This is a genomic window from Desulforamulus hydrothermalis Lam5 = DSM 18033 (genome assembly GCF_000315365.1).
Lineage (GTDB): Bacteria > Bacillota > Desulfotomaculia > Desulfotomaculales > Desulfotomaculaceae > Desulfotomaculum > Desulfotomaculum hydrothermale.
The window spans coordinates 1-115,343 of record NZ_CAOS01000003.1 but is presented as its reverse complement, the minus strand read 5'-3'; the positions used below and the strand labels follow the sequence as shown (position 1 = coordinate 115,343).

The window sequence follows — 115,343 nt, the reverse complement described above, 5'->3', positions numbered from 1 at the left end:
GGTAAAAGAAGTTCGCAGGGCGGACGGTCAAGTGCTGCGGGTTACCGCAAGCAGTGTCTGGCAGACTGCCGCCGATCCAACGGTGACTGAGATAATTAAGCAAGGGATGATAGCTGCCGTTAAATGGGGTACCGCTTCCCCGGCGGCTATCCCGGGGGTGGAGGTAGCTGGGAAAACAGGCACCGCCGAGACCAAAACCGTCCGGCAGCCTCACAGTTTGCCCCATGCCTGGTTTGTCGGCTTTGCGCCTGCCAATCAACCCAGAGTAGTAGTGGCTGTAATTGTGGAAAAGTCCGGTTCCGGCAGTCGTGTGGCGGCTCCCATCGCCAGAGAAGTAATGGCAGCGTATTTGAGAAGCGAGAACTTATAGGAGTGAGACAGTGATGATAGGCAAACTTCTGGGTAACCGTTATGAAATATTGGAACAATTGGGCGGCGGGGGTATGGCGCTGGTTTGGAAAGGAAAAGATACCTTCCTTAACCGTTTGGTTACCGTTAAAGTTCTCAGGCCGGAGTATGCCAGCGACCAGGACTTTGTACGGCGCTTCCGACGGGAAGCCCAGGCGGTGGCCAGTTTGTCCCACCCCAATATTGTCAGTATATATGATGTCGGACAGGAAAACGGCAGTCATTATCTGGTGATGGAATATGTGGACGGGGAAAGCCTGAAAGAATTAATCCGCCGGGCAGGCCCCTTGTCCCCTGCCAGGGTTATCCAACTGGGACGGCAAATTGCCGAGGCCCTGGAACACGCCCATGAAAACAATATAATTCACAGGGATGTAAAACCCCATAATATTTTAATAACTAAAAGCGGCCGGGCCAAACTGACAGATTTTGGCATTGCCCAAGCCAGCGCTTCCACCCTGACTCATACCGATACCATTGTCGGTTCAGTGCACTATATTTCCCCGGAGCAAGCCAGGGGGGAACCGGCCGGTCCGAAATCCGATATTTATGCCCTGGGCGTGGTACTGTATGAAATGCTCACCGGCCAGGTGCCTTACCAGGGGGACGGTGCAATTGGCGTAGCTTTAAAGCATATTCAAGAACAGCCCTTATCCCTGCGGGAAATTAACCCGGGCGTACCGGAAGACCTGGAACTGGTGGTGCTGCGGGCGATGGATAAATTGCCCGAGCGACGGCACAAAAGTGCCCGGGCCTTGGCTGAGGATTTGGTTTCCATCAGCGAAGAAACCAGAAACATGGCGCTTTATGACCAAGAAGACGAGCACACCAGGGTATTGCCCGGCCCCAACCTAATTAAAGAAGAAGCCAAAGCCAGATCTGCGGCACTTACCCATACCCGGAACAAACGTAAAGGATTAAAACCTGCCGCCTGGGGGGTGTTGGGGTTGCTGGTTGTGCTGTTAACAGGCGGCCTGCTGTTTGCCTTGAACAGTTACCTCAATGTGGCCGAGGCGGAAGTGCCGCCGGTGGTGGGGATTAAACGGGAGGATGCCGAGAGGATTCTTAAAGAGAGAGGATTTAATAATATAACTGTTAACGAGCGGTTTGACGCAAACGCAGAGAAAGGAGTAGTAATCCTCCAGGATCCGAAAGCCCATGATAAGATTAAAGTAACCCGCACCATCCTGCTGGTGGTTAGTAAAGGACCGGATCTGGTAAAAGTACCGGACGTCACCGGCCGGTATTTTGATGAAGCCCGGTTACTGCTGGAGAACGAAGGATTCCAGGTAGATACACCGCAACCTGTATTCAGCAATGATATACCGGCTGATAAAATTGCTGCCCAGGAACCTGCAGGCAATACTCAAGCGCCGCGAGGCAGTCGCATCAAATTGTTTATCAGCAAGGGCCCGCAACCGGCGGTGCAAAAGGTACCCAATCTGGTGGGTTTGACCCAGGAAGCCGCCCGCACGGAATTAAATAAAGCAGGGCTGGAACTGGGCGATGTAATCAGCCAGGCGGAAAGTTTAGATTATTTAAGCGGCCAAATTATTGCTCATCAGCCCGGCGCCGGAGAAGAGGTGGCAGAGGGCACTAAGGTTAATCTAATTCTGAGCAAAGGCCCCGGACCAACCGCCCGGGAGGTAACCGTACGCATTACTGTGCCGGACGACGGACAAACCCACGAAGTTAAGATAGAAACCGAAGACGTCAGGGGCAAATACTACCCTTACATCAGTACCCAGCAGCCGGGAGATCAGATCTCAAGGAGTATACGGGTTTATGGCAAGGCCAAAGTAAGGGTGTATATAGACGGAAATTTGGTGGATGAGAAGGAAATCTGATGTCCTGGTCAAGGAGAGGGTAATTGCGTGTTTGAAGGGGTTTTAATTAGGGCCTACGGTGGATTTTATTATGTCCAAAAGGGCGCGGAAATTTGGCAGTGTACCTTGCGGGGCAAATTTCGTTTGGCAAAAGGTGCCGCTGCTTTGGTGGGAGACCGTGTCAGGGTAACACCCGTGAGAGGTAACACCGGACGCATCGATGAAGTGCTGCCTCGCAAAACAGAACTTTTTCGCCCCCCGGTGGCCAATATAGACCAGGCGGTGATTGTTTTTGCCGTCCAGGACCCGGAGCCAAACTTGGCTCTGCTGGACCGGTTTTTGGTTTTAGCCGAGCATGCCGGTGTGGCTCCGGTGGTATGCTTAAATAAAGCAGACCTGTTGAGCGGCCGACGTGATCACGAGTGGCTCAGGTTGTACCGCAAAATAGGTTATCCGACGGTTATTACCAGCACCCAAAACAATGAAGGTATTGATGACCTGCGTCAATTGCTGGCGGGCAAAACTTCCGTACTGGCAGGCCCTTCCGGAGTAGGAAAGTCCAGCCTGCTAAATGCCGTGCAGCCGGGTTTGCAGTTAAAAACCGGCGAGATCAGCTATAAGTTGAGAAGAGGTAAACATACCACCCGTCACGTTGAATTGTTGCCACTTACGAACGGTGGTTTTGTAGCGGATACTCCGGGTTTTTCCAGTTTGGATTTGCCTGACATGGAAAGGGAAGAGCTGGGATATTGTTTTCCGGAATTTGCTGCCTGTGCGGCAGAGTGCAAATTTAAAGGCTGCCTGCATTGCCACGAACCCCATTGTGCCGTTAAAACAGCCGTAGCGCAGGGATTGATCAATCAGACCCGGTACCAACATTACCTAATGTTTTTAGAGGAAGTTTTGCAGCAGGAGAGGAGATACTAATAATATGCTTAAAATCGCACCGTCAATTTTATCAGCAGATTTTGCTCATCTTGCCCAATCTGTGCAAAAGGTTGAACAAGCCGGTGCCGAGTACCTTCATATTGATGTGATGGACGGTCATTTTGTTCCGAACATTACCTTGGGACCATTGCTTGTCAAAGCACTGCGGCCGCACAGCAAAATGTTCTTTGATGTTCACTTGATGATTGAACAACCCGAACGATATATTGACGACTTTGTACAAGCGGGGGCCGATTTAATCTGTATTCATGCCGAAGCCTGCACCCATCTGCACCGTTGTGTCACGCAAATTAAGGAAACCGGGGCGAAAGTCGGGGTTGCATTAAATCCCCATACGCCTTTAAATGTTATACAATACATCTTACCTTTGCTGGATCTGGTTTTATTAATGACGGTTAATCCCGGCTTTGGCGGGCAAAAATTTATTCCCCAGGTACTGCCTAAAATCGATGAACTTTCCCGCTTAATCAAGCAAAACGGATTGACCGCTGAAATTGAAGTGGACGGCGGCATCAATGCCGAGACAGCTCCTCTGGTAGCCCGGGCGGGCGCCCGGGTATTGGTGGCCGGTTCGGCCGTTTTCGGGGCGCCTGATCCTGCGCAAGCGGTACATGATATCCGCCGGGCAGCCGAACAAGCCACAGCAGCTATCTGTTAGCGGCCGGCTTATGACCGGATCCCAAAAAACTCTATAGTAAAAGGAGGCTGAGATAAATGGCTGTATGGAAATGTCAAAAATGCGGTGCCACCAAAGAAGGCCGCTGCCGTCCCCAGAAATGTGCCTGCGGGGCTACCAAAGAAGATTTTGCCAAAGAAGAAACCAAGTAGCTTTTCCCAAAGTCGTTTCCGGTTCTGCCACCCGACTTCTACAGCAATATAACACCAAAAACAAGCATCCCGTCCACTCTTATAGTGAAACGGGATGTTTTTTATTTTGCACCGTTACAAAATATACTGCCATCACCGGCAGGTTAAAAACTGTTTACGTCAGCAGTATGACCGGCTGTCAGATACGCCCCCGGGTTTAACTGCTTAATGCCGTCAGGATAATGATAAAACTTTTAGTTTAGTCCGGTGCTGTTATTCAGCATGTCTGCCACCAGCCGCAGGGTTGCCACGGTATTTGTGAGTAATATCTCATACAGCATGACCGGCAAAACATCTTGCAGAGTGGCACCCAGTTCACCTGATTGCACCTTTTTGGCCACTATATCACCGGCCCGGTTTAAACTGTTGTTAACCAGGGCGATAATTTCCTCCTGGTGCTCCTGAACAAACTTGTCAACATTGACAGTCATGGTTTTACATTCCTTTCATCATATTTTTCTTTATTATAAACTTAAGTGTGGCGCTTTCCAATGGAAACATTTTTTGTTTTTTCTTGCTAATTCATATTGACCGGTTTGTGATATAATATACAATATCATTAGGCACGAGCTTATTAATTAATTCAGGAGGGATAGTTGTGAATTTATTAATCATGGGCCCCCCCGGCGCCGGCAAAGGCACCCAGGCAGAAGTATTGGTTAAGGAATTAAACATTACCCACATTTCCACCGGCGACATGTTCCGGGCAGCAATTAAGGAAGGTACCGAAATGGGCAAAAAAGCCAAGGAATACATGGATAAAGGTGCCTTGGTACCTGACGAAGTAGTAATTGGTATGGTTAAAGATCGCTTGTCCCAGCCGGATTGCCAACAAGGTTTCCTGTTGGACGGCTTCCCTCGCACTGTTGAGCAGGCGGCCGCCCTGGATGCTACCCTGCAGGACATGGGCATTAAGTTAGACGGCGTAATTAATATTGAAGTACCCCTGGAAAAATTAATGGCCCGCTTAACTGGCCGTCGGGTTTGCAAAGGCTGTGGCGCTTCCTATCACGTTCTTTTTAATCCTCCCAAAGAAGAAGGCAAATGCAACACCTGCGGCGGTGAGCTGTACCAGCGCTCGGACGATAACGAAGAATCCGTGGGCACCCGTTTAAATGCCTATATTGAAAAAACCAAACCCCTGATTGACTATTATGCTGCAAAGGGAATTTTGAAAAACATTAACGGCGATCAAGAAATCAGCAAAGTTTTAGCAGATATTCTGGCCGCTGTAAAATAAGTGTAATATAAAAACAGAACTTTCCGGCCAAACAACCCTGGTCAGCCGATTTTCTCGGTGGCAGGGTTGTTTTGTTTGCCCGCCCTAACCGTTGGGCGGTTAATTTTTTATACTGTTTAGCACCCAACAAAGCGAACAGAACGGCCAAATTATGTCAGTATGCTGCACACAATATTTTTCTTAAAAAATCTTATTTTTTAAAATACTGCCTGGAGGAATTCAACCGCTGTCGTGGAATATTTTTTCGTAGAAATTTTTAATCAAATCTAATATTTTGTCGCATCGGGAGGTGATTAAACTACTGACAGGTCTAACGCGGTAAAGCAAGTGTGCACCGAGCAAAGAATCAGAGGGGGATTAATTAGTATGAAAAAGGTTCGTTTTGCTGCCCTCTTGGCAGTAATGGTGATGCTGGCAGTTTTAGCAGCTGGCTGCGGCAGCGGTGGCGCTCAACAAGAGCAAAAAGCTGCGTCTGCCAATGAAATCGTCATTGGCGGTAACTTTGAGTTAAGCGGTAACGTAGCTACCTTTGGCACAGCTGCGGCTAACGGAGCCGAGTTATACTTCGATGAAGTAAACGCCGCCGGCGGAGTGCTGAATAAAAAGATCAAGTTTGTTAAGTTGGATAACAAATCCGATGCCACCGAAGCTGCCAACGTAGCCACCCGTTTAATCACTCAGGATAAAGTGGCAGCCATTCTTGGCGCTACCACCTCAGGTGATACCCTTGGCTTTATCCAGGTGGCGGCCGACAATAAAATCCCCGTCTTAACCACCTCAGCCACCAACCCGGATGTAACTGTGGACCCCAATAGCAAACAGGTGCGCGAATACGTGTTCCGTGCATGTTTTATTGACCCCTTCCAGGGCACCGTAATGGCCAACTTTGCCATTAAAGATCTGAAAGCCAAGACAGCAGTCATCTATGTTGATAACAACTCTCCCTATTCCAAAGGCTTAGCTCAATTCTTTAAAGAATCTTTCACCAAACAAGGCGGCAATATTCTCGGTGAGGAAGCCTTCGTGCCGGAAGATCAGGATTTTAAAGCTACCCTGACCAAGATTAAAGGTTTGAATCCTGATGTTGTATATTGCCCCGGCTACTACGAGCAGGTTGGTAAAATCGTTAAACAGGGACGTGAAGTGGGTATTACGGTTCCCTTCCTGGGCGGCGACGGATGGGATTCTCCCAAGCTGGCCGAAATTGCCGGCGCCCAAGCTCTCAACAACACCTATTTCAGCAACCACTACTCCTCTGAACAGGATGATCCTAACGTTAAGGCATTTGTAGAAAAATACAAAGCTAAATTCGGTCAGGTGCCTGATTCTATGGCTGCTCTCGGTTATGACGCGGCCATACTGATTGTTGATGCCATTAAGCGTTCCGGTGACGGAAGTCCTGAAAAAATTAAAGAAGCTCTCAAAGCAACCAAAGATGTACAGGCTGTTACCGGAAAACTGTCCTTTGACGAAAACCACAACCCGATCAAGGGTGCCGCTATTCTGGAAATGAAAGACGGCAAGCAAGTTTATAAAACATATGTAAATCCTTAAAATCACCGGGCTGATCATTCTATAGGTGAGGGGGTAACCCCTCACCTGTCTGCAAAACAACGAATTGGGGTGGCATCTTTGGAAGTTTTTTTACAACAACTGATTAACGGTATTTCACTGGGCAGCATCTACGCGCTGATAGCCCTGGGATATACAATGGTTTACGGTATTGTCCAATTAATTAACTTTGCCCACGGCGATATTTATATGGTGGGTGCCTATCTGGGTTTTTTTGCCACAGCCGTTCTGGGCTGGTCCTTTGTACCGGCTCTGCTGTTAGCTATGGTGGTTTGCGCTATCCTGGGCATGGTCATTGAGAAACTGGCTTACACTCCATTGCGCAACGCCCCGAGGATTGCCGCATTGATTACCGCCATTGGTGTTTCACTGTTTCTGGAATACGGTATGATGTTGATGGTAACGCCCCAAGTACGGACCTTTCCTCAGGTTTTGCCCGAAGTGCAATACAAACTTTTCGGTGATTTGGTTATTACCAACCGCCAAATCATTATTCTGGTGGTTACTGTTGCATTAATGGTACTGCTGCAGTACATTGTGCATAAAACAAAAATCGGTAAGGCAATGCGGGCTGTTTCCCATGATAAACAAACAGCTCAATTAATGGGTATCAATGTTAATAAGACCATTTCAGCAACCTTTGCCATTGGCTCCGCCCTGGCGGCGGCGGCAGGCGTGCTGGTGGGAATTTATTATAACGCCATTAATCCTTTGATGGGTATTATGCCCGGCTTGAAGGCCTTTGTAGCGGCCGTACTGGGGGGCATTGGCATCATCCCCGGAGCAATGACCGGTGGTTTCTTGTTGGGAATTGTGGAGGCGATGGTAAGCGGTTATGGTAAATCCCTTTACCGTGACCCGGTGGCCTTTATCATCCTGATCATTATTTTGATTGTCAAACCGGCCGGCTTGTTTGGTAAGAATGTCCGGGAGAAAGTGTAGGTGATGTCAATGTACGAGCGTAAAATCGGCAAGCAGATAGGTATTTTATTAATTTTGATTGCTGTTTGGGGTGCGGTCGATTTTCTGATTAAAGGCGGCATTCTTAATCCTTACTATGAGTTAAACCTTATCTTAATCGGCATTAACGTAATATTGGCCGTAAGCCTGAACTTAATTAACGGCTTTAACGGACAATTTTCCATCGGGCACGCCGGCTTCATGGCCGTGGGTGCCTACGGAGCTGCCATGATTACCCTTAAGGCCCACTTGCCTTTTATCATTGCCCTGCTGGTGGGGGCGTTGCTGGCTGCCCTTTGCGGTGTTCTGGTAGGTCTGCCTACCCTGCGCCTGCGTGGTGATTACCTGGCCATTGCCACCCTGGGTTTTGGTGAAATCATTCGGGGCCTTATTGTTAATATTGATTATATCGGTGGTGCCTATGGCCTTTCCGGCATCCCCAAATTAGCCAACTGGACCTGGGTTTTTTGGTTAACCGTGTTGACAGTGCTGGTCATTTGGAACTTTGTCAATTCTACGCACGGCAGAGCCACTATATCTATCCGAGAAAACGAAATTGCCGCCGAGGCCATGGGCATTCATACAACCAAGTATAAGGTAATGGCCTTTACCATCGGTTCGCTGTTTGCCGGTCTGGCCGGCGGTTTGCATGCCCATTATTTTTATACCATTCAACCAAACACCTTTAACTTTCTAAAATCCTTTGATATTTTAGTTATGGTGGTATTGGGGGGACAGGGCAGTATAACCGGTTCGATTATAGCAGCCATTGTGCTGACCATTATCTCTGCTTCTTTGCAAAAATTTGCCGAACTGCGTTTGGTTATATATGCGCTGCTGCTGATTATCATCATGCTGTTCCGGCCCCAGGGCCTGATGGGAACCAAGGAATTCAGCCTGCGCTTATTCCGTAAAAAATCGAAAGATAAGGAGGAAAAACAACATGGCACTGCTGTCAGTCAATGACCTGTCCATATCTTTCGGGGGTTTAAAGGCTGTTTCCAATTTTAACATGCAACTTCCCAAAAATGCTCTGGCGGGCTTGATCGGTCCTAACGGGGCAGGTAAAACAACTGTGTTCAACATGTTGACGGGTGTGTATTTGCCTACCTCCGGTGATATAAAACTGGACGGCAAGAGCCTGGTGGGTTTAAAACCATACCAAATTAACCATCGAGGCATAGCCCGGACCTTTCAAAACATACGCCTGTTTAATGACCTGACGGTAATAGACAATTTAAAGATTGCCTATCACCGCCACGCCAAATACGGGCTGGTGGGGGCAATCTGCCGGCTGCCGGGTTTTTATGCCGGGGAAAAAGAAATACATGAAAAATCCATGGAACTTTTAAAGATTTTTAAACTGGAACATAAATATAACGAACTGGCTAAAAACTTGCCCTATGGTGAGCAGCGGCGGTTGGAAATAGCTCGGGCGATGGCTACCCAGCCCCGCCTGTTGTTGTTGGACGAACCGGCCGCAGGCATGAATCCGCAGGAAACCCACGAATTAATGGAATTGATCCGCTGGATCAGGCAACAATTTGATTTAACCATCCTGCTGATTGAGCATGATATGTCGCTGGTGATGGGAGTTTGCGAGATAATCTACGTGCTGGATTACGGCCAAATTATTGCCATCGGCACACCGGAGGAGATTCGCAACAACCGGCGGGTAATTGAAGCTTATCTGGGAGAGGAGGCCTCCTAAATGCTGAAAGTGGAAGACGTTCATGTATATTACGGTGCCATCCATGCCCTTAAAGGCATTTCTTTGGAGGTTCCCCAGGGGCAGATCGTTACTCTGATTGGCGCAAACGGCGCCGGCAAAACCTCCACCTTGAATACCATATGTGGTTTGCTCAAACCCAAAAGCGGCCGGGTTGTTTTTGAAGGCAAAGATATTACCGGCTTGGCGACACCGGAAATAGTTAAAATGGGGTTGACCCAAGTGCCGGAAGGGCGCAGAATTTTTGCCAATATGCCCGTATACGAAAATCTTGAGCTGGGTGCCTTTTTGAATAAAAACAAAAGCGAAGTGGCTGAATCCATGGAACATGTGTACAACAGATTTCCCCGGCTGCGCGAAAGGAAAAACCAGCTGGCAGGCAGTTTATCCGGCGGCGAGCAGCAAATGCTGGCCATGGGGCGTGCTTTGATGTCCAAGCCACGCCTGCTGTTATTGGATGAGCCTTCTATGGGCTTATCGCCTATTTTGGTAAAAGAAATTTTTTCCATTATCAAAGAATTAAATGAGCAGGGTACTACCATCTTGCTGGTGGAACAAAATGCCAAAATGGCCTTGTCTATTGCCCACCGGGGCTATGTGGTTGAAACCGGGCGAATTGTCCTGGCGGGAGATGCCAGGGAACTGCTGGAATCACCCGAAGTCAAAAAAGCATATTTAGGCGGCTAGATGACATGTGTCAATTGCTTGCACACAACTTGACACATGTTCATAAAAAGATTCAAACAGATGCAGGAATTTTTGCAGTACTGTGGAATTAATTTTCTTAAGGTAACGTAAGAAAAAAATGTAACCTGGATGTGAGAGGCTATGGGGAGGTACCATGAATTTAACCCAAAAGCCTGTGATTTGCACAATCTGCCTGTCCAGGAAGTTGATGAGTCAATCTCTGTAAAGGAAGGACAGAGATTGCTGCAATCAGGCCTTTTGGGCGGTTTGTTATTGCGTGTCAAAGACCGGCACATGGTTATTTTAGCTTGCGATTTAATCTTTGCGGCGGAAAATGCTGCTTTGCACACGGTAGCACGGCGACCGGCTTTATTCATTAACGAACAGCTGACCATTGATGAACTGTTTAAACAATGGATAAAAAATCCTACAGCAATACCTGTCATCAAAGACAGTCACAATCGACCGGCAGGTATGCTTGATCCCCTGCAGGCAGCCAATGCCCTGCAAAAAGAGTTGGTCAGGGTGCTAAGTTATTTCGAAACCCTTTTATGCCAGGTTAATGAAAGCATTTGCGGCATTGACAAACAGCACCGGGTGGTGGTGTGGAACCCTAAAGCTGAAGAACTTTACGGGGTTAAGGCAGAGAAAATTTTGTCTGCCCGCATTGAAGATTTTTTCACTAACTTGCGTATCAGCAATTGCATGCACGAAAAGAAAGAGCTTAAGGGCCACTACCATCAACCCTGCGAAGGAACCCATGTCCTGATTAATGCAGCGCCGGTGCAGTGGCAGGATAAAGTAATCGGCGGCCTGGCAGTGGAAAAAGATATTACGGAACTGGTACAGCTGAACCAGGAATTAACCAAAGCCAGTTCCCAGGTGAAATTGCTGGAACAGGAAATCCGTAAGATTTCCGGACAGGATTGTGCTTTTCGCAAGCTGATTGGACGCAGTCAGGTTATGCAAAACCTGATTGCCTTTGGTAAAAAAATCAGTACAACGGACGCAACCGTTTTGCTAAGGGGAGAAAGCGGCACCGGCAAGGAATTGATGGCCCGTGCCATTCACCAAAACAGCTCCCGCCACATGAATCCTTTTATTGTAGTTAATTGCGGTGCCATTCCCAATAACCTGTTTGAAAGCGAACTTTTTGGTTACGAGGGAGGGGCGTTCACCGGAGCAGACCGGAAAGGTAAGCCCGGCATGTTTGAACTGGCTAACGGGGGCACGCTGTTTTTGGATGAAGTAGGTGAAATGTCTGTAGAAATGCAGGCCAAATTGCTGCGGGTACTGCAAGAAGGTGTTTTTTACCGGGTGGGCGGAGCGCAACCGGTGCAGGTTAACGTAAGGGTGCTGGCAGCCACCCACCGGGACCTGGAGGCGATGATCAACCGCCGCCAGTTCAGAGAAGATCTGTATTACCGGCTGAATGTTGTTTCCTTGGAAATTCCCCCGTTGCGCGAAAGAAAGGAAGATATACCTGAGCTGGTGCACCTGTTTATGCAGGAATTCTGCCGCAAATACGACAAATCCATTAAAAAAATCGAACCGGCGGTGATGAGTTCCTTTTTAGATTATACCTGGCCCGGTAATGTGCGGGAGTTAAAGAATGCCGTCGAACGACTGGTCGTGCTCACCGACGGTGATGTCATTGACGAACAGGCATTGCCGGAAAACCTGCGCCGCAATACTTATATATCTCTGGTGACAAGTCCGGTTGCCCAAGGTAAACTGATGAATGTGGCCGTCGAAGCTGAAAAACAACTGATCCTTAAAACTTTGCAGCAAGTCAGGGGCAACCGCTCGGAGGCGGCCAGGGTGCTGGGTATTCCCAGAAGCACTTTATATTATAAACTGCGTCAACTGGGTATTCCTGCTAAAGGATAACATCAAGCATACGGGAGGTGAGTTCATTTATTAATTAATTAGCTTAATCTGTAATAATTAAATAATAAAGAAGGAGGCAGATTAGAGAGATGAAAAAAAGTAATGTATGGAAGCTGTTAGTGCTGTTGGCAGTGACTGCCCTGATCCTGGCGGGCTGTGGCGGCAGCCAGGAGAAAAAGGCGGCAGAAGGGGAAAAAGCCGCTTCCGGCGGGGATACCATTAAGATTGGTTTCCTGGGCGCCAAAACCGGCGGGCATGCTGCTTACGGCGTAGAAACCCTCAAAGGAATGCAAATGGCCGCCAAGGACATTAATGACGCCGGCGGTTTACTTGGCAAGAAAATTGAAATTATTGAAGAAGACCATGGCAGCAAGGTTTCTGAGGGTACCAACGTAACCCAGAAACTGATTACCCGTGACAAGGTTGTAGCCATTGTGGGCGATCCCACCACCGGTATTACCAAGGCAGCCGCTCCCATTGCTCAGCAAAATAAAGTTGTGCTGCTGTCCGCCGGTGCTGTAGGCACCGGTGTCGTGGAAATCGGTGACTACATTTTCCGCGATACCCTGCTGGATGCCGTGGCTGCCCCGGCTGTTACCAAATACCTCAATGAAAAGCTGGGTTGGAAGAAAGTAGCGGTTATCACTTCCATGAATAATGACTACAGCGTTGGCTTAACCAAACTCTTTAAAGAAGCATTGGCTGCCAACAAGATGGAAATTGTTGCGGAACAGAGCATCCAGGACGGCGATCAAAACTTTGCTGCCCAGGTTACCGCTATAAAAGATAAAAACCCGGATGGCATTATTTTCACCGGTTACTACACTGAGGGCGGCCTGTTTATGAAGGAAGCCAGAAAACAAGGTATGAAAGCTGTTATGGTAGGCGGCGACGGCCTGCTGTCTGACGTGCTGATGAAGATGGGCGGCGACGCAGTGGAAGGCAGCATGGTATACTGTGGTTTTGCTGCGGACGAAGAAAAAGCAGGCGAAAAAACCAAGAAGTTTATCGAGGCTTATAAAGCAGGCAACAACGGTGCCCTGCCCGATATGTTCTCTGCTCAAGGTTATGACGCCGTCATGCTGATTGCGGATGCCATTAAGGCTGCCGGCAGTGACAATCCTGAACAATTCCGCGCTGAACTGGCTAAGACCAAAGACTGGACCGGCGTATCCGGTACCATTACCTTCCGGGAAAACCGGGAACCTATCAAGAGTCCTGTCTACCTGCTGGAAGTTAAAGGCGGTAAGTTTGTTGTAAAAGAAACGGTGGATGTTAAGTAAACCGGAAATAAAAAATTAAGATTAAAAGGTTGCAGCCATTCGTATTCTGTAATGGCTGCAACCACTGTTTAAACACCCCGTAGGAAGGAGATGAGGACATGCTGTCGCAGCAAATATTAAACGGTATTACACTGGGCGCAACTTACGCTCTTATTGCCCTGGGCTATACCATGGTTTACGGTATCATACAATTAATTAACTTTGCCCATGGAGAAATATATATGGTAGGAGCCTTCGTCGGGGTTTTAATGGTTTCCGTATTCCAACAGGGATTGGTGGTTTCGCTGCTGGCTGCCATGGCCGCCTGCATGATTATGGGCGTTACCATTGAGCGTATTGCTTACCGCCCGCTGCGCCGGTCCACTCGTTTAGCTCCCTTGATTTCTGCCATTGGTGTATCTATTTTTTTACAAACCCTGATGACGAAAATTAAAGGTCCCCAGCCGGTTGCCTTTCCCCCTGTAATTAACGATGCCTTGTATAAATTGGGGCCGGTGGAAATCAGCAAAGTCCAAGTTATTATTTTAATTGTTGCCAGTCTGTTGATGGCAGGCCTTCATTTTGTTGTTAAATATGTAAAAATCGGCAAAGCCATGCGGGCTGCCTCGGAAGATTATGATACGGCAGCCCTGATGGGGATTAACGTAAACCAGGTGATATCCTTTACTTTCGCTATCGGTTCGGCCCTGGCCGCTGCAGGTGGCGTGCTGGTAGGCATTTATTTTAACTCGGTATCTCCTTTTATGGGTGTTTTAGCCGGCCTCAAAGCCTTTTGCGCTGCCGTCCTGGGCGGGATTGGCAGCATACCCGGCGCCATGCTGGGCGGGTTGTTTCTGGGGGTAGCCGAAACCCTTGGCATAGCCGGTGGATTTGACCTGTACAAGGATGCCATTGCCTTTACCTTACTGATTATTGTGTTGCTGTTCCGGCCCACCGGCTTACTGGGGCGACCAATCCAGAGGAAAGTGTAGGTAGGTTGTCATGGATAGCATTTTTAGCATGTTTTTAAATGACTATTACATTCAAGTGCTGACAATGTTGGGTATTTATCTGATCGGTGCGTTGGGACTTAACTTGATTACCGGTGTCACCGGACAACTCTCCTTTGGTCATGCAGCTTTTCTAAGCATTGGAGCGTACACATCAGCCATATTAAGTCTCAAACTTCATTTGCCCTTCGGGTTGGCTGTTTTGGCAGGCGGCTTGATGGCCGGGCTGTGGGGAGTTCTTCTGGGCTATCCTACCCTGCGTTTAACCGGCGACTACCTGGGCATTGCTACCCTGGGATTTGGTGAAATAGTGCGGGTTGTTTTCTTAAACATGACCATTACCGGCGGTGCTTTGGGACTGGCAGGCATTCCCCGCCATACCACACTGACAGTGGTATTGCTACTGGTTATCATTACTGTTTGGGCTATGTTTCGTCTGGAGAACTCCCGCTTTGGCCGCTCTTTGGCGGCTATTAGGGAAGATGAGATAGCTGCGGAAGCCATGGGAGTCAACCTTACTTCCACTAAGATTGCCGCCTTTGCCATCGGCACTTTTTTGGCGGGCATCAGCGGTGCTTTGTATGCCCATCTGATTCAATACTTAAATCCATCGGATTTTGGTTTTATTAAATCCTTTGAGTTTTTAACCTTCATTGTATTAGGCGGCTTGGGCAGTATTCCCGGGGTAATTCTGGGTACCGGTGTCCTAACCTTGGCACCGGAGTTTTTAAGATTTATTTCGGATTACCGGATGATGGTTTATGGTTTGTTAATGGTTTTTATGATGATTGTACGGCCCAGGGGCTTGCTGGGCGGCGTGCAATTACGGCGTCTGTTTGCCCGTAAAAGCATACAACAAACCGGCACATCTGCCTCCGGCGGGGCTAACTAAAGGAGTGAAGACAATGTCAAAGACTATTTTGGAACTGGACAACGTATCCATCCGATTCGGCGGCCTCACCGCGGTAGACAGTGTTGATATGAAAATTGAAGAAGGCACCGTAAGGGCGTTAATCGGGCCCAACGGGGCGGGCAAAAGTACCATATTTAACCTCATTACCGGTATTTATGCTCCTACCGCCGGAGAAATTCGGTTTATGGGCAGTAAAATTAACGGATTGAAACCTCATGTAATTACCAAACTGGGTATTGCCAGAACGTTCCAAAATATTCGGCTGTTTGGTGAAATGACCGTACTTGACAATGTGAAAATCGGTATGCACTGCAGAACCGGGGCCGGATTTCTGGGAGCTCTGCTGCGTACTCCGGCAGTGCTGGCAGAGGAGAGAGCTATTACGGAAAATTCTCTTGAGGCTTTGAAGTTGATGGAACTTGAACACAAAGCAGATGAATTGGCTATGAACCTGCCCTACGGCGAACAGCGCCGGTTGGAAATAGCCCGGGCGTTGGCCAGTCGCCCGAAACTGTTGTTATTGGACGAACCGGCTGCCGGCATGAACCCGCAGGAAAAGCAAACCCTTATGAGTATGATTAGAAAAATCCAGGCCATGGGCCTTACCATATTTTTAGTGGAACATGACATGAAATTTGTTATGAGTTTATCTGATCGCATAGCAGTTTTAGATTATGGCAGAAAAATAGCGTCAGGTTCCCCGGCAGAAATCCAGCGGAACCCGGCGGTAATTGCCGCCTATTTGGGAAAGGAAGTGGTTTAGCCCATGCTGCTTGAAGTTAAAGACCTGCATGTTTCTTATGGGGCTATCAGGGCGCTGAAGGGCATTTCCTGCCAGGTAGCCGAAGGAGAAATTGTTGCTTTAATCGGAGCAAACGGCGCCGGCAAAACCACCACCCTGCGCACCGTTTCCGGGTTAATCCGCCCGCAAGCCGGGAGTATTATTTACCGGGGGCAACCCATCACCAAATTACCGCCGCACCAAATTGTCAGTCTTGGTATTTGCCAGGTGCCGGAGGGGCGCCGGGTTTTTACCAGAATGACTGTTTTAGAAAACCTGGAAATGGGGGCTTACAGCCGCAAGGACAGGGCCAATATTAAATCAGATATAGAAAGGGTTTTTCAACGTTTTCCCCGCTTGGCGGAACGCAAAGCACAGTTGGCCGGAACCCTCTCAGGGGGAGAGCAGCAAATGCTGGCTATGGGACGGGCTTTAATGTCCAGGCCTACCCTACTGCTGATGGACGAACCTTCCATGGGGCTGGCACCGATGCTGGTACAGGAAATTTTTTCAATTATACAAGAGATTAACCAAAACGGCACCACCATCTTATTGGTGGAACAAAATGCCCATATGGCTTTATCTATTGCGCACAGGGCTTATGTACTGGAAACAGGGGAACTGGTGCTGGCCGGTTCGGCAAAGGAATTAGCCAATAATCCTGAAGTGCGCAAGGCTTATTTAGGAGAATAATAAATAATATCAAGGCCCATGACGACCGTAGCGAAATCAGCGTGCCGCCGGTGCGGAAACCTTAGCAGAAGGGATCAGAAACCTACCGGTAAAGTTGATATAAACTCTGACAAGTTTGCTGCCAAACTGACGGCAAGGCTAAAACTATAGCAGGCAGACCGGCTGTTTTTGTTGTTTTATCTCTCACTTCTTAAATGACTGGGGTGATTATATTGCACAAAGGATTTTTAACCGTAAAAGATATGCTGTATAAAGACCTGCTGCCTGTTACTCCAGATACTACCATTGGCGAAGTGAGGGAAAAAGGAATCCCCAATCGTCCTGTGGTGCTGGTTGTCGAAGAGGACAAGCTGGTGGGGGTGTTGCTTTGGAAGGATGCCATTAACCGGCGGTTGGAGTCTGATGTTAAGGTAAGACAGGTAATGAAAAGGGATTTTTCTTCCCTGGATGAAGAGGATCTGGAGAGAGAGATTCTGGCCTTTCTGCCGGAGTTGCGTTATCATGCTTTGGTTTGCAGGAACAGGCAGGGAGAAGTGCTGGGTGTTTTATCCTATGACCAGGTTTTTCATGACCTGGCGCTGCGGGTTTGCGAAACTGAGGCACGTATTAATGCAGTGGTTGAAACGGTTGAAGAAGCAGTCTGCATTGTAGACAATTTTGACAGGGTGGTTATCTGGAACAGCCGGGCGGAAGAGTTGTACGGCATTAAAGCTCAGGATATTGTGGGAAAGCCTATTAACCAATTTTTTTCCAACCTGGTAGTAACCCGGGTGAATAAAGAATGGGAGGAAATAAGGGCACTTCATCACCAACCGGTGGAAGGCACCCATGTATTGATTAATGCCACTCCCGTGCGTTTGGGTCCCAAGGTAATCGGCGGGGTGACCGCTGAAAGGGATATAACGGAAATTGTCCAATTAAATCAAAAGTTAACGCAGGCCAGTACCCAGGTAAAACGCTTGGAAAATGAAATTCACAAAATTTCCGCCGGCAGAAATCCTTTTGCGGCCATCAAAGGCCATCATAAACGCTTGATTGAGCTGATTAATATTGCCAGGAAAGCAGCTTCCACCAATGCAGTCATTCTTTTGCGGGGAGAAAGCGGTACCGGTAAAGAACTGTTTGCGAAAGCGATCCACGAGGCCAGCCCGAGGTCGGATAAAAAATTCTCTGTCATTAACTGTGCAGCTATCCCTCCTAGCTTATTTGAAAGCGAAATGTTTGGCTATGAAAGCGGCGCCTTTACGGGTGCTGATAAAAAGGGGAAACCGGGAGTGTTTGAGCTGGCAGACGGCGGTACCCTGTTTATGGACGAAATTGGTGAGCTGCCCCCGGATATGCAGGTAAAATTATTAAGGGTGCTGCAGGACGGGGTATTTTACCGGGTAGGGGGTGCCACACCGGTAAAGGTGGATGTCAGGATCATAGCTGCTACCAACCGTTCTTTAGAAGAAATGATGGCCAACGGTCAATTTAGGGAGGATCTTTATTATCGTCTGAATGTGGTTGCCCTGGAAATACCTCCCCTCAGAGAGCGACGGGAGGACATTCCGGAGTTGGTTTACCTGTTCTTGCAGGAATTCAGCCAACTGTATCAAAAGCAAATCAACAAACTGGAACCGGGCGTGATGGCTACATTTTTGGCTTATGCCTGGCCGGGCAATATAAGGCAATTAAAAAATGTTATTGAGCGGATGGTTATTTTGACCGAAGGAGATACCATTCCCGAGAGCGCTATCCCTGAAACCTTAAAAACGGGATCCCGCCAGGACCAGTCAACCGCTACGGTTGGTTTGGCTTCGGTTACTGAACAAACCGAAAGGGAGCTGATTATTCGTACTTTAAAACAAGTCAATGGCAATCGCTCTGAGGCAGCCCGCATGCTGGGTATCCCGCGCAGCACACTTTACTACAAAATGCATCAACTGGGAATTATGTAGCGGTAACGGCTAAGACTATCCCCCTAACTATGTCCCTGTTAAGAACTGTCCAAACAACTATGTCCAATAATACTTAAGATTGTACAGAAAACTATACAACAATATCTTAATTAAAGTTTTAAAACACGTGTAATACGTGTTTTTTTTTGGCAAAAAAAATTTAATAACAATTAATGCTATTCAAAAAACGTCTAATATCAATAACTCGAGGCTTTATCGCAAGCAACTGTGTTTTTGAGAGATGGCAAATTGTCCTTTTGGCATGGATTTTGCTTTACTTCATTTATGAGGGGGGTAAGGCAGATGCGGATAACTGAACATCCAATATTAGAATTTAGGACCGGTAAAAAAGTTAAATTTATTTTTGACGGTAAAGAATTGGAGGGTTATGAAGGCGAAACCATTGCCGCCGCCTTGCATGCAGCAGGGATTCGTGTTATGCGGGAAAGCGGCCGTTTACACCGCCCCAGGGGGCTGTTTTGCAATATCGGAAACTGTTCCTCCTGTTTAATGGTGGTAAACGGGGAACCCAATGTAAGGGTTTGTGTGGAGCGCTTGCGGGAAGGCATGGTGGTGGAAACCCAGAAGGGGAAAGGTGAGTTAAAGTGAAACAAACCGAAATTGCCATAGTCGGTGGCGGTCCGGCGGGCCTGTCAGCTGCCCTGCAGGCTGCCAAACTGGGAGCCGAGGTGTATTTGATAGACCGCAACGACTATCTGGGCGGCCAGTTAATTAAACAAACCCACCGTTTCTTTGGTTCCAAAGAACAGCGGGCATCCGAACGGGGTATCGATATTGCCCGGGAACTGGCGCAGCAGGTTACCGCTCAGCCAAACATCAAAGTAATGACCGAAGCTACCGCCCTTGGTTATTATGAGGACGGTGTTTTGCTGGTGGAACAGCAGCGCAAGGTTTTTACCGTTAAACCTCAGCGGCTGATTATTGCTACCGGCGGGGCAGAAAAGACTTTGCTGTTTCCCAACAATGATTTACCCGGGGTGTACGGAGCAGGAGCAGTACAAACCCTGGTAAATGTGTACGGTGTTAAACCCGGGCAAAGGGTACTGATGGTGGGGGCCGGCAACATTGGGGTGATTGTCAGCTATCAACTGTTGCAGGCCGGGGTAGAAGTGGCAGCAATTATTGAAGCAGCTCCCCGCATCGGTGCCTATTGGGTTCATGCAGCCAAGGTGGTACGCGCCGGCGTACCCATCTATACCCGCCATACCATTCTACGGGCCCACGGCACCAGGGAAGTAACCGGTGCCACGGTGGTGCAGCTGGATGAAAAATGGCAGCCGGTGGCGGGTACCGAAAAGATGTTTGATGTGGATGTTATTTGCTTGTCTGTAGGGTTAACTCCTTTAACAGAATTATTATGGCAGGCCGGCTGCCGGATGGTGTTTGTCCCGGAACTGGGCGGCCATGTCCCTTTGCGCAATGAACGGTTAGAAACATCCGTACCCGGTATTTATGTAGCGGGCGATGTATCTGGCATTGAAGAAGCCTCAGCAGCCATGATGGAGGGGGCCCTGGCAGGCTTAAATGCAGCTGCCGACCTGGGTTACACCAGTGAAAGTCTGGCCGCTGACCGGCAGCATTTGCTGGTCCAACTGGCCGGGTTGCGTTCCGGGCCGGTGGGAGAAAAGATTCGCAAGGGCTTGGCCCAAGTTCTTTTAAAGTGAGGAGTGATGCGCATGCTGGCAGAAAACGGAATTGCCACCCCGGATGATTTGGCTCAGGTAGTACCTCCGGCGGCAAGGCTGGCACGGGGACCGGTGGCCATTGCCGAATGTTTTCAAAATATACCCTGTGATCCCTGCTACCACAGTTGTAAACAGGGGGCTATCAAAGAATTTACCGATATCAACCAGCGGCCGCAGATAGATTTTGATAAATGCAACGGTTGTGGCACCTGTATGAGCCGGTGCCCCGGTTTAGCTATTTTTGTCGTGGATGCTGCCTATGGAGAACAGGAAGCACTGGTCAAGCTGCCCTATGAATTTCATCCCCTGCCGGCCGTGGGTGATGTGGTGACTGCGGTCAACCGGGCCGGTCAGGCTGTGGGAGAAGCCCGGGTTGTGCGGGTGCAGAATGCGCAGGCACAGGATCGCACCGCCATTATCTGGCTGGCAGTAGCCAAAGATTTAATGATGGAAGTTCGCCATTGCAAAGTTAAGGGGGTGGGGTAAATGTGTGACGCAAACCAAACTGCTACCACAGTTATCTGCCGTTGCGAGGATATTACCTTAGAAGAGGTACGGGGTTATATTGAGCAGGGCATCACTGACCTGGAGCAATTAAAAAGACTGCTCCGGGTAGGTATGGGGCCCTGCCAGGGCAGAACTTGCACCCCCTTGATTGTTAATGAACTGGCCAGGGCTACCGGGCGTCCTGTCCGGGAAATTCCCCTGACGGTTTTTCGCCAGCCTACCACCCCTGTTAAATTGGGTGTTCTGGCAGGAGGTACCGAACATGAATAAAACCGCTGACTATGTTATTGTGGGCGGCGGCGTTATTGGCTGCTCCATTGCTTACAACCTTGCTAAAAAGGGTGCTAAAAACATTGTATTAATAGAAAAAGGTTATCTTGCCAGCGGTGCTACCGGTCGCTGCGGTGCCGGCGTGCGCATGCAGTTTGGTACCGAAACCAACTGTCTGTTGGCGAAGCACAGCATAGAAATGTTTGAACACCTGGAAGAAGAACTGGAGTATCCCGACAGTATTGAATTTAAACAGGGCGGTTACCTGTTGTTGGCATATACCGAAAAAATGGTCGAGCAGTTTCATAAAAACCTGGGTGTACAGCACCGCCTGGGCATACCTTCCCGCTGGGTAACGCCGGAGGAGGCCAAAGAAATTGTACCCCATTTAAACACCCAGGGATTGTTGGGGGCTACCTTTTGCGGTAAGGACGGTCACTGTAACCCCTTTAAAACCACCGATGCTTACGCCAAGGCGGCCAAACGCTTAGGGGTGGAAATCATGACCTATACGGAAGTTAGCCGGCTGCTGGAACGGGATGGTAAAATAATCGGTGTAGAAACCGGCGGCGGGATAATTGAAACGCCTGTGGTTGTTCTCTGCGCCGGCGCTCATTCCCGGGAGTTGGCGGCTACCGTAGGTGTAGACCTGCCCATTACGCCCGAACGCCACCAGATTCTGGTAACCGAACCGGTGGAAATGATGCAGGGGCCCATGGTGATGAGCTTTTATCACGGGTTGTATTGCCAGCAGGTACCTCACGGCAGTTTTATTATGGGGTTGGGTGATCCCAATGAACCTAAGGAATATAACCAGCAGGGCAGTTGGCAGTTCCTGCACGAGATGGCAGCCAAAGCAACTTTTATCTTGCCTCCCCTGGCTAATCTGCGGGTAGTCCGCCAGTGGGCCGGCCTTTATGACTTAACGCCAGACCGCCAGCAAATTCTTGGCAGTGTTCCCGGCCTGCAAGGTTTTCACCTGGCAGCCGGTTTCTCAGGCCATGGCTTTATGATTGCTCCCATGACCGGCAAGCTAATGGCCGAACACATCCTGGGCGAACCAACCGGTTTTCCCATCAGCATGTTTGATTTTACCCGTTTTGAGCGGGGAGAGCTCTATGTAGAGCCGTCGGTGGTTTAATTAACTAACAAAAAATTAACAACAGGAGAGTGAGCATCTTTGCAAATTGCATTAAACGAAGCCCGCTGCTCGGGCTGTCGCACCTGTCAGGTGATTTGCAGCCTGCATAACTTTAACGAAAATAATCCCAAAAAAGCTGCCGTAAAAATTATCGGGCATTTTCCTGCGCCCGGCCGCTATGAAATTAATATTTGCAACCAGTGCGGCCTTTGCGCTGCTGTCTGTCCGGCAGAGGCCATCCAAGAAGCCGGTGGGGTTTACCGTATTGATAAAGAAAAATGTACCGGTTGCGGTGCCTGCGTAGAGTCTTGCCCCTCTGAGGCCATGGTTCAGCACCCGGCCGAAAAAGCGCCCATTAAGTGTGTAGCTTGCGGCCAGTGTGTTGAATTGTGCCAGCGGGGAGCGATATACGATGCGGATGCCAGGGAGGTGCAGTAATGTACGGTTACGGCGGCAACATTTTAAGAATTAACTTAACCAGCGGTGAAATGCATATTCAACCACTGCCACCGGAAATGGCACGCCAATGGATTGGCCAGCGAGGTTTTATTGCCAAAATTCTTTGGGATGAGTTAAAACCCGGTATAGACCCTCTGGGGCCGGAAAACAAGCTGGTTATGTCTACCGGCCCGTTAGCCGGCACCCTGGTGCCGGCCGGCGGCAAAGTGAGCTTTGGCGCTAAATCTCCCGCCACCGGCATTTACGGTGAAAGCTGCATGGGCGGCCATATTGCCGCTGAAATGAAATATGCCGGCTACGATGTGATCATACTGGAAGGAGCCGCCAGCCGGCCCTGTTACATTTATATAAAAGACAACCAGGTGGAAATCAGGGATGCCTCTCACCTGTGGGGTAAGGGCGCTATCCAAACCGAAAAAGCCTTAAAGGATGAATTGGGCGAAGCATTCCAAATTTGCACCATTGGTCCGGCCGGCGAACGGTTGGTTAAATACGCCTGCATTTCTCACGACTTCGGCCGCCAGGCGGGGCGTACCGGCATGGGTACCGTCATGGGCAGTAAAAAAGTAAAGGCTATTGCAATTTGCGGCCAGCAAGCAATACCCCTGGCGGATCTTAAGGCAACTGTAGAAAAGGGCAAGGAAATGCTTAAAGGGTGTTTTGCCAAAGAAAACCTGGATGAGTGGCAAAATTACGGTACTGCCGGTGTACCGGTCTGGGCCAATAATATTGGCGCTTTTCCTACTAAAAATTTCCAATCATCTTATCTGGAAGGCAATGAAAACCTGGATGGTAAGGTAATGCGGGAAAAAATGGTGGTCACCGATAAGGGGTGTTTTGGCTGCCCCAGCCCCTGCGGTAAATACTGTTATGTTAAACCTTACAATGTTTATACTGAAGGTCCGGAGTATGAAACCACCGCTCTCATCGGCGGCAACTGTTTATTCACAAATATTGAGCAAGTGGGTTATTTGAATTACTTATGTGATGAGCTGGGGTTGGATACCATTTCGGCCGGCAATGTTATTGGCTTTGCTATGGAATGCTTTGAAAAAGGCATATTAACTAAAGAACAGGCGGGCAGGGAGTTAAAATTCGGTGATTTGGCCAGCTTCCAATATCTGCTGGAGAAAATTGCTGCCCGGGAGGGCATTGGCAACATCCTGGCTGAGGGTGTCAAATATGCAGCCGAGCAATTGGGCGGCGATGCCATCAAATTTGCCATTCAGGTTAAGGGACTGGAGTGGAGCGGTTATGAATCCCGCAGCGCCCCGTCCAACATGCTGGCCTATATGACCTGTGACCTGGGTGCTCACCACAACCGGGCCTGGTCGGTTACCCATGACATTGCGGTGGGCCGCCGGGTACTGGAAGGCAAAGCCCAGAAGGTTATTGAACTGCAGCATATCCGCCCCTTCTTTGATATGATCGGCTGCTGCCGTCTGCAATGGGTAGAAATAGGTTTTGAATTGGCCCACTATCCGGAAGTACTGCGCTATGTAACCGGGTTTGATTATACACAGGACGATTTAATGAAAATTTCAGAAAAGGTATGGCACCTTACCCGGGCTTTTGCCTGGCGAGAACTGGCGGATTACGGCAGGAAATACGACTACCCGCCGGCCCGCTTTTATGAAGAAACCGTCACCGGCGGACCCAATGCCGGGGACATTATATCCATGGAAACCCTGGATTTCTTGTTGGATGACTACTACCGCCTGCGGGGTTGGGATAAAAACGGCCTGCCCACCCGGCAAAAATTGGCGCAAATGGGATTAGACTTTGTGATTGAAGAGTTGGAGGCCTGCGGGCGCAAGCTCAGTTAATTATTGCACGGACCGGTTAGGTTGACGACAAATCTTAGTTGTGATTTATGATCCCCTTTGGCTCGGTCTACGCACCGACAGCACTGTGATTCGCTCCGGTCGCCTTTGGGGTCGCCTGGAACCGGCCCGCCTGGCCCGGTTCGGCCGGCGCCCACGTCCTGAGAGCGCCACCCCAATGGCTCCTTTTGCTCAGCAAGTGCTGCGGCCGGTGCTTTGACAAGTCGCCGGCCGGGGATCATCAAACCACCATGACTTTCCTTTGTCAGACTATCCCCTTAACAAACTGAGGGAAGTGATATATTGCAGGTGCATGTAAGAGTAACCGGTTTGCTGACTGAATATTTTCCCGCCGGCAAAGAAGTGCTGACAGTTTCTTTAAGCAAACCTTTAACGGTAAAAGAAATTCTGCAGCAGATACAGGTAAACCACCAACTGGTCATGACGGTGGTGGTTAACGGTCAACGCAGGGATTTATCTTATAAGCCGGCTGACAATGCAGAAATTGTATTAATTTCCCCGCTGGCCGGCGGCTAACGGGTGCAACAGGCCGTAGCCTGTTGCACTCTTGCCGGCCTAACCATGCCCTGGCCAATAACAAAAGTGCTGTTCCTTCTTTTACTGTTTATATCTCATGGCAGGTAAGCGCCAAAATATATGTATTTTTCTGAAAATTACCGCCATTTGGCCAAATTACCGGCTGGGCAGGGTTGCCGCAATGACGTGCAGCCCCAAAGAGGTTGACTTGCCGAGGTTTTAGCAGTAATCTGTTCTTAATTATCTAAATAGTCAAAAATTAACCCCTTAAAATGTTCACTGAGATATATTTACAGGCTGGATTGGCGATAAAGTATTTCAGATTGGGGTGTAGTGTTGTGACAGATCTCTCTTTAGCGCCCGGTCTGCGACCGGCCACCGTAACCGTTAACCAGGCCTGGTGCAAAAAGTGCGGTATTTGTATAGCTTTTTGCAGCAAAGGGGTGCTGGCCTTTAGTGCGGGTAACCGGCTGGAAGTTGTCCGGCCTGACAGCTGCGTGGCCTGCGGGCTTTGCGAAAGTTTCTGCCCCGACTATGCCATAACCCTGGAGGTGGCAGAGCAATGAACAGTGACGCACGTTTGGTGCAGGGCAACGAAGCCTGCGCCGAAGGAGCCATTTATGCCGGAATGCGATTTTATGCCGGTTATCCGATCACTCCGTCCACGGAAATTGCGGAAATCCTGGCCAAACGCCTGCCACAGGTGGGGGGTAAATTTATTCAGATGGAAGATGAAATCGCCGGTATGGCAGCAGTGGTGGGGGCTTCTTTAACCGGCGTCAAAAGCATGACAGCCACCAGCGGGCCGGGTTTTTCCTTAAAACAGGAAAACATCGGTTATGCCTGCATGGCGGAGGTGCCCTGTGTGGTAGTAAATGTGCAGCGACTGGGGCCCAGTACCGGGGTAGCCACTGCACCGGCCCAGGGAGATGTCATGCAGGCCCGCTGGGGCACCCACGGTGACCATCCAATTATTGTTTTAAGCCCATCCTCCGTTAAGGAAACCTTTGCCTTAACAGTCAGAGCCTTTAACCTGGCAGAGCAATTCCGGGTGCCGGTCATCCTGCTGATGGATGAAGTGGTGGGCCATATGAGAGAAAAAGTTACACTGCCTGCGCCAGGCGGGCTTACAGTAATCGACCGCTGCAAGCCGAAGGTCAGCCGGGAGGACTATTACCCTTACCGGGCAGAGGAAGATAAAGCACCGCCCATGGCATGTTTTGGCGAAGGCTATCGTTTTCATGTAACCGGCTTGTTTCACGACGAGAGCGGCTTTGCTACCGAAAAACCTGATATTATTGAAGGGCAGTTGCGGCGCCTGCATAACAAAATCTACCGTCACTTGGATGAGATTATTACTTATGACAGTGAGCGAACAGAGGATGCGGAACTGGTGGTAATCTCTTACGGCGGCACTGCCAGGGCGGTGGCCCGGGCGGTCAGGTTAGCCCGTCAGGATGGGTATAAAATTGGCACACTGCGCCTGCAAACTCTCTGGCCTTTTCCGGAAAAAGCAGTGGCGGAGCTGGCTGCCGCAGGCAAGAAATTAATGGTGGCAGAGATGAACCGGGGGCAGCTGCTGCTGGAAGTGCAAAGGGTGGCTGCCGGTCGGAGCCAGGTAGTTGGTTGCCTGCAGGCTAACGGCGAACTTATCCGGCCGGAAACCATACTTAACAAAATCAGGGAGGTGTTATAGCTTGCTCCCGGAAATTGCCCAATATTTCCGCCTGGAAAAACTACCTCACATGTGGTGTCCGGGCTGTGGCAACGGAATAGTTTTGCACTGTCTGGTAAAGGCCATTGATAAACTTTGCCTGGATCAGGACCGTACGGTGATGGTTTCCGGCATTGGCTGTGCGGCCAGGGCCTCCGGCTACCTGGATTTTGATACGCTGCATACCACCCATGGTCGTGCCTTGGCTTTTGCCACCGGCGTTAAGTTTGCTAAACCGGAATTGCATGTTTTTGTACTAACCGGGGACGGTGATTGTACAGCCATTGGCGGCAACCATTTTATTCACGCTGCCCGGCGCAATATCAACCTTACCGCCATAGTATTTAATAACAGCATTTACGGCATGACCGGCGGGCAATATTCTCCCATGACGCCCCCTGCCTGCCGTGCCACCACTTCTCCTTACGGAAACCTGGAACGAACTTTCAACCTGGCGGAACTGGCGGCGGCGGCCGGTGCTACCTTTGTGGGGAGAGCCACCACTTACCATACTAAGCTGCTTACCGACTTAATTATTGAAGGGCATAAAAACAACGGTTTTTCCCTGATTGAAGTTGTTACCCACTGTCCCACTGCCTTTGGCCGGTATAACAAAATGGGTTCGCCGGCCGACATGTTAAAATGGCAGCGGGATCATGGTGTTACTGCGGCGCGTTATCAGAATTTAACCCCGGCAGAACGGGCGGATAAATTTATCGTGGGCGTGCTGCACAAGCAGGAAGCCCCCGAGTATACGGCAGCTTATCAAAAAATGCTGGAAAAATTCCAGGGGAGGTAGGGATTATGCCCGGTACATGGGAAATCAGGCTCAGCGGGTCCGGCGGCCAGGGGCTGATACTGGCCGGCATTATTCTGGCGGAAGCTGCCATCCTGGACGGTCAGAATGTGGTGCAAACCCAGTCCTATGGCCCGGCGGCCAGGGGCGGCGCCAGCAAAGCAGAGGTTATTATCAGCCAGGAAGAAATTGATTACCCCAAGGTGGAACGGCCGGATGTTTTTCTTGGCCTAAACCAGGAGTCAGTGTTTAAGTATATGGGCGACTGTAAAGAAAATGCGCTGGCCATTGTGGATGCCGGGTTGGTCAATCATATACCTCCCAGCAGAGCCATGGTTTACGCTCTGCCCATTACCGAAACCGCCCGCCGGCAAGTGGGACGGGAACTGGTGGCCAACGTCGTGGCCCTGGGCGCCCTGACCGCCCTGTCCAATATTGTCAGCCGGTCATCCGTAACCACCGCTTTATTGCGTAAAGTGCCCAAAGGCACCGAGGACATCAACCGTCAGGCTCTGGAACTGGGTTTTAACCTGGCTGAACAGGTGCTGGCCGGCGCCCGGGCAGGGCAAGTCTGAGGGTTGCCCCTTGTTTAAATCACAGTTTGCCTTGGTGGACTGTGATTTTTCTTTCTAAACAACCGGACAGCTAAGATGAAAGAGGTATTTATGAAAGAGGCCGTTATTTTTAACATTCAAAAATTTTGCCTGCATGACGGACCGGGCATCAGAACCACTATATTTTTCAAAGGCTGCCCGCTGCATTGCCAGTGGTGCCATAACCCGGAAAGCCAATCCTTCCACAGGGAGTTTTTTTACAACCGGGAAAAATGCAGCGGCTGCGGCAGATGTCTGCAAAGCTGCCCCCAAGGGGCCATTATGACAACCCCCAGAGGTATCTTGACTGATGTTAACCGCTGCCATTTTTGCGGCAATTGCGCAGCTGTCTGTTTCAACGATGCCCGGGAGACGGTGGGACACCCCTATACTGTCCATGCACTGGTGCAAGAAATAGAAATGGACCGTCCTTTTTATGAACAGTCAGGCGGCGGTGTTACCCTGTCCGGCGGGGAAGCCCTTTGCCAGATTGATTTTGTGGCTGAACTGGTAAAAATTCTGCACCACAAAGGTATTTCGGTGGCGGTGGATACCTGCGGGCACTTACCTTTCAGCTGTTTTGACAGGGTATTAAAATATGTAGATGTATTTCTTTATGACCTGAAAATGATGGATGCAAAGCTGCATAAGCAATACACCGGCCAGGACAACCGACTGATCCTGGAAAACCTGGTGCGGCTGGTCAATAAAGGAGCGGTTGTTCACTTGCGGGTACCTTTGCTGGATGGCATTAATACAGATGATAACCAAATCCTGGCCCTAATTGATTTTGTGAAAGATTTAAAGATTTCCCGGGTGCATTTGCTGCCATACCATGCAACCGGCAGTTACAAATACACCAGGCTGCAGCGGGAGTACCCCGGCCATTTATGGGCCAGGCCATCCGATGCAAGATTACATAAAATTAAGCAGTTGTTTGAGGCATATAAACTTAATGTAAAAATTGGGGGCTGATATGGTGGAACGAGGCATGAATGAACGAATTCGCCGGCTCAGGCAGCAGAGTGTCACCACTGAACCAAGCATTTCTATGGAACGGGCGGTACTGGTTACCGAAGCTTACCAAAGGTATGCCGGGACGGTGGAAATCCCTATCCTGCGCGCCTTAACCTTTAAGCACATCATGGCCAATAAAACCTTATGTATCCTGGATGGAGAACTGATTGTGGGGGAGAAAGGGGAAGGGCCCCAGGCAGCACCCACCTATCCCGAGCTGTGCTGTCATACCTTGGAAGATTTTGAGATTATGCACCGGCGGGAGAAAATATCCTATAAGGTCAGCGAGCAAGCCAAACGGATCCAAGCGGCGCAAATCATACCCTACTGGCAGGAGCGATCCCTGCGTAAGAAAATTTTTGACCACATGTCGCCCCGGTGGCATGCTTGCTATAACGCCGGCATATTTACCGAATTTATGGAGCAGCGGGCCCCCGGCCATACAGTGGCGGACGGGAAAATATATGAAAAGGGTTTCCTGGATTTTCAGAAAGAAATCATGCAAGCTATAGCCAGCCTGGACTTTTTAAATGATGCGGCAGCCTATGAGAAAAAAGTCCAGCTGACAGCCATGAAAATTTGCTGTGATGCTATAATGATTTATGGCCGGCGTTATGCCGAGTATGCTAAAAAACTGGCGGCGTGTACCGATGACCCGCAGCGGCGGCAGGAACTGCTGGAGATTGCCGCCAACTGTGAGGTGGTGCCCGCTCACCGGCCGCAAACCTTTGCCCAGGCCCTGCAGATGTACTGGTTTGTGCATATTGGGGTGACCTCGGAATTAAATAACTGGGATGCCTTCAGCCCCGGCAGGTTAGACCAGCACTTATATCCTTTTTACCAAAAAGGCCTTGCTGACGGCAGCCTGACAAAGGAAAAGGCAAAAGAATTGTTGTCCTGCCTGTGGATTAAGTTCAATAACCAGCCGGCACCCCCCAAGGTAGGCATTACCCTGCAAGAAAGCGGCACTTATACAGATTTTGCCAACATCAACAGCGGTGGTGTCAAAGCGGACGGTTCAGACGGTGTAAATGACGTAACCTATTTAATTCTGGATGTCATGGAAGAATTAAGGCTGCTGCAGCCCAGCTCCAACGTGCAAATCAGCCGCAAATCACCACACCGTTTTGTTAAGCGGGCCTGCGAAATTGCCCGCCAGGGCTGGGGGCAGCCGGCCATGTATAATACCGATGCAATTATCCAGGAACTTTTAAGGGCCGGCAAAGACATCACCGACGCCCGGGCAGGCGGCGCCAGCGGTTGTGTGGAAGCCGGGGCCTTTGGCAAAGAGGCCTATATTCTGACAGGTTATTTTAACCTGCCGAAAATTCTTGAGCTGACCTTAAACAACGGTTTTGATAAACTAAGCGGCCAACAATTGGGTTTGCCGACGGGTTATGCCGTTGATTTTAAAAGCTACGAAGAATTATTTGCAGCATTTAAAAAGCAAATAAATTATTTTGCAGACATTAAAATAGCCGGCAATCATATCATTGAACAGCTATATGCCACTCAGATGCCCTGTCCCTTTTTGTCCGTCTTGATCAGCGACTGCATTGAAAAGGGTAAAGACTACAACGCCGGCGGCGCCAGGTACAATACCTCTTATATTCAGGGGGTGGGCATCGGTACCCTGACGGACTGCCTGGCCGCCATTAAATATAACGTATTTGATCATCAAAGATTTACCATGCAGGAACTGATGCAGGCTTTGGCAGCCAATTTTGAAGGCTGCCAGGATTTGCGTCATCTGGTATTAAACAAAACCCCCAAATACGGAAATGATGATGACTACGCCGATCAGATCATGACAGAGGCCTTTCATGCTTTTTATGAAGCAGTTAACGGCCGGCCCAACACAAAGGGCGGTGTTTATCGTATTGATATGCTGCCCACCACCTGTCATGTCTATTTTGGCTCGGTCACCGGGGCTACTCCTAACGGCCGGCTGGCCGGCAAACCTCTTTCGGAAGGAATATCACCCGAACAGGGGGCAGACCGCCGGGGGCCCACGGCGGTGCTGAAATCAGCCGCTAAAATGGATCACCTGCGGACCGGCGGCACCCTGTTAAACCAGAAGTTTAATCCTGCGGCGGTGGCAGGCGAAGAAGGGCTGCAGGGGATGGCAGCGTTGGTGCGCACCTATTTCAACCTGGACGGTCACCATATCCAGTTTAACGTGATCGACCGGCAAACCTTGCTGGAGGCCCGGCAGCGGCCTGAGGAATACAAAGATTTAATCGTACGGGTGGCGGGCTACAGCGATTATTTCCATAACCTGAGTAAAGAATTGCAAGACGAAATCATTGCCCGTACCGAGCATAACTCTCTGGGCTGATTGGCTGTATGATTATTTTAAAAGACTGCTTGAGCATAAATAAATAACCCCTGGTTTCCAAAGTCAACGGAAAACCGTCAGACAAGCCGGCCTGGCGTCAAAAAGGCCGGTTTTTTTATGCAGATAAGGCAAGTCTTAACTAAACATATATTATTTTGCCGGATTGCAAAAGACAGGATAATCCGCCGGCAGATGGTCAAACTAATATCGGTGATGTGCATGAGCCTGTGGACCAAGCTGGTTAAGATTTTGCAATATCAGCCAAACCGCAACCGGGAAGGTTTTGTGTTAAAGGAAACCCCTCAGGAAAGGGCCAAACTTGCCGATCAACAGCCGGCGGAGAAGCGGGAGGCAGCTTCCTTTAACAAGCCAAAAGGCGAGCGGGGAGAGCGTCGCAGCACCTTAAGAAAACCGCACAAGGTACACGAAGCCCCGGCACAAGAAGACCCTGACCGGGTTAGCCCCAGCCTGCAGGTAAATAAGAAAAGGATTTATGAAATTTACGGGCTGCCGGCCAACAAGGATTTTATTATCCGGGACTTTACCGTTGCCCTCAAACCGCCGGTGCAGGCCTTTGCCTTATTCATGGAAGGGTTAAGCGATAAAGCATCTGTCAACCAGTATGTACTGCAGCCCATGATGCTATTTTCCAATTTTCATCAGCAAACAGACGGCTACCTGCTGGACTACCTGGAAAAGCGGGTATTAATAACCAACCAGGTTAATCAATACGATTCCTTTGAGAAAATTGTGGGCGGCGTTAATTATGGCGCCACCGCCATATTTATTGAAGGATGTGCCAAGGCCCTGGTGGTAGAAACCAAGGGGTGGGATCACCGGGGCATCGACACCCCTTCCAACGAACCCATTATCAGGGGGCCCCAGGAAGGCTTTGGGGAAATCCTGCGCAGCAATACCGCACTGGTAAGGAAATATATTCGTTCCGCCCAATTAACCACCGAAATGTTTAAGCTGGGTAAAATCAGCCAGAATGATGTAGCTGTTATGTATCTGCGGGGAGTGGCCAATCAAAGCCTGGTGGCGGAAGTTAAGCGCAGAATCCAATCTATTCAGGCTGATGCGGTGCTGGACAGTGGCATTCTTGAACAGTATTTAGAAGACCGGCCCTGGAACATTGCCCCCCAGGTCATGGCTACCGAAAGACCCGACCGAGTGGCTTACATGATTATGCAGGGGAAAGTAGCCATTTTTTTAGACGGCAACCCCTACGTGCTGGTGGTGCCCACCACCATGTTTGACCAGCTGCACAGCCAGGAAGATTATTACCTGCGTCCTTTGTATGGCAGCATGCTGCGGTTAATCAGGGCCTTTGCCTTTTATGTGGCCTTTTTAACCCCCGGCGTATATCTGGCCATTGTGCTATTCCACAAAGAAATGATTCCCACCGAATTGCTGCTGGCCATTGCCGGGGCCAGGGAACGGGTGCCCTTTCCCAGTTTTGTGGAGGTTGTCATCATGGAGGTTTCTTTTGAATTAATCCGGGAAGCCGGGTTAAGGGTACCCGGCGTGCTGGGCAGCACCATCGGCATTGTGGGAGCATTAATCCTGGGGCAGGCAGCGGTACAGGCCAACCTGGTCAGTCCCATTCTGGTTATTATTGTGGCAGTAACAGCCCTGGCGGGTTTTGCCATACCTTCTTATTCGCTGCAATTTTCTTTGCGCATTGTTCGCTTTATTTACATCTTGCTGGGAGCCCTGCTGGGCTTTGTTGGCATTGTCTTTGGCTTGTTTATTCAAATGCACATGATGGTATCTTTAAAATCCTTTGGCGTGCCTTACCTGTCGCCCATGACGCCGGCCACCAAAACCAGCGGTGATGTGGTTTTCAGGGTATCGGTGTTTAACTGGGAGAAGCGAGCCGACTACTTAAACACCCAGAAAGACAATTTGCAGCCCCGGGTGGCCCGGGGGTGGGTAAAGAAAAACAGTAAGCCGGACGAAACGGAATAATCTGGTTGCTGCCGGTTGCTAAAAGGAAGCGGCCTGGCAACAGGCGGGAGTATTGGGCCGCATATGACAGATTGAGAGGTAAAGGAGAATGCCGTTTGCTTAGGGAAGGAAAAATAGGTTTTGCGGAAGGTTTTTCCTTATTTTATATATCCAGCCTTACCAGCCTTTTTTTAACCTTGCCCTCCGCTGTTATAGAAGACGGCAAAAACATGGCCTGGCTCCTTTTCTTGTTAACAATTATATTGGTGCTGCTGGCTTTTTGGGTTATCTCCGAACTGATGAAACGCCAGCCGGAGCTGACTCTGGTGGAGGTCAGCGAAGCACTTTTGGGCACCTATGCGGGCACTCTGGTAAACGCCATATTTTTCCTGCACTTTGTTCTGCGGGAAGCGCTGCTGTTCCGGGAATACGCCGAAGCCTTTTTGGTGGCTGCCTTGCCCAGGACGCCCATCAGTATAGTAATCAGTGTGCTGGCCCTGGCGGCTTTTACCAGCGCCTATTACGGCCTGGAGGCTATTGCCCGGGCGGCCCGGGCGGCATTGCCTTTTGTGGCTGTGGGTCTGGTTATCCTGTTTATTGCGATCTTGCCCTATGCGGATCTTACTTACCTTTACCCCTTCCGGTTGGACAAACCGCTGAACCTGTTGCAAAAATCCTTTTTTAATTATACGGCCACCAGTGAGCTGATTGCCTCAGCAGTGATTATCCACTGCTTTGGCAACTGGCACTCTTACCGCCGGCTAGGGTTTTTAACGCTGGCTGCCTCCGGGCTAACTATTTTGACCACTACCGTCCTGATCCTGCTGGTGTTTGGAGTGCAAGGGGCCACTGAATTAATCCAGCCCTTCTTTAATTTGAGCCAGCTTATTACCATCGGGCGTTTTTTTCAGCGCCTGGAGTCGGTTTTTCTGTTGACCTGGGCCATGGTGGGTTTCTTTAAAATTGCCTTGTTTCTTTATATTACAACGGTTATCTTTGCCCGCATGTGCCGGATAGAAGATTACCGGCCCCTGTTATGGATAATTACATTGCTGTGCCTGGCTGTCAGCATTATACCGCCGGATTTGCCCACGGCCCTGCAGGTAGACAGCATTGTGTTCGGCCAACTGGGGCTGCTTCCCACGGTGCTGCTGCCTTTGCTTTTATTAATATGCTGCCTGGTTAAACAATCTATGGCCGGGTCCAAGAAAGCCAAAAATCGCCCCACGGCAGAATAAAAAGCAGTTGTCGCTGAAAGGTGCTGAAAACCACCGGCCGGCTTCCGAACAAGCGAATTCATGGTCAAGCGGGTGTGAACTGTATGGTAGAAAAACAGCCTGGCTTGCATCCGGTAAGGATGTTAAGGATGTTAATAATGATCTTGCTACCCGTCTTCTGCACCGGCTGCATCGGTGCCCGGGAAACGGACGAAATTGCGATTATTCTGGCGGTGGGCTTTGACAAAGGGAAAAATGCCCCCCTGGAAATGACGGTTACCGTGGCCAATCCCAGGGCCTTTGCGGCCGGCGAGAGTGGCGGCAGCCAAGAAGAACCTTTTTTAACAGCCAGTGTGGAAGGGCCGTCCATCTGGGAATGTTACCTGCTGTTTAATTCCTTCGGTTCCCGTGAAATGAGTTTTCAGCATACCAGGGCATATGTTTTCAGCGAAGAAATTGCCCGCCAGGGCCTGGGCAAATACCTCAACTCCCTGTTGCGGCACCTGGAAGTGCGCCGGAACAGCTCTTTGTTTATTTGCCAGGGTACGGCCAAGGAGTTTTTGCAGAAAAATATGCCCAAACTGGAAGCCTCGCCGGCCAAGCAATACGAATTTATGGACAGGATTTCGGGCATCACCGGCCTGTTTCCCGACAGAGATATCCATGGTTTTTACAAGACTGTTAAAACCCTGCACAGCAACCCCACGGCAGCCCTGGTGGGTATCACCAAAGGCCAAAAAGCTCATGCCGCCGCCGACCAACCGCTGCGTATTCCTTATGCGGCCCAGGAAGTGCCGCAATCCGGCGGCACCGGCTATGCTGAGTTTATTGGCACAGCGGTCTTCCAAAAAGATAAGCTGGTGGGCCGATTAAACGGGGATGAAACCCGAACAATGTTGTTACTGGAAGGGCAATTTAACTTATCGACATTTACCCTGCGCGATCCTTTGCACCGTGATAAGCTGGTGACCTTAAGATTAAGGCAAGGGAAAAAGCCGGATATTGAATTTAAGCAACAGGAGGGCAGGTTGTTGATAAAAGAAAAGATTTTTTTGGAAGGGGAATTTTGGGCCATTGAAAGCTGTGAAAATTATGAAAAACCCGGCAAGAAGAAAGTATTGGAAGAATATTTTGACCGGCAGATGGAACAACTGGCCCGGCAATTGGTTGAAAAAACCAAACAAGAAGGCTACGGTGACATTTTTGGCTTTGACCGTTATTACCGCAAGTATTTAAACAGCTGGGAGGCGTGGGAGAATCTGCTCTGGCAGGAAATCTACGCCAACGCGGAAATAGAAGTGGATTTTCAGACTAACATACGCCGTACCGGCCTGATCAGAAAAATGGCAGCCGAGAAGAAGGAGCAGTGAGCATGGATTACTTATTGGCCCTGGGGCCGCTGTTAATCGGCAGTTACACGTTGTCTCTGGCCGTCTGGCTATGGCGGCAGCAAAACAAGCGCGGGGCGGTAGGCACCGTCTTGTTGACCCTGGTTACGCTGGCAGTGTCTTTTTATTCTGTTTTTCTCAGGCAGCCATATTAGGCAGGGCAGAATTTTAAGCCATTTACTGCAGCGGCAACAGGATATATTTTAAGTTTTGTGGAATATGTATCCTGGAGTTACCATGCAGGATGTGAAGGATATGGATATAAAAATACAAGCCAGGCCGGCCAACCGTGCCGAAGATTTAGCCCGCCGCCTGGAAAAACTTTTCACCGAGGAGTGGGGTGGCCCCAAAAGCGCCCTGGCGGTGGCGTACCTGCGGGATACAGTGATTCCTGATTTAATCTTTTGTTTAAATAAAAACTGGCCTTTTTTGGATAACCCCACCTTTCGTGATATTTTGGCTGCCAAGCTGAATACCCAGTTTGCTTATCCCCCCTCTTTTGCGGAGGGATTGGCAGGAGACATCCTGGCCTGCGCCAAGGAAGTGCTGGGCGCCTGCCCGGCGGCCCAGAATCATCCCTGGCAGCCCTGGGAAATTATCATGCGCCTGTTTACCATCGGCTGCCGTTTGCCTGAAATCATGCAAAAGACAGGCTATCCGGAAGTTTACCTGGATTTGTTTCGCAAACAGTATTTAAAACTGGAGGAGGTTGTTCTGTCCCTGGGCAGTCCTACCGAGGAACAACTTTTTTCCCACCGGGAGCTGGCCGGGGCAGGTATTCACTTAATCCGGTTTATGGCGGATTTTCGCAACAGGTTTAAGGTGTTTAAAAATTACCTGGAACGGCTGCAAGCCGAGCAAATGATTATGGATATGGATTTGGCCCTGGAACCGGATTGTTTAATCAAGCTGTTTGAAGGCTTATTTGAGGTGGAAAAACAGGTTAATCTCCACCGTTTTGCTGATATTTTAAAGGGCAGCAAAACCGCCTGGCTGGCCGGCGAGAACTATTACACGCGAACTGTAGCCTACGGTTTGCTGGCGGGCTGGCCGAAGAAACAAATCATTGCCCTGCTGGAGTGTTTGCTGGCCGGTAATTTACTTGTCCAGGATGCCGGCCATGACAGTGTGTTGAGCCTGTCAGAGCAGGCTGCCCGGCTGATTGCCCCGCTGGTGGTGCCGGCCCTGGCAGATGAAGTGCTGTCTGTCATGCGCAGCAAAGCCAGGGATAAAATTTCTCGCAGTACGGCTGTTTTAACAGGCAAAAATCCTGAAATAGCGGTACATCTCATCCGTGAGTTGGTGCGTCGGGGAGATCCTGCCGTGGTGTTGTGTTTTAAGGCATTGCCGCGACGGGTAGCCAAAAAAGTTTTTTTACAGATAGTTTGGGCCTGCGGCCGGCTGGGCGGCAAAGATGCCGTTAACCTGTTGAGCAAAACCATCCTGGATCGGGACAGTATGGTGCGAGTTTGCACCTGCCAGGCCATGGCCCAAATGGCTGACCCATCTTTTTACTTTTCCCTGATTAATGCTCTGGATGACCCGGTGGCCATGGTAAGAGAGCAGGCCGCCCTGGCCCTGGGCAGGTTAAAAATGCCCAGCGCCCTTAAACATATGGAACGGATTTTAAGCAACCCGTCAGAAGAACCGCAAGTGCTGCGGGCGGCCCGGGAAACCAAAGCTCTCTTGTTAAAGGAAAAAGAATTTAAAGAAAATGACTAACATCAACCCGTTTTCTTAACCGGGCAGGCGGTAAGAATGAAGTATTGCTTGACGCATTATTTTGTATAATGAGATAATGAAACTGCAGTGCGTGTAATTGCTGCAGTATTTTGTTTTTTTGCGGAGGTGTTTTGCTTTGCTGGCAAAGGAATTGGTAATTATCGGCGGCGGGCCGGCCGGTTATGCCGCCGGTTTATATGCAGCCAGGGCTGACATTGAGGCCCTGTTAATTGAACGAGGCATGCCGGGTGGGCAGGCTGCGTCCACCGAATGGATTGAAAACTATCCTGGTTTTCCCGGGGGTATCGGCGGTCTTGACCTGGCCTTGAAAATGGATGAGCAAGCCCGCTCTTTTGGCTTGGAGATCATGAATGCAGATGTAGAAAAATTGGAACGCCAGGGCGATGAATTTATTGTTTATACTGCTCAACAGTCAGTCAAAGCCAAGGCGGTAATATTAGCCACCGGTGCTAAACCCCAGTATTTAAACGTTGACGGGGAAAGTAAGTTTCACGGCCGGGGTGTTTCCTATTGCGCAACCTGCGACGGTGCTTTTTTCAGGGATAAAACAGTGGCAGTGGTAGGCGGCGGCGATGCCGCAGTGGAGGAAGCAATTTTTTTAACCAAATTTGCCCGGAAGGTCTATATTATTCACCGGCGGGGTGAATTGAGGGCGACCAAGCTGATTCAAAAACGGGCCATGGCTAACGAAAAAATTGAATTTCTGTGGTTTTCTGTGGTGGAAAAGGTAGTGGGCGAAGATAAAGTAGAAGCAGTGCGCGTAAAAGACGTGCGCACCGGCGAAACTAAGGAAGTGCCGCTGGACGGCGTATTCGTTTATGTTGGTACCAGGGCGAATTCTGAACTGGTACAAGAAATGGTAGAAATTGATGCCCGGGGCTATATTGCCGCCAACGACAAAATGGAAACCGGCGTGCCGGGTCTCTACGTAGCGGGAGATATACGGCAAAAGCCGCTGCGCCAGGTGGTAACGGCGGTGGCGGACGGTGCCGTGGCAGCCATGGAGGCGGAAAAATACCTGGCATCGCTGGCGGGCTAAGAAAAAAGCTGTATCTGGGTCAGATACAGCGTGAAAGGGAGAGGAGATTAGGTTGAGCGTTTCAACCTGCTTTAGTATTATCTCCAATTCAGCCCAAAATATTTATGCGGTTACTTAGAAGCCCGTCTGTTGTCATAAAACAGCAAATCGGTCTGCCGGTCATTTGATCGGATCAAGGTTGCTGACCCTGGTGGTTAGCAACCTTGTTTGTTTGTCAAGCAAATAAGTGTTGTCAATACCTGAAAATTGGATTATAATACCATCAAACATATGTTCTGGAATGGAGGGGGGAGTAATGGTTGTTCAAAATTGGCATAAGATTCTGGAGTTAAGAGTATTGGGTGGTTTTTTTGACGGCCAGGTAATTACCTTTGGACCCCATTTAAACTGTTTGGTGGGGGGGCGGGGGGCCGGTAAAACCAGCATCATTGAATTAATCCGGTTTGCCCTTGATGCCTACCCGGCGGATCTGCCGGCCCGAAGGAAGTTGGAGCAGCATCTGACAGGTATTTTGGGCAACGGCAAAGTAAGATTAACAGTGGAAACTGCCGGCGGCCAGCAGTATGTTGTCCAGCGGTCATTGGGCGACCGTGCCCCGCGGGTCAGCGACCGGGCGGGAAACCCTTTGGCGCTGGATTTAGCCGGCGGTTTAAATTTCGGCGTGGTAATAGTGGGCCAGAGTGAGCTGGAAAGCATGGCAGAAATGCCGGCCGCTCAATTAGCACTCATTGACGGTAAATGCCCGTCATTTCCTTTTATAAAAAACGAAATCCGGACCTGTCTGAATGAACTGGCAGAAAACCGAACGGCATTAAGCGGCCTGATTGAGGAGTGTCAGGCGCTGTCCGAGCGGCTGGCAATACTGCCGGATATTAAAGAGCGCCTGCAGGCCCTGGCGGGAGATCAATTAGATCACTTATTGCAGCGGCAGCGCCACAGAGAACGGGAAAGAATGTTTTTTGACCAACTGATGCGAACGGTGAAGCAGCAGTTGCAGCAGGACAAAAGGCGGCTGGCAGCATCTCAACCGGAACCGGTTTGGGACGAGACCGCTGCCCCCAACCAGGATATTCTGGCCCGGGCCCTTGAGATCAGCCGGGAAACAGAAACGGCGGTACGCCAATTGGTCAGCCAAGCAGTTGTGCTGCAGGAAAAATTACTTCAACAGCTGGCCAATCTTATGGCTGGCTTGGCCGAGCGGCACCGGGCCCAGGAACGGGAGGATGATCGCATCCAGGCCGGTCTGCCTGTCAAGGGATTGGGGGAAGCAGTGCAAGAACGAAACCGGCTGACCGGCCTGCTGTTAGAACTGGAAAGGTTAGTGGACCGGCTGGCGCAAAAAGAACAAGCCCAGGCTGTTTTGCTGGAACAACGGCAACAAATAAAGCATCGTTTACAACAACTGCAGTACAATTTATACGAACAGAGGTTGCGGGTTTGTCAGGAGTATAATAATCTGCTGCAGCCGGAGATCCAGGTGAATTTGAGACAGGCCGGCAATACTGACAAGTACCGGGAATTTTTGGCGGCGGCGCTCAGCAAATCAGGCATGCATTATAACCGGTTAACAGAGCAAATCGTTTGCCGCCTATCTCCCGGGGAACTGGCTGAAATCCTGCGGCACCGGGATGACCGCTATTTGGAACAGTGCTGCGGTATAGATAAAGACCGGGCGCAACGGCTGGCGGGTTTTTTGGCAGCCCAACTGACGCCGGCAGATTTATTGGCATTAGAGGATATCTGGCTGGAAGATTTGGTAGAAATCCGGCTGCAGGACGGGGCAGCATATAAAACCCTGGAGACACTGTCCAAAGGCCAGAAATGTACCGCAGTTTTACCTTTGCTGCTGCTGGAAGATTACCGCCCGCTGCTCATTGACCAGCCGGAAGATCACTTAGATAATGCTTATATTTTTCACACAGTGGTGCCGGCTCTTAAAAAAGTTAAGGCTGGACGGCAAATGATTTTTGCCACCCACAACCCCAATATTCCGGTTAACGGTGAGGCAGAAAACAATTTGGTACTGGCGGCAGACGGCTGCCGTGGCAGGGTAGCCCTACAGGGAGATCTCAGCCATCCACCTGTTAAAGATGCCCTGAACCTGCTGTTGGAGGGCGGGCCCGAGGCGTTAAAAGGCAGGCTGGTGCGCTATGAGTATTAAAAAATTCCCGGACAAACAACTAAGACAAGGAAACCTGCCCGGCAAACATGAGTGGCTGACGGTTGTCCCCTTCCTGTTACACCCGGATCCTTGGCAACGACGTCGGGCAGCGATGTTGTTTCAAGCCGGCGGGGGACTGATCTCTTTACAGGAAGTCCTGCTAAGGCTGGACCGGTTTCCCGAGGACATCTTGGTGCAGGCTTTAGATTGGCTGCAACAGTGGCAATGGCCGGCTGCCGAAGCACCCGGCAGCCGGCTTTTGCTTTTATGCATTAACCTTGCCAACCATCCGGATGCCCGGTTGGCGGCTGCCGGAAAAGGGTTGCTCAGCCGCTTGCAAAAGCAGCGCTGGCCGGTTCAGTTGCATGAAAGAACTGTATCTTACGCTGCTGTTTCGAGCAAGCAAAGGGAAATTCCCTTTTTAACCGTTTACCTTAACAAAGAGGAAGCCTGGCTGGGTGATCAATATCTTGACCTGACTCCCGCCCAAAAGCGTCTTGTTATGCGGCTGGCCGGGGCAGCAGGCCGTTTCCTGGCCAGGGATGCGTTGTACACTGCCGTGCAGGGAGGGGATGCTGTATACGGTGTGCCGGGAGATGTGAAGACCCATATTAAACTGTTGCGGCATAAACTGGGTGATGACGGTCAACGCCAGCACTATATTGAAAGCAAACGGCATTATGGCTACCGGCTTAACCTGACAAACGTGCAGATACAAAAATAAAGGCCTTCCGCAAATCGTTGCAGTTGCCAACGTCAGCCAGACGGCAACTGCAACACGCCGGAGGCTTTTATTTTTTTACCAGGCAGCCACCTTATTTTCACCCTGGCAGCTTAGCTTTTCACCGTTAATTCACCTAACACCTGTATACTGGTGCAAAAACAGAAAGGAAGATGTTGTATGGCTGTATCTCGCTGCCAGGTAGCTTATGATCGGCTGGCTTATTTTCGACCTGTCTACTTGCCGGACGGTGACGGAACAGAAATTGCGTATGAGCAGGGAAACATCGGCCACGACCTTAGGAATGTGCGGAGTGTGCGGAAAGCGGTTTGCCGCTACTTTGCCCTGGATTATACCGCCCTGCGCAAGATGTTCCGCCGGCAGGGCGGTGTCGGCCTGCCGCCGCTGTCATTGGCACCTGGCTACACACTGGCTGCCGTAAAAACACGTACCGCCCGCTGTGCAGGCGACCCCTGCTATGGTTTTATTCACCTGCAGTCAATCCAAGAGGTCAGGGAAGCAGCACAAGAAGACAAGAAAACCCTGATCGTGCTAAAAAACGGGCTTAGTATTGGTTCGGTCAGCAGCTTAAAAACCGTAAAGCAGGCCCTGCTGCTGGCCGATCATATGACAAAAAACTGTCAGTATATTAAACAAAACGAAGAGCTTGTTGCCCAGTTATTCTATCGAATTATTAAACTGTTAGAAAAGGAAAACCCTGCCGAATCTCGAATATTTTAATTAGTATGAATTTTTAAGGGGGACCTGATTTGAAACTTTACGAGTATATGGGCAAAGAGATTTTGCGCCGGGAAGGTATTCCTGTACCCCGGGGCAGGGTATTCTTTTCGCCGGCAGGCGTGGCTGAATTTGTGGCCGGCTGGTCAGCAGCAGTCGTCAAAAGCCAGGTATTGACCGGCGGGCGGGGTAAAGCCGGCGGGATCAGGTTGACCGCTTCGCCGGCTGAGGCAGAAGCTGCTGCTGCCGAATTGTTGTCAACCGTTATAAAAGACCTGCCTGTGCAGGCTGTGCTGGTGGAAGAAAAACTGCAAATTGAGCAAGAGTATTATGTGGCTGTTACGGTAGACGGTGCCGGGCGCCGGCCGCTGGTTATCGCTTCCGCCCAGGGCGGGGTGGACATTGAGGAGGTGGCGGAAGAACACCTGGTTAAGCTGCATGTGGATGTGCACGCAGGGCTGCAGCCGTATTTCGGCCGGGAAGTGGCCGGAAAAATGGGTTTGCCGCCTGAGCAAGCCGGGCCGTTTGCCCAGCTGTTAGTTAAGCTGTACCGGCTGTTCCGTACCTATGAGGCCGAACTGGTGGAAATTAACCCTCTGGTGGTATGCGGCAATACACTGGTGGCGGCAGATGCTAAAATTACCATTGACGATGAAGCATTATTCAGGCTGCCGGAGTGGCTGCCCAGGGTGGAGGAACGGACAGCAAAGGAACGGCAGGCAGCTGAGATTGGCATTTCTTTTGTAGAACTGGCGGGCGACATCGGTGTCATGGCCAACGGTGCCGGTATCACCATGGCTACTTTGGATATGATTCATCATTATGGCGGTAATCCCCGCAATTTTATGGATGCCGGCGGCGGTGCCGGTACCGAAGCCACCGCTCGGGCATTAGAAATTTTGCTGTCAACCAACCCCAAGGCTGTTCTGGTAAATATCTTTGGCGGTATTACCCGTTGCGATGATGTGGCACGAGCCTTTGCTCAGGTGAAAAATACGGCGGGCATACCGGTTCCGCTGGTGGTTCGACTGGTGGGTACCAATGAAGAAGCAGGACAGGAGATATTAAAGCAGCATGGTATCAATGTGTACCGTACGGCACAGGAAGCAGTGGCCAGGGTTGTGCAATTGGCCGCAGGCAAGGAGGCAGTATAATGGCTATCATAATTGATCAAAGCAATGTCATCCTGGTACAGGGGATTACCGGCCGGCAGGGGAGTTTTCATACCGCCCAAATGCTGGCTTACGGGGCCAGGGTAGCAGCCGGCGTTTCACCGGGCAAGGGAGGTCAGCAAGTACATGGTGTGCCTGTCTATAATACGGTGGCAGAAGCAAAAGAACAGCATCCCATAACTTCCTCCATCATTTTTATACCTGCTCCCGGCGTCAAGGATGCTGCTTTGGAAGCTATGGCAGCAGGTATTAAAACCCTGGTTATTATTACCGAACATGTCCCACTGCACGATGAGTTGGATATTATGGCTTATGCGGAAAAACAGCATGTTACCGTCATCGGCCCCAACACCTTTGGAATTATTTCGCCCGGACAGAGCAAAATGGGTATCATGCCCAACAGTATTTATACCCCCGGACCGGTAGGCGTGGTGGCTCGCAGCGGCACCTTAAGTTATGAGATTGCCTATAACCTTACCGTTAACGGCCTGGGCCAGTCCACCGTGATAGGTCTGGGCGGGGATCGGGTGGTGGGGTTGTCTTTTGTCGAGGTATTAGAAAAATTTGAACATGACCCTGCCACAAAAGCAGTGGTTCTGGTAGGTGAAATTGGCGGTAACGCTGAAGAAGAAGCTGCCCGGTACATCCGTCATATGACCAAACCGGTAGTGGCTTTCCTGGCCGGACGCTCAGCTCCGCCGGGCAAACGTATGGGACACGCCGGAGCCATTATTGAGCGGGGTCAGGGGACGTTTGCCAGCAAAGTGGCGGCCCTGACTGCGGCCGGGGCTAAAGTTGCCGGACTGCCCTGGGAAGTGGCGCCCCTGGTTAAAGAGGTGCTGGGTAGTTAGCCGGTGCAGTTGGCAAAACTTAAAAGAAAAAAGTTTATTTTCTATCCTGGCAGGATAAGCTAAATATTGGTAAAATAACAACTGTTAAAAACATGAACTAAATTGCAGGAGGTAAACTGATGCGCTTAACCTTCTTGGGGCATGCTGCGTTCTTGCTGGCTACAGGAGAGGTGACTATTGCTGTGGACCCATTTATGACCGGCAATCCGGCCGCACCTGATCTGCCGGTGCAGGCTGACTATATCATGGTCAGCCACGGTCATGCGGATCACCTGGGTGATGCTGTAACAATAGCCAGGCAGTCCGGCGGTACGGTGGTAGCGGTTTATGAGTTGGCCAACCACTGCGCCCGCCAGGGAGCCAAAGTGCATGCCATGCATATCGGGGGCAGCCATGATTTTGGTTATTTTAAAGTAAAACTAACCCCGGCTTTACACGGCAGTTCGCTGGGCAGTGAGCAGGGGCCGGCGGAATATCTGGGTAATCCCTGCGGGTTTCTGATAACCGTCAAAGACAAAACCATCTACCATGCCGGAGATACCGGCCTGTTTGGCGACATGGCCCTGCTGGGACGGCTGCATAATATTGATGCAGCGTTGCTGCCCATAGGCGATAACTTTACCATGGGCCCGGCAGATGCTTTAGAAGCCGTCAAGCTGCTGCAACCCCGGCTGGTGGTACCCATGCATTATAATACCTGGCCTTTGATCGCCCAGCAGCCGGCAGAGTTTAAAAAAGCTGTAGAGGAACAGACTGCCGCCCAGGTAATCATCCTGCAGCCGGGTGAATCCTTTGCTTTATAAAATGCAGCCGGCCAAGGCGATTCCATCCTAACGGAAAAAACATCCCGTTTCACAAACTAAAAGCGGAACGGGATGTTTGTTTAGGAGTTATAAAAATTGTAAAACTACTTTGGCATGGCCCGGCAACTTGCCTATTCTTCCCAAACCTTTACTTCTTTCATCTTATCGCCAGGTTTAATTTGGTCAACATATGACATACCCTCAATCACTTGACCAAACACCGTATGTACGCCGTCTAAATGGGGAAAAGCGTCGTAGCAAATGAAGAACTGGCTGCCGCCTGTATCTTTGCCGGCATGGGCCATTGATAAGGCGCCCCTGACATGCTTATGGGGGTTGTTTTTAGTTTCGCACTTAATGGTATAGCCGGGGCCGCCGGTTCCGGTACCGTATGGGCAGCCACCCTGGGCTACAAAACCGGGAATAACCCTGTGGAAGGTTAAGCCGTTGTAAAATCCCTGGTTAGCTAATTTTTCAAAATTAGCCACCGTTCCCGGGGCGGCCTGATCAAAAAATTCAATCAATATTTTCCCGCCCTTTTCCAGCTCAATACTGCCTTTCTTCAAAAGAATACCCTCCTTTTAGATAAATTCCCATATATTCTACTACAGAAAGCAAATTCCGGCAAATCACAAACCTATAGCAGTTAAGTTAACAACCGTCCTGCCGGTTCTGCCAATTTTTCATTTGATCCACTGCCGACTGCCAGTTGACCGGGTCCCGTAGTTGATGAAGCATGTCCTGATATAAGGGGTGGTTGGCATAATTTTTTAAGCAGTCAGCCAGCTGCAGTGTTTCCTGGACCCAGCGGGAATGCGGCAGGCAGCCGGTGAGTTCCGTTAAGGCCAAATCTTCCCTGGTCTTATACCACAGTAAAACCAGCGGGTGCAAGCCGCATGATCCTTCCGGCGGCCAGCCTTTTATCTTATGCACTTCTTTTTTAATAAAATCCTGGCCCAAAGCATCTTCCAATCGGAGCAAAGATTCCCTGAGACGAGTGCTTTCTGCGCTCACGGTTTACCGCCTTCCTTCTGACAATTTTAAGATATTATACCAAAATATCAGACCGGTTTACACCAAAGAACTTTTCCTGCGATGATACCTTCGGTATAATCACAGAGTGGACAAAGTTACAAGAACTGTTTGCCCCATACAGATAACGGTATAATTGTTTTGTTCTCAGCAGGAAGCGTGATTAAACGGGCGAAACACTAAGTAAGGCAAATTTGCCGGAAGCCCGATGAGGAAGGCGGTAGTTAAGGGATGTTAAACTTCGTGGCCATGGATCTGGAAACCACCGGTCTAAACTGCTGGCAGGATGAAATAATTGAGATCGGGTTGGTTAAATATGTTGACGGCCAGGAAACAGATCGCTTTCAGACACTGGTTCGCCCCCGGCAACCGCTGCCGGTTAGAATAAAGCGTTTAACGGGCCTGCAAGATGAGGATTTCAGCACAGCACCCTTGCTGCAAGAAATCCTGCCCGAAGTTTTATCTTTTATTGACCGTTTACCCCTGGTAGGACATAACATTAAGTTCGACGGTAACTTTTTGTCTGCCGCTGCCGGGCAGACCATTGCCAATCCGCTTTTTGATACACTGGAATTGGCTCAGTATTTATTGCCCTCGGCCCCCAGCCATCGCCTGGGCGATTTATGCCATAATTTGGGGCTGCCCCTGGAGCAGCAGCACCGGGCGCTGGATGACGCCCTTGGGGCTGCCCGGCTGCTGCTGGCTTTGCTGGAGCGTTTAAGCGGGTTAGAGGCTGAGCTGGTCTGGCAATTGAGCCAACTGTTGAAACAAGCGGCCTCGCCCTGGCATCCGGTGCTGGAAAAATTAAGCGTTAAGATCTTAAAACAATTTCCGGACCGTAAATTAACTTATCAGGCGCCGGGGGCCAGGCCGGTGGAAGTTTCTGTTAAAGAGCGGCAACCCCAGGCCGCAGTACCTGTTACTCTTGAAGAATGTATGGCTGTTTTGGGACCGGCAGGAAATCTGTCAGAAGCGCTGCCGCGATTTCAATATCGCCCACAGCAGTGCGATATGGCAGCCCGGGTAGTAACGGCATTAAACGAAAGCAAATATCTCCTGGTGGAAGCCGGCACAGGCACCGGCAAATCCCTGGCTTATTTGGTGCCGGCCATTTGCTGGGCGGTGAAAAACAGCCAGCGGGTGCTGATCAGCACCCACACTATAACTCTGCAGGAGCAATTATGGCATAAAGATCTGCCTTTATTAACCAATCTGGCGGGTTTTAAGTTTACAGCAGCCCTGATGAAGGGCCGCAGTAATTATTTGTGTCTGCGCCGCTGGCATTTAGCCATGTCGGAACAACAGCATCAACCGGAAGAAGCCGGCTTTTTAGCCAAAGTCATGCTTTGGCTGCATGAGACCGGCACCGGCGATAAAAGTGAGCTGGTAATGTCTTATCAGGAACAGGATTACTGGGCGGCTGTCTGCAGTGAGAGTGAAGGTTGTTTAAGTAACCGCTGTCCCTATTTTAAGGAAAAATGTTTCTTTATGGCGGCGCGGCGTCAAGCAGACAGGGCAGATCTTGTGGTGGTTAACCATTCTTTACTGCTTAGCGATGCCAACGCTGACAACCGGGTGCTGCCGTCTTACGGCCCCCTCATAATAGACGAGGCACATCATCTGGAGTCTTGTGCCACCGAACACCTGGGCAGCAGCAGCGGACGGTCAGAAGTTCTGCGCTGGCTTGCGGCGGCCGGCAAGCAGCTCAGCAAGTTGGACGGCTTTGTTATCACCGATCATCAGCAGGAATGGTTAAATTTGCTTAGGCAGTCAGCCGAAATAAGGCATCAGTGCAGAGAAGCAGCCAATAGCTTTTTTGAAATGTTAGCTCGCTGGATTGAAAACAGCGCTGTCAACTATGAAGGCAGGTGGGCGGTAAGATTCGGCCCGGCAGACAATAGGGACGAGGTTGCCTGCTTGCCGGCCGCCCTTGACTCTGCGCTGGATAACCTGCTGGTACAGTTGCTTTCCCTGAGCCGGTTGATGGTAAAATTGGCCGAACGACTGAGCGAAGCGACAGTTTTTACAGATGATCTGCCGGCCCCGGCCAGAGAACTGGCTGCCCTGGCTGCGGTTGGCGAGGGCATTGCCCATAACCTTGAAAGGATCTGCCGCCACCATGAAGACGATTACGTGTACTGGGTGGAAGGGAGCGGCCAGCGGTCGGAGCTGGCTTTGCGGGCTGCCCCAATTGATGTGGGGCCGCTGCTGCGGGCAAAACTGTTTGCGGAAACACGCCCGGTTATCTTAACTTCTGCTACCATAACAGTGGACGGCAGCTTTAAGCACTTTGCCAAAAGCATCGGCTTAGATGTTCTGCCGGCAGACAAAATTATCGAAAAGCAGTTGGCTTCTCCCTTTAACTATGCCAAGCAGGCCTTGTTATGTGCCGCCAATGACATTCAACCTGTTCAAACGGGCGACAACCATTATCATGACGAACTGGCCCGGGCCGTCTACAACATCTCAATGGCTGCCCAAGGCCGTACCCTGGTACTCTTTACATCTCACCGCTCTCTGCGGGAAGTATATCACCGGTTAAAGGACCCCTGCGAAAGAGCAGACCTTTGCTTATTGGGCCATGAGTTGGACGGTAGCCGCCGTCGCCTGGTAGAACAATTTGCCGCCGGACAGCGCACAGTTTTATTGGGGGCGGCCAGTTTTTGGGAGGGTGTAGATATTCCCGGGGAAGCACTGTCCTGTGTAATTATTGTTAAACTTCCCTTTGCTCCGCCAAATCACCCGCTGTTGGAAGCCCGGTTGCAAAAAATAGCCCGACAGGGGCGCAACGGTTTTCGGGATTACCAAATTCCCCACGCGGTTATCAAATTTAAACAGGGTTTTGGCCGGTTAATCAGGGATGCAGGGGATAAAGGAGTGGTGGTCATTTTGGATAGCCGCTTGGTGGAAAAAAAATACGGGGCAAAGTTTTTTAATTCCCTTCCCCTGGGGGAACATTTTCGGGGCAGCTGGCAGCAAATTGTACATCAAGTAAAGGCGTGGCTGGGCAGCAGGAAAGAATAATTTGGCATCCCCCTTTTACTCCGGGCTTTGAGATGCTAAAATAAAGTAATACATTAGGTTCTGTATGCAAATATCATGACGGGGAGGTTCCTGATGAAGGGACAACACATACCCAGTTTATTTACACTGGGAAATTTATTGTTTGGTGTTTTTGCTTTGGTACTGGCGTTAGATCAGGCGTACATGCAGGGTGGCATAATGATTTTGCTGGCCGGCTTAATGGATTACCTGGACGGCAAAGTGGCCAGAAAACTTCAGGTCACCTCAGATTTTGGCAAAGAATTGGATTCCCTGGCTGATCTGGTTTCTTTTGGCGTAGCCCCGGCCATTCTGGCTTATGCCCTGCAGTTATCCGATTGGGGGTATCTGGGGCTGGCCATCGCACTGGCCTTTGTTATGTGTGGCGCCTTGCGTTTAGCCCGTTTTAATGTAACAACTTTTACCGGCAGTTTTATGGGGGTGCCCATCACTGTGGCCGGCGGCATAATCGCCTTGATTATAATTTACCTAGGCAAACTGCCGGCATTGGTTCTTCCCATGGCTATGCTGTTGCTCTCATATTTAATGATCAGTAAAATCAAAGTACCAAAGTTCTAAGTAGGCCTAAACCAATGGCATTTTTTTCTCCCGGCCGTCATATTGTTACACAGATGCACATATCAAACCCCAGAGAAATAATATGAAAAGGAACTGAAAAATAATGAGGGGTGATTGTAATGCGTGTGTACTTTGTACGGCTGCCTAATCTGATTCGTTCTATTTTGCTGAAAATTTGGCAATAGTTTGGTTGTAAGGCAGGCCGTTGGCTTGCCTTCAAACTTTCAGCACCCCTATTGAAGATATAGGGTAACCGGTTGGTCAGAGCAGGATTTACAATAAATACCTCGAATTTACAATATATAACATTTTGGTTAGCAAAGAGGTGTTGACTCTGACCAATCAATTTTGGATTGCTATGTTTGTTTTGCAACTGGCAACTTTTGTTTTTACTCACTGGCTGGCCAAAACACTTGGGTTGACAGTAGCGGCTGCCTGTTGTTTACAAGTGCTGCTGGCGGCCGGCCCTTGCATTATGCTTTATCGACGTGTTACTGCCCGGATCAAAGAGTTGGCGGATAAAACTAAAACACAATCTCCGGTTGTGTTTCAGGATCTGCCGGTTCCTTTGATTGTGGCGGACAAGCGGGGGCAGATCACGGCCATTAATGATTTAGCCGGAGAAATATGCGGCATCTCAGATCTTAAAGAGCCTATTAATCTTTTTGCCTTGTCTTTTACCAATGACAATCCGTTATTTTTTTTGGCCCAGACATTAAAAGACAAGCAGGTCTACCATGAACAGCATTATATATACCAGCGTGAAGACGACCTGAAATACTATTTGCTGTGTACAGCAGAAATATTAAAGAAAGACGGACAGTCTGCCGGTGCCATGCTGATCGCTCTGCCGGTAACGGAACATTCACTGTTGAGCAACTATTTAAGCCAGCGGGGCAAGTTAGCTATGATTAGTGAACTGGCGGCCGGCACTGCGCACGAAATTCGCAACCCGCTTACCACTGTACAAGGGTTAATCCAGCTTTTGAGCCGGCGCTTTCAAGAAGGGGACCCGGCCAGGGAATATGTGGCCATAATGCTGCAGGAGATTGGCCAGATTAACCGCATAATTAACGAACTTTTGCAGTTAGCCCGTCGGCGTACGCCTAATCTTAGTTTTGCCTCTTTGCCGGCTGTGCTGGATAAGGTTTTGCTTACGGTGGCGGCAGAAGCCAACCGCCGCAGCATAATAATTGAGAAACAGTACAATCACCGGTTGCCTCTGATGGTATTGGATGAAGACCAGATACAACAAGCATTCTGGCACCTGGCAAGCAACGCCATTCACGCCATGCCTTACGGCGGCACCTTAACAGTAGCGGCCCGTTATCTCACTGCGGAAGATATTATGGAAATTACCTTTACAGATACCGGAACGGGTATCCCCAGGGAAAAAATGACTCAGATTTTTTATCCCTTTTTCACGACCCGGCCGGAAGCCACAGGTTTGGGCTTGCCGGTAAGTTATCAAATCATTGATAACCACGGCGGCAGAATATCTGTCAAGTCGCTACCCGGCAAAGGAAGTACGTTTACCGTCAAACTCCCCCTGGTCAATTACGAGAAAGCAAAGACCCCTTAGCTAAAGCTAAGAGGCCAGGCCGATACCAAGCATGCCACCCAGAGAGCCGGCTAACAGCGTTAAAACAAACTTACTCAACGCCCCCGGCAGCAACACCTGTCCGGGCAAAAATAAACCTACCAGCAGCCAGATAATAATAAAGGTGAAGATGCCGACCCCCAGCCCGTTAAACAAGCCTTTGCTGCGGGCTCTTTTAGCGGCATAACCACTGCCCGTAACCACACTGACAAAAAGTATGCCGCCGGCCACCCAGGGCATGGTGTTTTCGGACAAACCGGTAAAATAATAGGCCAGTCCGGCCAAAATACTTAAGCATAGGGAAAAAACCAGAGCTACCAGGGTGCCGCGCCAGACGGAGGAGAAATGGATCACCGGCGTGCCGGGTGTTTCCTGTTTCAGGAGTGCCATATTTTTTACCTCCTTACACTTTTTAACATATTTTTATGGTTTCAGGGTTTATTTTATGACATGATAAGGGGCAGGTTAAATGGAAAAAGAATTTGTGGTAAGTTATTGCATAGGTAACAGCTTGTATTTAAACATTACCAACCGGTGTTATAATAAATGCATCTTTTGCATACGGCAGACGAAAACAGGTGTTGGTTATAACTTATGGCTTAGCAAAGAACCGTCTGTTCAGGAAGTATTGGCTGCCGTACCGAATCCGCAAGATTATCAAGAGATTGTTTTTTGTGGTTACGGAGAACCTCTGTGCCGGTTGGAACTGGTGCGGAGCGCAGCGGCTGAATTAAAAAAGAGAGGGGCAAGAATAATTAGAGTAAACACTAACGGGCAGGCCAACCTTATTTACGGGCGCAATATCGTGCCGGAGCTGGCCGGATTGGTGGACGTTATTTCCATATCGTTAAACGCCCAGGATGCCGCTACCTATGTAAAACTTTGTCAGCCCGTACAAGGTGAGCAGGCCTATTATTCTATGCTGGATTTTGTTAAAAAATGTGTGGGTGTGATTCCCCGGGTAATTTTGTCTGTGGTGGCATGGCCGGGAGTTGATCTTGAGGCCTGCCGCTCTTTGGCCAAGAAATTGGGGGCGGAATTCCGTCTCAGACAGCCGACTCACTAAAAAAGAAAAATTCCTGGTCACCTGACCAGGCCAGACTGAAGACAAAGGGTTAAAACAAAGTAAGGTGGTTTTATGGTCCCCTGCCGGCGACTTGTCGAAGCACCGGTCACAGCACTTGATGAGCGAAAGGAGCCATTGGGGGGCGCCACAGGACGTGGGCGCCAGCCGAACCGGGCCAGGATGGCCCGTTTGAGGCGACCCCAAGGGCGACCGGAGCGAATCATAGTGCTGTCGGTGCGTAGACCGGAGCCAAAGGGGATCATAAACCACCGCTAATGTTTGTCGACACTCTGTCCTGGTCATCACCTGACCAGGCAAAGGTTTAGTAACACGGTCATGTAATAATTTTGCCGACAGTCCCGGGGATTTGTTTATTCTGCCAAAGGATTGTCGCCGCTGCCCGAATTGCCTGTATTGGCAGGCTGATAAAAATCATAATCACCTTGGCCGTCAACCTTAATTTTTGTGGCTGACCCAGTGGGTTCCTGAACAAATTTTTTACCGGCAGCGAAATTTTCTTTTGGTTTCTGTCGTTTCATTATTTAACCCCCTTTCCAGGTTTTTATTATTTTGGCCCGATCGGATGCGGTTATACTCCAATGCTTGGCTTCAGCTATCGAAAAGTCAGGGGATTGTCATTGACCTTATCTGTGGCCGGTTATAATATTTTGTTAACCATTAACAAGGGACGGTGGAATTGTGCATACCGAAGAAACCCGTTTAAAAGTTACCGGCATGAGCTGTGCCGCTTGCTCCGCCAGATTAGAACGCGCGCTCGGAAAACTGCCGGGCGTGACCGAGGTCCGGGTGAATCTGGCGGGCGAATTTGCTGCCATTGTTTATAACCCTGCGGAAATAAAGCAGGCAGAAATTATCAGTAAAATTGAGACCGTCGGTTTTGGGGTTGCCATGGAAGAAGCAGAGATAAGAATTCAAGGTATGACTTGCGCAGCCTGCTCGGCCAGGGTGGAGAAGGTTTTAAACCGCTTGCCCGGTGTTTTCCAGGCAACAGTAAACCTGGCTACGGAAAAAGCCGTAGTCAAGTATAATCCGCTGGCAATTACGCCTGCCGACCTTCGGCGGGCCGTCAGGGAGGCCGGCTACGCACCTGTTTCTGAAATGTCCGCTACCCCTGACCGGGAGCGTCAGATGAGGGAGCAGGAAATTAGCCGCCAAAAAAAACTGTTCAGTATCTCAGCCCTGCTGTCCCTGCCACTGCTGGCCTATATGGCAGTAATGCTGGCAGGCTGGCATCAGGCCATGGATCTGTGGATCTTTCACCCTTATACCCAGCTTGTCCTTGCTTCGGTGGTTCAGTTTGGCCCCGGCATCTATTTTTATAAAGACGCCTGGCGCACGCTGCGCGGGGGCGGTGCCAACATGTCCGTCCTGGTGGCTCTGGGGACAAGCGCTGCTTACTTTTACAGCCTGGCGGCCACTTTCCGGGGGGAACAGATCGGACAAACAGAGATATATTATGAAACCGGTGCGATAATTATTACCCTGGTCTTACTGGGTAAACTGCTGGAAGCACAGGCCCGGGGCAGGACTTCGGAAGCTATCCGCCGCTTAATGGGATTACAGGCGAGAACCGCCGTCATTATTCAGGACGGCCGCGAACAGGAAATACCGGTGGAAGATGTCCGGGTAGGAGATATCCTGCTGGTACGGCCCGGTGAAAAGATACCCGTGGACGGTATCGTCATTGAAGGATCGTCCACAGTGGATGAGAGTATGCTGACCGGTGAAAGCATACCCTCCGATAAACAGCCAGGCGACACTGTAATAGGCGCCACTGTCAATAAATTGGGAACTTTTAAGCTGCAAGCCACCCGGGTAGGGCAAGATACTGCCCTGGCCCAAATTATTCGCATAGTTGAAGCAGCCCAAGGCAGCAAGGCGCCGATCCAACGGCTGGCGGACGTTATCGCGGCATATTTTGTGCCGGCAGTGGTGGCTGTGGCCTTTGTTACTTTTGCCCTCTGGTACTTGTGGTGGCAGCCCGGTCAGCTAACCCAGGCTCTTTTAGCTGCCACTGCGGTGCTGGTTATTGCTTGTCCCTGCGCCCTTGGCCTGGCCACACCAACCTCAGTCATGGTGGGTACCGGCAAAGGTGCAGAATTGGGGATTTTGATCAAAGGCGGCGAACATTTGGAGAAAGCTCATCGTCTGAATGCCATTGTTTTAGATAAAACCGGTACCATCACCCATGGCCGGCCCAAACTTACCAAGGTCATACCTGTAGGCGCATATCACGGGCAACCAACCAAAGTGTTGCAACTGGCGGCCGCTGTAGAGCGAAATTCGGAACACCCGCTGGCCAAGGCGATTGTGGAGGCTGCTGAGGGGCAGGGGACTAATCCCTATACGACAACTGCCTTCACAGCAATGCCTGGTTTTGGGGTTAAAGCTGAGACAGACGGCAACGAAATTCTCATAGGTACTGACAAATTAATGACTCAGTACCGCATTGATTTTTCCTCCTGGGAAGCTGACAAAGCAGAGTTGGAGCAGCAAGGCAATACTGTTATGCTGATGGCTGTGGCCGGTCAGCCTGCCGGACTGCTGGCAGTGGCAGATACAGTTAAGGAGGAATCCGCTGCTGCTGTGAAAATGCTGCTGGACATGGGTCTGGAAGTTTGGATGCTTACCGGCGATAACCAGAGAACGGCTCGCTCCGTCGCATCTCAGGTTGGTATTACAAATATTTTGGCTGAAGTGTTGCCGGAAGAAAAGGCAGACAAAATAAAGGAACTGCAGGCACAAAATAAATGTGTAGGAATGGTGGGGGACGGCATTAACGATGCGCCGGCCCTGGTTACGGCAGATGTTGGTTTTGCCATTGGCACCGGCACGGATGTGGCCATCGAAGCGGCAGACATAACCTTAATTGGCGGCAGCCTGTGGGGAGTGGTGGACAGCATTGCACTCTCCCGGGCTACCATGAAAAACATCCGACAAAACCTGTTCTGGGCCTTAATTTATAATACCATTGGCATTCCGGTGGCAGCCTTGGGATTACTGAACCCCGTTTTGGCCGGGGCGGCCATGGCTTTCAGTTCGGTGTCGGTGGTTACCAATGCACTGCGGTTAAAGAAATTCACCCCACCTCACCGGGTATGCTAATGTATATTAAAACAAGATCAGGAGGGATTTGTAGTGGCTGAAACAGTAATTTTAAAAGTAGAGGGCATGAGCTGCCAGCATTGCAAAAGGGCTGTCGAAAACGCTGTGCGAAAAATTCCCGGCATACTGGCAGTGGAAGCCGTGCCGGAAGAAAAAACGGTAAAGATAACTCACGATGGCAGCAGCCTGCCGGCAGCTGTTAAAGAAGCCATTACCGAAGAAGGCTATCAAGTGGTGGACTAACGCTGCGCCCGCATAAGTCTAAAAGCCCCCGGCAACAATAATACTAAACGGGGTGATATTGTGGAAGGAATAAAAATAAAAGACCGGTTTGACCTTGCCATCGTCGGCTGTGGTCCGGCCGGCTTATCAGCAGCGGTTAATGCTGCCATTCGCAAAAAAAAGGTGGGTATTTTTGGTACCGACTTTTGTAGTCCCAAACTGCACCACGCACCGCATATAGATAATTATTTAGGATTACATAGTATTACCGGCGAAGAACTGCGGCAGAGATTTTTGCATCACGTTAAGTCCTTGGGTTTGCAAATACTGGAGCTTAAAGTGTCGGGCGTATACCCTGAAACCGCAGGTTTTACCCTGCAGGCGCGGGACGTATTTTATCAAGCCCAAACTGTTATTTTAGCCACCGGTGTCAGCGCAGTGCAGCCCATTGAAGGGGAAGCGGACTACCTGGGACGGGGGGTCAGCTACTGTGCTACCTGTGACGGTCCCCTTTATCAAGGGAAAAAGGTTATAGTGCTGGCTTATAACCGGGAAGGATTGGAAGAAGCCAACTTCCTGGCAGAAATTGCCTCGCAAGTAATACTGGTTGACCGGGTAAAAAAAGATCAGGCCCAAGGTATTAAGCTGCATCCTAATATCAAAACAGTACAAGGCAAACCGATGGGTATTATCGGCGATATGTGGGCAACCGGTGTGGCACTGGAAGACCAAAGTATTACCGCTGACGGGATTTTTATCATCAGGGACGCCGTCTTGCCGGATCAGCTGGTGCCGGGCCTGCAGGTCAGCAACACAGGCATTATTGTGGATCGCCACTGTGCCACCAACCTGCCTGGGGTATTTGCGGCCGGCGATTGCACCGGTGCGCCTTACCAGTTGAGCAAAGCCGTCGGGGAAGGACAGGTGGCTGCCCTGAGTGCGGTAAAATATCTTGATGATTTAAAACACAAAGCATAAATTACTAAAGAAGGCCGGCGGGCCTTCTTTGACTGTAGACAAAGGTTGTAAAAAAAGTGAGGTGGTTTTGAACTCCCCTGTCGGCGACTTGTCGAAGCGCCGCCGTTTTAATAAGATTATCCCAGCCTTTTAATCATCGGAAAATTTTCATCATCAAAGGCATAATGCACACCCGGTACAAAGCCCTGCCGCCCCCAAAAACCTACGGAATTATCACTGGGGTTTAGAGAATTAACCCTAGCCTCCAGCACAACGGAGGCGCATCCTTGTTTAACCAAAAGAGCCTCCAATAAACGATAAACCCTGCTGCCCAACTGTTTTTTTCTCAAACCCAGGGGTATCTGCAGGAAATGAATTTTGGCCTGGGGAAGCCCCCCCCGGTCTTTTTGCATTTCATAAATTAAATAAAAATTTTCTTCTTCAATTTCATCATTATGTTGATAGGAAGTAAGATAAATACAGCCTGGGAAAAGCACATGCTTTATAAAACAAAGGGGATGCCCCAACATTTGTTCCAAATTTTTTTGCAAGCCAATCAGATCGCTGTTGGGAGCAGGCAATACCTGCATCAACATCACCGCCCTATCATTCTCTAATTATACTATATCACTGTCTGCACCGTGAATAAATGTTATTTTTTAGAAAAAAAGCATTAACATATTGTCAAAACAACGGGGGATTTGACATACGAAACATGGAATAAATGGAAGGAATAGGCAATTTACTCGGAGAAGTATTCTTTACAAATTATAAAAGGAGGGATGCTTGGATGTGGAACCCCAAAGAAATGCTTGCCAGGGCCATCAATAGGGTGAGCTTATTTCAGCTGGCAGCCAGCCTGTTGGAAGCTGCCGGAGCAGGAAAGCCGGCCTTGCGTTCCCTGCAAAAAGCTATCGAAATGAACCCTCATAAAATTGATTTGCATTTGCAGGCCAGCCGGCTTTATTTAAAACTGGGGCAAATCGACCAGGCTGCCCTGCATTGTAAAAAAGCCGCTTCCGGTTTAGGCCCCGGCAGTTTTATCTACTGGCTCAACCGGGCCTGCCACGGCGGACTTAAAGGTAATCGCTGGGAGCAGCCGGCATCTTGCGAAGTCGGGCCGGCTGACACCGTACCTGAAGACCCTGCCGGTGATGCCATAACCCAGATAAATAACAGCGGTCTTTTATTGTTGGAAAAGGGCAGATATTATGAGGCTCTGGCTTGTTTTCAGCAGGCTCGTGCATTGGGCGGGGATGACCCTGCCGTTCTGTTTAATACAGGCCTTGCTTTAAGCAAACTAACCCGCCACCGTGAAGCATTGGAATTCTATGAAGAAGCACAAGCCCTGGGCTTTTGTAATGTGGAATTGTTAAATAATAAAGGCTATAGTCTTTTCCATTTGGGATACTATGAAGAAGCCCTGTCTTGTTACGAAGTGGCCAGGCAGTTTATGCCCCATGATTTGGGGCTGTTAAGTAATTTGGCTTCCTGTTATCATGTGTTGGGGCGGGCAGACGAGGCGGTAGCTTGTTATCGCAGCGCTGTTAAGTCCTGTCCGGATGATGCCACCCTTCATAACAACCTGGGCATCTGTCTGGAAAAGGCGGATAAAATGGCAGAAGCCCTTATCAGTTATCGTCAAGCGGTGGACTTATCACCACAAAATATCACATTTTTATTAAACTACGGTCATTGCCTGGCAAATTTGAATCATTTGGAGGAAGCCCAGGAAATTGTAGAAAAAATCCTTCAACAAGAACCCCATCACCATCAAGCCTGGGGCCTGCGGGGGGAAGTACTGGCCAAACAGGGTAAAATGCGAGAAGCTGCTGAATGCTACGGTCGGGCTCTGGGGTTAGCCGGTTAATTTGAGAAACTTGGTCTGTTACCAAGTTTTTTATTTTTTATTACCGAAAAATGTCATCTTTTCGGCAGGGAGTTGGCCTTAGAGGGAGAAATATAGTAAAGTTTGGGCCCCGGAGAAATACTAGATTTTAAGGAGGAAAGATACATGTACGAATTGACAGTCCGAAGCAGGTTCTCCGCTGCCCACAGTCTCTGTGGTTACCCCGGCGATTGTGCGAGACTACACGGGCATACCTGGACAGTTCAAATTAAGGTGGAAGGGGAAAAATTAGATTCCCTGGGTATGCTGGTGGATTTTAAAGAATTAAAGAAACAACTTTCTTTGATCATCGATCAATTGGATCATCGTTTGCTTAACGAATTGCCGGGCTTTAGGGAGCAAGGCATTAATCCCACAGCAGAAAACCTGGCTTATTATATTTACCAAACGCTGAAGCAACCTGTAACAGATTTGCAGCAAGGTATCCGGTTAAAAGAGATTTCCGTCTGGGAATCGCCTGATGCCTATGCTACCTATTGGGAGGAAAGGTAATTGGACAGTGTGGTGTTATTATCAGGCGGTCTGGATTCAACCGTTAACCTGGCCTATGCCTTAACCGAGGGAAGTGTAAAACTGGCCTTAACCATGGATTACGGCCAAAGGGCCGCCCGCCGGGAAATAAAAGCTGCGGCAGCACTGGCCGGGTATTACAACATCCGCCATCAAGTTGTTGAGCTGCCATGGCTGGCCCAAATTACCGCAACCTCTCTGGTCAAGGAGGAAGGGAGCTTGCCGGAGCCGGCCGCCGAGGAACTGGATAATCCGGACGTTACGCAAAAAACCGCAGCCGCCGTTTGGGTGCCTAACCGCAATGGCTTGTTTATTAATATAGCCGCCTGTTTTGCGGAAAGTTTAAATTGCGGTCAGGTGGTGGCAGGTTTTAATCGGGAAGAAGCGGCTACCTTTCCGGACAATACGCCGGAATTTGCGGCGGCTGCCGGTAAAGCCCTGGCCTACGCTACCGCTAATCAAGTTAGAGTTAGTCAGTTATACCAACCGTTAGTATAACAAGAAATGTTGCCTTGGGCAACCGTTTAACGGTGCCCTGGCAGCTCATTGGAGTTGTTACCGGGGCGAACAGGCCATGTGCGGCAAATGCGAAAGTTGCCTGCGTATGATACGGGCTTTTTCATCCCTCGGGATGAATTTGCCGGTATCCCTGCAAAACAGGTCCGGGGGGTGGAGTAAGGTGCTGATCCATGTAGCACAACAACCGATACATTATGACGGCCGTCAATTATCTTCCCTGTTTGGCTTCCGTAATTTCGGGCTGCAGGGTGACAGTGTCATTTGTTTTCGTGGTTCCTGTCAGGTAGCCCTGACTGAAATGGTGGATTTAGCTGATGTTCGTCAAAATGCTCCTATCTACAGCGAAGACATGCTGCATTTTATCATTGAACACTTTGATATGGATTTAGAAAAAACTGTTGTTCGCCAGCGGTTATTAATGGCTGTTATAAAAGAAATTATTGAAAGCAGAACCGGCATCAGCCTGCGAAGAAAAGGAGATGATCTTTACCGGGGGGAAGGCAAACTTTCGGTATCTATTGCCACCGCCAGCCCGGTATCAACCATGATTCATACCGGACTCAACATTTCCTCACGCAACACCCCGGTACAAACTGTCGGTTTGGCTGATCTGGGCATCCCGCCGGCTGATAGTTTGTCCCTGGGAGAAATTATAGCCAGGGCTTACGGGGCAGAAATGACCGGCATTCGGCTTGCCCGCTGCAAGGTCAGGGGGGTAAGCTAGTGTCCGGCGGTGTGCATTTACAAGAGGTTTTTTCATCTGTCCAGGGGGAAGGGCCTTTGGTTGGCTGTCGGCACATTTTTATCAGGTTAGCTGGCTGCAACCTCAAATGTGTTTATTGTGACACACCTGTTGAACCGTTTCCCCCTCTCTGGCGTCTGGAAAAAAACCCGGGCCGCCGGGATTTTATAACTTTGAACAATCCGGTGGAAGCGGCTTCCTTGGCGGCCGTGCTGTCCGACCATTACCAACTAAACCTGCATCATGCGGTCAGCCTTACCGGTGGGGAACCTTTGCTGCATACCCCTTTTTTAAAGCAGCTGTTGCCCCTTATTGGCGGTACCAGGGCAGGCATTTTATTAGAAACCAACGGCACACTGCCCGATCAACTTGCCAGCCTGCTTGACAGCCTTGATATTATCAGCATGGATATTAAACTGGCCAGTGCAACCGGCCAGCCCACCCCCTGGGCTGTTCATAAAAAATTTTTGGCAGTGGCAGCCCAAAAACAAGTTTATGTAAAAGTTGTTATTTCTGAGCATACAACCGAAAGTGAGATTGAGCAGACCGGCCGGCTGATTGAAAGTATAAACCCCCAAATTGAGTTGATTTTGCAGCCTGTCTCTGCCGGTGGCGGTGTTGTTGCGCCGGCGGTTGACAAGGTGCTGCGCCTTCAGGAATGTGCCCTGAAAATTTTACCCGGCGTAAGGGTGATTCCGCAGACGCACCTGATGATGGGGCAGTTATAGAGGAGTGACATAATGTTTGATCTGCCAAAAATAGAACAAGCTGTGAGAATGATTTTAGAAGCTATCGGTGAAGATCCGGCAAGGGAAGGGTTGGTGGAAACACCTGCCAGAGTAGCCAAAATGTATCAGGAAATATTTGCCGGCTTAACAGAAGACCCTATGATTCATCTGGATAAAACCTTTTCAGAAGAACACGAGGAAATGGTGCTGGTAAAAGATATTCGTTTGTTCAGTATGTGCGAGCATCATTTAATCCCCTTTATCGGTAAGGCACATGTTTGCTATATTCCCAGAAACGGCAACGTAACCGGCTTATCCAAACTGGCCAGATTGGTTAACGGATACGCCCGCCGCCCACAGTTGCAGGAAAGATTAACCAAACAAATTGCTGATGCCATTATGACCCGCCTAAACCCCTATGGCGTGCTGGTGGTGGTGGAAGCAGAGCACCTCTGCATGTCCATGCGGGGGGTCAAAGCGCCGGGGGCCAAAACAGTAACTTCGGCTGTCCGGGGTATCTTTAAGAAAAATGATGCTTGCCGGGCGGAAGCTTTAAGCCTCATCATGAAAAGCCAATAACCGGGAGGGAATTTTGTGAATACCGAAAATAAAGGTTCCGATAAACTGGAAATGATTGCTCAACAAAGTTTTACGGCTTATCCGGAAATGTACAAGATTGTCGATTTTTTAAACCGGACCTTAAAAGAAAAACAAATAATTTTCGGCTTAACCAAAACAAAAGACGGTAAAATGACCATATCGATTTATGAAACCTAGGAGGCAACTATGCGCATACTAATTTCTAATGATGACGGTATTTACGCCGATGGCATAGGTGAACTTCGTAAGGCTATGGAAGAAATTGCTGATGAAGTTTATGTGGTAGCACCGGACCGTGAACGTAGTGCCTGCGGCCACGGTATTACTGTAACCCGTCCTCTCAGGGCAAAAATTCACAAATTCAAATCCGGCAAAGCAAAGGGCTGGGTGGTGGACGGTACGCCTGCCGATTGTGTTAAACTGGGTCTGGAATCAATCTTAGAAGGCCCGCCGGATTTGGTGGTTTCCGGTATCAATTTGGGTCCCAACCTGGGCACTGATGTTTTATACTCAGGTACGGTATCTGCCGCCTTTGAAGGGGTAATTAATCACGTGCCGGCCGTTGCTGTATCTCTGGCTGCCTGGGAAAACCTTGACTACCGACCGGCCGCACAATTCATGAAGGAATTTGTACCCCTGGTGGTGGCTAATTCTTTGGACCCCGGTGTATTGCTTAATATAAACATTCCCAATCACTACGACGGGCGGGGTGTCAGGATTACCCGGCTGGCCCGCCGCCGTTACATCAAGTGCTTTGATAAGCGAATCGATCCCCGCGGAAAAGTTTATTTCTGGATGGCGGGCGAACCCTACAACATGGATGAGGATGACCCGGAAACAGATGCCGCCGCCATTAACGAAGGTTTTATTTCTATTACGCCGTTGCACTTGGACCTCACCGATTATACCTACCGCAAAAAATTGGCCGGCTGGCTGCCGACCAAGTAATTTTTTGGGCTCTCTTGTCAATGGAGAGCTTTTTTATACTAATTCATTGGCCTTTTCTAAAGCAATGCGTACAAAATTGCCGCACTGCCGTGAGGTGAGATTGCCGTAATCGCTTTTTTCTCCTAAGATTAAGTTTTCCACACCCTGTACCCGGGCAGCATAATGCTTCATTTTATAATCCATCACTTTGTTCCTAGCCATAATAATTCCCTCCTTAATAAAATTCTTAAAAGTTATTAACAGTTATTAACAATTTACCCTTGGCCGCACTACTTGCCGTTCAGTCAGAACACGTTAATTTTATCTGCCTTACCTGAACGGCTTGTCTGCGGCACCCATAAATCAATGGTTCTTTTCCAATATTTTTGTTGACTTAAAAAATTATTTTATCCTTATGATATGTCTAGTATGTGACGCTGCCCGAAAAAATATTTGGCTAAAAAAATGGTTTTTCAACCAGCATGATTTTATTAAAATCGCTTGACTACCAGTTTTACAATATGCCAAAAATCTTGACGTTGAATGCCGCCCAACAAAAAGAGAAGCAATATATAGGCCAGTCCGCCGGCCGACAACGCGCCGATTAATGTTAATACCGGAGAAGCAGAGCAAATTATTTTAATTTGCCAAATTACCACAGCCATGCCGCCGGCAGACAGCAACGGTTTGGCAATGTCGGCGGTAAACTGCACACGATAACCGATTAACTTGCGTAAATCAAAATAGTTTAATAAAGCCATCAGCACATAAAACAGGTTAAGGGAAAGAACAGAACCCAGAATTCCCATGAGAGGAGTCAGGAAATAGAGACCCCATAATTTAAAGGCAGATGCAATAACTAAATTTTTAAAAGGTTTAACAGCCTGGCCCATGCCCTGTAAAATACCGGTGCTGGTTTGCTGAAAGTACAAAAAAGGACCACCCAGAGCCAGGGCTGCCAGAAGCCTCCCGGCATCCTCGTAGCCAAACAAGATGCCGCACAATTCTTGAGCTAACAAGCAAAAAGCAGCTGCACAGGGTAAACCAACACCGATGGTAATGCGTAAAGCCTGGGCAGTTCTGGTTTGCACCAGCCGGTAATTTTCCAGCGCCAGGGCATCCGAAATAGCCGGCACCAGAGCGGTAGCCAGGGCTATGGTAACCATGGACGGGGTATACAATAAGGTTTCGGCAATTCCCACCAACTGGCCATAGACGGAGGTGGCCTGCTGAACAGACATGCCTGACGCCTGCAGACGCTGCGGGATAAAAAACGCTTCAGCGGAAATCAGCAGGGTGCTGGCAAATCTTGTCATAGTAACCGGAATCCCCAGGGTAAATATTCGCCCCAAAGTTTGTGGCAGAGGTTCATGCACCGGCCGGTAGCCTGCCGGTACGGGCTGCTTTTTCTTAATAAAAAGGTAAAGCATGGCTAAACAACCTGTAAACTCGCCAATGACAACACCCAGGGAAGCACCTGCCGCGGCATACTCCACGCCCCTCGGCAGCATCAGATAAGCAATGGACAGACCGGCAGTAACCCGCACAATTTGTTCCAAGGTTTGGGTGATGGCTGTGGGGGCCATCTGTTGGAGGCCCTGGAAGTAACCGCGAAAAACAGAACAAACAGACACTACAATAATGCCGGGCAGCAGGCACAAAAAAATATAATACACCTTAGGATTAGGGAAAACATATTTGGTTAACCAGGGCGAAGCCAGGACCAACAGTACAGTAAAAAAGATACTGGAACAAAGCAAAATCAAAAGGCTTATTTTAAAAATTCGATTGGCGCCCCGCATGTTATGTTTGGCTGCTTCCTCCGCCACCAGTTTGGCTACCGCCACCGGAATGCCCATGGTGGCTAAAACCAGCACCAGAATATAAACAGGGAAAACCATATTAAATAAGCCGATCCCTTCCGGCTTAATTAAGCGAATCATCATGATTTGATAAACAAAGCCGATGATACGGTTGACAAAGCTGGCGCCAAGCAGTATTAATGCGCCTAAGATAAAGGATTGTCCTGACATGTCCATTTTCCTTTCGCCAATCAGCAGGCCTGTTTATTATCTATGTATATTTATGATCTTGTCCGTGGCGGTATGAAAAGTATGCAAAGTAAATCTGAGGCAAGGCAAAAAATAAAATTCAATTTTCGATATATTAAGAGGATTTAGGTAAAACATGTAGAAATGTTAACATAAATTTAATCAGCCAACCTTGATCCTGGAGGATAAAACAAGCAGCTATTTTAAGACTTTCTAAGATATAGAAAAAATGTATATATTTTCCCAACAAAGGATACCATTATAAAACAAAAGGAGGCCTGAACTTTGAAAAATTACCAAACATCTCAACTACGCAATGTGGCAGTAGTTGCACACGGCGGTTCTGGTAAAACTTCTTTGGTAGAGGCCATGGTGTTTAACACCGGCACGTTGTCCCGTCTAGGAAGGGTAGAAGACGGTACCACTGTTGCGGATTACCATCCTGAAGAAACTGCCCGTAAAATGACGATTCATACCAGTTTGGTACCTGTGGAGTGGAACAATAGCAAAATTAATCTACTGGATACACCAGGCTTCTCTGATTTTATAGGTGAAGTAAAAGGTTCCTTGCGGGTGGCTGACGGTGCTTTAATGGTAGTGTCAGCTGTAGACGGCGTTCAGGTTCAGCATGAAGTGATCTGGGATATGTGTGAGGAATTGCCTAAAATTGTAGTTATTAATAAGATGGATCGTGAAAACGCGAACTTTGACAAAGTGCTTGAGGATTTGAAAAGCAAATTTGGCGCCAATTTTGTCCCCATCCAGCTGCCCATAGGCGCCTTTACAGACTTTACCGGTGTTGTCAACATAATTGATCAGAAAGCATTGACCGGTGATGGCAAGGGCAAAGAAACACCTATCCCGGGTGAGTTGGTTGACCAAACGGCAGTGTACCGTGAAGCGCTGGTGGAAGCTGCCGCTGAGGGCGACGATGAATTAACCATGAAATACCTGGAAGGAGAAGAACTGACTCCGGACGAAATTAAAGACGGCTTCCGTAAATGCTTGGCGCTGGGCAAAGTGGTGCCCGTACTGGCCTGCAGCGCAACGAAAAATATCGGGGTAGCTCAAATTTTGGACTTTTTGGCCGCATATTTCCCGGCTCCCAAGGTTGAAGAAGGTCCTGTGGCCGCCTTGGTATTTAAAACTATCGCTGACCCATATGTTGGCAAAATGAACTTTATCCGGGTGTTCCGGGGACAATTAAGAAATGACTCGGCCATTGTTAATGTAACCAAAGATAAACCGGAAAAAATAGGTCAAATTTTATATGTAAGGGGCAAAACCACCGGTCCCACCGAAGTTGTTCCCTGCGGCGACTTGGCTGTACTGGTAAAACTGCAGGATACCAATACCGGTGATACCCTGGCTGACAAAGACAAGCCTATGGAATTGGCCGGTATCGATTTCCCGGTTCCCACCTTAACCACAGCGGTAGCTCCCAAAAGTAAAAACGACGAAGACAAGCTGGGGGATGCTCTGTTAAAGTTAACCGAAGAAGATCCTACTATAAAAGTACAAAAGAATACGGAAACCAAACAAACTTTGCTGATTACCATGGGCGAAGCCCAAACCCAAATTATGGTTGAGCGCCTGAAGAAAAAATTTGGCGTTGACGTGGTGCTGGAAGAACCCAAGGTTCCTTACCGCGAAACCATTCGTAAGAAAGTTGAAGTGGAAGGCAAACACAAAAAGCAATCGGGTGGCCGGGGCCAATACGGTCACGTTTGGATTCGTTTTGAGCCCTCGCAAGAGCACTTTGTTTTTGCCGAAGAAGTTTTCGGCGGTGCGGTACCGAAGAACTATTTCCCGGCCGTAGAAAAGGGCCTGCGGGAAGCCATGGAAGAAGGGGTGCTGGCCGGATTCCCGGTTACCGGTTTGAAAGCCACCCTGTATGACGGTTCCTATCACCCGGTGGATTCTTCCGAAATGGCCTTTAAGATTGCCGCCCATTTAGCCTTCAAAAAAGGTTGTGAACAGGCCAGCCCGGTTTTGCTGGAACCCATTCAAAACGTGGAAGTCACTGTGCCTGAACAATTTATGGGTGACATAATCAGTGACTTTAATACCAAACGGGGGCGTGTACTGGGTACCGAACCCATGGGCAAGCTGGTAAAAGTCCGCGCCCAGGTACCTCTGTCCGAAATGTACCGGTATGCCATTGATTTAAAATCCATGACCCAAGGCCGTGGTTCTTTTACCATGGAATTCTACAGCTATGAAGAATTTTCCGGCCGCGAAGCTGAATTGGTAATTAAAAAGGCCCGGGAAGAAAAAGAAGCTAATAAATAGTAAAAAATCCCAGGGGTGTTTTACCCCTGGGATTTTAAATGCTGACAAGGCCTTGCCGACGGGTGGTAATTCACCTTAACTCCGGTCTGACAGCCACAGCGATGATTCGCTTCCGTCACCCCGGGGTTGTCGGCGTTTTTTATTTTTTATTGCGAGCGGCAAATTCTGTAAGCTCTTGTTCTTTTTCACAGTAAGTCCATTCTGCCGGTGCTGTCAGGTTAATTTTAGGCTGATTGCCCTTTGCCTGCCCTGCGGATGCCGCAAGGTTATTTTCCTTGGGGTCAAAATAAAAGAAATGCCCCATTGATTATTCACCTGCCTCATAAATTTTTTATATATTTACCATTGTTTAAAGGTAGTTTAAATTGATAAAATAAAAATATACCAAGCTTCATTATCCTATCATGGAAATGGTTACTGTGCAGGATAAAAATTTTATGTTGACTAATCGTTAAGTTTTTGCTATACTAATTCTTGCGTTAGGGAAGTACATACGGGGGTATAGCTCAATTGGTAGAGTAGCGGTCTCCAAAACCGTTGGTTCTGGGTTCGAGTCCTAGTGCCCCCGCCAGTGAAAACGGCAACCTTTAATGGTTGCCGTTTTTTTATAAAACTTGACAAAATTAAACCAACGATTTTTAAAATAAATTATTATTTTCTGCAAATGCTGCATTTTTTACTGTCTCACCCGTACCAAAGAAATTCAAAAAAAACGGTAACAGTTAAACCGGCCTGGGGCCGGTCTCAAACTGTAGACAAAGGTTGTAAAACAAAGTGAGGTGGTTTTATGATCCCCTGTCGGCGACTTGTCGAAGCACCGGCAACAGCACTTGATGAGCGAAAGGAGCCATTGGGGTGGCGCCCACAGGACGTGGGCGCCAGCCGAACCGGGCCAGGATGGCCCGGTTGAGGCGACCCCAATGGCGACCGTAGCGAATCATAGTGCTGTCGGTGCGTAGACCGGAGCCAAAGGGGATCATAAACCACCGATAATGTTTGTTGACACTCTGAAACCGGCCTGGGGCCGGTTTGTTATTTAGGTAAGATAATGCCTTCGCCGGCATGCTTTTCCACTGCTCTGGTACCTACAGCGGGTGTAACCATGGTTCCGGGGCCGCCCACGCAGCCGCCTTCGCAGGCCATGCACTCAATAAAGGTAAAGCTGTCATTGGTTTGCTTAGCGGCAGTTTTTAAAGCAGCAAGGCATTGTCCCAGACCCTGAACCTGCATCACGTTTAACGAAATATCGCCTAAATGCTTACGAACAGCGGTGCTCACGCCGCCGGCCCTTGCAAATAGCCTGCCGTTGGGAGTTACACCGGTCATTGCGGTGGGAGGAAGGCCGGCTAGATCAATTTCCTTTGCAGATAAAATAGCTGACAGTTCCTCAAAGGTTAACACCAGGTCTATTTCATCTCCTTGGTTGGCTTCTGCTTTTTTAGCTATGCAAGGTCCTATAAAAACCGTTGTTACTTTTCCGTCATACTTATTCTTAACTAACTGACCGGCAACCCGCATGGGAGATAAGGTGGTGGAAATTTTGTCCTGCAGTTCCGGCAGTTTTTTGCGTACAGCTTGTGCAAAGGCCGGGCAGCAGGAGTTGGTCATAACATTGGTTTGAGCGGCATGTTCCATAATTTCCTGAGCTTCCAGCTTAGATACAATGTCCGCTCCCAGGGCTGCTTCAACCACATCGTCAAAGCCCAGTTGTTGCAAAGCGGTTTTGATTTGCTCCGGTGAAACCTTTGGGCCGAATTGGCCTGCAATGGCCGGTGCAATAACTGCCACATGGGGCTGTTCTTTAACCCGCAGGGAAACAATAACATCCAGCATTTGTGACAGGTCGGTAATGGCGCCAAAGGGACAAACAGTTACACATAAACCGCAGGAAACGCATAATTCATTATCAATAATTGCTTTGCGGGAATCGTCAACCTTAATGGCACCAATAGCACAAGCCCGTTCACAAGGACGGTTAATTTCTATAATGGCATTATAGGGACAGGCTTTGGCACACTTACCGCACTCGACACAAGAAACCTGATCAATAAAGGCACGGTTTTGGATCACAGAAATTGCTTTTTTGGGGCAACTGTTGCGGCAGGGGTGAGCCACACAATTTTGACAGGCGTCAGTTACCACATATTTATTTAATGAGCAGCCGTTGCATGCCTCTGAGATTACTGTAACCGGGTGATTAACCGGAGTTAAACCCACGGCGATTTTTATCCGTTCTTCAACAATGGCTCTTTCTTTATGAATACAGCACCGGTAACGAGCGGGTCCGTCAGGAATCATTTCTTTAACCATAGCTGATATATCCATCTCAAAGGGAGCATCCAAAGGATGATGAAGTGCCCAGCGGGCAATTTTGGTAAAGAGATCTCGGCGGAGTTTAGTTATTTCCGATACGGGGTTCATAAAATCTCCTCCCTGGTTATTTGCTTGTGCAAATTATCTCATGTTTATATTATCAAAGTCAATTTAAGGACAATATGTTGTAATATATGAAAATGTCTTTTGATTTAGAAAATACTTTAATAGTATATTTGTTCAATATTATTTTTGATTGTAAAAAAATTTAACCAATTGCCAATTAATATTAATGTTATATTTTTTAGTAATTCATTATGTTGTTTGTTGTAGATTAAGTAAGTATAGATAGATGTCAAAAGCACATTACATAGTTTACTACGTTATACTTTGAAATGTAAAATATTTTTTAAACTAAAGTTTATACAGTATTGTAATTAACTGCCTGTATTTTAAAAAAGGAATATTAACCAGCAAGGATTTTGTGTATGTCTTCAGAATATAATAAAATTGTAGAAATGCCGGCATGCACCGGCTGGGAAGAAAGGGGATGTGACATTGCATATCGGCGTTTTGTGCGGTGGAAGGTCGGCCGAACGAGAAGTATCTTTGCGCAGCGGCGAAGCTGTTTACCGGGCTCTGCTGGCAGCCGGTTATACCTGTGTAACCAAAATTGATGTAGGTATTGACCTGGTAGAACAGCTTAAAAAAAATAAAATAGAACTGGCTTTTTTGGCACTGCACGGAAAATACGGAGAAGATGGGACCATCCAAGGCTTACTGGAAATGTTAGATATTCCTTATACCGGCAGTGGGGTTTTGGCCAGCGCACTGGCCATTAACAAAATTGCCACCAAGAAAATATTTATGATGGAAGGTATTCCGACGCCGCGGTTCACAGTGGTAAACCGCCGGGAGGTATATACAAACGGCTTAGATCAGGCGGCTGTGCGGGTCTTTAAGGAAGTGGGCATACCGGCAGTTGTCAAAGCCAATACCCAGGGGTCAACCATAGGCATTTCCTTTGTTCATCAACAAGATAAAATGAGCTCTGCCATCCAAAATGCGTTAGAGTATGACCATGATGTATTAATTGAAGAATTCATCGCCGGCATGGAAGTTACCGCATCGGTGCTTGGCAATGAGGAAGCTGTGGCGCTGCCGCTTATCGAAATAACTTCAGCAAAAGGAGTTTATGATTATGAAGCAAAGTATACTCCCGGTCTGAGCGATCATATTATTCCGCCCAGGCTGCCCGAAGCAACCCAGGGCTACATTAAGGAATTGGCGGTAAAAGCCTATCGGGCCATTGGTTGCCGGGGGTTGGCCAGGGTTGATTTTATCGTGCGGCAGAGGGATGCTTTTGCACTGGAAATAAACACCTTACCTGGCATGACTGCCACCAGCCTGTTTCCGGATGCCGCCAAACATGCCGGCATCGAGTTTCCTGAACTTGTTCGCCGTATCGTTGAATTGGCCCGGCAATCATAGAAAGTGACCGGTAATTACAGAAAAGGCGGCGCCGTCCGTCTTTTTTGTTGCCAATGGCTCAGTATGTCCAATGCAAAGGTTTGTGATTTATTTTACTTTGCGCCGTTTCAGGCAGGATTTTTGTCTTGGCAGGCAGAATTGTCTTACTAATCAGCCCATTTAAGGGCATACATGGGGGTGGCAGAATGACAAGTAAAGAAAAAGAAGTACGATGCATTATGTGCGGCCGGGTCATTGTACAAGAAAAATCCTTTGACCCATGGGAGGATGAGGATGATTTTATTCCCAAACCTAAAAAAACAGTATCCTTTTGCCAGCTTTGCGAAGCTAAGTTGCGCAAAGAATCAGATGATCAAATGAAGGGTACCAAACCCATATAAATATTAAATAATTAACCGGAGGTGTTGTCGTGCAGCGGGGATCAAGGTTTTCGCTTGGCCTGTTTATACTGCTGACAGTGTTTGTTTTTTCCCTGGTAAACTGGGGTACCGGATTGTATGTTGATTGGTTGTGGTTTAGTGCTTTGCATTACCCGCAGGTGTTTATCACCAAACTCCTATCTGAAATTGGCTTACGGGCAGCTATAGGCTTTTTTATGTTTTTATTTTTAATGGTCAACCTGTTGCTTACCAGAAAGTCGGTACTGCAAGCAATAAAATCCGCTAAACCGTTTCGCCCGGTTTTCCCTGATGATGATGTAATTACCATAAACCAACCAAGTTATGACAGCTGGCGTGAACAAATTACACCCGGGCGGTTGACGGCAATTTTTGCTGTAATCAGCTTGGTGCTGGGCTTCCTTTACAGTGCCACAGTGACAGGCCAGTGGACTACCGTACTTAAATTTGTTCAGCAAACCGCCTTTGGTGTGGCGGATCCTATATTTAATAAAGACATTGGTTTTTATATCTTCTCACTGCCGTTTTATGAACTCATTTACCGATTACTGGCCTCTGCCATCTTTATTAACATTTTATTGGTGGCTCTGGTTTACCTGGTTACAGATACAGCCAGGGGAGGGCTGACCAAAATATTCCGTTTTCCTGCCGCCAGGTACCATCTGTCTGCCCTGGCAGCATTATTCTTCATTTTGAAGAGCTGGGGCTATTGGCTCAATCGATTCGGGCTTTTATATTCTACTGGCGGTGTGGTGCACGGTGCCGGCTATACAGATATTCATGCAACTTTACTGGCCTATCAAGTACTGTCTGTTATTTCTTTAATTACTGCCCTGGTTATTATTGCCAATATTTTTTTAAACAAATTTCGTTTAACTGCCTATGCCATTGGGGGGTTGTTGCTGGCCTCGGTTGTTCTGGGCGGTCTCTATCCGGCTGTAATCCAAAAGTTTGTTGTCCTGCCCAATGAGTTTAACCGGGAAGCCCCCTATATAGCAAACAATATTAAGTTAACCCAACAGGCATATCAGTTAGACACCATTGAGCAAAGGGATTTTCCCGCCGGGCGCACCTTACAACCCAAAGACATCCAGGAGAATCGCAACACCGTTGAGAATATCCGCCTGTGGGACTGGCAACCCCTGCAGCAAACCTACAGTCAATTGCAGGAAATGCGCTTGTATTATGAATTCAAAAGCATAGATATTGACCGCTACGAGATAGGCGGCCGGTACCGCCAGGTGATGCTGGCTGTGCGGGAAATGAACCAGGAGCAATTGCCCCAGCAGGCAAAAACCTGGATTAACCAGCGATTAAAATATACCCACGGCTACGGCATAGCCATGAGCCCGGTAAACGAAGTGTCCGGTGAAGGTTTGCCGCAGTTTTTCTTAAAAGATATTCCGCCGGTACCTGCCACCGATATTAAAGTTACCAGGCCGGAAATATATTATGGTGAATCTGATGACGGTTATGTAATTGTCAATACAAAAACAGAAGAATTTGACTACCCCAAAGGTGATGGCAATGCTTACAGCAAGTATGAAGGCAGCGGCGGGGTAAGAGTCAATTCTTTCCTGCGCAAATTATTATTTGCCATTAACTTTGCCGATTACAAGTTGCTGCTGACCGGGGATATTACCAACGACAGCCAGGTGTTGTTTTATCGCAATATTAAAGAGCGGGTACCGAAAATTGCCCCGTTCTTAAGCTACGACAGTGATCCCTACCCGGTGATCAATCAAAAGGGCGAAATCATCTGGTTATGGGATGCCTATACCGTCAGTGACCGTTATCCATACTCCGAACCCTTTGATAACAGAGGCAATAACTACATTCGCAACTCGGTCAAAGTAACTGTCAATGCCTACAATGGCGAAGTTAACTTTTACATTGCCGATACCAGGGATCCTATCTTGCAAACCTATAGTAAAATTTTCCCAAGCATGTTTAAATCACTGGCGCAAATGCCAGCCGATTTGCGTGACCACATAAGATACCCGGAAGATTTATTTTTAGTGCAATGCCGAATGTACACACTGTACCATATGACCGACCCGCAGGTTTTCTATAACCGTGAGGACAAGTGGACACTGCCTACCGAAAAGGTCGGCACAGAAGAAAAACCCATGGAACCTTATTACACCATTACTGTCTTGCCGGGCGAACAAAAGCCGGAATATATATTAATAATGCCTTTTAACCCGCAAAACAAGAAAAATATGATTGCCTGGCTGGCAGCCCGTTCAGACGGTGAAAACTACGGGAAAATGGTTGTTTACGAATTTCCCAAACAAGAACTGGTTTACGGCCCCATGCAAATTGAGGCCAGGATTGACCAGGATACCACCATTTCCCAGCAGCTGACCCTTTGGGATCAGCGGGGCTCATCCGTTCTCCGGGGCAACCTGCTGATAATTCCTATCAAGGACTCACTGCTTTATGTGGAGCCGCTGTACCTGCAGTCAGAACAAAGTAAAATGCCGGAACTGCGCCGGGTTATTGTGGCTCATGGTGAAAAAATTGTTATGGAACCAACCCTGGAATTAGCCTTGCAAAGGATTTTTGGCGAGGGTGCTGCTTTACCGACTCCGATCAAGCAGGGCGCTCCGCCGCAAACCGGACAAACCGGCCAGGAGCAGCCGGCGCCGCAGGCTACCATAAAAGAACTGGCTGTGGAAGCAAACCGACTGTACGAAGAAGCCCAAACCAAGCTTAAAAACGGCGATTGGGCTGGCTACGGTCAATCGTTAAACGCGCTAAAAGAAGTATTGAATAAGCTGCAAGATCAAACTAATCCCTAGATAAAACTGTGTCTGGCGGTAAACTCGTATCGCACTGAAAGCGATACGGGTTTCTTTTTTTAGGAAAGATAAAAATTAATTAAACAGTCACCCGGGGTAAGTTTTAATGGGCAGCCTGAAACCGGAGCCAAAGGGGAATACAAACAACCGCAGTCGTATCTAAAGATAATTCTTGTGTCTAAGGTTTTAAACACAAGACAAGCTGATTATTAAACGGAATTGTATGACATATCTATTGACAGGCCGGTAACCCCTCGGCTACAATTGTTTTAAGTTGTCCAATATATGACGATACGGAGGTGGCTTTATTTAAGAATTATTTCTGAATATTTTTAACAACTAATTAATATGGGGGTATAAAGATGAGCAGAGTAAGTAAAGGTATTTGGTTGACGGCATTGCTGCTGATAGTCAGTTTGCTGGCCGGTTGCGGCAGCCAGGAAAGCAAGCCCCAGGCCCAGGAGGCTGATGTCATTAAAATTGGCGGCAACTATGAATTAAGCGGCCAGGTTGCTACCTTTGGCAATTCCGCCAAAAATGGCATTAACTTGTATTTTGAAGAAGTAAACGCCAAGGGCGGCGTGTTAGGCAAGAAAATTGAATTTATTTGCTTAGATAATAAGAGTGAAGCCACTGAAGCGGCTAACGTTGCCACCAGGTTGATTAACCAGGAAAAAGTGGTGGCCATACTGGGTGCCATTACTTCCGGCAACACCATGGGCTTTTCCCAAATTTGCATGGATAACAAAATTCCGGTTATCACCACCGGGGGGACAAACCCTGATGTAACAGTGGATCCCTCCACCGGCAAAGTACGTGAATATGTTTTCCGTTCCGTATTTATTGATCCCTTCCAGGGGACAGTTATGGCCTCATTTGCTGCCAAAACATTAGGTGCAAAAACCGCAGCGGTTTTTGTGGAGAATAACTCCCCCTATAGTAAAGGGCTGGCTGATTTCTTTATTAAAGCTTTTGAGGAGCAGGGCGGTAAAATTGTAGCCAAAGAGGCTTTCTTATCTGAAGATCAGGATTTTAGCGCTACCTTAACTAAAATCAAGTCCTTAAAACCGGATGTTGTTTATGTTCCCGCATATTATGAGCAAGTAGGCAAGATTGTTAAACAGGGGCGTGACCTGGGCATTACCGTACCTTTTATGGGCGGCGACGGTTGGGATTCTCCCAAGCTTATCGAGATTGCCGGGCCCAATGCCTTAAACGGCTGCTATTTCAGCAACCACTATTCTCCCGATGCTCAGGATCCGGCGGTACAGGAATTTGTCCAAAAGTACAAAGCCAAATACAACAATGAAACTCCCGATGCACTGGCTGCCCTGGCCTATGATGCAGCTCTCCTGATTGTTAAGGCCATTGAACAAGCAGGTTCCGCAGAGCCCGAAAAGATTAAAGATGCGCTGGCCAGCTTAAAGGATGTTCAGGCTGTTACCGGCAAATATACTTTTGATGCTAACCACAACCCTGTTAAGGGTGCAGCTATCCTTGAATTAAAAGACGGTAAGCAGGTATTTAAAGAACAAATTAATCCTTAAAGTAATTATTAAATGACGGGTCTGTGGAGGCCCGTCATTTACTCTTGTTTTACTGAGTTGGTTGGTTAAGTTTGGTATTCATTAATATTATCTTATGATAAAATAATTAAAAGGACAAACGCGGGGTGATGGGATGATTAAACGGGTTGCCATATTAACGGGCGGTGGGGATGCTCCCGGTCTGAATGCTGTAATCAGAGCGGTTGTTAAAACTGCAGTGAGGCAATATAACATTGAGGTAATCGGTTTTCGGGACGGCTTTAAAGGGGTTATGGAAAATCGTGTTACTATGCTAACCGAGTCGGCTGTGTCTGGCATTTTGCCCCGGGGCGGGACAATTTTAGGCACCACCAACCGTGATAATCCTTTTCGTTACCAGGTGGCAGAAGGCAAATTTGAAGACAGGTCGGACCAGTGTATCAGTATTATTAAACAGTATGCTGATGCCTTAATTGTTATTGGGGGAGATGGGTCGCTTGCCATTGGCTATGAGTTAGCACAAAAGGGCCTGCCGGTTGTCGGTTGCCCCAAAACCATTGATAACGACCTGGCCGTCGGGCAGGCTAAAACCTTTGGGTTTGACACGGCCTACGCTTTTGCCACCGAAGCTCTGGACAGACTGCATGCCACCGCCGAATCACACCATAGAATAATTGTCTTGGAAGTAATGGGACGCTACGCCGGTCATATTGCTTTGCATGCCGGTTTGGCGGGTGGGGCGGATGTTATACTGTTGCCTGAAATCCCGTTCACATATGAAAGTATTATCAGTAAAATTAATGAGCGCTTGAGCCAAAATAAACGGTTCAGCCTGGTAGTGGCGGCCGAAGGGGCTAAACCTGTCGGCGGTGAAATGGTGGTGCAAAAAATTATTGCACAAAGCAGTGAACCTATCCGTTTGGGTGGCATAGGTGAAGTGGTAGCCAGGGAACTGGAAAAAAGAACCGGCATTGAATCCCGGGTTACTGTGCTTGGCCACTTGCAGCGCGGCGGCAGCCCGACACCCTATGATCGCATCCTGGCAACCAGGTATGGGGTAGCTGCGATGGATCTGGCGGCCAGGGGACAGTTTGGCTATGTTGTTTCATTGGACGGGGAAGCTATCAAACCTATTCCTCTGTCTGAGGTGGCCAAAGGCATCCGGCAAGTGGATGTGGCAGGCGATTTGATAAATGCAGCCAGAAAAATTGGCATCTGTTTGGGAGATTAAGCTAAGCCAAAAAGGAGGGGTTATACGTTGATCCGCAACTATATTGAACTGGCAGTGGAGCAGATGCTGGATGATGTATTAAAAAAATATGCCGAAAAAAACCCTGATACCTGTACCTGTCCAAGATGCCGCTTGGATGTCATGGCTATTGCACTGAATAACCTGCCAACCCGTTATGTTGTAACTGATGAAGGGGGCATTTATACGAAGGTGGCCATGGAGCAAGTGGGGGGTAGGGCTGAAATTATTGCCGCTATATTAAACGCTATTCAAATTGTTAAGAACAATCCACGCCACTGACATCCGGCTGTATTTTTGCTTGAATGTTTATTAATATGCTCCTTTGTTAATACTTCTCTTAGTTGCTATTATAAAGGAGTGTTTTTCATGCGCATCGGCATCTTTACAGACAGTTATCTGCCATATATTGGCGGCGTGGTTCGCTCCATTGAAATTTTCACCGAGGAATTGCGCCGTCTTGGTCATGAGGTTAATATTTATGCTCCCAGTTACCCGGGGGTAGCAAAAGAAAAGGATATTTTTCGTTTTCCGGCTATCCCGACACCTACTTATAAAGGCTTTTACCTGGCTGTTCCTTTTGCCGGCGGCCTGGAACGCTTTTTGTCTGTTAATCGGCCGGATGTGATTCATGTTCATTCGCCTTTTTTGTTAGGCCGGTTGGGGGCTAAAATAGCCAGAAAACTGGGGGTTCCGTTAATTTTTACATTCCACACCCTGTATGATCAGTATACCCATTATGTCCCCTTTGCCCGGGAACTAAGCAAAGGCATTACCCGTAAAATATGTGTGGATTTTTGCAATCGCTGTGATTTGGTAATTACCCCCACCGAAAATATAAGCAGGCATATCCGTAGCATGGGGGTGACTTCGCCCATTAAATGTCTTCCTACCGGTATTCAACTGTCCGAGTTTGCTGATTTGGACAAAAATTGGCTAAGACAAACCTTTGCCTTAGAGGAGCAAACAATTTTGCTTTCTGTGGGGAGAGCCGGCAAAGAAAAAAATATTTCCTTCTTGCTGGATTGTTTTGCCCAAATTTGCCGACGCCATTCAAATGTAACATTAATCTTGGTAGGGGATGGACCGGAGCTGGAAAACCTAAAAAGCTATGCGCAAAATCTTGGTTTAACCGATAAAGTTATTTTTACCGGCAAGTTAGCCAGGGAGAAGCTGGTCAAAGTCTATGGCGGGGCTGACTTGTTTGTCTTTGCATCCATGACTGAAACCCAGGGTATAGTCATTGCTGAGGCCAAGGCAGCCGGACTGCCGGTGGTAGCTGTTAATGCCTACGGGGTTTCAGATATGGTGGTGGATGGAGAAGACGGTTATTTAGTCCGTCCGGCAATTGAGTCCTTTGTTAACAAAGTCAATTTCCTGATAGAAAATAAAGCACTGCGTAAAAAAATGGGCAATCAGGCACTGCTAAATGCGCAGGCCCTTTCATCCCGAAAGTGTGCAGAAAAATTAGTTGCTTACTATGAATCTTTGTTAGGTACGGCAAACTCCACGCTGCTAAAGCATAAGGCATAGCAAATGTCACGAAGAATGATCCCTTTTTAGCTGGCTGAGAATCATAATTAACTCATCCAGCTGGTTCTCATATAACTCGAAGAAAAATGATTGTCTGCTGTTATCGTGCATATTGTCTTTAATGGTAATTTTCGCCAAAACAGTTTCCACGCCGGGATATTGGGGACTGGCCGGCTTTACCAGCCGTTGCGCAGTAAACTGTTCTAAAACATTGTTTATACAAGTGCGATAAAAAAGGTAAGCATTTTTTAGGTCAGGAGATAACAGGTGCTCTTTAATTGCTGTTATTTTTTGCTGCAACATCGTATACTGTTTTTTGCCTTCCTTCTGGGCCTCATTGAGCAGTTGCTGTTCCTGGTTATCCAGCAGTTTCACCGTGATATCCAGCATTTCTTCAATTACTTTTTGTACCCGGGAAACTGAGTATGCCGCCAGTGCTTCCTTTACTTGCTGTGAATCGTCAAGTGAGAAGGCAGTTTCTTTGTAATTGAAACAAAAATTAGCCCTACCCTGCTTCATTAAGCCACCCAAAACAGAAATAATCTGGCAAAATATTTCTGTATTTTTATCGTTTTGATCTTTACTATGATTATTTAAACTTTGGTCATGTTGTGGTTCCCTGGTTCCCTCTGCCACCGCTTCTCCTCCTGATAATGTTTTTACACTAGTATTCCCAGGAACAAAGTAACCATGACAGTTTGCCGCCGGTTTGCAGGAAGGCGGAATTATGATATAAAATAAAAAGGTAAAGGATAAGAGAGAGAGGAGATGCAAAATGACACTGCCAATTATTAAGGCATTAATTGACTGGGACTATGATTTTTCACAAGAATTTCAAAACAGGGAAAAGGGCTATACATTTGTTATTGATGCCTGGGAAAGTCCTAAACTGGCCCTTTATAAATTTACTCCCTTTGGCATCAAATGCGATCACACCGACTTGCAGCCTCCCGCCGAAATGTTAGAAGCCGCCATACGGGGACAAGAGGCAAACCGTGAACGTATATACAAGATAAATCAAGAGCTTCGAACCTGGATTGAAGAACATATATTATCGGATTAATTATTACCAAATATTTTAAAACTTCAGACAGGAAAAAACGTCTGTTGCCTGAATATATAAGTAATTGGCTAACCAATGTCTGGGAGGTGTCTTATGTATGCTGAGAGCAATTTGCAGCCTGTTATCTGTTTTTTCTGTCAGCCCGGTGATTGAACTGATGGTTTTTGCCGCTTTAGTAGGGATAGTTTTTATTATTCAAATTGCCCTCTAAATAGTCAGGCACCGGCAGCAGCCCTGGGTTGCAGCCAGGGCAGCGCCACCGGCGCCGGGTGTTTGTTAGCTGACTGCCGCCATGCTTGGCTGCAGTTTTTCTTTTACCTCCTCCCAAACTACCACCGCGGCTTTGGCAAAACCATTAAAGGTGGTGGCGGATGCTGATGAATAGGCACCGCAATTGGGAACAAGAATCAAATCGCCCAATTCCAGGCGAACAGTCCGCCGGTTTGGAAACACAATATCCAGGGAATCACAACTGGGTCCTGCGAAGGTGGCTTCAATTTCCGGTCCCTGTTTGCCCCTGGCAGTTTCCATTTCATATTCCCAGTGGTCAAAAAGAATACCTGAAAAAGTGCCATACAAACCTTCATCCAGATAATACCATTGCCGGCCGTTTCTGATTTGAGCACCAATCACGCTGGTAATTAAATTCATCGCTGTGCCGCTGATAAAACGTCCCGGTTCACTCCAGATTTCAGTATTAGGGAACAGGGCAACCAGTTGTTGATGTATTTTTTTCAGCATGGCCATCGTATCAATATTGGTTTTCCCGGTGGGGATAGGGAAGCCACCGCCGATATCTAATATGCGAAGCTTAAGACCTGCCAAAGCGGCCGCCTGAAATATTTCATGTGCTGCCAGTAAAGCATCCAGGTAAGCCGCTGCACTGTTATTCTGGCTTCCCACGTGAAAGCACAGTCCGGCAACATCCAGCCCTTTCTGCCGGGCCAGCAGCAGCAAATCAAGGGCTTCCCGGGCATCAGCGCCAAATTTTTTGTTTAAATTAACCAGAGAAGCGTCATTATCGATCCTAACCCGCAGCAGTACTGTTGCGCCTGGAAGGTAGGCAGCAATTTTATCTATTTCAGTGGCACTGTCAAAAGTAAACTGCCGTACACCGGTTTGTTGGGCCACAGCCAGCCCCCGGGCGGTTTTTACCGGATTAGCATACACCATTCGTTCGGGCGGGATGCCCAGCTCCCGCAAAGCTAAAATTTCTCCATCAGATGCTACATCAAAAGACGAGCCCAATTGCGCCAGCTTTTTTACTAATGAAGGCTCGGGATTTGATTTTACGGCATAATAAACCTTTACACCCGGCAGGTGTTGTTGCAAAAAATTATAATTATATTCCACTTGTTCCAGGGACAATACCAGGAGAGGCGTGGCATAACGGGAAGCCAGGCTCTCTACGGCATCCCAGGATAACTTAAAGGTTTGTTGCACCGTCATTCCCCCGCAGAGTATAATATTTTACGCACAAGAGTAATTGTACCATACATGAACCTATATTCAATACATATAATTTCAGATTAGCCAAGTTGCTTCGACAAGCGCAGGGGATGGATAAAACCGCTCTTTGCAAACAGCAAACCGGGAGCTAAAGGCCCCCGGTCTAACCAATGGCAAACACTTTGCCATTTTCTTTTTTTAACCGACCTTCCTTGACCAACCGGTTGGCTACATCTACCAGCACACCAAGTTGGACAATACCTGTAGTTTTTAGGATATCGCTTTTTCTGGCGTTTGGACCCAGTTCCCGGAAGGCCTGAAAGACTGCTTCTTTTTTTTCATCCAAAAAAGCGTCAATAAACTGCTTGGCCTTGTCAGTAAACTGCCAATCCTCGGTTAAATAACCCTGGCTGATTAAAGCCATGGTTGCCGGATCACCTGGGGTTGCCATCATTAAATCTACATATAATTGTTCTTTTTCGTCCATCGTAACACCTCCTGCTGTGACTTCACAAAATCCTGTTTAACTTGTAAAATGTATTACCTTTGTTACAAACCAATGTCTTTAAACAGCTTGGCTGCATTGCTGCCGGCAATGGCAGAAAGTTCTTGACCTGTTAAACCCATTTGAGCCAGCTTTTGATATTCCCCATAAGGATCGCTGAAAGGATAATCACTGCCTAATAAGATCCTGTCATAGCCGTGTTCCCGTATAATAAATTTGAATGTATCATCCGGCAAAATACCTGCTGTACTGGAAGTATCAAAATATAAATTTTTGCCACAAAGATACCTGATAGAGTCCTGCCACATTTGATACCCGCCCATATGGGCAGCAATAACTTTCATACCGGGGAACAATTCTAAAACCTTACTTAGCCTGCGGGGTGTGGAATAGCGAATTTTTCGCGGGGCATTATCATCTCCCACGTGAAAAATTACAATAAAATCTTTGGCAATCTTTTCATACATATACAACGCTTTAACATCATCAATAAAAAAACGCTGAAAATCCGGATGAAACTTGATACCTTTAATCCCCATTGTTTTCAGCCATTTAATTTCACTATCAATTTGAGGATCATCCGGATGTAAAGTACCAAAGCCGATCATACCATGGCTATAGTTTAACTTTGCCCATAAATTGGCATTTCGCACCTGGGAGGGGTGGGTAGCAGCAGTAAAAAAAACAGCGGCATTGACCTGGTAACGTTTTTTAATCTGACGCAATTCTGCCGGGATACCTTGATAAGGCACCGGTAACCCGTAATGATGTTGTAAAAAATTAACCACTTTATGAGATATTTTTTCAGGGTAAATGTGTGTATGCACATCAATCAACATTAATTTCACCCATCTATATTACATTTAATTAATTATGTTATTTATATTGTCACCAGTCAATGGCACCAACCTGGTTATATTGTATACTTGCCGCTCCGGCATTCGCTAAGGACAAGCAATTAGTCGTCTGGACCATAAACATTCGGCACAGGAAGGATTGTTGCCCCAGCAATCAGACTCATTGGTATCGGTATAAGAACAACCGTCTACATATTTGCAGTCAGTACAGGATGGAAATTTAAAATCTTTTAGTTTGCTGCGGAAGTTAACATAAGCCGGGTCTGTCAAGATTTCTCCCAGGGAGCTTTCGTTTACGTTGCCAAGATAAAAGGGCAAGATCTCTTTTTTGCGGCCGTAAATATAACAATGATAAGCATGCATTAAGGCATAACAGGGTGCTACCTCGCCCCGGTAAGTAACTGCAGCAGCATTATCTTCCACAAACTTACACTGACGATCTGTTCGTATTTTCATATAGGGCATCTTGGCCAGCACATTAACTAATATAGTATCTTTGCCGTGGTTTAACTGTGTATCATCCATAAGACAATTTGGAACGTTATTTATTCCAAAATGATTCAAAAAGGAACATCTGGCAGATGTTCCTTAATAATTTTCTTTAGCCCCGGACAGCTCCAAAAATCATGCCGGCTATAGTAGACATAATTATTACCAGTGATACATAAACCACTGTTTTTTTAGTACCCATAATCTGTCGTATTACAATCATGTTAGGTAAACTAAGGGCAGGACCTGCCAGCAATAAAGCCAGGGCAGGACCTTTTCCCATGCCGCTGCCAAGCAATCCCTGTAGGATGGGAACTTCCGTAAGTGTGGCAAAGTACATAAAGGCCCCAAAAACTGACGCCAACAGGTTGGCCGCCAGGGAGTTGCCTCCTACCAAATGGGCTACATATTTTTCGGGGATGATCCCGGAATCCATTCCTGGTCGACCCATTAGGAAGCCGGCCACCATAACACCGCCCAACAAAAGGGGAAAAATCTTTTTGGCAAAGTCCCAGGTGGCAGCCAACCAGTTATCTATTTCGCTGCGGTAAAACCACAGTTTTAGCATGATTAATAATAAAACGAAGAAGATACCGGCCAAATACCAGTGTATTTCGTAAACAGCATTAAAAAAACCAACCGGACTGAGCGGTTTGCCCCAGGCAGCAAAGATTAAAACCAATATCATAGATAAAAAGTAAAGGGCATACTGGCCTAAAGAGCGGTTGTCTTCCGGCGGCGGTGGCAGAGTCAAGGCAGCGTCAGCTTTAGCCTGCTCTTCTTTAATAAAAATGATGTGCATGATAAGTCCGATAATAACAGAAAAGACCACCGCTCCCAAAGCCCTGGCAAGGCCGATATCTGTGCCCAGCACCCGGGCACTTAAAATAATGGCCAGGATATTAATGGCCGGGCCGGAGTAAAGAAATGCAGTGGCAGGGCCAATGCCGGCTCCCCTGGTATAGATGCCGGCAAACAGGGGGAGTACAGTGCAAGAACAAACCGCCAGCACTGTACCGGAAACCGAAGCAACTCCATAAGACAATACTTTATTGGCACCGGCACCAAAATATTTTAAAACAGAAGCCTGAGAAACAAAAACAGCTATTGCCCCGGCAATAAAAAAGGCCGGAATTAAACAGGTAAGTACATGTTTTTGCGCATAATCCTGTACCATATAAAAAGATTCTAAAATAGCCCCGGTTATGCGGGGATTATCCAGCGGGATAAAATAAGCAAGCAAAAAAAGCCCCACCATTAATACAAAAATATTGCGTTCCTTCATTTTATACCCTCCTAACCGGTTAGTTAAAATAAAAAATTATATTAGGATATATTTATATTGTGTCGTTTTAATATTAACTCTTTTTCAAATATATATCAAGTATTATCGTAAATTAGCAGAGGGTGGATGCAAGCAATGTATGATCGGTTATAAAGGGGCTGCTCAGAGGAAAAGACCGCTTCACAAGCGGACTGGCTTATTGCCGCTAAAACAATATGGTTAAATCTTATATTAATTAATTATAATATAATACTAATATTATCATGATGTTTGTCAATCCTTAAAATTCTAAAAAAAGTGGGTGCGTTTTTTACAGCACCCACTTTTTATTTATTTTACCGTTCCGCCGGCAGCAAAATATTTTTTCTGAAATTTTAGTGCTACATTAACCAGAGCAATCATTACCGGCACCTCAATCAGAGGTCCGATAACTGCCGCAAAGGCTGCACCGGAATTAATGCCAAATATAGCTACCGCCACCGCAATTGCCAGTTCAAAGTTGTTGCTGGCGGCAGTAAAGGCCAGGGTGGTGCTTTGTCCATAATTAATGCAGCTTTGTTTGCTCATAAAGAAAGACAGGAAGAACATAATGGTAAAATAAATCAAGAGAGGGATAGAGATACGCACGACATCCATGGGCAGCTCAACAATATATTTGCCTTTTAAAGAAAACATTATAACAATAGTGAACAGCAATGCAATCAGCGCCAGGGGGCTGATGCGAGGGACAAACTCTTGTTCATACCATTCTTTACCCTTCCTGGGCAGCAGCAGTGCTCTGGTCAGTGCGCCACCGGCAAAAGGAATACCCAGATAAATGAGCACACTCTTAGCCACTTCGGCCATCGAAACATGCACCTCAATGGCTTCCATTCCTAACCAGCCTGGTACCAGGGTAATAAAAAAGTACGCATAAACAGAGTAAAATACCATCTGAAAGACAGAGTTTACTGCCACCAGGGCAGCCGCGTATTCATTGTCACCTTTGGCCAGGTCATTCCAAACTATGACCATGGCAATGCAGCGGGCCAACCCTATCAAAATAAGCCCAACCATATAATCAGGATAATCTCTCAGGAAGACAATAGCCAGAATAAACATCAAGGTGGGACCAATAATCCAGTTTTGCACTAAGGAAAGACCCATTACTTTTGTATTCTTAAATGCTTTGCCCATTTCTTCATACTTTACTTTGGCCAGGGGCGGGTACATCATGACAATCAAGCCAACCGCAATAGGAATCGAGGTGGTTCCCACAGACATGCTGTCCAGCCAACTTGCAATACCCGGAAACAGATAACCCAAACCAACGCCGGCGGCCATGGCCAGGAAAATCCAAAGCGTTAAAAACCGGTCCAGGGTGGAAAGTCTTTTTTTCGCCATATAAAAATGTTCCTCCTTAAATATCTTGTTCGCAGATAGATTTTTTAAGACCTACCAGTTCACAGTAATTGGGTGTTTCACGCAGGGCAGAAGGTTTAACCCGGGACAAGGCAAAATGCAGGAGATCCCCCAAATGTTTATCAACCAGCGGATGAATCTTTTGCAAACCGCATGCATTAAGAGTGTATAATACCAGCTTGCCATATTTTACATTTTTCACCAGTTGGGCCTGGCGTAAAATTTTTAAATGATGAGAAACAGCCGGTTGAGAAAGGTTTAATCCCAGCATAATTTCGCATACACTTAATTCTTGCCCGGACAGCATTTGCAGAATGCTTAATCGGTTGGCATCACCTAAAGCCCTATAGAGATTTACCAGAGTTTCCATAGCTCACCACCTTCATATCCAAATTTTTAAATATGATTATTTATTATATTACTACTTGAAAATATAGTCAAATACTTAGAAAAATTTATTTATTTAATTCAAGCAGGTATTTAAAAATATTCATTAAAATAATACAGAAAAAGACTTGGCAGGGGGGAAGAAAATGAACTGTGTTTGCGGTGCGCCTATGCGGCAGACCTCCGATGTTTACCAGGCCGGCTGGGGCGAATATCAAGTAAAGATTAACGGTGTTAAGGCATATGTTTGTGATCATTGCAATAAGCTTGTCTATGACTCGCAAGAAGTCAATTTGTTATTAAATTTAACAGTTTTGTTGTCCGGTCTTGCCGAAGAGAAGAGGCCCCAGGTTATTGACTTTGAAAAATATAAAAACTCTAACAGGATTGACTAACCGGGCATTTGCCCGGATAACCAGACCGGTTAGATATATTTAGACAGGCATTTTTCATAGCCTGTCTAAAAATTGAAGAAAATAAAATGAAAGAGGTGATAATATATATGAAAGCAAAGGATATAATGAAAACCGATGTTATTACAGTAACAGCAGACACCAACATTAAAGACATTGCTCAAATTTTGACAGACAAAGGGATTTCCGGCGTCCCGGTGGTTAATCAGGAGGGAAAACTGGTTGGCATCGTAACCGAAGGCGACCTGCTGCATAAAGAGGCAAATCCCAGAATACCCAAATTTTTCGGTATTCTGGGGGCCATGATCTATTTCGGCGGTGTTGATCAATACCGTGAAGATTTTAAAAAACTTGCCGCCTTAAAAGCTTCAGAAATTATGACAAGCGAAGTCATTACCGTATCAAAAGAAACTGACATTCGCACGATTGCCACCTTAATGATAGAGCATAATATTAAACGCATACCTGTAGTAGAAAATGGCAAGGTACTTGGCATTGTCAGCAGATCAGATATTATTAAAACCCTGACTCAATAGCTGCTTATACCCTAACAAACCCGATCACATAAAAAGTGTTACGGGTTTGTTTTGTATAGAAATATATACCATTTAGTTTTATAATATTAAAAAGACCACCTGGTGGTTGGGAAGTGGTGGCATGACATTAATTGAAAAGTTTTTTCAAATTAAAGCCCAGGATCCGTTGCCCTATTGTCCAAGGGCTTTTTTGCAACAAATATATCGTCTTGCTTACAGAAATCAAGGTTTTACCATAGTTAAACTGGTCTTGCCGGAACAAAAACCGATTTGTTACTCTGCTGATATTAAAAAGGGGAAGGTTGTATTTTACACAGCTCAGGGCGGCCGGCGAACGGCCACTGAAATAATTGGCACCGCCGAAGGCTTGAAGCAAGAATTGTCTATGCTTATGTCATAGTCAGAGTGCTTGCGTTCATGCAAAGAATCCGGCACCGGGCAAGAAAGGAAGAAGAAATTGGGCCATATTCATAATCCTGACAGGGAATATCAGCTGCTGCAAAAAAGACTGGATCATTGTATCGAAGGGGCACCGGACTCACCGGTTTTTATTAAAATTCTAAAAATGCTTTTTTCTTCTGCCGAAGCTGACTTGGCCAGGCAGATACCACTGCGGCCAAGCCTGTTGGGCAAACTGGCTAAAAAACTGGGTCTGCCCCAGGATGAATTAAGTGATAAAATCAGCCAACTGGCAGCCAGGGGGTTGGTTTTTGATGTGGAACACAAAGGCCAACGATACGTTGCTTTGGCACCGGTAGTAAACCGCTGTCTGCGAGCAATCACTTTGCCTGGGCTGCGGTGTATGTTACCAATCATGTAAGTTTGGTGCCATCACCATGAAACCTCGTGCTCAACGGGTATTAACCCCGGAAACCTCCTTTGACAAAATTGTGCTTATGGCCATAGAAAGAGGTAAATTTACCAACTTGCTGTTTGATGATCCCAGCCGTCTTAGCCACCGTGCTCTTGGCCGGATTGTCAATCTCCTGGAAAAATCGCCGCCGGTACAAGCGGTCATGGCCGTTAAACCAATCCGGTCCGCTTTCTTAAACGCCGTTTTAAAGGGTATAAAAAAATATGCCGATTCATAATTAACCCCTCATATAACAGGGGTTTTTTTATGTCTGACAACGCAACCGGCAGGAAAAAATTTGATGGCACAGAATATATAGTTAAAATATTCAAAAACATGGTGATGCAATGAATATTACAAGTTTTTGTACACTGGCCCTTTGTTTATGCATTATTGGTTTAATCGAACTGGCCAGAGAAAGCCGTTTTGGGCACGCATTGGCTTTGCTGGGAACAGCCGGGGCTGTTTTGCTGGGTGTGGCTTTTCAGCAGCAAAACTGGAACCAGTTAATATTATTTGCCCTGCCGGTAATAATTATTGGCTGGTTAATCAGTTCACATAATCAAGAGGCCAATCTTGATGATCACGGGAGCAGGGGTAATGAAAAAACTTTATGATCAAGAAGTGAATACCGAACTGGTTAAAAACCTTAAAGGGCCCAAAAAATTATTCTCCGAACATGTTATAGCCGGTTTGCCGGAACCTGTGCGGTATTTCTTTGTTGCTTGCGGTTATCTGGGCAAAGAGATAATGTCTCATGCAACAATAGAGTGGGGAGATGCATTTTTAAAAATATCACCTGGTAAGAAATGGTTAAAATTAAAGTGTTATCAATTTAATTCAGTTATTGAACCGGCTCGCATTGTCTATATGAAAAGCAAGCTGTTGGGGGCATTGCCATTTGAAGGCAGAGATAAATATCAAAACGGACATTGTCAACGCCGACTTTATTTTGACCCACCATCGCCGGTTTAGAATTGACCCACCCGGCGATTTTTTGTTGGTTAGGTGGTAGAGGGGGAGCCGTAGGCTCCAGTCCTCATCTTCTCACGAAGTCGGTAACTATTCCCCCTAATATTGACGATGTGGGAATGGTGTAAGAGCCGATCCAGGATAGCCGTAGCAAGTATCGGATCGCCCATCAGTTCCCCCCATTCACCGAAACTCTTGTTGCTGGTCAACAGAATACTCCCTCTCTCGTATCTTGCACTTACTACCTGGAAAAAGAGGTTAGCTGCCAAACTGTCAAACGGTAAGTAACCAATTTCGTCAATAATCAGGAGCTTTGGTCGAATATAGATGCGTAGGCGTTTATCCAGCCTGTTTTCCGTGTAAGCTTTTCGCAGATCTTCGATGAGTTGCGAGAGACTGACAAAGTAAACGGATATCCCTTGCGAGATGGCTTCTACAGCCAACGCCACCGCCAGATGACTTTTTCCTACTCCGGGAGGCCCTAAGAACAAGACATTCTCGTGTCGGGTTACAAAAGTCATCGTGGCCAGCTCTCGAATCAACCGTTCGTCAATGCTGGGTTGGAAAGCAAAATCGAACTCCTCCAGCGTTTTTCGGTAAGGCAAGTGTGCGAGTTTGGTGCGTACCTCCATATTCCGTTTTTGACGTTCCGCTATCTCTGCATCTAGAAGCATGTTGAGAAAGGACAGATAGGTGGGCTGTCCATGACTTGCCGCTTCCAAATGGGCATCCAAGAGTAGAGCCGCTTGCTGAAGCCCAAGTTCCTCGAGACGTAGCCGTGCTTGTTCCAGTTCAATCATGCTCCCACCCCCGTCAGCTGCTCATAGACATCCAGCGAACGCACTTCCACTTGCTGCGATGAAATCTGTCGGGCTTGCGGACGTGGATAGGCATATCCTTGAGCAGTCGTAAGACCTGCATACTGGTTTTCACAAAAAACAGTTGCACGGGATCGATAGACCTTTTGGTGTCGAGCAATACATGTGCCGTCGGCCCAGATTTCCACCCACCCATTCACTTCTCGCACGGTACCCTCACGTCCACTGTACCTCCATGGAACCCCATATCGTACACCATCGTAGCTAACAAATCCGTCTCGGCTGACCTGTCTTGGTTCATGCAAGTATTTTTCCCATCGTTCAGCTGAAGGGATAGGCGACAGATTTTCCTCACGGAGTCGGTCGATGGGACGTTCGCCGGTTGTTCCATGAATACGGCGGTTAATCCGCTCGCACCAGTGTAGGGCTTGTTGATTGAGATCCTGTAAATCAACGAAGCGTTTGCCAGGAAGAAAGTTGTTTTTTACGTATTGAACGCCTCGTTCCACTTTTCCCTTTGTTTCGGGGCGTCGAACTTTGCATACTTTTGGAACAAGCCCAATCGCTGCAGCAAAGTCGGCAAAAAGCGGATGCCAGCGAGGTTTTCGATCATCTCCCATGCCCAGTACGACGGTTTTCATCTGGTCGGTCAGCATTACCTTTGGGATGCCCCCAAAATATTCAAAAGCATGAATCAAGCAACGAAGAAAGCTGTGAATGTCACAACGCTTAGTGAACTCTATATAGGTGGAACGAGAGTACCCCAATACCATGACAAATACCGGCACTTTTCGGACTGTACCGTCCAAATCTACGTAATCACACAGTCCCCAGTCGACCTGTGCATATTCACCAGGTTTCGTCTCGTAACGAAGAACAGCGGGAACTTGTTTGGGAGGACGGAAGTCCTTCACATAGTCTTTCAAGATGGTACGTCCCCCGGTATACCCCTTTTCTCGTAGAAGATCGAATAAAACCTCGCAGTTATAGATACCTTCTTGAAGACGTTCCTGCAGGAACGGTTTATACGGATCAAGCTTGGAACCACGAGATTTACGGGTTCCCTTTTCGGGGGAGAATTCACCCCGGAGATATCGGCGAACTGTATTTCGAGAATGCCCCGTTAGACGGGCAATTTCACGAATACTCTTGCCTTCTGCCCTCATGGTATGTAACGATATCACTATCCCACTCCTTAGCATGTGTCTCCCTCCGAAGATTAACTTGGCCGTTAATTACGAAGGGGATATATTCGCTAAGGGTGGGTCATTTTCTTTCCGGCGAACCTGGGTCAATTATATCCCGGCGGTGACAGACATGGCAATATGCGCATTAAACTGCTAAAATTCATTGGCATTGCGGATGCTAAAGGTCGGGAGATAGATGCCTCGGCGCTGGTTACTGTTCTTGCTGAATGTTTTTTAGTGCCTGCCTATGCTTTGCAAAGCTACCTAAGGTGGACAGACATTGATCAAACAACGGCAAAGGCGGAAATAGCCTATAATAACACAAAGGTCAGCGGTATTTTTTATTTCAATGAAGCAGGTGAGTTTGTCCGTTTTGTATCTGATGACAGATACTATACCGAAAAGGGCAGGGAATATAAAAAAATGAGGTGGTCAGTGTATGCTGATCACTATATAACAAGACAGGGTGTCCGTTTTCCTTCTTTAGTTAAGGCAGTCTGGCATACTTCCTGGGGAGATTATGAGTACTTCAGAGGCAAGATCAATAACATTATATTTAGTTAAACCGCGGGGACGGTTCTTGCGGGTTATACTTTAAAATATATTTCTCTCCTTGTATTAAACCGCAGGGACGGTTCCTGCGGTTTATACTTTAAAATATAATTTCTCTCCTTCATTTATCCCTCTCGTAGTATCCTTGCAATGTCAACCATATTACATGATTAAACCATGTCTAAAGCAATGAATGATATAAAAATCAAAAGCCATAAAAAGCCTTATTAGCTTGTCCATGATGCCAAAAATATCAACGGGACAAAAAAATAGGCTAAAGAGCAACAAGCTAAAACCAAACAATTTGCTATAGAAGTTAACATAATATACATTATCGGAACCAATATGGCCATTAATAATAACCACATTATCCTTTTTATACCTTTTATATTTCATGAGCCCTACAAATCTCTCTGTATGCCGGTTAATTCTGTTAATTTGACGCCTAATTAAATAATTAAGACTCCTCGGACTGTTCAGCAACCTTGTTCAGCAACCTGAGGAGTCTTACTGTTTGTTTCTAAATTTATGAATTCATAAACAACTTTATAAATAACTTACTTTTTTGCCCTGATAAAGGCGCTTATTATTGAACCGTTTGCCCAGATCAAGAACCACTTCGCCGGGCTGCAAATCTATTAAAGCAGTAGGATTGCCACAGCCAAAAGAGCTGGCTACCAAATCCTCGGGCAAACCTGTCAATTGACTTCGAAATAAAGGTTACCGCTGATCATATCAGCGCTGTCACTGTTTACTCCTTCGCAACAGCTGCTGCCACAACAACACCCTTGTTGTGTTATGGCCTGTGCATATTTTTGCTTGACCAATTCACGCAAGTTTTCTTTCATTTTGGCCCCTCCTAATATCAATTTTTCTTGATGTATATGCTTAAAAAAATTTTACTCTAAAAAATCTATTTTCAGCTGCTCGATATATTGTCTTACGGTGTCGGTATTAAGATAATACATTTTCCATTTTCCCCTGGGTTCCTCTGTGACCAAACCTGCTTCTGCCAGTTCTTTCATGTGATAAGAAACCCTCGATTGAATCATGCCTAGCTCCGCCATAATTTCACAATTGCATAATCCCGGTTGCATATAACCAGTACCGGGCCCTTGACAACACCCCTCCTCCCTCCTGGCCAGCATTAGCATGATTTGATAACGGATAGGATCACTTAATGCTTTGGCTATCTGCACTTTGTTAATCATAAATATATAATATGCATTTGCCATGTTTTTGACAAGGCATGGCAGAACTAAATAATTTTAATATTTACTTAATCATATCAACTTTTTTTGATTTTTGCAATATTAAATTAAAAAAGCAACCTGTATCCCTTTTCAGCGATATGGTTGCTTTAGAGCTTGGCATTGTAACGTCTTATTTCGGGATGCGTTTGCTTTTTTTATGCCGTTCCTGTTCTAATAGCCCGGGCAAATTCAGCGGGTAAGCCGGCTTCTTCAATATCCCTGGCTGCTCGGGCAAAATCATAAGCAACCTGAACAAATTCTACCTGCAGCCGCCCCCCTTCTTGAATATCCAATATGCCATAAGTTAAATTGGGATTACCGTGTTTGGGCTTACCGGCACTGCCTACGTTAATCACATGGCCGTTACTTAATTCTTTATAATAAGGCAAGTGGGTGTGGCCGCAGATTAAGACATCGCAGGTGTTTTCGGCCAGCAGCTGATTTAAATAGTCATCAGGCGTGTTTTCAAAAAGATATTCGTTAAGTTGCCTGGGGCTGCCGTGTACAATGAGAAACCTTAATCCTTCTTCAGTAAAGGATAACTGTTGAGGCAATTCCCTGAGCCAAGCTTTATTTTCTTCCGATGTATGTTCCTTAGTCCAAAGCATAGATTTTTCAGCCAACTTCATAGCAGCTTCATCTTTGTAATCACAGCCGCAAATAAACCTCATAAATCCGACAGCATCGTCGTAATTACCCATCACAGTAGGAATTTGCCTGTCGCGCAGCAATGCAATTACTTCATTGGGTCTTGAACCATAACCCACCAAATCTCCGGCACAATAAACTCTGTTAATACCCCTTGCTTCAATGTCCCGAAGTACTGCTTGTAAGCCTGTTAAATTGCTGTGAATGTCTGACAATACAGCTATTTTCAAATTTGCATCACCTCTTGCCTTAGTTTACAACACAAATGAAAAGCAATTGTAAAATAGATATTAAAAAATATTAATAATTTATTGTCTGCTTTTTATGATAAGTTATCGTTCTTCTAATGCTTTGGCAATCACCGATTGCACTGCAGGGTAACATCATGTGCCGGCGGGATTTTTAAGCAAGCACTGTTTTCCTGTATTAGCGCCGGTGTGTTCCTGAATATCCTTGAGATTATGACAGCATTGTTTTACTTTGATATGCTCAAATATATCCCGGGTAGAAACATTACTGCAATAACAAACAGGTACTGCGGGGTCTGATTCTTTAAACCAAACTTTTACTTTTAACGATTCTTTATAAATAATTGCCTGACCAAAATACACCACCGGGCAACTGGCGTTAAGACACATACTGTAGCCTGTCAGTTGTTCCGGCAGGTAGTCTTCCTTAATAAGGCTTTGAAGTGTGGCAGGCTGCATCGGTTTGCCACCGCTGCCGCAAACCGGGCAGGCAGCAGATTTCTCCTGCGTTGGGACACCACAAACTATAGTCATATTTTCCCTCCTGGTTGTCAAAGGTAAATTGGAAAGTTAAGTTTTTTATTTTTTATCCGAAATAATATATAAATCCTGTTTGTTCTGTTTAGTTAATATTAAAATGTCCGAAAATACTTATAAATAATTTTGATTAACTAATTATCAACTAAACCAGGGGGGGGTTGCCGGATGGATGCAAAAGAACAAACTGCTGCCGAAAAAAAACCTGGAACAGACGCTTTTTCTTCCCCCGGAAAAATAAATCAGGGGGCAGCTTGGGTTAAGGGTGGTAAAATATATGTGCAGGATCCTGCCGATGAAGGGAAAAAGGCTACTATTACGCCTTGCCCGGAAGTTAAAATATTGGTAAATGACAAACCGGTTGCCGGCAAAACAGAGGTATCGCAACGTGATAAAATAGAAGCCATCCCCGTCAGCCGCCAAGAACCGGGTTCAGTAAAAGTTCATATCACGCCTGATAAAATGTCAGCTTTTTTAGAAATTAAAACCGGATGCCACAACATATATGAACTGGTCGATTGTCCACCTGCACATCATTTGATATTAAAGGCAGCACTTAAAAAACAGATAATATTTAAAGAAACCCGTGAATCATTGATAAGCCTTTTAATTCATCACAAAGTAAGCTATGGCATTGACCTTCATGCCATAGACAGTATACTGAAAGAACCAAGGGATGGCATGAAGCAGGTTGCCCAGGGTCTGCCCCCCGGCCAATCAACAGATGATATAGTTGAGCTGCTGTTTGAACATAACGCCACGCATTATGAAAATATCAAGGGTACTATTGATTTTAAAGAAATGAGCAATATACCATCAGTATCCATGGGCGATACCTTAGCCAGAAAGATGCTCGGTCAGGAAGGCAGTCCGGGCTTAACCGTGACCAATCAGGTTTGTAAAGCCAGAGAACCCAAAAGAATAAATTTGCTGGCCGGTCCCGGCGTTGAAATAGTGGAGGACGGACTGAAGGCGGTAGCCACCAGAGAAGGGCAACCAAAAGTTCAGAAGTCAGGCAACGGCTGGTTTTTTTCAGTTGAACCGGTACTGACAATCCCCGGTGATGTCAATGTCAAAACCGGCAACGTACGATTTAAAGGCGATGTAAGCATCTTGGGGTCAGTAGATAACGACATGAGCGTCAGTGCCACCGGCAATATAACTGTACAAAATATTATTACAAAATGTAAAATCACTGCCGGCGGCAATGTTGATATTAAAGGGAATATAGTAAATGCCGAGGTAATAAGCGGCGGTTTCAGTGTGTTATGTAATAATTTGAAGCCTTTACTGCAAGACCTGCTTAGAAATTTAGAGGATTTGTATATTTCAGCCAATTTAATGATTGAAAAACTGCCTCCCAAAACAAAGGTGATTTTTGGTAATATACTGGTTCTGTTAATAGAAAAGAAATTTATACATCTTAACGGTTTGTTGGACAGACTAAACAAAAAATTTAAAGAAATGGACTTGAAACTACTTGGCAGCTATGAGCAGGTTTTACAAAGAACCATTAACAGTCTTAGCGGCATTAATATACTGCAATATCAAACACCGGGTGATTTTCAAAAAACCCTGACTGATTTAAATAATTTCTTTTATTATGTGGACAGCCTGGTTAAAAACCGAAGTATGGTCAGTATTAAAGTGGCGCTTAATTCTGTAATTAAAAGTTCCGGCGATGTTTTGGTAAGTCAGGGCTGTTTTAACACCCATATTATAGCTGAAGGCAATGTAAAAATAGACGGAATTTTTCGGGGCGGCATCATCAATGCGGCGGATGATGTGTATATTAAAGAGGTTGGCTCGCAGATGGGTACCAAATCACAGGTGGCCGTGGCCGCAGATAAAAAAGTTAAAATTGAGCATGCCTTTGAAGGTGTTACTGTACAGATTGGGAAAATGAGCAAAACTTTAGATAAAGAAATGTTTAATATTATTGTTGATCTGGACGATGAAGGAAACTTGCAAATAAAAAATTTTTAGCCACCTTTACGGGTGGCTTTTTTAAGCTCCTATTATTCTTCATCATTTGCTATGGGAACAATAAAATAGTACAACACAAATATACTTGTCACAAGCGGCACTAAAACCAGCGGATGTTCAAAACTGTAAGTACGAACAATACAGAAAAATAATACCGAAAGCAAAAGACAGGGAAAAATCTTTGCCCAATAATTTAACAATTCTTTTCCTGTGGGGCTGTTAGAATTCTTCATGCCCTCACCCTCGTTTCTCAGGCAGGATTAGTTTTGTGAATATTTTATCATAATCCGGCCTTAAAACAAGGAGTTTGACATGTAGTGACAAAATATTTGTAATTTCTTATTGTAAAATTAACAGCGAAACGCAATTGTGTTTTAGCAAATTTTCTTTTACTTTACTGGAAGTATTGCCCAGTGACTTTGGCTTAGTGCCTAATATTAATAAGTCATAACTTCCCTTGCTTAATTCTGAACTTATTTCCTTCGCAGGGGATCCCCGGCGTACTTGCCACATAAAATTAATACCTGCCCGTTGCGAAAGCTCCTTAATCTTCTGATAAATTACCTGTTGTTTTTCTTCAGCCATCTGATAAATGTATTCGATAAACTGTTCTTTTGCGATACCGCTTGCCAGTTGGTCCACATAACCGTAATGCGTTAAACCGGTCTCGGATACATGCAGTACTGTAACCTCCGGTTTAGTTAACATAATTAAAGCCTCTATTTTGGCCCAAAAGGCTTCTTTTTCATCACCGTGGACTGCCACCAGTATATTATTAAACATAACCCCACTCCCTGATATAGTATGGCAGGGCAAGGACTTGCTCAGTCCCCACCCTGCCATAGATAAAAGCATGATTAGATTAAGCCATAACTTTGGCCAGTACCAGCAAGAATAATCCTAAAGAGATAACCATATAGTCTTGTCTTCTGACCTTCAGGTCAGCAGCCCTTTGTTCATCTACCCCGCAACTGGTTTTATCAGACATCAACAGGCACCTCCTGTTTATTAATTAACTTACTATTATAAAGGAAGCACAAATTTTACAACCACCAGGGCAAAGGCTGCCTTAATAAATCCTACAATGAAGCCCAGCACGATACCGTCTTTACCGGCAGCTTTCATATCGGAGAATTTGGTGGTTAAGCCAATGCTGGCAAAACCTAAAGTGAATGCCCAGGTCATAAAAGTGTTGGCCATTTTCACTTCCTCTTTGCTGAATAAACCGGCTGTATTGGCCAGCACAGCAATTAAGAAAGCAATAATAAAGACCGGGAACTTGTCCACAACAAACTGAGTTTTATTAATTTCACCGGCAGCTTTGCTGTCGTTTTTCAGTACCAGCATTACCACATACAAGACAACAAAGGGCAACAGCACTACACGACCCATATTATAAATACCGGCTATAAGTCCGGCGTCCTGACCATAGGCCATACCGGCTGCCAGAACTTGCGCTGAGTTAACAATACCGACACCGACCCAGGCACCAAACTGATGTTCATTCAAACCGAACAGGTGACCTAAAGCCGGGAAAGTAAACAGTGCTAAGAGACCAAAAATCAGAATGGTTGCAATGCTGTAGCACATTTCCTGCCCTTTGGCTTTAACAGCCGGGCCGGTAGCCACAGTAGCCGAAACGCCGCAGATGGAGAAACCGGCCGCCAAGCATCCCGCCAGGGAATCGGTCATTTCATAACGTTTGCGCAGCCAGAACATCAAAGCAACAGTACCAAACAAGGTAACAGCAATAAAAATCATACTGGTGGTACCTACTTTAACCAGCGAAGCCAAAGTATATTTGGTACCCATGACCACAATACCTGTTTTGGTTAAAATAGTGGAATATTTAAGACCCGGCTCTAACACCGAAGGAACACCTACAGTGTTGCGAATCAACATACCAAAAATAATTGCCAACAAAACGTAGTTCAGGTGGGCAATTTCATAAATCTTTTTAAAGTTTGTTTTAATAAATCCTTCTGCCCAGCTGGCAGCAATGGCTACCAGAACAACCAGAATAAGACCCGGTATTGCTTTAGCAATTTGTGAACTTAAGCTTTCACTTTGTGCTTGGCTGATTTGTGTTTGTGCCAAGTAAATACACCTCCAAACTATTAGTAAGTTAATAATAAGCTACCTGTTTAAAATGGAAATTTAACCGCACCTACGGTGGCAGCTCCCCCCTTCTTCAAGTTTTTATATTTAGTACACCGAAACCATTGGTTCCGTAGTATACACTTGATTATTGCCGTTGTTTTGCATATTTCTAATCAAGAAGACATTTTCTTTGAACAAACCGGTTAGGTAAATATTATCATTTACATTCAATTCAAAAGTTTCATTATACTTTGGCCCTACATACTTTTTAAAAATGCATTTTATAATTTTATTTTCATGGTTGATTATTTCAATTTCTCCTTCTATACAACCCAAATCACCGTCATAAGTTTTGTTCCAAGTTACTTTATTTACGTTACCGTTCACACTTTCTTTTTCAGGGATAATGGATTCTCTTAGCAATGTATTAATTCTGTTTACATTTAACATTAATTTAGGAAGTACAATTATTACCAATGGCGTCATGCAGATTAACAAAATAAATATCCATCCATACCACTTTACCAGTTTTTCTTTTTTTTTACGGGAGATGTTAATGTGAATCTTATTCACAAAATTCCCTCCTAAAAGTCATCCCTTTAACCTTATGTTACATTTGTTACTTTTATCATTAACAAATGGCAACCAGTTGGTTAACTTAATGAAATCTTAATGTTTTTAGTGTTTCAGGTCAATGAAACAAGCCGTATATGGCAAATAACAATCATGCAAATGACACTTTTGTGTCATTTGCATGATTGTTATTTTGTCTTGCAAATTGCTTGTCAACTGTCTTGTGTACGACATGCTATTATTGGCCAGGCTTGCTTTGTTAAAAAATAATTATATTGGAAAGGATTTTAGTGTAAATGGTCAAAATAATATATTAACTGTTTATGGTTAAATTAAGTTTATTGTAGAGCGGTGGCTATATGTTTTTTAATAATAAAATTATTAAAATAATACTAATATTGCTTTTAACCGTTGGCGCATGTTCTGTTTTACTCTTTCAAGCAATATTAACTTCTTTTCAACAAATTGATAAAATAAAAGATTACCAGCAGCAAATAACTAATATTAATGAAATTCATGATGCCTTTAATACAATGGCAGATAATATGCAAAATTATATTTTATTAAAAAAACCTGAGTATCTGAATGATTATTATAAATACAGTGCTTTGTTATCTAAAAAACAAGCAGAATTTTTAACCAACGGAAATTTATCTAACAATAAAAATGTCTTTGAATTTATAGACCTATACAAAAGCTACATAAATTTTGTTTCTGTCGATGTAATACCTGCGATTCAAAACAATCAATACACACAAGAGAAGATTTATGAATATTATTTACGGAACCATAAATTTTGCGAGCAAATTAATGCACAATTATATGATGTTAGAAAAATATATAATAAAAATTTAGAGCATTCATTTCAGGTTGTATTAGATAATGTCAACAAAAAAACCATACTGTTATTGATAGTATGGCTTATCTCAATGTTTGTTTTACCATATGTATTTTACCTTTTTTTAAAACCATATATTAATAAATGTTTTTATGCAAATGAATTGGCTGAGCACACAGACAGCGCATTAATATTTGCTGACAACTCCGGTAAAGTAAAATACATCAATAAATCTGCGCGTGACCTATTTGGTTTATTGCCGGAAATGGTAAACAATAAACATATTGAACAATTTTCTGCCCTTTTCCCGTCATTGCAAAATATTACTCAACCACTTCTGCACGTATTGTTAACACAAAAACCAATACTTAGAAAAAAAATTAGCTTTAACAATGACGGGCGTAGCATTGATCTAACTGTAGATTATCTGCCGATTATATTGTTTAATAAATTAATGGGAATATTGTTGATTGCCAGGTTGACCGATGAACAAAAGGACAAGCCATTGTTACTGGATACCCTGGAAAAAGAAAGAAAAAGAATTTCTATTGAAATTCACGATTGGATTGCCAGATATATGTCTACTATAATCCATTCCTTGGATTATAATTTACGGTTGCATAAAGCGGGACAACTAAATGATAATGAATTGATGCAAAATTTAAGTGATCTGCGTAATCATTGCCAAAATGCAGCTATCGAAATGCGTGGGATTATGAATGACATTCACCCCTATTTAATAGATAAAGTAGGTCTAATTTCCGCCCTTGAATCGTACATTCAAACTTATGAAAAGCTCAATAAAATAAAAGTATATATTTTTTATCAAGATCGGGCATTACGCGTGAAAAAAAAGGATGAGATTATTATTTATCGAATCATTCAAGAAGCCCTAAGTAATATTGTTAAACATGCCAAAGCCACCGAAGCGGATATTAACTTTACCAAACAACAAGAAACCCTAAAAATAGAAATAATGGACAACGGCGGCTCTGAAGGCGATTTTTTGGCAGGCAAGGGTCTCTGGGGAATGAAGGAGCGAGCTGCACTGATTGGCGGCGATATTACGTTTGGTTATGGCGAAGGCGGATTTTGCGTTACTTTAACTGTCCCGATACAATCAGGAGGACAAGCGGATGAAGAAAATTAAACTTATGTTAATTGAAGATCATAATGTTTTTCGAGAGGGCCTGAAAAAACTATTGGAGTTGGAAGAGAACTTGCAAGTGGTGGCGGAAGCCGGCTCTTGTCAAGAAGCCCTGGCCAAATTGACAAGTGATATTGATGTAATTTTGCTTGATATTGGCTTACCTGACGGCGACGGTTTAGAGCTGGCCGGCCGCATTAAACAAATTTATCCACAAATTAAGCATGTCGCCCTTACCACCTATGACGATCCCATATTTATTAAAAAAGCCATGGAATGTGGGGTTAAGGGTTTTGTTCCCAAGTACGCCTTTTTTGATGAGATTAAGTCTGCAGTTTTTATGACCCACAAGGGAGGCTCTTATCTTTATCCCGGCTTAAATACCGACAGTTTGTTGAATCTGGCAGACACAGGTTTAACAGAAAATGAAATACAAATTTTACAATTGCTTGCTCGAGGTAAAAATCAAAAGGAAATTGCCGCGGAACTTTATATCAGCCTTTCTACTTTTAGAAGACGTTTAAAAGATATATTTACTAAATTAAATGTTCACTCTGTGGAAGAAGCACTCACTGTAGCCGTAAAAAGAGGCATCATTAAATAAACAGTCGTTTAACCGGAGGATTTTATGAGACAATCCCCCTTATTTAAAAGTATCTTTCCTACTTTTGTAACGATCTTTTTTTTAAGCATTTTTATTTTATTTGGAATTATGGAATTTCGCCACACTAACAACGTTATCAACCGCTATGAATCAGGTATTGTGCAAATGGCTGTCAATAAAACTAACAATTTCCATGAACATTTAAAGACAGTAACCATAAGCATTGCCGGTATGCTGGATCATCAACCGGACATGCAACGGTTTTTTTATGATAACATTTATTTTGTACCCGACCTGGTTAATATCTATATGTTAAAAGATGGCAAAATATTAAGCTCTGCTTCTAATTTAACGCCGGATCAATTTGTTATCTCCCTGGCCAAGCAGTTTGAGCCGCAAAAGATTTCCGATATATACTATGCCGGTATACACCTGGATTCATCGTCCAAAAACGAAGCAATTACTACCTTGTATCCTTTAAAAAACAAAAATGCCACTTTAGCAGTAAGTTTCCGCCTTGACCGGTTGCAAAATGAATTAATTCAAGGATTTATTAATCAAAACTATCGGGTAGCTGTTTTTGACGCTGCCAATCGGCCTGTGCTCTGGCCCTTTGAAAAGGTTAAAGCTGCTTCTTTTGATCTTCAACAAGATACTTTTTACTATGACAATAAAAAGTATCGAATTGTCATGTCGGAAGCAGGAGACGGATTTTGGAAACTATACTTCTTTTTTGAGGCAAATAACTTTGAATTATACCGGGCCATAACGGTTTTGCTGTTGGTATTTGCCCTTTATGTTTGCCTTTATGAATTACTGGTTGAATTCTGGGGAGTTAATACAGCTAAAACTTATTTTGAAAATATTGATTTTGCTATTTTTAACCAAATTAATGAAGGTGTGATTATTGCCAATAACTCCGGACGCATCTTATTTGCCAACGAAGCAGCGCATCACATATTTGCGGATCGAAAAAACACATTAAGAAATATTAAATTAAAAGAACTGTTCGGTAATACAGACGAATTGCCCAAGGAAAATGAAGGATCCACCACCTTAACCTTAAAATTCAGGGATAAATTGCTTAAGGCCATTCATTCGCCCATTATTAAGAACAATAAAATTTTAGGCTCATTAACAGTTATCAGAACAAGCAACCAGGACAGCGCTTTTTATTATCAAATATTAGATAAATTAATTGATGCCCTGCCCCAGGGAATAGTTTTTGTTAATAAAAACCACGAGATTGCCTTAGCTAATTTAATTGCTAAATGTTATCTTAATAATTTAGTTCCCGGTACCAGTATTGAGGTAGTTGATCGTAATTTGGCTGCCTTCATTTATAACCAAATTGATTCTCGCACAACCCACAGACTGAGCCTTTCAGACTCCCTTAACTGTGAAGTAACCCCGGTCTATGATGATGACGGCATCTACGCGGGAACGCTGATTATGCTGCTAAACAACAGCCAGCCCTTTGGTTCCTAAAAAAACCTCCTTGCCTTATGAATGGCAAGGAGGTTTTTTATTGGTGAACCATTAATACAATAATTACAATAAGCAGCGCCAGCGAAAGAGCCGCATAATCTTCCATTCTTTCCGTGGCAAAAAGAGTATATATTTTTGCTTCATATTTTTCAGGCTGTATTTCTTTTTTATTCTTTGTCATAATTTCACCCTCTGACTTAAGGATTTTCCGGCATAAACAGCAACACTACCAGCAGGGCCAAAAGGGCTTTTAAAAAAGCAGCCGCTGACCCTACCACCAAAGGTTTGCCCCCCGCTTTTCGCAGTTCAGAAAAAGAAATTTGCATACCCAGGCCGGTCAAACCAATGGCAAAAAACCAGTTATACAGCTTACGGATAGTTATCAACTCCGGCGACGGGGGTGAGTTCTGTCCCAGCAAGCCCAGTGAAGTAAGAAAAACCATAATTAAAAATCCTAAGACAAAGACAGGAAACTTGCTCCATAAACCGGTGTGAATATTGATGTGATCATCCGGCAGCCTGGCGGAACGGCTGCTAAGGGCGGCCAGTGCCAGCACCACAAAGGGCAGAAACAACACCCTGGTTAAATTATAAATCTCACCGGTTTTTAAGCTGACAGAAGCATGGTTGGCTGTGCCGGGATCATAAATGAGACAAACCGCTAATACTTGCCCGGAGCTTAGAATACCTGTCCCAGACCATACCCCGAACTGGTGAGGACTCAGGTTTAATATATGGCCGATCATGGGAAACAGAAAAATACAAACCACTCCAAAGGACAGCACGGTGGCTATAGAAAAAACCACATCTGTGGTTTTAGCTCGTACGGCCGGTGCTGTAGCAACAATGGCTGATACACCGCATACCGCCGTACCGGCTGCCAGCACAGCAGCTGAGGAAGGCTCCATGCCGGTTTTTTTTCCCAACCAGAGAGTAAAAACCAACGTAATAACCACAAAAGTTAATACCAGAAAAATAGCCGTGGCACCTAATTGCGCCACTTCCACAAAACTGTATAATGACCCCAGCAGGATGACGCCTAATTTAATAAACAAGCGGGAGGTGGCAACTCCTGCCATTAGCCAGGACGGTAATCTAAATAAATTACCGATTAACATACCAATTATAATAGACAAAAGAATGTAATTTAATCGCAATATTTCAATCAGAAACTTTTGCGTAACAGGGTTGGTACGTAAATATGTTTCTAAACCCGGCCAGGGAATGCCAAGGTCTTCACCGCCCATGGTAAAAACCGCTATGGCAAACATTAACAGTACACCTGGTATTAAATTAAATATATGAGAAGCTATATTCCGCTGCACTGGCATCTCTCCCGGGTAAGCAAATTCAACTTCTTATATTATAGCAATAAATTTAACCTAATCGACATATTTTGAGAAAAAATTAACAGGCTTACGGGACAACCGTAAGCCTGTTAGATCACTCGGTATTATCACCTGAAAACTTGTAGCCAATGCCACGCACAGTTTTAATGTAAATGGGGTTAGCAGGATTTGGCTCAATCTTTTGCCGGACATACCGTATGTGTACATCCACTGTGCGGGTATCAACATTAAAGTCAAAACCCCACACCCGGTCCAACAGCTGTTCCCTGGTAAAAACCTTGCCGGGATGAGACATTAATATCTTTAATAACTTAAATTCTTTGGGAGTAAAGCTAACAGGTTGTCCTGCCACTACCACTTGAAACTTTTCAGTATCCAGCATGATGGGACCGCATCTTAACTCCCGGCCGGCAGACGAGGTCTGCTGATTCTGTTTGGCGCGCCGCAGGGCCGCCTTAACCCTGGCCATCAACTCTCTCGGGCTGAAGGGTTTGGCAATATAGTCGTCTGCCCCCATTTCTAAACCCACCACCCTGTCCAGGGTTTCTCCCCGGGCCGAAACCATCAGGATGGGCACCAAAGCAGTGGCTGGATCATGGCGCAGCCGCCTGCATATTTCTAAACCGTCCGGCTCTGGCAGCATAACATCTAATATAACTAAGTCCGGCAATTCGGAACGAATTAAATGCAGCCCTTCTTCACCGCCGGTGCTGGTCAGCACCTGGTGCCCGTCTTTTTCTAAATTAAACCTTATTAGCTCCAAAATATTGGTTTCATCATCCACAACAACAATTTTTGCCAAAGCAATCCCCTACTCTGCTTATTTTTTTAATTAAATTATATAGGGGATTTGTTAAAGTTTACTGAACAATCAGTTAAGATTAGGTTAAACACCTTCGATAATTGTTCATTAAAAAAGGAAAACAGGCCGGCACACATTTTGCGTGTACGCCGGCCCCTTGGTTAACTCAGTTTGGCAATATTATTTCGCACCGACTGAATAGATTTTTTCAATGCACTCATTTCTTCTTCATTCAAATCAAGCTCAATAACCCTTTCCACTCCATTGCCGCCGATAACAGCAGGCACGCCTGCAAAAATATCCGTTTCGCCGTACTCGCCCTGCAGATAAGCAGACACAGGTAAAATACGTTTTTTGTCTTTCAAGATACATTCCGCCATCTGCATAACCGACGCACTGGGCGCGTAATAGGCACTGCCGGATTTCAGGTAATTTACAATTTCTGCGCCACCCTTTCTGGCCCGTTCCACCATAGCATCTAAACGATCTTTAGAAATCAGCTTTTCTACCGGAATACCTCCCACATAAGTGTACCGTACCATTGGCACCATATCGTCGCCATGACCGCCCAGTACAAAGGAGGTGACATCTTCAAAGGACACATTCAGTTCCCGGGCGATAAAGGTGCGGAACCGGGCGGCATCCAGTACGCCGGACAGACCAAAAACACGGTTTGGCGCCAAGCCGCTTGTTTTATAAGCGATGTATGTACTGACATCTACCGGGTTGGTAACCACCAGTATGTAAGCGTCGGGAGAATATCTGACAATTTGCTCGGTGACACTGCGGACAATACCGGCATTCATGTTTAGAAGATCGTCCCGGCTCATACCGGGCTTGCGTGCCATCCCGGCAGTTATTACCACAATGTCTGACCCGGCAGTATCCTCATAATTGTTAGTACCAACAATGATGCTGTCATAACCCTCCACCGGGGCAGCCTGCATAAGATCCAGGGCTTTTCCTTGGGGAATACCTTCAGCCACATCAATCAGCACAATGTCTCCCAGCTCTTTGGCCGCCGCCCAGTGGGCACAGGTGGCTCCCACATGGCCGGCACCCACAATGGTTATTTTGTTTCTTTTCATTTATTAGTTCCTCCCCTTTTCAATTCATTAAACGACATCCCGGCGCCAGAGAGGAAGGGTTTTATCGCCCCAGCCATCTTTTTATTCCGCGCAGGGTGGTGTCTCTGTTTAATTGAGCAATAGTTTTGGTTAACGGAATTTGCTTAGGACATACTTTAACACAGTTTTGGGCATTACCGCAATCGGTTATGCCGCCCACTCCCATAATTGCATCCAAACGTTCCTCCTGGTTCATAGCTCCGGTGGGATGAGAATTGAACAGCTTCACTTGGGCCAGGGGTGCCGGTCCCATAAACTTGCTTTTATTATTCACGTTGGGACATGCTTCCATACAGCAGCCGCAAGTCATACAGCGGGAAATAGGATAACACTCCTCCTGCACTTTTTGAGCCATCCTCGGCCCGGGTCCTAAATCATGGGTACCGTCAATTGGAATCCAGGCTTTAACTTTTTTCAGATTTTCAAACATAACCGTCCGATCCACCATTAAATCCCTGATTACCGGAAACTTACTGAGCGGTTCTAAAACAATAGGTTGTGCCAGTTGATCCACCAGGGTGGAACAGGCTTGTCTGGCAATACCGTTAATCACCATGGTGCAGGCCCCGCAGACCTCCTCCAGGCAGTTACACTCCCAAACCACCGGCGTGGTGGATTCTCCCCTGGCATTGACAGGATTTTTTTGGATTTCCATTAAAAGAGAAATGACATTCATCTTTTCTTTATAAGGAATTTTAAATTCCTCCCAGTAAGGGGACCGGTGGGGATCCGGTTGACGTTTAATTTTTAATAATACATAGTTCTCGCTCACTAACCGACCGCCTCCTTGTCAACATCATAACGACGGGGCCGCGGCGGAATTAAAGATGTATCCACCTCTTCATAGCTTAAGGCAGGACCGTCAGGCGTAAATTGGGCCTTGGTGGTTTTTAGCCAGTTGGCATCGTCACGCTCGGGAAACTCGGGCTTGTAATGGGCTCCCCTGCTCTCATTGCGGGCCAGCGCCCCCAGTGTGATTACCCTGGCCAACTGCAACATATGCCATAAGTGACGGGTAAAGGCTGCCTCCTGATTGGCCCAGCTTCCTTTGTCAACCAGTTTAATCTTGTGCCACCGTTGGATCAGCTCTTGAATTTTATCATCTGTTTCCTGCAGCCTCTGGTTATATCGAACCACTGTGACGTTTTCGGTCATCCAATTGCCAAGCTCCTGGTGCAGTTTATATACATTCTCATGCCCGTCCATTTGATAAATTTGCTGCATAAAAGATTGCTGGCGTTTTACTTCTCTTTCAAAGACCGCCCGGGGCACATCTTGGGCGTGCTTATTTAATGCCCTGCTGTACTTAACAGCGTTAGGGCCGGTTATCATGCCACCGTAAAGGGCGGACAACAATGAATTAGCCCCCAGCCGATTGGCCCCGTGATACTGGTAGTCACACTCACCACAGGCAAACAAACCCGGCAGGTTGGTCATTTGATGGTAGTCCACCCATAATCCACCCATGGAATAATGCACCGCCGGGAAGATTCTCATAGGTACTTTACGTGGATCATCCCCCACAAACCGTTCATAAATTTCCAGGATTCCCGCCAGCTTTTTATCCAGAATGGTTCGGTCAATATGCGAAACATCCAGGTATACCATATTCTGACCGTCGATACCCAGTTTCAGTTCATAGCAAACTTTATAAATGGCCCTGGTAGCAATATCCCTAGGTACCAAATTACCGTATGCCGGGTACCATTCTTCCAAAAAATACCATGGCTTGCCGTCTTTATAGGTCCACACACGCCCCCCTTCACCCCGGGCTGATTCACTCATCAGGCGCAACTTGTCATCCCCGGGAATGGCGGTGGGGTGAATTTGGATCATTTCTCCGTTGGCATAATAAACTCCCTGCTGGTAAACCGCGCTGGCTGCAGCACCTGTATTAATGATGGAATTAGTGCTTTTGCCAAAAATAACGCCACAGCCCCCCGTTGCCAGGATTACGGCATCTGCAGCGAAGGCCCTGATTTCCATCGTCTGCAAGTTTTGCGCCACAATACCCCGGCAGACTTGCCGGTCGTCCAAGACTGCCGACAAAAAATCCCAGCCTTCGTATTTTTCTACCAAGCCCGCCGCTTCCCAGCGTCTAACCTGTTCATCCAGGGCATACAATAGTTGCTGCCCGGTGGTGGCTCCGGCAAAGGCGGTGCGATGGTGTTTACTGCCGCCAAAACGCCGAAAATCCAGCAACCCCTCCGGCGTACGGTTAAACATTACCCCCATCCGATCCATCAAATTAATAATGGCCGGAGCGGCCTGGCACATATCCAGCACCTGACGCTGGTTAGCCAAAAAATCTCCTCCGTAAATAGTGTCATCAAAGTGGATGAGCGGGGAATCTCCTTCACCTTTGGTATTAACAGCCCCGTTAATACCTCCCTGGGCACAAACCGAATGGGATCTTTTTACCGGCACCAGGGAAAACAGCTGAACCTTCACTCCCATTTCTGCCACTTTCAGGGCTGCCATAAGACCTGCCAGGCCGCCGCCCACAACAATTATGCTGCTTGTTTGCATAGCAAAACCCCCCGCATTACTGGATAAAGGCAACAATTGCAGCCAGCCCTGCACAGGAAGCAATAATAAACAATCCCATACACAGTTTCCAAATAAATTCCTGTGCCTTTTCTCCCACTGCAATGCCCCAGCTAACCGTCAAGTTCCATAAACCGTTGGCAAAATGAAAAGCTGCTGCCAACAAACCGATAACATAAAAGGCAAGCCACCAGGGGTTGGCCAGCAGATGTGACATGGTGTCAAATGTTATAGCCAATCCACTTAAGGCATAGGCCACGCGCAACTGCCAAACATGCACCAGTATAAAGGCTAAACTGACTAAAGCTGTTACCCTTTGCAAATAAAAAGCCCAATTCCTAAGATAGCTGTACCTTAAAACATTGTTTTTTGCCACATAGACAATATAAAGACCGTATAAAGCATGAATGGCAAGAGGCAGGGCAATAAATAAAAACTCTATTGCCGGTAAAAAGGGGATGCTTTGCAGCCGGCTCACAGCGCTGTTATATAAAGCCGGGCTAACTACAGCAAGCGAATTTGTTATTAAGTGCTCTGTCAGAAAGAAGCTGATAGGGAAAAAACCTAGAAAAGAGTGAAGTTTCCGAACAAAAAAATGATAATTAGCCAATCCTTCATTTTGTGCAGATACTGCGTTCATTTACAATCCTCCCCGCCTCCCTGAACTGCTTACATGGAAAATTATATCATATTTTTGAAGTTAGGCCCGCATGAAAAACCGAACAAATGCATGTATACAAGTCAACTGATTAACTGCCGGGAGGTTCCACAGCCTGCAGTATTTCGCTGCGCAGCCCTTGATACTTATTAAGCCAGTTTCTTCTTTCCTGGCGCAAATTATTTACCAATTCTTGATATGTGTTGTGATCATAATAATGCCGAGGCAGATACGCTGCAATTTCAATACCCGGTATGGCTGCAGGTACTTGATAGCCCCAGTCGGGGTCTTGTTGCCACTGAATGTTGCCCCTGGCAATCTCCTTCATAATGGTTGTGGACATGGCAATGGTGATCTTTTGACCCGGTCGTCCCGGCCGGGCGCCCACCGCCCCGGTATTTAAGAGATAACATTCCATATCCGGGTTTGCCTTTAAAATATCCAACAAGCGATTGCCCTCATCTGCTTCCGGTCCCATGATAAAGGGGTTGGTACCTACCTCCCGTTTCGACTGCCCGGCACGGCTGGGATCGCCGGCTGATGTTTCAATTGATTCGCCCAACATAAAATAAGCAGCCGCCTGTTCCGGCGTTAGCTTTGCTACCGGAGGCAGGATATCGTTGCGCCTGGTAATAAAAATAATCTTATGGGCTTTTTCTAAATCAATCTTATCATCTGTGCCGATAACTTCGGATCTTAAGATAACCCCCCGACCGTTGGACGTAAGTTCCACGTTGTTAAAATCAATAGTCCCGTCCTCCAAAACCATTACATTTTCAAAAATAGCCTGGGGAGAGACAGCAGCCTGAAACAGCACACGTTGGGTTTCATCTAAACCTTCCGTTTTAATATAAAAACCGTTTTCTGTTCCGTAGCAGTAACCCCGCTCATCCATCAATACCACATCATCCTGGCGAATCATGACTTTTTCCGGTTCGGTTAAGCCGTGATCGTGCATGGTTAAGGTGGTTTTACCGGTGCCCGATAAACCAAACATAATAAAACCTACTTCTTTGAGTTCACCCTGCACGTCTAAAACTCTCAATACTTTACTGCCGGCATGGAAGCCCAGCCCACCTTTTTCTTTCATGGCATACATGGCCTTCCGCAAAAAAGACTTTTTGCACTCGCCAAAATAATCCGGCCCCAGGATATAAGTTATTTTTTCCAGAGGATGGCAGAAAATAATGCACTGGGGCCACTCAGGCACATAAATGGTAACAAAATCCGGTTCGGCATCTTTGTCTTTTACCGCAAAAGTCATATTCAACCATTGCAGGGGAATACTGGCATAATCTTTGGTAATATATAAACGGCAATGAAAGCTGCATGAAGGATGCAGGCATAACTGACGATCCATACGAATTACTTCTTTATCCTGCAAAAACTCATGCACCTGCTCAGCCAGGGCCAGCGCTTTTTCAGGCGGCATACCCTGCTGATCCACACCCCGGGTAAACCCTTCGCAATCCACAATAAACGTAGCCCTGGCACTGCGGTTGCGCATCCGGGAAATAAAACCAGCACTGCCGTATTTGGTAGTTCGTTCTTTTGGTGAAGCCATCTTTCTTAGTTCTGTTAAACCAGGGTTGTCGATAATTGTTCGGGCATCAACCGTACGCTTTAGCTTATTCATGTTTCCGGCTCCTTTCTGCTCTTTTGTATACTGTATACGCAGCCAAAAGATAAGTTGCCTGGTATTTTAAAAAATCAAAACACATAATAACCAATTGGCATCACAGCAAAAATCAGCCCTGATCAAGCATTCCCTGGCCGGGAGTAAACCAAACAGGTTTACTCCTCGGCGTAAATTTTTCTGCCTTCCTGATACAAGTCGCCACCGTAAGCATCATTTACTACGATGGCAGGAAAGTCCTGCACAGTTAATTTATAAATTGCCTCCGGCCCCAGATCCGCATAGGCCACCACCTCAGCCTGCTTAATGCACTTGGCAATTAAGGCTGCTGCACCGCCCACAGCGGCAAAGTAAACCGCCCGGTATTTTTGCATGGCTTCTTTGACAGTTTCTGAACGGGCCCCCTTACCAATCATACCTTTAAGCCCCAGTTCAATTAACCTGGGAGTATAAGCATCCATACGGCCGGCTGTTGTTGGTCCCGCTGAGCCGATAACTTTGCCCGGCGGCGCCGGCGAAGGCCCCACATAATATATAATTTGCCCCCGCAGGTCCACCGGCAGGTCTTTACCCTGCTCTAACAGCTCTACCAATCTTTTATGGGCTGCATCGCGGCCTGTGTAAATAACACCGTTGATTAAAACCTGTTGGCCGATGCGCAAATTGGCCACTGCTGCATCAGAAAGGGGTGTCGTTAAACAAACACGGGTCACTCGAAAAAATCCTCCCTTTTGATCCTAAATAATTACTGACTTATGCCTGGCCGCATGACAGTTAATATTGACCGCCACCGGCAGGCTGGCAATATGACAACCAAAAATTTCAATGTGAACCGCCAGCGCGGTTGTACGTCCGCCCAGGCCGGCGGGACCGATGCCCAGTTTATTGATTTTTTCCAATAATTCCTGTTCTAAAAAAGCTATGTCCCGCTGCGGGTGCGGCTGTCCCAGCGGTCTTAATAAAGCTTCTTTGGCCAAGAGGGCACATTTTTCCATCGTACCGCCGATACCCACCCCGATAATTAAGGGTGGACAGGGGTTCGGGCCGGCGTTTTTAACAGTATGCAAAACAAAATTTTTCACGCCTTCTATCCCTTCGGCCGGTTTAAGCATTTTTAAGGCGCTCATATTTTCACTGCCGCCCCCTTTAGGAGCTACCGTTATTTTTAAACGATCGCCGGGCACAATTTTTGTATGAATGACCGCCGGTGTATTGTCACCGGTGTTAACCCTTGCCAACGGGTGACCCACCAAGGATTTGCGCAAGCAGCCTTTTTGATATCCTTCTCTGACGCCCTGATTCACCGCTTCATAAAGATGGCCGTTAATAATATGTACTTCCTGCCCCAGTTCTAAAAATACCACCGCCACGCCGGTATCCTGGCACATAGGAAGGGATTCGGCAGCCGCAATGGCTGCATTTTCCAATAAAATATTTAATATTTCTTGGCCGCTCTGAGAAACTTCCGTCTGGCATGATTTTTTAAAAGCTTCTATCACGTCTTCCCCCAACCGGAAGTTGGCTTCCTGGCATAATCTTGCTACTTCTGAAATAATAACACTGCAATCAATGGTTCTAATGTCAACTACCCCCTTTGTGTTATTGGCAGCAGCTACCCCACAGTAATGCAAAATTAGTACCAACCGTCAACCAGCCGCGCTGCTAACATAAGTGCTGCTGCCTTGTGGCCGTAAAACATACTGTTAACCTGTGTTTGTGATACATTATGTAATACATTATGTAATACTTTTCCATTAATGTGTCACTTTATTTTTAAAATAATTTCTAAATTTTATAAATTTCCGTTCTGCATAATCTTGTCCGAGACCAAACCACCTTTGGTGCAACTAAAGTCAACAAGCCACACAGCCAACGTGCTGCGGCATTTGTTTATAATAATTAGAAATAATTCTATTTTTTAGAAATATTAATCCGGTACTTTTTTATCTTATTATACAGGGTGGCTAAAGAAATGTTTAATTGCCTGGCTGTTTCCCTTTTCCCCTCTACACCGGCACCATACTTTTGTAACGCTTTTTCTATCATCAGCCGTTCTAACAGGTCCAGTGGCATGATATCATCCGGGGCTTCACTTGTCTCCCGGTGCTTAACTTGCAAATAGGGAGCCAGTTCCTGATAGGAAATTAAATTACTGTCCGAAGATACCATTACCCTTTCCAATACGTTGGCCAATTCTCTGATATTGCCCGGCCAGTGATAGCTGCGCAGTGCCAGCATGGCCTCTTGGGTTAAACCAATAATTTTTTTGCCTAATTTACGGTTTAATCTGACTACCATGCAATTGGCCAGTTCTTCTAAATCATCCATACGTTCTCGCAGGGGTGGTAGGTTAATTTCTACCACATTTAACCGGTAATACAAGTCTTCTCTGAACAAGCCCTGCCTAACCAGCTGTTTAAGGTTTCTGTTAGTGGCGGCAATTACCCTTACATCTACGGCAACCGGTCTGGTGCCACCGATACGCTCAAACTCCCTCTCCTGCAGCACCCGCAGCAGCTTGGCCTGCAGCAGCAGGTTCATGTCACCGATTTCATCCAGAAACAGCGTGCCACCATGGGCCAATTCAAATTTACCGATTTTATCTTTTACAGCACCGGTAAAAGCTCCCCGCACATGACCGAATAATTCGCTTTCCAGCAGCGTTTCCGGGATAGCCGCACAATTAATGACAATAAAAGGACCTTCTTTGCGTGAACTGGCCTGGTGGATGGCATGGGCAAAAAGTTCCTTGCCGGTGCCGCTTTCGCCCAGCAGCAACACCGTGCTGCTGCTGCGGGCTGCCTGCCGGCTGATTCTTATGCACTCCTGCAGAGCTTGGCTGCTACCCTTAATTTGCTCAAAATTATATTTACTTCGGGTAACCTGTCCGTATTTATCAGAAAGGCTTCGCAGCATACTGTTGCTTTTTTTTAATTCTTCAACCAACTTAATTATGTCGGTAATATGTTGAAAAATTACCACCGCACCTGCTATTTCATTGTTAATAATAATTGGTACAGCATTAGAAATAACCTCTGCATTGCTCCCTCCCACCCTGGTACGGTAGCCTTTCACCGGCACGCCTGTTTTTAACGCCAGCGCCAGGGCGCCGTTGGGAGAAGCTTGGAAGATGTTCTGCTTGGTGCGTTCTTCAAAGGACAGCCCGGTAATCCGACAAAATGCAGGATTAACGTAAATAATATTGCCGTCACGGTCCGTTACTTCTATAGCTTCCTGTACAGAATCCAAGATAGCGGAAAGCATAGCTATGGGCAGCATATCCATCACCCCCTACCATTATTCGCCCATTAATTACAAAAACCTGCAAAAAACCTATATTTGTTTCGAACAAATGTTTTGCGACTTTATTTAATCAATGTTATAATATACCAAATACCCCTTTATCTCTTAAAATGAGAAAGGTTGTGAACCCTTTTATGTTAAATGCCCGGGAAGAAGCCGTCCTTAAGGTTATTATTGAAAATGTCAAAGCAAAGGGTTATCCGCCCTCGGTCAGAGAAATCGGCGAGGCAGTAGGTCTTTCCTCCAGCTCTACTGTTCATTCATATTTAAAAAGATTGGAACAAAAGGGATATTTGCGCCGGGATCCTACCAAGCCCAGGGCTATTGAGGTAATCGGCCCGGACAGCGGCAAGGAGCAGCCCCAGCCAGCTCAAACCGGAGATGAACTGGTATATGTTCCCATGGTGGGGGAAGTAGCTGCCGGGCTCCCTCTGTTGGCTGTGCAAAATTATGAAGACAGGGTAATGTTGCCCCGCAGTTTTACCGGATACGGCGAGTTTTTTATGCTGACCGTGCGTGGCGAAAGCATGATTGAGGCCGGTATTTTACCAGGTGATTTGCTGCTGGTGAGAAGGCAAGAATCGGTTAACAACGGCGAAATAGCCGTAGCTTTGTTGGAGGACGAAGCCACTGTTAAAATATTTTATAAAGAAAAAAATCAAATCAGACTACAGCCGGCAAACCGTTTGATGGAGCCTATTTATGTGCGGGATATAAAAATCTTAGGCAAAGTGGTAGGACTGATGAGAAAAATATAAGGTCGCCAACGGCGACCTTATATTTTTTGGCTCTAACTCAAGTTTGAAACGAAAAAGTAAGCGACAAACCAGCCGTCACCTAGAATCACAAATTCAAAACTGATACACTGGGCTATGAAAAACTTGAAAAACCACTAGTGGTAAATCAAGACGAACAGGAGTATCAGCAATATGAATACTAGAGAAATTGCTGCGGAATACCGCCTGGCACACTGGGCACAGATAGTGCGCAGAAAAAATGAAAGTGGCCTTAGTATTAAAGCCTTCTGTGCAAGCGAGGGATTCCGTGAAAACACCTACTACTATTGGCAACGGAAACTGCGAGAGGCTGCCTGTGAACAACTGACA

Annotated in this window: 125 protein-coding genes and 1 tRNA gene (1 of these 126 running past the window's edge); 84 read left to right on the top strand and 42 right to left on the bottom strand. The window is 46.9% G+C overall.

From position 1 onward, the window contains the following. The 5 genes in view from DESHY_RS01695 to DESHY_RS14790 are tightly spaced (at most 56 nt apart) and all read left to right on the top strand, a layout consistent with a single transcriptional unit that may run on beyond the window. On the top strand, nt 1-370 hold the end of the coding sequence (locus DESHY_RS01695) for a peptidoglycan D,D-transpeptidase FtsI family protein (RefSeq protein ID WP_008409953.1). Its footprint begins 1,061 nt before the window's first position; only the last 370 of its 1,431 coding nucleotides appear in the window; its start codon lies beyond the left edge, outside the window; it ends in the stop codon at nt 368-370. A 13-nt stretch (nt 371-383) separates the two neighbouring features. After that, the gene (pknB, locus tag DESHY_RS01690; RefSeq protein ID WP_008409952.1) at nt 384-2,255 is read left to right on the top strand and encodes a Stk1 family PASTA domain-containing Ser/Thr kinase; all 1,872 of its coding nucleotides are present in this window, start codon (nt 384-386) and stop codon (nt 2,253-2,255) included. A 27-nt stretch (nt 2,256-2,282) separates the two neighbouring features. Further along, entirely contained in the window at nt 2,283-3,161 is an 879-nt protein-coding gene (rsgA, locus tag DESHY_RS01685) for a ribosome small subunit-dependent GTPase A (RefSeq protein ID WP_008409951.1), read from the top strand. 4 nt (nt 3,162-3,165) lie between these two features. Then, on the top strand, nt 3,166-3,840 hold the full coding sequence (gene rpe, locus DESHY_RS01680) for a ribulose-phosphate 3-epimerase (protein ID WP_008409949.1): 675 nt from the start codon (nt 3,166-3,168) through the stop codon (nt 3,838-3,840). Nucleotides 3,841-3,896: 56 nt separating this feature from the next. Continuing rightward, nucleotides 3,897-4,010 (top strand): RCKP-type rubredoxin-like domain-containing protein, encoded by a 114-nt coding sequence (locus DESHY_RS14790; protein ID WP_337999081.1) that lies wholly within the window; start codon nt 3,897-3,899, stop codon nt 4,008-4,010. 233 nt (nt 4,011-4,243) lie between these two features. Here the strand turns inward: DESHY_RS14790 and DESHY_RS01675 are convergent, their stop codons facing one another. Beyond that, nucleotides 4,244-4,480, bottom strand: a complete 237-nt coding sequence (locus DESHY_RS01675; RefSeq protein ID WP_008409948.1) for a hypothetical protein — start codon at nt 4,478-4,480, stop codon at nt 4,244-4,246. Nucleotides 4,481-4,647: 167 nt separating this feature from the next. Between DESHY_RS01675 and DESHY_RS01670 the strand changes: the two genes are divergently transcribed. The 40 genes from DESHY_RS01670 (at nt 4,648) to DESHY_RS01480 (ending at nt 45,410) form a co-directional block, all read left to right on the top strand. Continuing rightward, nucleotides 4,648-5,289 carry an adenylate kinase gene (locus tag DESHY_RS01670; protein ID WP_008409945.1) on the top strand — a complete coding sequence of 214 codons (642 nt, stop codon included), beginning with the start codon at nt 4,648-4,650 and terminating at the stop codon, nt 5,287-5,289. 366 nt (nt 5,290-5,655) lie between these two features. Further along, nucleotides 5,656-6,843 (top strand): ABC transporter substrate-binding protein, encoded by a 1,188-nt coding sequence (locus DESHY_RS01660; protein ID WP_008409944.1) that lies wholly within the window; start codon nt 5,656-5,658, stop codon nt 6,841-6,843. Nucleotides 6,844-6,921: 78 nt separating this feature from the next. Next, nucleotides 6,922-7,803, top strand: coding sequence for a branched-chain amino acid ABC transporter permease (locus DESHY_RS01655; protein ID WP_008409942.1), 882 nt, complete (start codon nt 6,922-6,924; stop codon nt 7,801-7,803). A 3-nt stretch (nt 7,804-7,806) separates the two neighbouring features. After that, nucleotides 7,807-8,787, top strand: coding sequence for a branched-chain amino acid ABC transporter permease (locus DESHY_RS01650; RefSeq protein ID WP_048817847.1), 981 nt, complete (start codon nt 7,807-7,809; stop codon nt 8,785-8,787). After that, nucleotides 8,765-9,532, top strand: a complete 768-nt coding sequence (locus tag DESHY_RS01645) for an ABC transporter ATP-binding protein (RefSeq protein ID WP_008409940.1) — start codon at nt 8,765-8,767, stop codon at nt 9,530-9,532. Before DESHY_RS01650 ends, DESHY_RS01645 begins: the two co-directional genes overlap by 23 nt. Next, nucleotides 9,533-10,237, top strand: coding sequence for an ABC transporter ATP-binding protein (locus DESHY_RS01640; protein ID WP_008409939.1), 705 nt, complete (start codon nt 9,533-9,535; stop codon nt 10,235-10,237). A 141-nt stretch (nt 10,238-10,378) separates the two neighbouring features. Then, the gene (locus DESHY_RS01635; RefSeq protein ID WP_008409938.1) at nt 10,379-12,127 is read left to right on the top strand and encodes a sigma-54 interaction domain-containing protein; all 1,749 of its coding nucleotides are present in this window, start codon (nt 10,379-10,381) and stop codon (nt 12,125-12,127) included. A gap of 89 nt (nt 12,128-12,216) precedes the next feature. Then, complete coding sequence (locus tag DESHY_RS01630) at nt 12,217-13,410, top strand: ABC transporter substrate-binding protein (protein ID WP_008409937.1); 1,194 nt, start codon at nt 12,217-12,219, stop codon at nt 13,408-13,410. Between the two features lie 98 nt (nt 13,411-13,508). Continuing rightward, complete coding sequence (locus DESHY_RS01625; protein ID WP_008409936.1) at nt 13,509-14,381, top strand: branched-chain amino acid ABC transporter permease; 873 nt, start codon at nt 13,509-13,511, stop codon at nt 14,379-14,381. Between the two features lie 10 nt (nt 14,382-14,391). Next, nucleotides 14,392-15,291, top strand: a complete 900-nt coding sequence (locus DESHY_RS01620; protein ID WP_008409935.1) for a branched-chain amino acid ABC transporter permease — start codon at nt 14,392-14,394, stop codon at nt 15,289-15,291. A 13-nt stretch (nt 15,292-15,304) separates the two neighbouring features. Beyond that, a complete protein-coding gene (locus tag DESHY_RS01615) occupies nt 15,305-16,075 on the top strand; it encodes an ABC transporter ATP-binding protein (RefSeq protein WP_008409934.1) in 771 nt (256 codons plus the stop codon). A 3-nt stretch (nt 16,076-16,078) separates the two neighbouring features. Next, a complete protein-coding gene (locus DESHY_RS01610; RefSeq protein ID WP_008409933.1) occupies nt 16,079-16,786 on the top strand; it encodes an ABC transporter ATP-binding protein in 708 nt (235 codons plus the stop codon). Between the two features lie 212 nt (nt 16,787-16,998). Further along, complete coding sequence (locus DESHY_RS01605; protein ID WP_048817796.1) at nt 16,999-18,726, top strand: sigma 54-interacting transcriptional regulator; 1,728 nt, start codon at nt 16,999-17,001, stop codon at nt 18,724-18,726. A 303-nt stretch (nt 18,727-19,029) separates the two neighbouring features. Next, nucleotides 19,030-19,335: a (2Fe-2S)-binding protein gene (locus DESHY_RS01600; RefSeq protein ID WP_008409930.1), complete on the top strand. Its 306-nt coding sequence runs from the start codon at nt 19,030-19,032 to the stop codon at nt 19,333-19,335. After that, nucleotides 19,332-20,411: an NAD(P)/FAD-dependent oxidoreductase gene (locus DESHY_RS01595; protein WP_008409928.1), complete on the top strand. Its 1,080-nt coding sequence runs from the start codon at nt 19,332-19,334 to the stop codon at nt 20,409-20,411. The genes DESHY_RS01600 and DESHY_RS01595 overlap by 4 nt, the downstream gene beginning before the upstream one ends. Nucleotides 20,412-20,423: 12 nt before the next feature. Then, nucleotides 20,424-20,918 carry a 4Fe-4S binding protein gene (locus DESHY_RS01590; RefSeq protein ID WP_048817795.1) on the top strand — a complete coding sequence of 165 codons (495 nt, stop codon included), beginning with the start codon at nt 20,424-20,426 and terminating at the stop codon, nt 20,916-20,918. Further along, nucleotides 20,919-21,209 carry a (2Fe-2S)-binding protein gene (locus DESHY_RS01585; protein WP_008409925.1) on the top strand — a complete coding sequence of 97 codons (291 nt, stop codon included), beginning with the start codon at nt 20,919-20,921 and terminating at the stop codon, nt 21,207-21,209. It abuts the gene before it with no gap. Next, on the top strand, nt 21,202-22,350 hold the full coding sequence (locus tag DESHY_RS01580) for an NAD(P)/FAD-dependent oxidoreductase (protein WP_008409923.1): 1,149 nt from the start codon (nt 21,202-21,204) through the stop codon (nt 22,348-22,350). The genes DESHY_RS01585 and DESHY_RS01580 overlap by 8 nt, the downstream gene beginning before the upstream one ends. 39 nt (nt 22,351-22,389) lie before the next feature. Continuing rightward, nucleotides 22,390-22,788, top strand: a complete 399-nt coding sequence (locus DESHY_RS01575) for a 4Fe-4S dicluster domain-containing protein (RefSeq protein WP_008409921.1) — start codon at nt 22,390-22,392, stop codon at nt 22,786-22,788. Then, nucleotides 22,788-24,635 carry an aldehyde ferredoxin oxidoreductase family protein gene (locus DESHY_RS01570; protein WP_008409919.1) on the top strand — a complete coding sequence of 616 codons (1,848 nt, stop codon included), beginning with the start codon at nt 22,788-22,790 and terminating at the stop codon, nt 24,633-24,635. The genes DESHY_RS01575 and DESHY_RS01570 overlap by 1 nt, the downstream gene beginning before the upstream one ends. A gap of 40 nt (nt 24,636-24,675) precedes the next feature. After that, entirely contained in the window at nt 24,676-24,852 is a 177-nt protein-coding gene (locus DESHY_RS13980; RefSeq protein WP_008409918.1) for a hypothetical protein, read from the top strand. An 89-nt stretch (nt 24,853-24,941) separates the two neighbouring features. After that, nucleotides 24,942-25,169: a MoaD/ThiS family protein gene (locus DESHY_RS01565; protein WP_235695508.1), complete on the top strand. Its 228-nt coding sequence runs from the start codon at nt 24,942-24,944 to the stop codon at nt 25,167-25,169. A gap of 338 nt (nt 25,170-25,507) precedes the next feature. Beyond that, a complete protein-coding gene (locus DESHY_RS01560) occupies nt 25,508-25,735 on the top strand; it encodes a 4Fe-4S dicluster domain-containing protein (protein WP_048817794.1) in 228 nt (75 codons plus the stop codon). Continuing rightward, complete coding sequence (locus tag DESHY_RS01555) at nt 25,732-26,865, top strand: 2-oxoacid:acceptor oxidoreductase subunit alpha (RefSeq protein ID WP_008409914.1); 1,134 nt, start codon at nt 25,732-25,734, stop codon at nt 26,863-26,865. Before DESHY_RS01560 ends, DESHY_RS01555 begins: the two co-directional genes overlap by 4 nt. A gap of 1 nt (nt 26,866) precedes the next feature. After that, entirely contained in the window at nt 26,867-27,682 is an 816-nt protein-coding gene (locus tag DESHY_RS01550; RefSeq protein ID WP_008409912.1) for a 2-oxoacid:ferredoxin oxidoreductase subunit beta, read from the top strand. Between the two features lie 5 nt (nt 27,683-27,687). Beyond that, entirely contained in the window at nt 27,688-28,254 is a 567-nt protein-coding gene (locus tag DESHY_RS01545) for a 2-oxoacid:acceptor oxidoreductase family protein (protein ID WP_008409910.1), read from the top strand. A 90-nt stretch (nt 28,255-28,344) separates the two neighbouring features. Next, complete coding sequence (locus tag DESHY_RS01540) at nt 28,345-29,247, top strand: glycyl-radical enzyme activating protein (protein ID WP_008409908.1); 903 nt, start codon at nt 28,345-28,347, stop codon at nt 29,245-29,247. Nucleotide 29,248: 1 nt separating this feature from the next. Beyond that, nucleotides 29,249-31,627: a trans-4-hydroxy-L-proline dehydratase gene (hypD, locus tag DESHY_RS01535; protein ID WP_008409906.1), complete on the top strand. Its 2,379-nt coding sequence runs from the start codon at nt 29,249-29,251 to the stop codon at nt 31,625-31,627. 117 nt (nt 31,628-31,744) lie between these two features. Beyond that, entirely contained in the window at nt 31,745-33,598 is a 1,854-nt protein-coding gene (locus tag DESHY_RS01530) for a spore germination protein (protein ID WP_235695498.1), read from the top strand. 95 nt (nt 33,599-33,693) lie between these two features. Then, a complete protein-coding gene (locus DESHY_RS01525) occupies nt 33,694-34,815 on the top strand; it encodes a GerAB/ArcD/ProY family transporter (protein ID WP_072866148.1) in 1,122 nt (373 codons plus the stop codon). 83 nt (nt 34,816-34,898) lie between these two features. Next, complete coding sequence (locus DESHY_RS01520) at nt 34,899-36,164, top strand: Ger(x)C family spore germination protein (RefSeq protein WP_082210442.1); 1,266 nt, start codon at nt 34,899-34,901, stop codon at nt 36,162-36,164. Nucleotides 36,165-36,166: 2 nt separating this feature from the next. Then, nucleotides 36,167-36,337 carry a hypothetical protein gene (locus DESHY_RS14185; protein WP_162829790.1) on the top strand — a complete coding sequence of 57 codons (171 nt, stop codon included), beginning with the start codon at nt 36,167-36,169 and terminating at the stop codon, nt 36,335-36,337. Nucleotides 36,338-36,437: 100 nt separating this feature from the next. Beyond that, nucleotides 36,438-37,904, top strand: coding sequence for a HEAT repeat domain-containing protein (locus tag DESHY_RS01515; protein WP_048817844.1), 1,467 nt, complete (start codon nt 36,438-36,440; stop codon nt 37,902-37,904). A gap of 136 nt (nt 37,905-38,040) precedes the next feature. Next, nucleotides 38,041-38,964, top strand: coding sequence for a thioredoxin-disulfide reductase (gene trxB / locus DESHY_RS01510; protein WP_008409895.1), 924 nt, complete (start codon nt 38,041-38,043; stop codon nt 38,962-38,964). 295 nt (nt 38,965-39,259) lie between these two features. Beyond that, nucleotides 39,260-41,125 (top strand): AAA family ATPase, encoded by a 1,866-nt coding sequence (locus tag DESHY_RS01505; RefSeq protein ID WP_008409894.1) that lies wholly within the window; start codon nt 39,260-39,262, stop codon nt 41,123-41,125. Continuing rightward, entirely contained in the window at nt 41,115-41,849 is a 735-nt protein-coding gene (locus tag DESHY_RS01500; protein WP_008409893.1) for a winged helix-turn-helix domain-containing protein, read from the top strand. The genes DESHY_RS01505 and DESHY_RS01500 overlap by 11 nt, the downstream gene beginning before the upstream one ends. 177 nt (nt 41,850-42,026) lie before the next feature. Further along, entirely contained in the window at nt 42,027-42,587 is a 561-nt protein-coding gene (locus DESHY_RS01495; protein WP_008409891.1) for a hypothetical protein, read from the top strand. A gap of 29 nt (nt 42,588-42,616) precedes the next feature. After that, on the top strand, nt 42,617-43,738 hold the full coding sequence (sucC, locus tag DESHY_RS01490; protein WP_008409889.1) for an ADP-forming succinate--CoA ligase subunit beta: 1,122 nt from the start codon (nt 42,617-42,619) through the stop codon (nt 43,736-43,738). Next, nucleotides 43,738-44,607 (top strand): succinate--CoA ligase subunit alpha, encoded by an 870-nt coding sequence (sucD, locus tag DESHY_RS01485; protein ID WP_008409886.1) that lies wholly within the window; start codon nt 43,738-43,740, stop codon nt 44,605-44,607. Before sucC ends, sucD begins: the two co-directional genes overlap by 1 nt. 119 nt (nt 44,608-44,726) lie before the next feature. Continuing rightward, nucleotides 44,727-45,410 (top strand): metal-dependent hydrolase, encoded by a 684-nt coding sequence (locus DESHY_RS01480; protein WP_008409885.1) that lies wholly within the window; start codon nt 44,727-44,729, stop codon nt 45,408-45,410. Between the two features lie 131 nt (nt 45,411-45,541). On the opposite strand, the gene DESHY_RS01475 is transcribed toward DESHY_RS01480, so the two are convergent. Further along, entirely contained in the window at nt 45,542-45,976 is a 435-nt protein-coding gene (locus DESHY_RS01475; RefSeq protein ID WP_008409884.1) for a peptidylprolyl isomerase, read from the bottom strand. 85 nt (nt 45,977-46,061) lie between these two features. After that, a complete protein-coding gene (locus DESHY_RS01470) occupies nt 46,062-46,424 on the bottom strand; it encodes a hypothetical protein (RefSeq protein WP_008409883.1) in 363 nt (120 codons plus the stop codon). 249 nt (nt 46,425-46,673) lie between these two features. Here DESHY_RS01470 and DESHY_RS01465 point away from each other — a divergent pair, with 249 nt between their 5' ends. The 3 genes from DESHY_RS01465 (at nt 46,674) to DESHY_RS01455 (ending at nt 51,645) form a co-directional block, all read left to right on the top strand. Further along, the gene (locus DESHY_RS01465; protein ID WP_008409882.1) at nt 46,674-49,466 is read left to right on the top strand and encodes a helicase C-terminal domain-containing protein; all 2,793 of its coding nucleotides are present in this window, start codon (nt 46,674-46,676) and stop codon (nt 49,464-49,466) included. Nucleotides 49,467-49,559: 93 nt separating this feature from the next. Beyond that, nucleotides 49,560-50,063, top strand: coding sequence for a CDP-diacylglycerol--serine O-phosphatidyltransferase (pssA, locus tag DESHY_RS01460; RefSeq protein WP_008409881.1), 504 nt, complete (start codon nt 49,560-49,562; stop codon nt 50,061-50,063). 325 nt (nt 50,064-50,388) lie between these two features. After that, complete coding sequence (locus DESHY_RS01455) at nt 50,389-51,645, top strand: two-component system sensor histidine kinase NtrB (protein WP_420795105.1); 1,257 nt, start codon at nt 50,389-50,391, stop codon at nt 51,643-51,645. 6 nt (nt 51,646-51,651) lie between these two features. Here DESHY_RS01455 and DESHY_RS01450 read toward each other — a convergent pair whose 3' ends face one another. After that, the gene (locus DESHY_RS01450; RefSeq protein WP_008409879.1) at nt 51,652-52,053 is read right to left on the bottom strand and encodes a TIGR04086 family membrane protein; all 402 of its coding nucleotides are present in this window, start codon (nt 52,051-52,053) and stop codon (nt 51,652-51,654) included. 79 nt (nt 52,054-52,132) lie between these two features. Between DESHY_RS01450 and DESHY_RS01445 the strand changes: the two genes are divergently transcribed. After that, on the top strand, nt 52,133-52,729 hold the full coding sequence (locus DESHY_RS01445; protein WP_008409878.1) for a TatD family nuclease-associated radical SAM protein: 597 nt from the start codon (nt 52,133-52,135) through the stop codon (nt 52,727-52,729). A gap of 17 nt (nt 52,730-52,746) precedes the next feature. Here DESHY_RS01445 and DESHY_RS14070 read toward each other — a convergent pair whose 3' ends face one another. Both DESHY_RS14070 and DESHY_RS13835 read right to left on the bottom strand, forming a co-directional pair. Further along, nucleotides 52,747-52,992, bottom strand: a complete 246-nt coding sequence (locus tag DESHY_RS14070; protein WP_162470928.1) for a hypothetical protein — start codon at nt 52,990-52,992, stop codon at nt 52,747-52,749. 108 nt (nt 52,993-53,100) lie between these two features. Next, a complete protein-coding gene (locus DESHY_RS13835) occupies nt 53,101-53,268 on the bottom strand; it encodes an LAS seventeen-binding protein 3 (RefSeq protein ID WP_143147774.1) in 168 nt (55 codons plus the stop codon). A 160-nt stretch (nt 53,269-53,428) separates the two neighbouring features. Between DESHY_RS13835 and DESHY_RS01440 the strand changes: the two genes are divergently transcribed. Genes DESHY_RS01440 through DESHY_RS01430 form a run of 3 tightly spaced genes read left to right on the top strand, consistent with a single transcriptional unit; the run spans nt 53,429 to nt 57,055 of the window. After that, a complete protein-coding gene (locus DESHY_RS01440) occupies nt 53,429-55,855 on the top strand; it encodes a heavy metal translocating P-type ATPase (protein ID WP_008409877.1) in 2,427 nt (808 codons plus the stop codon). 33 nt (nt 55,856-55,888) lie between these two features. Continuing rightward, nucleotides 55,889-56,098, top strand: a complete 210-nt coding sequence (locus DESHY_RS01435) for a heavy-metal-associated domain-containing protein (protein ID WP_008409876.1) — start codon at nt 55,889-55,891, stop codon at nt 56,096-56,098. A 60-nt stretch (nt 56,099-56,158) separates the two neighbouring features. After that, nucleotides 56,159-57,055 (top strand): NAD(P)/FAD-dependent oxidoreductase, encoded by an 897-nt coding sequence (locus tag DESHY_RS01430; protein WP_008409875.1) that lies wholly within the window; start codon nt 56,159-56,161, stop codon nt 57,053-57,055. A 116-nt stretch (nt 57,056-57,171) separates the two neighbouring features. Here the strand turns inward: DESHY_RS01430 and DESHY_RS01425 are convergent, their stop codons facing one another. Continuing rightward, the gene (locus tag DESHY_RS01425) at nt 57,172-57,624 is read right to left on the bottom strand and encodes a GCN5-related N-acetyltransferase (protein WP_008409874.1); all 453 of its coding nucleotides are present in this window, start codon (nt 57,622-57,624) and stop codon (nt 57,172-57,174) included. A 200-nt stretch (nt 57,625-57,824) separates the two neighbouring features. Here DESHY_RS01425 and DESHY_RS01420 point away from each other — a divergent pair, with 200 nt between their 5' ends. The 8 genes from DESHY_RS01420 to surE all read left to right on the top strand — a co-directional run bounded on the left by DESHY_RS01420 (nt 57,825) and on the right by surE (nt 62,990). Next, nucleotides 57,825-58,904 (top strand): tetratricopeptide repeat protein, encoded by a 1,080-nt coding sequence (locus DESHY_RS01420; RefSeq protein ID WP_008409872.1) that lies wholly within the window; start codon nt 57,825-57,827, stop codon nt 58,902-58,904. Between the two features lie 144 nt (nt 58,905-59,048). Continuing rightward, the gene (gene queD, locus DESHY_RS01415) at nt 59,049-59,435 is read left to right on the top strand and encodes a 6-carboxytetrahydropterin synthase QueD (RefSeq protein ID WP_008409871.1); all 387 of its coding nucleotides are present in this window, start codon (nt 59,049-59,051) and stop codon (nt 59,433-59,435) included. A 9-nt stretch (nt 59,436-59,444) separates the two neighbouring features. Further along, nucleotides 59,445-59,951: a 7-cyano-7-deazaguanine synthase gene (locus DESHY_RS01410; RefSeq protein ID WP_235695507.1), complete on the top strand. Its 507-nt coding sequence runs from the start codon at nt 59,445-59,447 to the stop codon at nt 59,949-59,951. A 181-nt stretch (nt 59,952-60,132) separates the two neighbouring features. Next, on the top strand, nt 60,133-60,696 hold the full coding sequence (locus DESHY_RS01405; protein ID WP_008409867.1) for a DUF366 family protein: 564 nt from the start codon (nt 60,133-60,135) through the stop codon (nt 60,694-60,696). Further along, complete coding sequence (locus DESHY_RS01400; protein ID WP_008409866.1) at nt 60,696-61,442, top strand: 7-carboxy-7-deazaguanine synthase QueE; 747 nt, start codon at nt 60,696-60,698, stop codon at nt 61,440-61,442. Before DESHY_RS01405 ends, DESHY_RS01400 begins: the two co-directional genes overlap by 1 nt. 12 nt (nt 61,443-61,454) lie before the next feature. Then, nucleotides 61,455-62,021, top strand: a complete 567-nt coding sequence (gene folE / locus DESHY_RS01395) for a GTP cyclohydrolase I FolE (protein ID WP_008409864.1) — start codon at nt 61,455-61,457, stop codon at nt 62,019-62,021. 51 nt (nt 62,022-62,072) lie between these two features. Further along, entirely contained in the window at nt 62,073-62,219 is a 147-nt protein-coding gene (locus DESHY_RS01390) for a YpmA family protein (RefSeq protein WP_072866153.1), read from the top strand. 9 nt (nt 62,220-62,228) lie between these two features. Beyond that, nucleotides 62,229-62,990, top strand: a complete 762-nt coding sequence (gene surE / locus DESHY_RS01385) for a 5'/3'-nucleotidase SurE (RefSeq protein ID WP_008409861.1) — start codon at nt 62,229-62,231, stop codon at nt 62,988-62,990. Nucleotides 62,991-63,023: 33 nt separating this feature from the next. Here surE and DESHY_RS01380 read toward each other — a convergent pair whose 3' ends face one another. Together DESHY_RS01380 and spoVB are read right to left on the bottom strand one after the other, a co-directional pair. Continuing rightward, nucleotides 63,024-63,191, bottom strand: coding sequence for a hypothetical protein (locus DESHY_RS01380; RefSeq protein WP_008409859.1), 168 nt, complete (start codon nt 63,189-63,191; stop codon nt 63,024-63,026). Nucleotides 63,192-63,460: 269 nt separating this feature from the next. Next, complete coding sequence (gene spoVB, locus DESHY_RS01375) at nt 63,461-65,002, bottom strand: stage V sporulation protein B (protein WP_048817790.1); 1,542 nt, start codon at nt 65,000-65,002, stop codon at nt 63,461-63,463. A 303-nt stretch (nt 65,003-65,305) separates the two neighbouring features. On the opposite strand from spoVB, the gene fusA reads away from it, so the two are divergent. Next, complete coding sequence (gene fusA / locus DESHY_RS01370; protein ID WP_008409856.1) at nt 65,306-67,312, top strand: elongation factor G; 2,007 nt, start codon at nt 65,306-65,308, stop codon at nt 67,310-67,312. A gap of 139 nt (nt 67,313-67,451) precedes the next feature. Here the strand turns inward: fusA and DESHY_RS13975 are convergent, their stop codons facing one another. Beyond that, nucleotides 67,452-67,616, bottom strand: a complete 165-nt coding sequence (locus tag DESHY_RS13975; RefSeq protein WP_160162476.1) for a hypothetical protein — start codon at nt 67,614-67,616, stop codon at nt 67,452-67,454. 191 nt (nt 67,617-67,807) lie between these two features. On the opposite strand from DESHY_RS13975, the gene DESHY_RS01365 reads away from it, so the two are divergent. Then, nucleotides 67,808-67,883: transfer RNA gene (locus DESHY_RS01365), tRNA-Trp, on the top strand. A 214-nt stretch (nt 67,884-68,097) separates the two neighbouring features. Here DESHY_RS01365 and DESHY_RS13420 read toward each other — a convergent pair. Both DESHY_RS13420 and DESHY_RS01360 read right to left on the bottom strand, forming a co-directional pair. Beyond that, complete coding sequence (locus tag DESHY_RS13420; RefSeq protein WP_072866151.1) at nt 68,098-68,292, bottom strand: hypothetical protein; 195 nt, start codon at nt 68,290-68,292, stop codon at nt 68,098-68,100. Between the two features lie 52 nt (nt 68,293-68,344). Beyond that, nucleotides 68,345-69,733: a monomeric [FeFe] hydrogenase gene (locus tag DESHY_RS01360; RefSeq protein ID WP_008409855.1), complete on the bottom strand. Its 1,389-nt coding sequence runs from the start codon at nt 69,731-69,733 to the stop codon at nt 68,345-68,347. A 444-nt stretch (nt 69,734-70,177) separates the two neighbouring features. Here DESHY_RS01360 and DESHY_RS01355 point away from each other — a divergent pair, with 444 nt between their 5' ends. The 7 genes from DESHY_RS01355 to DESHY_RS01325 all read left to right on the top strand — a co-directional run bounded on the left by DESHY_RS01355 (nt 70,178) and on the right by DESHY_RS01325 (nt 78,626). Then, a complete protein-coding gene (locus DESHY_RS01355; RefSeq protein ID WP_048817789.1) occupies nt 70,178-71,116 on the top strand; it encodes a D-alanine--D-alanine ligase in 939 nt (312 codons plus the stop codon). A 185-nt stretch (nt 71,117-71,301) separates the two neighbouring features. Continuing rightward, nucleotides 71,302-71,496: a hypothetical protein gene (locus DESHY_RS01350; RefSeq protein WP_008409851.1), complete on the top strand. Its 195-nt coding sequence runs from the start codon at nt 71,302-71,304 to the stop codon at nt 71,494-71,496. 29 nt (nt 71,497-71,525) lie between these two features. Next, nucleotides 71,526-74,318 (top strand): UPF0182 family membrane protein, encoded by a 2,793-nt coding sequence (locus tag DESHY_RS01345; protein WP_008409849.1) that lies wholly within the window; start codon nt 71,526-71,528, stop codon nt 74,316-74,318. 362 nt (nt 74,319-74,680) lie between these two features. After that, nucleotides 74,681-75,865 carry an ABC transporter substrate-binding protein gene (locus DESHY_RS01340; RefSeq protein ID WP_008409847.1) on the top strand — a complete coding sequence of 395 codons (1,185 nt, stop codon included), beginning with the start codon at nt 74,681-74,683 and terminating at the stop codon, nt 75,863-75,865. Between the two features lie 133 nt (nt 75,866-75,998). After that, nucleotides 75,999-77,075 (top strand): 6-phosphofructokinase, encoded by a 1,077-nt coding sequence (locus DESHY_RS01335; protein WP_008409845.1) that lies wholly within the window; start codon nt 75,999-76,001, stop codon nt 77,073-77,075. A 27-nt stretch (nt 77,076-77,102) separates the two neighbouring features. Beyond that, nucleotides 77,103-77,375, top strand: coding sequence for a late competence development ComFB family protein (locus tag DESHY_RS01330; protein WP_008409844.1), 273 nt, complete (start codon nt 77,103-77,105; stop codon nt 77,373-77,375). An 87-nt stretch (nt 77,376-77,462) separates the two neighbouring features. Further along, entirely contained in the window at nt 77,463-78,626 is a 1,164-nt protein-coding gene (locus tag DESHY_RS01325; RefSeq protein WP_008409842.1) for a glycosyltransferase family 4 protein, read from the top strand. A gap of 6 nt (nt 78,627-78,632) precedes the next feature. On the opposite strand, the gene DESHY_RS01320 is transcribed toward DESHY_RS01325, so the two are convergent. Beyond that, nucleotides 78,633-79,262 (bottom strand): hypothetical protein, encoded by a 630-nt coding sequence (locus DESHY_RS01320; RefSeq protein WP_008409841.1) that lies wholly within the window; start codon nt 79,260-79,262, stop codon nt 78,633-78,635. A 139-nt stretch (nt 79,263-79,401) separates the two neighbouring features. On the opposite strand from DESHY_RS01320, the gene DESHY_RS01315 reads away from it, so the two are divergent. Further along, nucleotides 79,402-79,689: a DVU0772 family protein gene (locus DESHY_RS01315; protein WP_008409839.1), complete on the top strand. Its 288-nt coding sequence runs from the start codon at nt 79,402-79,404 to the stop codon at nt 79,687-79,689. 276 nt (nt 79,690-79,965) lie between these two features. Here DESHY_RS01315 and DESHY_RS01310 read toward each other — a convergent pair whose 3' ends face one another. The 7 genes from DESHY_RS01310 to DESHY_RS01280 all read right to left on the bottom strand — a co-directional run bounded on the left by DESHY_RS01310 (nt 79,966) and on the right by DESHY_RS01280 (nt 86,045). Next, nucleotides 79,966-81,138, bottom strand: coding sequence for a type III PLP-dependent enzyme (locus DESHY_RS01310; protein WP_048817788.1), 1,173 nt, complete (start codon nt 81,136-81,138; stop codon nt 79,966-79,968). A gap of 163 nt (nt 81,139-81,301) precedes the next feature. Further along, nucleotides 81,302-81,625 (bottom strand): hypothetical protein, encoded by a 324-nt coding sequence (locus DESHY_RS01305; RefSeq protein ID WP_008409832.1) that lies wholly within the window; start codon nt 81,623-81,625, stop codon nt 81,302-81,304. Between the two features lie 62 nt (nt 81,626-81,687). Next, nucleotides 81,688-82,482 carry an amidohydrolase family protein gene (locus DESHY_RS01300; RefSeq protein WP_008409830.1) on the bottom strand — a complete coding sequence of 265 codons (795 nt, stop codon included), beginning with the start codon at nt 82,480-82,482 and terminating at the stop codon, nt 81,688-81,690. Nucleotides 82,483-82,587: 105 nt separating this feature from the next. Beyond that, on the bottom strand, nt 82,588-82,956 hold the full coding sequence (locus tag DESHY_RS01295; RefSeq protein WP_235695495.1) for an SPASM domain-containing protein: 369 nt from the start codon (nt 82,954-82,956) through the stop codon (nt 82,588-82,590). Between the two features lie 145 nt (nt 82,957-83,101). Beyond that, nucleotides 83,102-84,274 carry a permease gene (locus DESHY_RS01290; RefSeq protein ID WP_008409827.1) on the bottom strand — a complete coding sequence of 391 codons (1,173 nt, stop codon included), beginning with the start codon at nt 84,272-84,274 and terminating at the stop codon, nt 83,102-83,104. A gap of 330 nt (nt 84,275-84,604) precedes the next feature. Then, nucleotides 84,605-85,657 carry an ACR3 family arsenite efflux transporter gene (gene arsB / locus DESHY_RS01285; protein WP_008409825.1) on the bottom strand — a complete coding sequence of 351 codons (1,053 nt, stop codon included), beginning with the start codon at nt 85,655-85,657 and terminating at the stop codon, nt 84,605-84,607. A 16-nt stretch (nt 85,658-85,673) separates the two neighbouring features. Then, a complete protein-coding gene (locus tag DESHY_RS01280; RefSeq protein ID WP_008409823.1) occupies nt 85,674-86,045 on the bottom strand; it encodes an ArsR/SmtB family transcription factor in 372 nt (123 codons plus the stop codon). A gap of 163 nt (nt 86,046-86,208) precedes the next feature. On the opposite strand from DESHY_RS01280, the gene DESHY_RS01275 reads away from it, so the two are divergent. From DESHY_RS01275 to DESHY_RS01245, 7 genes are all read left to right on the top strand, one after another. After that, nucleotides 86,209-86,457 carry a hypothetical protein gene (locus DESHY_RS01275; RefSeq protein WP_008409820.1) on the top strand — a complete coding sequence of 83 codons (249 nt, stop codon included), beginning with the start codon at nt 86,209-86,211 and terminating at the stop codon, nt 86,455-86,457. Nucleotides 86,458-86,564: 107 nt separating this feature from the next. Then, nucleotides 86,565-87,011, top strand: a complete 447-nt coding sequence (locus DESHY_RS01270) for a CBS domain-containing protein (protein ID WP_008409818.1) — start codon at nt 86,565-86,567, stop codon at nt 87,009-87,011. A gap of 121 nt (nt 87,012-87,132) precedes the next feature. Beyond that, nucleotides 87,133-87,411: a hypothetical protein gene (locus tag DESHY_RS01265; protein WP_008409817.1), complete on the top strand. Its 279-nt coding sequence runs from the start codon at nt 87,133-87,135 to the stop codon at nt 87,409-87,411. A 57-nt stretch (nt 87,412-87,468) separates the two neighbouring features. Next, a complete protein-coding gene (locus DESHY_RS14380) occupies nt 87,469-87,831 on the top strand; it encodes a hypothetical protein (protein WP_048817787.1) in 363 nt (120 codons plus the stop codon). Then, nucleotides 87,800-88,102 carry a hypothetical protein gene (locus tag DESHY_RS14375; RefSeq protein WP_207635909.1) on the top strand — a complete coding sequence of 101 codons (303 nt, stop codon included), beginning with the start codon at nt 87,800-87,802 and terminating at the stop codon, nt 88,100-88,102. The genes DESHY_RS14380 and DESHY_RS14375 overlap by 32 nt, the downstream gene beginning before the upstream one ends. A gap of 109 nt (nt 88,103-88,211) precedes the next feature. Beyond that, nucleotides 88,212-88,481, top strand: coding sequence for a hypothetical protein (locus DESHY_RS01250; RefSeq protein WP_008409811.1), 270 nt, complete (start codon nt 88,212-88,214; stop codon nt 88,479-88,481). After that, nucleotides 88,465-88,839, top strand: a complete 375-nt coding sequence (locus DESHY_RS01245; protein ID WP_048817786.1) for a DUF6544 family protein — start codon at nt 88,465-88,467, stop codon at nt 88,837-88,839. Before DESHY_RS01250 ends, DESHY_RS01245 begins: the two co-directional genes overlap by 17 nt. Before the next feature lie 29 nt (nt 88,840-88,868). On the opposite strand, the gene istB is transcribed toward DESHY_RS01245, so the two are convergent. Beyond that, nucleotides 88,869-89,636, bottom strand: a complete 768-nt coding sequence (istB, locus tag DESHY_RS01240; RefSeq protein ID WP_008409491.1) for an IS21-like element helper ATPase IstB — start codon at nt 89,634-89,636, stop codon at nt 88,869-88,871. Continuing rightward, nucleotides 89,633-90,856 (bottom strand): IS21 family transposase, encoded by a 1,224-nt coding sequence (gene istA / locus DESHY_RS01235; protein WP_008409807.1) that lies wholly within the window; start codon nt 90,854-90,856, stop codon nt 89,633-89,635. The genes istB and istA overlap by 4 nt, the downstream gene beginning before the upstream one ends. Before the next feature lie 66 nt (nt 90,857-90,922). Between istA and DESHY_RS01230 the strand changes: the two genes are divergently transcribed. After that, complete coding sequence (locus DESHY_RS01230) at nt 90,923-91,405, top strand: DUF6544 family protein (RefSeq protein WP_337999085.1); 483 nt, start codon at nt 90,923-90,925, stop codon at nt 91,403-91,405. A 686-nt stretch (nt 91,406-92,091) separates the two neighbouring features. Here DESHY_RS01230 and DESHY_RS13970 read toward each other — a convergent pair. From DESHY_RS13970 to DESHY_RS01210, 4 genes are all read right to left on the bottom strand, one after another. Next, a complete protein-coding gene (locus DESHY_RS13970) occupies nt 92,092-92,241 on the bottom strand; it encodes a hypothetical protein (protein WP_008409800.1) in 150 nt (49 codons plus the stop codon). 51 nt (nt 92,242-92,292) lie between these two features. Beyond that, nucleotides 92,293-92,604 (bottom strand): ArsR/SmtB family transcription factor, encoded by a 312-nt coding sequence (locus DESHY_RS01220; RefSeq protein ID WP_048817784.1) that lies wholly within the window; start codon nt 92,602-92,604, stop codon nt 92,293-92,295. A 197-nt stretch (nt 92,605-92,801) separates the two neighbouring features. Continuing rightward, the gene (locus DESHY_RS01215) at nt 92,802-93,524 is read right to left on the bottom strand and encodes a metallophosphoesterase family protein (RefSeq protein ID WP_008409797.1); all 723 of its coding nucleotides are present in this window, start codon (nt 93,522-93,524) and stop codon (nt 92,802-92,804) included. Nucleotides 93,525-93,677: 153 nt separating this feature from the next. Further along, the gene (locus DESHY_RS01210; RefSeq protein ID WP_008409795.1) at nt 93,678-94,076 is read right to left on the bottom strand and encodes a BFD domain protein (2Fe-2S)-binding domain protein; all 399 of its coding nucleotides are present in this window, start codon (nt 94,074-94,076) and stop codon (nt 93,678-93,680) included. Between the two features lie 171 nt (nt 94,077-94,247). On the opposite strand from DESHY_RS01210, the gene DESHY_RS01205 reads away from it, so the two are divergent. Then, nucleotides 94,248-96,065: a DUF342 domain-containing protein gene (locus DESHY_RS01205; protein ID WP_008409793.1), complete on the top strand. Its 1,818-nt coding sequence runs from the start codon at nt 94,248-94,250 to the stop codon at nt 96,063-96,065. 32 nt (nt 96,066-96,097) lie between these two features. Here the strand turns inward: DESHY_RS01205 and DESHY_RS01200 are convergent, their stop codons facing one another. From DESHY_RS01200 to DESHY_RS01185, 5 genes are all read right to left on the bottom strand, one after another. Then, nucleotides 96,098-96,298: a hypothetical protein gene (locus DESHY_RS01200; RefSeq protein ID WP_048817783.1), complete on the bottom strand. Its 201-nt coding sequence runs from the start codon at nt 96,296-96,298 to the stop codon at nt 96,098-96,100. A gap of 106 nt (nt 96,299-96,404) precedes the next feature. Then, nucleotides 96,405-96,848 carry a universal stress protein gene (locus DESHY_RS01195; protein WP_008409792.1) on the bottom strand — a complete coding sequence of 148 codons (444 nt, stop codon included), beginning with the start codon at nt 96,846-96,848 and terminating at the stop codon, nt 96,405-96,407. 79 nt (nt 96,849-96,927) lie between these two features. Next, the gene (locus tag DESHY_RS14665; protein ID WP_008409791.1) at nt 96,928-97,053 is read right to left on the bottom strand and encodes a hypothetical protein; all 126 of its coding nucleotides are present in this window, start codon (nt 97,051-97,053) and stop codon (nt 96,928-96,930) included. 35 nt (nt 97,054-97,088) lie between these two features. Further along, a complete protein-coding gene (locus DESHY_RS01190; RefSeq protein WP_008409789.1) occupies nt 97,089-98,162 on the bottom strand; it encodes a YeiH family protein in 1,074 nt (357 codons plus the stop codon). A 108-nt stretch (nt 98,163-98,270) separates the two neighbouring features. After that, nucleotides 98,271-98,738, bottom strand: a complete 468-nt coding sequence (locus DESHY_RS01185; protein ID WP_008409788.1) for a hypothetical protein — start codon at nt 98,736-98,738, stop codon at nt 98,271-98,273. Between the two features lie 359 nt (nt 98,739-99,097). Between DESHY_RS01185 and DESHY_RS01180 the strand changes: the two genes are divergently transcribed. The 3 genes from DESHY_RS01180 to DESHY_RS01170 all read left to right on the top strand — a co-directional run bounded on the left by DESHY_RS01180 (nt 99,098) and on the right by DESHY_RS01170 (nt 102,815). Next, on the top strand, nt 99,098-100,726 hold the full coding sequence (locus DESHY_RS01180) for an ATP-binding protein (protein WP_008409782.1): 1,629 nt from the start codon (nt 99,098-99,100) through the stop codon (nt 100,724-100,726). Continuing rightward, nucleotides 100,713-101,327 carry a response regulator transcription factor gene (locus tag DESHY_RS01175; RefSeq protein WP_008409781.1) on the top strand — a complete coding sequence of 205 codons (615 nt, stop codon included), beginning with the start codon at nt 100,713-100,715 and terminating at the stop codon, nt 101,325-101,327. The genes DESHY_RS01180 and DESHY_RS01175 overlap by 14 nt, the downstream gene beginning before the upstream one ends. A gap of 108 nt (nt 101,328-101,435) precedes the next feature. Next, complete coding sequence (locus DESHY_RS01170; protein WP_235695494.1) at nt 101,436-102,815, top strand: PAS domain-containing protein; 1,380 nt, start codon at nt 101,436-101,438, stop codon at nt 102,813-102,815. A 37-nt stretch (nt 102,816-102,852) separates the two neighbouring features. Here DESHY_RS01170 and DESHY_RS14180 read toward each other — a convergent pair whose 3' ends face one another. The 11 genes from DESHY_RS14180 to DESHY_RS01120 all read right to left on the bottom strand — a co-directional run bounded on the left by DESHY_RS14180 (nt 102,853) and on the right by DESHY_RS01120 (nt 114,213). After that, the gene (locus DESHY_RS14180) at nt 102,853-102,996 is read right to left on the bottom strand and encodes a hypothetical protein (protein ID WP_008409779.1); all 144 of its coding nucleotides are present in this window, start codon (nt 102,994-102,996) and stop codon (nt 102,853-102,855) included. A 16-nt stretch (nt 102,997-103,012) separates the two neighbouring features. Then, a complete protein-coding gene (locus DESHY_RS01165) occupies nt 103,013-104,140 on the bottom strand; it encodes a YeiH family protein (RefSeq protein ID WP_008409778.1) in 1,128 nt (375 codons plus the stop codon). A gap of 118 nt (nt 104,141-104,258) precedes the next feature. After that, the gene (locus tag DESHY_RS01160) at nt 104,259-104,966 is read right to left on the bottom strand and encodes a winged helix-turn-helix domain-containing protein (RefSeq protein ID WP_008409777.1); all 708 of its coding nucleotides are present in this window, start codon (nt 104,964-104,966) and stop codon (nt 104,259-104,261) included. A 161-nt stretch (nt 104,967-105,127) separates the two neighbouring features. Further along, the gene (gene mdh / locus DESHY_RS01155) at nt 105,128-106,054 is read right to left on the bottom strand and encodes a malate dehydrogenase (protein WP_008409776.1); all 927 of its coding nucleotides are present in this window, start codon (nt 106,052-106,054) and stop codon (nt 105,128-105,130) included. A 61-nt stretch (nt 106,055-106,115) separates the two neighbouring features. Continuing rightward, entirely contained in the window at nt 106,116-106,865 is a 750-nt protein-coding gene (gene sdhB, locus DESHY_RS01150; RefSeq protein ID WP_008409775.1) for a succinate dehydrogenase iron-sulfur subunit, read from the bottom strand. Beyond that, on the bottom strand, nt 106,865-108,622 hold the full coding sequence (gene sdhA, locus DESHY_RS01145) for a succinate dehydrogenase flavoprotein subunit (protein ID WP_008409774.1): 1,758 nt from the start codon (nt 108,620-108,622) through the stop codon (nt 106,865-106,867). The genes sdhB and sdhA overlap by 1 nt, the downstream gene beginning before the upstream one ends. Before the next feature lie 16 nt (nt 108,623-108,638). After that, entirely contained in the window at nt 108,639-109,280 is a 642-nt protein-coding gene (locus tag DESHY_RS01140) for a succinate dehydrogenase cytochrome b558 subunit (RefSeq protein ID WP_008409773.1), read from the bottom strand. Between the two features lie 109 nt (nt 109,281-109,389). Further along, nucleotides 109,390-110,934 (bottom strand): phosphoenolpyruvate carboxykinase (ATP), encoded by a 1,545-nt coding sequence (locus DESHY_RS01135; RefSeq protein ID WP_008409772.1) that lies wholly within the window; start codon nt 110,932-110,934, stop codon nt 109,390-109,392. Nucleotides 110,935-111,092: 158 nt separating this feature from the next. Beyond that, complete coding sequence (locus tag DESHY_RS01130; RefSeq protein WP_008409771.1) at nt 111,093-111,647, bottom strand: Fe-S-containing hydro-lyase; 555 nt, start codon at nt 111,645-111,647, stop codon at nt 111,093-111,095. A gap of 24 nt (nt 111,648-111,671) precedes the next feature. Next, the gene (locus DESHY_RS01125; RefSeq protein ID WP_174269695.1) at nt 111,672-112,514 is read right to left on the bottom strand and encodes a fumarate hydratase; all 843 of its coding nucleotides are present in this window, start codon (nt 112,512-112,514) and stop codon (nt 111,672-111,674) included. A 331-nt stretch (nt 112,515-112,845) separates the two neighbouring features. After that, a complete protein-coding gene (locus DESHY_RS01120; protein WP_008409769.1) occupies nt 112,846-114,213 on the bottom strand; it encodes a sigma-54 interaction domain-containing protein in 1,368 nt (455 codons plus the stop codon). A gap of 158 nt (nt 114,214-114,371) precedes the next feature. On the opposite strand from DESHY_RS01120, the gene lexA reads away from it, so the two are divergent. Then, entirely contained in the window at nt 114,372-114,995 is a 624-nt protein-coding gene (gene lexA, locus DESHY_RS01115) for a transcriptional repressor LexA (RefSeq protein WP_048817841.1), read from the top strand. 171 nt (nt 114,996-115,166) lie between these two features. Beyond that, on the top strand, nt 115,167-115,343 hold a 177-nt coding region (gene tnpA, locus DESHY_RS14785; RefSeq protein WP_337999084.1), incomplete at its 3' end, for an IS66 family insertion sequence element accessory protein TnpA.

Bases quoted from the DNA above. Each gene is read 5' to 3' on its own strand.
- istA (WP_008409807.1), bottom strand. From the start codon at position 90,856: ATGCTAAGGAGTGGGATAGTGATATCGTTACATACCATGAGGGCAGAA.
- DESHY_RS01270 (WP_008409818.1), top strand. From the start codon at position 86,565: ATGAAAGCAAAGGATATAATGAAAACCGATGTTATTACAGTAACAGCA.
- DESHY_RS01175 (WP_008409781.1), top strand. From the start codon at position 100,713: ATGAAGAAAATTAAACTTATGTTAATTGAAGATCATAATGTTTTTCGA.
- DESHY_RS01295 (WP_235695495.1), bottom strand. From the start codon at position 82,956: ATGAAAATACGAACAGATCGTCAGTGTAAGTTTGTGGAAGATAATGCT.
- DESHY_RS01205 (WP_008409793.1), top strand. From the start codon at position 94,248: ATGGATGCAAAAGAACAAACTGCTGCCGAAAAAAAACCTGGAACAGAC.
- DESHY_RS01675 (WP_008409948.1), bottom strand. From the start codon at position 4,480: ATGACTGTCAATGTTGACAAGTTTGTTCAGGAGCACCAGGAGGAAATT.
- DESHY_RS01545 (WP_008409910.1), top strand. From the start codon at position 27,688: ATGCCCGGTACATGGGAAATCAGGCTCAGCGGGTCCGGCGGCCAGGGG.
- sdhA (WP_008409774.1), bottom strand. From the start codon at position 108,622: ATGCAAACAAGCAGCATAATTGTTGTGGGCGGCGGCCTGGCAGGTCTT.
- DESHY_RS01465 (WP_008409882.1), top strand. From the start codon at position 46,674: ATGTTAAACTTCGTGGCCATGGATCTGGAAACCACCGGTCTAAACTGC.
- DESHY_RS01585 (WP_008409925.1), top strand. From the start codon at position 20,919: ATGTGTGACGCAAACCAAACTGCTACCACAGTTATCTGCCGTTGCGAG.
- DESHY_RS01480 (WP_008409885.1), top strand. From the start codon at position 44,727: ATGCGCTTAACCTTCTTGGGGCATGCTGCGTTCTTGCTGGCTACAGGA.
- DESHY_RS13975 (WP_160162476.1), bottom strand. From the start codon at position 67,616: ATGGGGCATTTCTTTTATTTTGACCCCAAGGAAAATAACCTTGCGGCA.
- DESHY_RS01625 (WP_008409936.1), top strand. From the start codon at position 13,509: ATGCTGTCGCAGCAAATATTAAACGGTATTACACTGGGCGCAACTTAC.
- DESHY_RS01265 (WP_008409817.1), top strand. From the start codon at position 87,133: ATGACATTAATTGAAAAGTTTTTTCAAATTAAAGCCCAGGATCCGTTG.
- DESHY_RS01505 (WP_008409894.1), top strand. From the start codon at position 39,260: ATGGTTGTTCAAAATTGGCATAAGATTCTGGAGTTAAGAGTATTGGGT.
- DESHY_RS01290 (WP_008409827.1), bottom strand. From the start codon at position 84,274: ATGAAGGAACGCAATATTTTTGTATTAATGGTGGGGCTTTTTTTGCTT.
- DESHY_RS01180 (WP_008409782.1), top strand. From the start codon at position 99,098: ATGTTTTTTAATAATAAAATTATTAAAATAATACTAATATTGCTTTTA.
- DESHY_RS01280 (WP_008409823.1), bottom strand. From the start codon at position 86,045: ATGGAAACTCTGGTAAATCTCTATAGGGCTTTAGGTGATGCCAACCGA.
- DESHY_RS01310 (WP_048817788.1), bottom strand. From the start codon at position 81,138: ATGACGGTGCAACAAACCTTTAAGTTATCCTGGGATGCCGTAGAGAGC.
- DESHY_RS01645 (WP_008409940.1), top strand. From the start codon at position 8,765: ATGGCACTGCTGTCAGTCAATGACCTGTCCATATCTTTCGGGGGTTTA.
- DESHY_RS01615 (WP_008409934.1), top strand. From the start codon at position 15,305: ATGTCAAAGACTATTTTGGAACTGGACAACGTATCCATCCGATTCGGC.
- arsB (WP_008409825.1), bottom strand. From the start codon at position 85,657: ATGGCGAAAAAAAGACTTTCCACCCTGGACCGGTTTTTAACGCTTTGG.
- DESHY_RS01555 (WP_008409914.1), top strand. From the start codon at position 25,732: ATGAACAGTGACGCACGTTTGGTGCAGGGCAACGAAGCCTGCGCCGAA.
- lexA (WP_048817841.1), top strand. From the start codon at position 114,372: ATGTTAAATGCCCGGGAAGAAGCCGTCCTTAAGGTTATTATTGAAAAT.
- DESHY_RS01275 (WP_008409820.1), top strand. From the start codon at position 86,209: ATGAACTGTGTTTGCGGTGCGCCTATGCGGCAGACCTCCGATGTTTAC.
- DESHY_RS01530 (WP_235695498.1), top strand. From the start codon at position 31,745: ATGCAGATAAGGCAAGTCTTAACTAAACATATATTATTTTGCCGGATT.
- DESHY_RS01300 (WP_008409830.1), bottom strand. From the start codon at position 82,482: ATGTTGATTGATGTGCATACACACATTTACCCTGAAAAAATATCTCAT.
- DESHY_RS01660 (WP_008409944.1), top strand. From the start codon at position 5,656: ATGAAAAAGGTTCGTTTTGCTGCCCTCTTGGCAGTAATGGTGATGCTG.
- rpe (WP_008409949.1), top strand. From the start codon at position 3,166: ATGCTTAAAATCGCACCGTCAATTTTATCAGCAGATTTTGCTCATCTT.
- DESHY_RS01630 (WP_008409937.1), top strand. From the start codon at position 12,217: ATGAAAAAAAGTAATGTATGGAAGCTGTTAGTGCTGTTGGCAGTGACT.
- DESHY_RS01495 (WP_008409891.1), top strand. From the start codon at position 42,027: ATGGCTGTATCTCGCTGCCAGGTAGCTTATGATCGGCTGGCTTATTTT.
- DESHY_RS01425 (WP_008409874.1), bottom strand. From the start codon at position 57,624: ATGCAGGTATTGCCTGCTCCCAACAGCGATCTGATTGGCTTGCAAAAA.
- DESHY_RS01390 (WP_072866153.1), top strand. From the start codon at position 62,073: ATGATTGCTCAACAAAGTTTTACGGCTTATCCGGAAATGTACAAGATT.
- spoVB (WP_048817790.1), bottom strand. From the start codon at position 65,002: ATGTCAGGACAATCCTTTATCTTAGGCGCATTAATACTGCTTGGCGCC.
- surE (WP_008409861.1), top strand. From the start codon at position 62,229: ATGCGCATACTAATTTCTAATGATGACGGTATTTACGCCGATGGCATA.
- DESHY_RS13835 (WP_143147774.1), bottom strand. From the start codon at position 53,268: ATGAAACGACAGAAACCAAAAGAAAATTTCGCTGCCGGTAAAAAATTT.
- DESHY_RS01640 (WP_008409939.1), top strand. From the start codon at position 9,533: ATGCTGAAAGTGGAAGACGTTCATGTATATTACGGTGCCATCCATGCC.
- DESHY_RS01360 (WP_008409855.1), bottom strand. From the start codon at position 69,733: ATGAACCCCGTATCGGAAATAACTAAACTCCGCCGAGATCTCTTTACC.
- queD (WP_008409871.1), top strand. From the start codon at position 59,049: ATGTACGAATTGACAGTCCGAAGCAGGTTCTCCGCTGCCCACAGTCTC.
- DESHY_RS01610 (WP_008409933.1), top strand. From the start codon at position 16,079: ATGCTGCTTGAAGTTAAAGACCTGCATGTTTCTTATGGGGCTATCAGG.
- DESHY_RS01620 (WP_008409935.1), top strand. From the start codon at position 14,392: ATGGATAGCATTTTTAGCATGTTTTTAAATGACTATTACATTCAAGTG.
- DESHY_RS01200 (WP_048817783.1), bottom strand. From the start codon at position 96,298: ATGAAGAATTCTAACAGCCCCACAGGAAAAGAATTGTTAAATTATTGG.
- istB (WP_008409491.1), bottom strand. From the start codon at position 89,636: ATGATTGAACTGGAACAAGCACGGCTACGTCTCGAGGAACTTGGGCTT.
- pknB (WP_008409952.1), top strand. From the start codon at position 384: ATGATAGGCAAACTTCTGGGTAACCGTTATGAAATATTGGAACAATTG.
- DESHY_RS01520 (WP_082210442.1), top strand. From the start codon at position 34,899: ATGGTAGAAAAACAGCCTGGCTTGCATCCGGTAAGGATGTTAAGGATG.
- sucD (WP_008409886.1), top strand. From the start codon at position 43,738: ATGGCTATCATAATTGATCAAAGCAATGTCATCCTGGTACAGGGGATT.
- DESHY_RS01170 (WP_235695494.1), top strand. From the start codon at position 101,436: ATGGAATTTCGCCACACTAACAACGTTATCAACCGCTATGAATCAGGT.
- DESHY_RS01220 (WP_048817784.1), bottom strand. From the start codon at position 92,604: ATGATTAACAAAGTGCAGATAGCCAAAGCATTAAGTGATCCTATCCGT.
- DESHY_RS01635 (WP_008409938.1), top strand. From the start codon at position 10,379: ATGGGGAGGTACCATGAATTTAACCCAAAAGCCTGTGATTTGCACAAT.
- DESHY_RS01120 (WP_008409769.1), bottom strand. From the start codon at position 114,213: ATGCTGCCCATAGCTATGCTTTCCGCTATCTTGGATTCTGTACAGGAA.
- DESHY_RS01380 (WP_008409859.1), bottom strand. From the start codon at position 63,191: ATGGCTAGGAACAAAGTGATGGATTATAAAATGAAGCATTATGCTGCC.
- DESHY_RS13970 (WP_008409800.1), bottom strand. From the start codon at position 92,241: ATGAAAGAAAACTTGCGTGAATTGGTCAAGCAAAAATATGCACAGGCC.
- DESHY_RS01335 (WP_008409845.1), top strand. From the start codon at position 75,999: ATGATTAAACGGGTTGCCATATTAACGGGCGGTGGGGATGCTCCCGGT.
- DESHY_RS14185 (WP_162829790.1), top strand. From the start codon at position 36,167: ATGGATTACTTATTGGCCCTGGGGCCGCTGTTAATCGGCAGTTACACG.
- DESHY_RS14665 (WP_008409791.1), bottom strand. From the start codon at position 97,053: ATGTCTGATAAAACCAGTTGCGGGGTAGATGAACAAAGGGCTGCTGAC.
- DESHY_RS01515 (WP_048817844.1), top strand. From the start codon at position 36,438: ATGGATATAAAAATACAAGCCAGGCCGGCCAACCGTGCCGAAGATTTA.
- DESHY_RS01540 (WP_008409908.1), top strand. From the start codon at position 28,345: ATGAAAGAGGCCGTTATTTTTAACATTCAAAAATTTTGCCTGCATGAC.
- DESHY_RS01305 (WP_008409832.1), bottom strand. From the start codon at position 81,625: ATGGACGAAAAAGAACAATTATATGTAGATTTAATGATGGCAACCCCA.
- DESHY_RS01325 (WP_008409842.1), top strand. From the start codon at position 77,463: ATGCGCATCGGCATCTTTACAGACAGTTATCTGCCATATATTGGCGGC.
- DESHY_RS14070 (WP_162470928.1), bottom strand. From the start codon at position 52,992: ATGATCCCCTTTGGCTCCGGTCTACGCACCGACAGCACTATGATTCGC.
- DESHY_RS14790 (WP_337999081.1), top strand. From the start codon at position 3,897: ATGGCTGTATGGAAATGTCAAAAATGCGGTGCCACCAAAGAAGGCCGC.
- DESHY_RS13420 (WP_072866151.1), bottom strand. From the start codon at position 68,292: ATGATCCCCTTTGGCTCCGGTCTACGCACCGACAGCACTATGATTCGC.
- pssA (WP_008409881.1), top strand. From the start codon at position 49,560: ATGAAGGGACAACACATACCCAGTTTATTTACACTGGGAAATTTATTG.
- DESHY_RS01135 (WP_008409772.1), bottom strand. From the start codon at position 110,934: ATGAATAAGCTAAAGCGTACGGTTGATGCCCGAACAATTATCGACAAC.
- hypD (WP_008409906.1), top strand. From the start codon at position 29,249: ATGGTGGAACGAGGCATGAATGAACGAATTCGCCGGCTCAGGCAGCAG.
- DESHY_RS01210 (WP_008409795.1), bottom strand. From the start codon at position 94,076: ATGACTATAGTTTGTGGTGTCCCAACGCAGGAGAAATCTGCTGCCTGC.
- mdh (WP_008409776.1), bottom strand. From the start codon at position 106,054: ATGAAAAGAAACAAAATAACCATTGTGGGTGCCGGCCATGTGGGAGCC.
- DESHY_RS01140 (WP_008409773.1), bottom strand. From the start codon at position 109,280: ATGAACGCAGTATCTGCACAAAATGAAGGATTGGCTAATTATCATTTT.
- DESHY_RS01590 (WP_048817795.1), top strand. From the start codon at position 20,424: ATGCTGGCAGAAAACGGAATTGCCACCCCGGATGATTTGGCTCAGGTA.
- DESHY_RS01350 (WP_008409851.1), top strand. From the start codon at position 71,302: ATGACAAGTAAAGAAAAAGAAGTACGATGCATTATGTGCGGCCGGGTC.
- DESHY_RS01570 (WP_008409919.1), top strand. From the start codon at position 22,788: ATGTACGGTTACGGCGGCAACATTTTAAGAATTAACTTAACCAGCGGT.
- DESHY_RS14180 (WP_008409779.1), bottom strand. From the start codon at position 102,996: ATGACAAAGAATAAAAAAGAAATACAGCCTGAAAAATATGAAGCAAAA.
- DESHY_RS01340 (WP_008409847.1), top strand. From the start codon at position 74,681: ATGAGCAGAGTAAGTAAAGGTATTTGGTTGACGGCATTGCTGCTGATA.
- DESHY_RS01445 (WP_008409878.1), top strand. From the start codon at position 52,133: ATGGAAAAAGAATTTGTGGTAAGTTATTGCATAGGTAACAGCTTGTAT.
- DESHY_RS01245 (WP_048817786.1), top strand. From the start codon at position 88,465: ATGAAAAAACTTTATGATCAAGAAGTGAATACCGAACTGGTTAAAAAC.
- DESHY_RS01500 (WP_008409893.1), top strand. From the start codon at position 41,115: ATGAGTATTAAAAAATTCCCGGACAAACAACTAAGACAAGGAAACCTG.
- DESHY_RS01580 (WP_008409923.1), top strand. From the start codon at position 21,202: ATGAATAAAACCGCTGACTATGTTATTGTGGGCGGCGGCGTTATTGGC.
- DESHY_RS01250 (WP_008409811.1), top strand. From the start codon at position 88,212: ATGAATATTACAAGTTTTTGTACACTGGCCCTTTGTTTATGCATTATT.
- DESHY_RS01420 (WP_008409872.1), top strand. From the start codon at position 57,825: ATGTGGAACCCCAAAGAAATGCTTGCCAGGGCCATCAATAGGGTGAGC.
- folE (WP_008409864.1), top strand. From the start codon at position 61,455: ATGTTTGATCTGCCAAAAATAGAACAAGCTGTGAGAATGATTTTAGAA.
- DESHY_RS01650 (WP_048817847.1), top strand. From the start codon at position 7,807: ATGTCAATGTACGAGCGTAAAATCGGCAAGCAGATAGGTATTTTATTA.
- DESHY_RS01195 (WP_008409792.1), bottom strand. From the start codon at position 96,848: ATGTTTAATAATATACTGGTGGCAGTCCACGGTGATGAAAAAGAAGCC.
- DESHY_RS01315 (WP_008409839.1), top strand. From the start codon at position 79,402: ATGACACTGCCAATTATTAAGGCATTAATTGACTGGGACTATGATTTT.
- DESHY_RS01450 (WP_008409879.1), bottom strand. From the start codon at position 52,053: ATGGCACTCCTGAAACAGGAAACACCCGGCACGCCGGTGATCCATTTC.
- DESHY_RS01600 (WP_008409930.1), top strand. From the start codon at position 19,030: ATGCGGATAACTGAACATCCAATATTAGAATTTAGGACCGGTAAAAAA.